The organism is Streptomyces sp. NPDC048278 (assembly GCF_040652195.1).
Lineage (GTDB): Bacteria > Actinomycetota > Actinomycetes > Streptomycetales > Streptomycetaceae > Streptomyces.
The window spans coordinates 680,548-795,890 of sequence record NZ_JBEZLP010000001.1; the positions used below are offsets into that span (position 1 = coordinate 680,548).

Consider the following 115,343-nt stretch of genomic DNA (forward strand, 5'->3'; position numbering starts at 1 on the left):
CGGTGCCGGCGATGGTGATGCCTTCCTGGCTGCCCAGGATGGCGGCGAGGCCGTCGCGGATGATTCGCTCGTCGTCCACGACGACCACGGTGATCGGCTCAGACACCGGCGGCATCCAGCGGGATCATGCTCAGTGGCAGGGTGGCCAGCACCTGGAAGCCGCCGTCGTCGGTCGGGCCGGTGCGCAGTTCGCCGCCGAGCGCGTCGACCCGTTCGCGCATGCTGACCAGTCCGAGGCCGGTGCCCCAACTGGCCGCTACGGGCTCGGCGGGGCGGGAGTTGACCACTTCGCAGCGTAACCGCCCTGCGTCCTCGGCGATGTCGACCCGGACCCGGGCCCCCGGCGAGTGGCGGCGGGCGTTGGTGAGCGACTCCTGGACGATGCGGTAGACGGTGAGTTGCGTCGGCCGTGGCAGTGCGCCCGTGTCGGCCTCGATCCCGATCCGCCCGTCGACCTGGGCGCCGGCGGCCCGGCTGCGGTCCAGCAGTTCGGGCAGATCGCGCAGGCCCGGCATCGGGGCCAGCGGCGCCGCGTCCTCGGGGCCGCGCAACACCCGCAGCAGGTCGCGGAGTTCGCCGCCGGCCTGGCGGCCCGCGATGGCGAGTCCGTCGATCTGGGTACGCGCCCATGCCGGGAGTTCGCCGCCGCGAGCGCGCAGGGTTTCGGCCTGTACCACGAGCAGGGTGAGGGAATGGGCGACGACATCGTGCATCTCGCGGGCGATCCGCACCCGCTCCTGCTGCGCGGCCTGCTGTTCGCGCAACTGCTGTTCGCGCAGTACGTCCGCCATGCGCCGCTCGGCCGCCGCGAGGTTCGCACGGTGGGTGCGGGCGGCGAACCCGGTGGCCCAGGCCAGCGGCATCGGGGCCAGGACGGCGATCACATCCGAACTGCCCCGGTACTGCGCCGAGACGGCGGTCAGCTGGTTGATCCACACTCCGGCGGCGACCACCGCACCGCCGCCGCCGAGCACGACCAGCCAGGTGCGGGCCCAGTTGGTGCCGTAACTGCCCACGTTGTAGAGGGCGACGGCCAGCGACAGGAAGATCAGCGGGGACAGCTTCATGCCTGAGGCCGCACCCCCGACGAGCGCCGCCACCAGGGTGGCGAGGAGCACCAGGAACACCGTCACCGGCAGCTTGCGGCGCAGCGGCAGGGCTACCGCGGCCACCACCTCGGTGGCCAGCAGCAACCACCAGGCGCGAGCGGAGGGATCGGCGCTCGACTGCATCAACAACGGTGCGCACAGGGTCAGTAGGACCAGTCCGGCATCGGCACCCCGCGGGCGCCATCCCGCACGCCACCGGTTCGAGTGCTCCGTCACTCGACCGACCCTAGCGGGATTCAACGCGGTCATCGTCATTCCTAGGAGCTACATCGACGTTCACCGGGACGGTGCCGGACGGTTCCACCGTCGCGTCCGGCTCGCGGCGCAGAGGCCGCGGCGTCCACCAGTTCCACCTGCCGAGCAGGATCATCGCCGCGGGCAGGACCACGGCCCGGATGATCGTGGCGTCCAGCAGGATCGCTGCCGCGAGCCCGACGCCGAGCTGTTTTAGGTCCAGAGTGGTCAGCGTGCCGAAAATCGAGAACACGGCGACCATGACCACGGCGGCGCTGGTCACGGTGGAGGCCGAACCGGTGATGCCGCGCGCGACCGCCTCCCTGGTCGGCACCCCGGCGCGGACCGCCTCCCGGATCCGGCTCACCACGAAGACGTGGTAGTCCATCGAGAGCCCGAAGAGCACCACGAACAGGAACAGCGGCAGCCAGGTCACGATCCCGCCGTTGGACCGGAAGCCCAACAGGCTTTCGGCCCAGTGGTGTTGGAAGACCAGCGTGAGCAACCCGTAAGCGGCCCCCGCCGAAAGCGAGTTGAGCACGATCGCGGTGAGCGCGATGACCGGTGCCCGGAAGGTCCCGAGCAGTACGACGAAGGTGAGCACGAGGACGAAGCCGATCGTCCACGGCATCGCGCCGGACACGTCGGCGGTGAAGTCGGCGTTCGTCGCGATCGGTCCGCCGACCGCGTACCGTGCGCCCGGCAGCCCGGAAAGCGCCGACGGCACAAGCCGTTGCCGTAGTTCGTCGAGTGCCTTGGCGGCTCTGTCACTGCCGACCGGGTACGGCACACCGACGTCGAGCACGGACACCGTCCGGTCCGCCGAGGTCTGCCGCTGCGGCGGCTGGTCGTGGGCGAACAGCGGCTCGGCCCGGGTGCGCCGGCCGAGGTCGGTCAGCGCCTCGCGCACCTGGGCCGCGTCTTTCGCCGGCGTGCGGACCGCGATCCGCAACGACGAGCCGGTGCTCGGGAAGGCCCCGGTCAGCCGGTCGTAGCTCTGCATGATCGGGATCGAGCGGGGCAGGTCGGCGTCGTCGGTCAGCCGCAGCGTCATGCCCAGCGCCGGGGCGGCGAGCGCCAGCAGGCCGACGACGGCGACCACGAGGGTCGGCTTCGGGGCCCGCAGCGCGGGTCGCAGGACCGTCGGCCAGAACCGGCCCCCGCCCTCGTTGCGGGCCGTCAGCCGCCACACCAGCGGGACCCGCGGCCGGTCGAGCCGGCGGCCGAGCTTGGCCAGCAGCGCGGGCAGCACGGTGACCGAGCCGAGCACCGCGACGGTCACCACCAGGATCGAGCCGGTCGCCAGCGAGTGGAACGTCGCATCGTCCGCCAGGTACATGCCGGACATGGCGACCGCCACGGCGAGGCCCGAGACCACGACCGCGTGCCCGGAGGTGGCCGCCGCGATCTCGACCGCGTCGATGGTGCCGCGTCCTTTGGCCCGCTCCTCGCGCTCCCGCTTCAGATAGAACAGCGAGTAGTCGACCCCGACCGCCATCCCGACCAGCAGGACGACGCTGTTCAGCACATCGGTCGTCGGCACCAGGTGCGAGGCCAGCGCCGACAGCCCGATCGCCGCCCCCACCGAGGACAGCGCCAGCAGCACCGGAACCCCGGCGGCGATCACCGCGCCGAAGGCCACCAACAGGATCAGCAGGGTGACCGGGATGCTGATCAGCTCCGCCTGATGGAAGTCGCCCTTGATCCGGCCGTCGAGCGCCTCGTCCATCGAGGCGTCCCCGACCTCCTCGACGCGCAGCCCCGGGTACGCCTTCGCGGTGGCCGTCGTCGCCTCCAGCAGCGGCCGGACCCGCGACCCGGCGTCGCTGCGCGCACCCGTCATCTCGGCCCGGACCAGCAGCGCCGACCGGTTCGGCGCCACCACAGCCGACTCCACCTTCGCCACCCCCGGCAGGGCCCTCAGCCGGGCGGCCACATCGGCGGCGGCCCGCCGGGCGGCCGACGCGTCCAGCGCACCCGACCGGGCGCTGATCAGCACGTTCTCCACCGCCGGGTCATGGAACCGGCCGCTGTCCACGATCTCGACCGCCCGGCCCGACTCGCCCGGCGACATGGCCGAGTCGCTCGACTTCGTACCGGCCACCGCGCCCACCCCGACGCAGACCACGACGAACAGCACCCATCCGCAGATCGCCCGCCACGGGTGCGTCGCGCTCCATCTCGCGATCCGCACCGTCATCCCGCGTTCCACCATCGCCACGTCGCCTCCCCGGCTCACTGAGCGACCCGACGTCACTTGGACGCGGCCGGAAGGGACTTGCCGAGCATCGTGCAGACCGCGGCGTCGACCACCTTCTGGTCCGCGGCGCCCGACTTCTCGTCATGCAGCCCGAACAGCGTCGTGGTCACCACGGTGACCGAGCGCTTGCCCGTCGCGTCCGTGTAGTTCTGGCTCGCGTAACCGGGCACCCCGCCGGTGTGCCCCCAGACCGGTCCACACGGGCTGTCGTACTCCTCGATCCCGAGCCCGTACCGCGAGCTCTGCGGGTCCCCGGGCGTCTCCACCACGGTCGTCCTCATCTGCTTCAGCTGCGCGGGCCGCAGCAGTCCGCCGGACGCCAGCGCTCGCAGGAACCGCTGCTCGTCGGCCGGCGTCGACACGATCGCGCCGGCCGCCCACGCCCACGCGGGGCTGATCGACGTCACCAGCACATGCTCGCCCCGCGCCGGCCCGGCGAACGAGGTGCCCTCGGGCACGCCCGGCGGCAGCAGCGGCGCCAGGTGCTCGGCGTCCGGCTCATACGCGGCGGCCAGCCTGGCCCCGTCCCGCGAGGTGCCGTTGGCCGCCAGATAGGTGTCGCGCAGCCCGAGCGGCCCGATGATCCGCCGCTGCAGCAGAGTCGCCAGGCTCTGGCCGCTCGCCTTCTCCAACACCCGGCCCAGGGCTATGTAGTTGGTGTTGCTGTAGGAGTATTCGGCGCCCGGCTTGAACAGCGGCGGGTACTTCGCCGAGACCGCCAGCAGCGCCTCCGGCCGCACGGGGGACTGATCCGCGCCGATCACGCGGGCCAGGGCGCTCGGGTCGTTGATGTAGTCGTACAGCCCGCTGGTGTGGTTCAGCAGCATCTTCAGCGTGATGTTCCGGCCGTTCGGCACCAGGCCCGGCAGCCACTTGTCCACCGGGTCCTGCAGCGACAGCTTGTGCTCGGCGACCAGCTGCAGGACCAGCACCCCCACCATCGTCTTGGTGTTCGACCCCATCCTGAACTGGTCGTCCGCCGACAGCTTGTGGTCCCGCTTCGTCCACGTCGCCTGCTGCGCCAGCGAGATCGTCCGACCACTCCCGTCGTTCACCCGCACCACGACCCCGGGCGCCCCCGCGTCCAGATCCTGCCGCATCAGCGCGGCCAGCCGCTTGGCCGCGGTGGCATGGCCGACTCGCCCGGCGTCGGCGGCGTTCGCCGTGTTCAGCGCGGCGGCATCCCCCGGTGTGGCGCAGACCGCGAGCCCTGCCGTCGCGGCCAGGACCGAGGCCACCGCCATGCCGGCGCGGCGGGTGAGCAGATGCTTCGAGACGAGTCGACTTGCCATTGTTCCTCCTGGGTCGGTTTCCCCTGCGGCGTGTCCGCCGCCTGAGAACCATTCAGCCAGGATCTCGACACAAGATCGTCACTCGTTGTCGCGCGGTTGTCGCCCCGCCTATCCCTCCTCCGGAGGGGGCCCTCCGCCCCGGGAGTCACTCCAAGGAGCGACCCCACATGGGAAGTACCTGACCGCGGTGCGCCGACCCGGCAGGAGCCCGGCATGCCCCGGCGGCGGGCACGCCCACAGGTCCGGTCCCCGGTTCGCCTGTCCGGCCGAATCGCCCCGGGCCGTGACGGCCTCAACCGCACGAGCCGCAGGGGGCCGTCCCGCTGCGGGCAGCGGGACGGCCACGGACATTGCCGACTACGGCAGCCTGTTCCCACAGCCGTTCGATCTCCTCGTACTGGGCCGTGAGCCGTGAGACGGCGAAGGTCTTGAACACTGAGCCCGGCCAGCGCCTCGTCCCGCTTCGCGAGCCGTTCTTCGAGTTCGGCGACCTGAGCCTTGAGCCGTTCGAACCGAGCTTGTGCTTTATGGCCCGAGGTCGAAATGGGCCTCGCGCCAGGCCACTCACCTGGGTGTTCGCCGGACGCCGAGGCGGCCTTCGTCTGGGAGCGGGTTGCCCCGTTGCTGCCACCCGCTCCCGAACGACGCCACCGGCATCCTGGGCGGTTACGTGTTCCTGACCGGACAGCACTCGCCGGCGTCCTGTTCGTGCTGCGGACCGGTGTCGCCTGGCGGGACGTCCCGGCGGAGACCGTGGGCTGCTCCGGCGTGACGGCCTGGCGCAGGCTGCGGGACTGGACCGAGGCCGGCGTCCGGCACGCCTGCACGCCGCCCTGCTGACCGAGCTTCGCCGCGCCGACCTGCTGGACCTGGACGACTGCTCCGTGGACGGATCGCACGTCCGGCCCTCAAAGGGGGGACCCTGTTGGACCCTCACCCGTCGACCGCGCCCGCCCCGGCTCCAAACACCACCTGATCGTCGACCGACACGGAACTCCACTCGCCGTCACGCTCACCGGCGGCAACCGACACGACATCACCCAGCTCCTGCCCCTGCTCGACGCGGTCCCGCAGATTCGGGGAGTTCGGGGACGCCCCCGCCGCAAACCCCGGTGTCTGTACACCGACCGGGGCTACGACTTCGACAAGCACCGCCGCCTGCTGTGAAAGCGCGGCATCAAACCCGTGATCGCCCGACGGGGCGTCGACCACGGCTCCGGACTGGGCAAGGTCCGCCGGGTGGTTGAGCGCGCGTTCGCCTGGCTGCACCAGTTCAAAAGGCTCCGCACCCGCTACGAACGCCGCGCTGATCTCCACCAGGGGTTGCTCGACCTGTCCTGCAGCCTGATATGCCATCGCCGCCTTCGGACCTCATTCTGAAACGATCAGTTAAGCAACTGACAAGGCCGGAAGCGGGACAGGGGCGGCGGCGCCCAGGACGTGCCGCCGCCCTCTCACGCCCATGCCCCAACCCACGCCGCTCATCAAACCGGACACGAACACCGGGAGCCGGGCACACAGCCCGCCGGAAGCGATCACGGCTTCCTTGCCCTAGCGGGGATCATGGTGGTCGGCGCCCGGTGGTCGGGACGGTGCGGTCCAGCAGGGGCGGGATACATGGTGGTGGAAGCGGTCGTACGCGACAGTCTGGGCCGGATGACGGCCTCGGGCCGCGGCTGAGACGCTGTCAGCGCCGGGACCTACACTCTGCCCGTGATCTTCATCGCGGACGGCCAGTCCGTCTATCAACTGAGCCAGAGATTCGGGCAGTCCGACCTCGTCGTCTGGATCATCCTGGTCGTGATCTGGGTCAGGACAGCGGACTGGAGACAGCCGTCCGTGGCGCAGGGCGACGACCCGGGGCGCCTGCAGCAGATCGGCCGCAAGCGGTCGCGCTGGATGGCGCTGTGCCTTATGGCCGTTGCGGTTCTGTGGCCCGTTCTCGGCTTCCTCTTCCTCCTCGACTTCGGTTGCGACTTGGCCTCCTGCTAGCTCGCGCGAGCGCGTGCCCGCCGCCACGCGCTCCGAGCAAGCGCAGGGGTCGTGGCGTGCACCGGTCGGAAAGAAGTTCAGGTGGGGCCAGAGGAGTCGTTCAGAGCCAGCGCAGACTTGCGCGGCTTGCCCCCCTGCTCCCGCATACTCCCGGCCCTGTCGGAATCCTCACCCCACGACACCAGGGCTGAGCCCGCCCACCCTCCACTGCGCATGCGAGAGGCGCATGCCCGAACCCACAGAACAAACCCGCCGTGTCCACGATCACCCTGCTCGTCGCCGTCCTGCTCGGCCTGGCCTTCATCCTTGCAGATCTCGCCGAACTCGCCCCCTGGTTCCCTCGGACGACAGCCGAAGGCCCCAGGACAGGCCACGAGGTCTGCGACCGGCTGCTGGGTCAGACAACCTGAGCTCCCCCGCCCTGGCGGACGCGGCCGAGGAGGGTGTCGTGACAGGCAGTGCGGTCACCGCCGGGAACAGGCCTGGCGGTGAGTGTGTGTGAGCAGCGAGGTGCAGCGAACGATCACGGCTTCAGCGCCACGGCTCCCAGCTGGGGTACGACCGTGGGCTCTTCGCCGGGCTCCGGCCGCCACAGCGCGCAGGACACGAGCCCGGGCTCCAGGAACGTGAGCCCGCCGAAGTACCGGGCGACCTCGTCACTGCTGCGGGCGGTGACCGGCGGTGTGGCGTTGGCGTTCCAGAACGCCATCGCCTCAAGCTGGAGATCGCCGCCGAGTTCGGGCTCCGTGGTGGGATGGGTCAATACGAGGAAGCTGCCGGGAGACAGAGCCTCCACGAGCCGGCGTGCGATGGACCGCGCCTCGTCACCGTCGAGGACGAAGTTGAGGATACCGAGCAGCATGAGCGCGGTGGGCTTGGCCAAATCGAGTGTCCGTCCGGCGATGCGCAAAATGGTGTCCGGGTCGTGCACATCGGCGTCGATGTAGTCGGTGGCGCCTTCCGGAGCACTGGTCAGCAGGGCGCGGGCGTGCGCGAGCACGATGGGGTCGTTGTCGACGTACACGATCCGCGACTCGGGGGCTATCCGCTGGGCGATCTCGTGGGTGTTCTCCAAGGCCGGCAGGCCGGTGCCGATATCGAGGAACTGACGGATGCCGTGCTCCTCTGCCAGACAGCCCACAGCGCGGCCGAGGAACTCCCGGTCGGCGCGCGCGATGTCGCGGATGACGGGAATCATTCCGGCAACGTGGTCGCCCACCTGCTGGTCCACCTGGTAGTTGTCCTTGCCGCCCTGCCAGTAGTTCCACACGCGAGCGTTGTGCGCCGTTCCCGTGTCAAGTCGCTGCACTGCGGCGTCGGCACTCTGGTTCTCGCTCACGTCTTCCTCTCCTCGCACGCCCAAAGACCGCATGACATAAGGCACTTGCGGTCACGGCTGTACCACGGCACATCGGTGGGCGTCATTCTGCCGCACACCGCCTGCCCCCCTCGCGTTCCGCGATGTACGGGTGCGCCGGCTCGGGCTGCGCGAGACCCCGCACGGGCCGGAGGCGGTCCTGGTCGCCCGCGAACTGGGCCTGGGCCGCGTCCTGCACTGGGGGATCACCTCGCGCAGCACGCTGCGTTCCGGACTGTACGAGTACGACGCCATCGGCCGCGCCCAGGCCTCCCTCGGCCGGAGGGCGGCACCGGTCCACGGATCGGCGACCTCGTGCGGCTCGGCCCGCTGGGCACCGCCCTGCTTCGTGGTCTGTGGCTTCCCCTACGTGCACCCGCACACCGGGCCCCCCTCGTCCTCGTTCCTGCACCACCACCATCCCGGCGGGCGCGTTACGCACCAAGGCGATTAGGGTTGCTCTCCGCTGCCATTCCGCCACCAGATAGGGCCATCCACAGCCCGCCTGTGAGTAATAGTCAAGACCTGTGGATCTGAGCCGCGTTCATGGCGATGCGGGCTTGCGGGCGAGGATCTGGATCCCGGTTGACTCGTGACCGTTCATGGTGGGCACGGTGATGGTCCGGGTGTCGATGGTCTGGAACCCGGTGAGCAGGGTGGAGAACCACTCGCGAGGGTGGTGGCGACAGACCGCACCGTCGCCGGTTTCGAACACGCCGTAGCTGCCGTAGTGATCAGCATGGCGGCCGTAACGGTTGCGGTTGCGTTCGTCGTCTTGCAGCAGAAGATCGCTGACGTAGAGGATTCCGTCGGGCTTGAGGATGCGGTTCGCCTCGGCGATCAACCGGTGCTGGGCTTCGTCGCTGGGGACGCAGGTCAGCACGGCGAAGAGCAGAACGGCGTCGAAACCTGCGTCTGGACAGGGTGCGGCGGGCGGCGCGTCCAGGGCGGCAAAGCGCATGGTGGGGTGCAGGTGGCGTGCCCGGCTGATCATTCCCGGTGAGGCATCGACGCCCGTGAGGTTGCCGAAGCCGCGCTGTTCGAGCTCCTTCATGATGCGGCCGTAGCCACATCCGTAGTCAAGGATCGCGGCGTGCCTGCTGATCCCGTCGAGCCAGGGGAGATGGAGCGGGTGGGTGAACGTCTTCGTGGCCGCAGCGGCATCCCAGTAGGGAACCTGGCTGTCGAGGTCGGACAAGGCGGATACCTCCCTGGACGCTTGCCTGAAGCCGGTCATGCTGCCACGGCGGTTGGGCGTTCGACGAGCTGGCCGCGTTCGAAGCGGGCTCCGGCACGGATGAGGGCAACGAGATGGGGTGAGTTCACGGCCCGCCACCGCTGCTGGGCGGACTCGACGAGCTTGAAGACCATGGCCAGGGCGGCGGTGCGGGAGCCGGCCCCGCGGGTGACCTTGGTCCGCAGCCGGACGGTGGAGAACGTGGACTCGATCGGATTCGTGGTCCGCAAGTGGATCCAGTGCTCGACCGGAAAGTCGAAGAACGCCAGCAGCTCCTTCTGATCGTCGGTGATCTTCTTGACCGCTTTGGGGAACTTCGCGCCGTAGAGCTGGGCGAACATCTCGACCGCCTTGATGGCGTGGTCGCGGTCCTCGGCGTTGTAGATGTCCTGGATCGCCTTCTTCGCGCCGGGCTGCGCGGACTTCGGCATGGCGTCGAGCACATTTGCGGTTTTGTGAACCCAGCACCTTTGCTCGCGGGTGTCGGGAAACACCTCGGCCAGCGCCTTCCAGAAGCCCAGCGCGCCGTCGCCGACCGCGAGGACGGGGGCGCGCATGCCCCGGCGGGCGCAGTCGCGCAACAGGTCGGCCCAGGACTCACCGGACTCGCGGTAGCCGTCCTTGAGCGCCACCAGCTCCTTGGAACCATCGGAGCGAACCCCGATGAGCACCAGGACGCACGCCTTGGCCTTCTCCAGACGGACGTTGAGGTGGATGCCGTCGGCCCACACGTACACGTAGTCGACCCCCGCGAGGTCGCGGTCCATGAACGCGGCGTGGTCGGCCTGCCACTGCGTCGTCAGCCGCGTGATCGTGGCCGGGACAGCCCGGCCGAACTGCCCAGGAACTGCTCCAGGGCGGGCGCGAAGTCGCCGGAGGACAGGCCGTGCAGGTAGAGCAGTGGCAGCACCTCGCTGATCTTCGGCGACTTGCGGCACCATGGCGGCAGGATCGCCGAGGAGAACCGCTTGCGCTCGCCCGTCGCCTCATCGACGCGCTTATCGTTCACCCGCGGAACCTTCACCTCGACCACGCCGGCCGCGGTGGTGACTTTCCTGGGCTGGTGGTAGCCGTTACGGACCACGAACCGCCGACCGTTCTCGTCGCGCTGGTCGGCCAACTCGGCTATGTAGGCGTTGACTTCGGCCTCCAGCGCAGCGGCCAGCATCCTTCTTGCGCCTTCCCGAACGATCTCGTCGATCAGCGACGACCCGTCGTGCGTGGCGCCGTCCTCGCTGACTACGGTGAGCACGGACGTACCTTCCCGGCCGGTGCTGCGAACACCGGTCTTGCTCGGTGACCTATCGATCAATCACCCGGGAAGGTACGTCCTCACCGGGCCGATCCACAGGTTCTGAGCATGGCTCCCCGCCTGTCCAGCGCCCCAGAAGAGTGTTCACGTCACTGAGTCGAACGAGAGGCCAAAAGCGCTGCCTGTCCGCATCAAGATTTTTTCGGTGAGACCCGCGGCATCAGCCGGACGCTGAGGCCACCGGCTCCCTTACCGGCAGGCGTTCCACTCCTTTAGAGCGGCCAGATCAGGAAGACTTCACCCGTGCGGGTCCCCGATGTGCGCAATGCCCAGGACCGGCTACACAGGTGAGGCCCGATCCGCAGGCTGATTACTTCCTCCGGCATCCAGGGACGGGGCGGACGAGGAAGTCGAGCACGCGGTCGGCCCGGGCTTCGAAAGCAGCAGGCATTGCGGGTCAGGCCGACGTACTGCACGCAGGTGCCATCCCCGCCCAGGTCGCGAGGGCCTCCTACTCTTACCAGTGGCGGTGACGCTGACGATGTCACGCAGTCGTGTCACTGCCTCCCCGACAGCCCAGCTGTTGAAGTCGGCAGGGTGGAGAGCCCGTTCGGCAAGCCTTCGGTGCTGGGCTCCTCCAGGTCCTGGCCCTCCTGCAGGGAGCCGTGCACGCCAGCGCGCGCGAGAGCACAGGCGTCGGCGTGGGCGTGAGCAACTGGCTCCGCTCCGACGCGCCGGCGCGGGGTTCCTCGGTGGTCGGCGTCGAACCTCCTGCCGCGGCAACGCCCTGCGCTCCCCGGTGACGCCAGCGGGATCGCTTCGAGGATGGCTACGAGCACGTCGCGCAACGGCTCTTGCGCGGGCTCGGAGCTGGTGTTCGCAGTAGCGTTCACGGCGGGTCCGACTCCTTGCGCAGAAGGGCTGGATCAAGGCTCGGAGCCGGTGTGAACGACCGGCTCCGAGCCGTCTGCCGTCTCACGGATCTCTCGCACACTCCGTGCGAAGAAGTGGACCGCGGGCCGCTGACCTGGACAGATTGGACTCAGCGGAATCCCGTGGACCCTGAAAGCCGGCCGGTAAACTTGGAGCATGGATCTGCCGGTGATGCCACCCGTGAAGCCGATGCTCGCCAAGTCGGTGGCGGCGATCCCGCCGGACATGCAGTACGAGGCGAAGTGGGACGGCTTCCGGGCCATCGTGTTCCGGGACGGCGCCGAGGTGGAGCTCGGCAGCCGTACGGGGAAGCCGTTGACCAGGTACTTCCCCGAGCTGGTGGCGGCGCTGCGGGAGCGGGTGCCCGAGCGGTGCGTGCTGGACGGGGAGATCGTGATCGCGCGGGAGGGCCGGCTGGACTTCGACGCGCTGACCGAGCGGATCCATCCGGCGGACTCCAGGGTGCGCACACTGGCGGAGCGGACCCCCGCCTCCTTCGTCGCCTTCGACCTGCTGGCGCTGCACGACGAGTCGCTCCTCGACGTCCCGCTGACCGACCGGCGTGCCCTGCTCACCCGGGCCCTGGCCGACGCGACCCCGCCGGTGCACCTGGCGCCGGCCACGACCGATGTCGAGGTGGCCCGGCGGTGGTTCGAGCAGTACGAGGGGGCCGGCCTCGACGGGGTCGTCGCCAAGCCGCTCACCCTGCTCTACCGCCAGGACGAGCGGGCCATGTTCAAGGTCAAGCACGAGCGGACGGCCGACGTCGTGGTGGCCGGCTACCGCTTCCACAAGAGCGGCCCCGTGGTGGGCTCACTGCTGCTGGGCCTCTACGACGACCGGGGCGCCCTCCAGCACGTGGGCGTGTCGGCCGCGTTCCCGATGAAGCGGCGGGCCGAGCTGGTCGAGGAGCTGGAGCCGCTGCGCATGGACGACGCATCCGGGCACCCGTGGGCGGCGTGGGCGGAGGAGGCGGCCCACGAGTCGGCCCGGCTGCCCGGCGCGCCGAGCCGCTGGTCGGGCAAGAAGGACCTGTCCTGGGTGCCGTTGCGGCCGGAGCGGGTGGCCGAGGTGGCGTACGACCACATGGAGAACGGGGCCCGCTTCCGGCACACGGCCCGGTTCCGCCGCTGGCGCCCGGACCGCGCGCCGGAGAGCTGTACCTACGCCCAGCTGGAGGAGCCGGTGCGCTACGACCTCACGGAGATCCTGGGGTCCTGACCGTCCCCGATCTGGTTCGACCGGGTATGGCCCCCGATGACTTGTTGAGCACACAATCAAGCAAGAGCGTGAACGGGGTGGGCCGAACCGGGGGGCCGCGGTGGACATGCGACACGAGGCGCCGACGCGCCGGACCGTACTGACGGCGGCACTGGCGGCGGTCGCGGCGACGGCTTCCCTCACGGGCTGCACCCGGCACGCCACGACGGACGACGGCCGCACGCCAGGGGCCACCCCGACGCCGAGCGAGGGCACCCCGGCCCCGAGCGGGGAGCAGGCCACCGGATCCGTGCTGGCCGTGAAGATCGACAACGTGGCCGGGGCCCGCCCCCAGACCGGGCTGGAGTCGGCGGACGTGGTGTACGCGGAGCAGGTGGAGGGCGGGCTCAGCCGGCTGATGGCGGTGTACGCCACCCGGCTCCCCGAGGTCGTCGGCCCGGTCCGCAGCGCCCGCGAGTCCGACCTGGAGCTGCTGCGCCAGTTCGACCGGCCGACCCTCGCCTTCTCCGGCGCCCAGCGGAGACTGCTCCCGCTGATCGGCCGGGCGCCCCTGCGGCCGGAGTCGCCCGCGGAGGCGTCCGGCGCCTACTACCGGGGCAGCGGCCGGCCGGCCCCGCACAACCTGTACCTCCGTCCGGCCGAGGTGATGCCGGACGGGGCCCCGGGCAGGGCGGCGCTCACCACCGGCTTCCGCTACGGCCCGGCCCCGGCCGGCGGCACGGCCACCGCCTCCCGCACGGTGCGGTACCCGGCGGCCCGCTTCACCTTCACCTGGTCCGCGAGCCGGAGCCGCTGGCTGGTGTCGATGGACGGCACCCCGGCGAGGACGACGGCCGGCGACCGGCTGGCACCGGCGACGGTCGTGGTGCAGCACGTGCGGGTCCGGGCGTCGGCGTACCACGACGTACTCGGCAACAACACGCCGTTCACCGAGACGGTGGGTTCGGGGAAGGCGGAGGTGCTGCGGGACGGGCGGTCGTTCGAGGCCACCTGGTCGCGCCCGGAGGCCGGTGCGGGGACGGCGTTCACGGGCGCGGACGGCGGCCCGGTGAACCTCGCCGACGGTCAGGTGTGGGTGGTGTTCGCGAAGGCCTGACCCTGCGGCGCGGCCGGCTCGGCCGGGTTGCGCAGGTCCTCCGCCGCGTCCGAGACCCGGCGGATCAGGTCGAAGAACAGGGTCTGCTCCGCGGCCGAGAGCGGGGCCAGGAAGACCTGGTTCATCCGGGCGGTGCGCACGCCGAGCTTGCGGTGGGTGCGCAGGCCGTCGTCGGTGAGGCGCAGCAGGAAGCGGCGGCCGTCCTGCGGGTCGCGCACCTTGTCGAGGAGCCCGCGCCTGCCCAGCCGGCTGATCACCTCGGCGATGGTCGACCGGTCCAGGCCCACCCGCTCCCCCACGGTCCGCTGGTCCAGGCCCGGCTCGGCGACGAGCGCGTTCAGTACGGCGAACTGCGGCGAGGTGATCTCCTCCGAGACCATCGTGTTCCACAGCAGGTAGTGGGCCTGCTGGAGCCGCCGGGCCAGGTGCCCGGGGTGGGTGGTGAGATCCACCGCGGCCATATGCACTCCCATGGTCCGAATTCGTTGGTGCACTGAACGATAGCGGCAGACACGGAAGCTGTCTCTACACCCGTCTGCCATCGCACCAGCTCTTGACGGGTGGCGGCGCCAGTGGCAGCGTGGCAGCTATCTCGCTGAAATACTCAGTGCCCTGATTAATTCGCTGAGAGATGAGGCTGCACGGATGGACAAGGTGGTCGCCACGGCCGCGGAGGCGGTGGCCGATGTGCCGGAGGGCGCGTCGCTGGCGGTGGGCGGGTTCGGGCTGAGCGGTGTCCCGAGCGTGCTGATCGAGGCGTTGTACCGGCGGGGGGTGGGTGGCCTGGCGGTGGTCTCGAACAACTGCGGGGCGATGGACACGGGTCTTGCCGTGCTGCTCACCGCCGGGCGGATCACCCGGGTGACCGGTTCCTACATCGGCGGCAACAAGGAGTTCGCGCGCCAGTACCTGGCGGGTGAGCTGGAGCTGGAGCTGATCCCGCAGGGCACCCTGGCCGAGCGGCTGCGGGCGGGCGGTGCCGGGATCCCGGCGTTCTACACCCCGGCGGGGGTGGGCACGCAGGTCGCGGACGGCGGACTGCCGTGGCGTTACGACGGCTCCGGCGGGGTCGCCCTGGCGTCGCCCCCGAAGGAGGTGCGGGAGTTCGACGGCACCGAGTACGTCCTGGAGCGGGGCATCCGCACCGACTTCGCGCTGGTGCGGGCGGCCAAGGGCGACCGGCACGGGAACCTGGTGTTCAACAAGTCCACGCGGAACTTCAACCCGCTGGCGGCGATGGCCGGGAAGGTCACGGTCGCCGAGGTGGAGGAGCTGGTGGAGCCCGGGGAGATCGACCCGGACGCGGTGCACCTGCCGGGGATCTTCGTGCAGCGGGTGGTGGCCCTCACCCCCGAGCAGGCGGCGGACAAGAAGATCGAGCAGCGGACGGTGAGCAGCTGATGGCCTGGACGCGCCAGGAGATGGCCGCGCGGGCGGCGCGCGAGCTGGAGGACGGGCAGTACGTGAACCTCGGGATCGGGCTGCCGACGCTCATCCCGAACCACCTGCCCGAGGGGGTGGAGGTGATCCTGGAGTCGGAGAACGGCATCCTGGGGACCGGCCCCTACCCCACCGAGGACCAGGTCGACCCCGACCTGATCAACGCCGGGAAGGAGACGGTGACGGTCCTGCCCGGGGCCTCCTTCTTCGACTCGGCGCTGTCGTTCTCGATGATCCGCGGCGGGCACATCGACGTCGCCGTGCTGGGCGCGATGCAGGTCTCCGCGGGCGGGGACCTGGCCAACTGGGCCGTCCCGGGGAAGCTGGTGACCGGTATCGGCGGGGCGATGGACCTCGTGCACGGCGCCCGCAGGGTGATCGTGGTGATGACGCACACCGCGAAGGACGGCTCGGCGAAGATCCTGACCGAGTGCGCGCTGCCGCTGACCGGCAAGGCGTGCGTGGACCGGATCATCACCGACCTGGGCGTGCTCGACGTGACCGAGGACGGCCTGGCGCTGGTCGAGACCGCACCCGGGGGGGACGTCGAGGAGATCATCGCCAAGACCGACGCGAAGCTCACTGTCCCGGAGGGCCTGCTGTGAACACGGTGTACATCGTCGACGCGGTCCGCACGCCGATCGGCCGCTACAACGGCGGGCTGGCGGGCGTGCGCCCGGACGACCTGGCCGCCCACGCGATCCGCGAGCTCCTCGCCCGCACCCCGGCTCTGGACCCGGCCCGGATCGAGGACGTCTACTTCGGCAACGCCAACGGTGCGGGCGAGGAGAACCGCAACGTCGGCCGGATGGCCGCCCTCCTCGCCGGCCTGCCGACGTCCGTGCCGGGCGTGACGGTCAACCGCCTGTGCGCCTCCGGGCTGGAAGCGGTGATCCAGGCCGCCCGCGCCATCGCGGCCGGGGACGCCTCCATCGCCGTGGCCGGTGGCGTCGAGTCGATGACCCGGGCGCCGTACGTGCTGCCCAAGAGCGACCGGCCGTTCCCCGCCGGACACGCCGAGCTGTACTCGACGACCCTCGGCTGGCGGATGGTCAACCCGAAGATGCCGCCGCAGTGGACCATCCCGCTGGGCGAGTCGGCGGAACGTATCGCCGACAAGCACAAGATCAGCCGCGAACAGCAGGACGAGTTCGCCCTCGCCTCCCACCGGAAGGCGGCAGCCGCGCAGGAACAGGGCCTGTTCGAGGCCGAGTCGGCGCCGGTGTCGATTCCGCAGCGCAAGGGTGAGCCGGTCGTGTTCGACGCGGACGAATGCGTACGGCCCGATGCCTCCCTGGCCGCCATGGCCAAGCTCAAGCCGTCCTTCCGTACGGAGGGGGGCACGGTGACCGCGGCGAACGCGTCGCCGCTGAACGACGGTGCGGCGGCGTTGCTGCTGACCGACGAGGAGGGGCTGCGGTCGCTCGGGCGGGAGCCGCTGGCCCGGGTCTCCGCGACCGGGGGCCACGCGCTGGACCCCGACTACTTCGGGCTGGCGCCCGTGGAAGCCGTCAACCGCGCGCTGGCCAAGGCGGGCAGGACCTTCGGCGACCTCGACGTCCTCGAACTCAACGAGGCGTTCGCGGCGCAGGTGCTGGGGTGTGTCGCCGAGTGGCCCGAGTTCGATCCGGCGATTCTCAATCCGCAGGGTGGGGCGATCGCGTTGGGGCATCCGCTGGGTGCGTCGGGGGCGCGGCTGGCCGGGACGGTCGCGCACCAGCTCGCCCGGCGCGGCTCCGGGGTCGGTGTGGCCACCCTTTGCATCGGCGTCGGGCAAGGGCTCGCGCTTGTTCTTGAGCGGTAGACAGGCCGTGCGCACCTGCCGGTGCGTTGTGGCTGGTCGCGCAGTTCCTCCCCCAGCCTTCGGCCGGGGGGACCCCCAGCGCCCCTTACGGGGCGCTCACACCGAGGACTTCTTATGACACTCACCCAGGCCGACATCGACCTCGAAATCGCCGCCGAACACGCCGACTACGAGAAACGTGTGGCGGAAGGTGCCCCCGTCGAGCACCACCCCCGGCGGGAATACGCCCCCTACCGGTCCTCCGTGCTGCGGCATCCGAAGCAGCCGCTGGTGGCCATCGACACGGCCCGGGATCCGGAGCTGGTGGAGCTGCACTCGCCCGCGTTCGGGGAGCGGGACATCACCGGGATAGACAATGACCTGACCCGGCAGCACAGCGGGGAGCCCGTCGGGGAGCGGATCACCGTGTCCGGGCGGCTGCTGGACCGGGACGGCCGGCCGGTCCGGGGCCAGTTGATCGAGATCTGGCAGGCCAACTCGGCGGGCCGCTACGCGCACCAGCGGGAGCAGCACGACGCCCCCCTGGACCCGAACTTCACGGGGGTCGGCCGTACGATCACCGACGCCGACGGCGGCTACCACTTCACCACGATCCAGCCCGGCCCCTACCCCTGGCGCAACCACCTCAACGCGTGGCGCCCGGCCCACATCCACTTCTCGATGTTCGGTACGGCGTTCACGCAGCGGCTGGTGACGCAGATGTACTTCCCGAGCGACCCGCTGTTCCCGTACGACCCGATCATCCAGTCGGTGACGGACGACTCGGCCCGCGGGCGCCTGGTCGCGACCTACGACCACAGCCTGTCCGTGCCGGAGTTCTCGATGGGCTACCACTGGGACATCGTGCTGGACGGCCCGACCGCCACCTGGATCGAAGAAGGACGCTGACCCGCCATGACGAAGATCGACACGAGCAGCCCGGAGCACGTGCTGCCCACCCCGTCGCACACGGTCGGCCCGTTCTACGGCTACGCGCTGCCCTTCCGCGGCGGCGAGGACATCGCGCCCCTCGGGCACCCGGACACGGTCACGGTCCACGGGTACGTCTTCGACGGCGCCGGCAACCCGCTGCCCGACGCGCTGGTGGAGCTGTGGGGAGCCGACCCGGACGGGAACCTGTCCACGACCGACGGTTCGATCCGCCGCGACCCGGCGACCGGTGACTACCTCGGCCGCAACGGCGTGGAGTTCACCGGCTGGGGCCGGATCCAGACGGACACCGACGGCCACTGGTACGCGCGGACGCTGCGGCCCGGCGCCCGCGGCGGCAGCGCGCCCTACCTCAGCGTGTGCGTGTTCGCGCGCGGACTGCTGGTGCACCTGTTCACCCGGATCTACCTGCCGGGCGACGACGCCGCGCTCGCCGCCGACCCGCTGCTCACCCGGGTGGGCGAGCGACGCGACACGCTGATCGCCACGGACGAGGGCCGGGGGACCTACCGTTTCGACATCCGCCTTCAGGGCGAGGGCGAGACGGTCTTCCTGGAGTTCCAGTGAGTTCAGCGGAGTACGGCGGCGGTGACGCCGGGCTGCTCGGTCCCGGGTGGTCCGGTTCCGCCGCCGCGGCCGTGACGAGCGACGGCGCCTTTCTGCGGGCGCTGCTCGACGCGGAGGCGGCCCTCACCCGTGCCCAGGCCGCCCTGGGGACGGCCCCGGCCGGGGCCGCGGCGGCCGTGACCGAGGCGGCCGACCCCGCCCGCTACGACGTCGGCGCCCTCGCGGAGCGCGCCCGCGGCGGCGGCAACCCGGTCATCCCGCTGGTCGCCGATCTGACGAAGGCGGTCGGCACGGAGTACGGGCCGTTCGTGCACCGGGGTGCGACCAGCCAGGACATCATGGACACGGCGACGATGCTGGTCGCCGCCCGCACCCTGGACCTCGTGCTCGCCGACCTCGGCCGCACCGCCCTGGCCCTGGCCCTGCTCGCCGCCGAGCACCGCGACACGCCGATGCCGGGCCGCACCCTCACCCAGCACGCCGTACCGACCACGTTCGGGCTGAAGGCGGCCGGCTGGCGCTCGCTGGTCCTCGACGCCCGGGACCGCGTGACCCCGGTCCGGGAGTCGCTGCCCGCCCAACTCGGCGGCGCGGCGGGCACGCTGGCCGCCCTCGGGGCGTACGGCGCGGAACACCCCGAAGACCTTCCGGCCGCGTACGCCCGTGAACTGGCCCTCGCCGCGCCGCTGTTGCCCTGGCACACGCTGCGCACGCCGATCGCCGACCTCGCCGGGTGCCTCGCCTTCACGGCCGGGGCGCTGGGGAAGATCGCCGCGGACGTGCTGGTCCTGTCCCGCACCGAGATCGGCGAGGTCTCCGAGGGCAGCGGGGGCGGCTCCTCGGCGATGCCGCACAAGGCCAACCCCGTGCGCGCCACGCTGATCGCGGCGACCGCCCGGCGGGCCCCGCAGCTCGCCGCCGTCCTGTACGGCTCGCTGGCCGCGGAGGACGAGCGGCCTGCCGGTGCCTGGCACGCCGAGTGGGAGCCGGTGCGGGATCTCCTGCGGACCGTCGGGGGCGCGGCGCGGGACGCGGCGGAGCTGGCACAGGGACTGCGGGTGCACCCGGAGGCGATGCGCCGGAACCTCGGCCGCACCAACGGGCTGATCGTCTCGGAGCGGCTCGCCGCCGAACTCGCCCCCGTGCTGGGCCGGGCCCGCGCCAAGGAGCTGCTCACCGAACTGGCCGGCCGCACCCACACCGAGCACCGGACGCTGCGTGAACTCCTCGCCGAGGAGCCCGACCTGAAGGACCTCGACCTCGACGACCTGACCGACCCCGCCCGCTACACCGGCTCCGCCGGTGTGCTCACCGACCGCGCTCTGGAGCGACGTTGACCGAGAACCTCCTCAACCACCGTGTCGAGGGCCCCGCTTCGGCTCCCCCGCTGCTCCTCGGGCCGTCGCTCGGCACCTCGTACGCCCTGTGGGACGCCGTGGCACCCGAGCTGTCGACCGCGCACCGGGTGGTGCGCTGGAACCTGCCGGGCCACGGCGGTTCGGCGCCCGGCCCGATCAAGGCGGGGGCGACCGTCGGTGACCTCGCCGGCCTGGTGCTCGCGCTGGCCGACTCGCTCGGCATCGAACGGTTCGCGTACGCGGGGGTGTCGCTGGGCGGTGCCGTCGGGCTGCACCTGGCCGTCCACCACCCGGACCGGCTGGAGAGCCTGGCGGTGATCTGTTCCTCGGCCCACTTCGGCGGGTCCGGGCCGTGGGAGGAGCGGGCCTGGCGGGTGCGCCGGGAGGGCGTGGAGTGGCTGGCGGAGAACGCCGACTCCCGCTGGTTCACGCCCGGGTTCACGGTGCCGCGGCTGGTCGAGGACCAGCGGACGGCCGACCCGGAGGCGTACGCCGCCTGCTGCGACGCGCTGGCCGCCTTCGACCTGCGGGACCGGCTCGGTGAGATCGCCGTCCGCACCCTGCTGATCGCCGGCCGTCAGGATGCGGCGACCCCGCCGCCGCATCTGCGGGAGATCGCCGACGCGGTCGCCGCGTCCACGCTGGTGGAGCTGCCGGGCGCCGCGCATCTGGCGCCCGCGCAGTGCCCGGAGGCCGTCGTGACCGCGCTCCGCTCCCACCTCGACGGGGGCGCCGGGCGCGGGATGGCGGTACGCCGCGAGGTGCTCGGCGACGCGCACGTCGACGGCGCCCAGGCCCGGCAGACCCCGTTCACGGCCCGCTTCCAGGACTTCATCTCGCGCTACGCGTGGGGCGAGGTCTGGACCGACCCCACGCTCTCCCGGCGCGAACGCAGCATGATCACCCTCACGGCGCTGGTCGCCCACGGCCACTACGCCGAGCTGGCCATGCATGTGCGGGCGGCCCGGCGCAACGGGCTGACACCGGAGGAGATCGGCGCGGTGCTCTTGCAGACGGCGGTGTACTGCGGGGTCCCGGCGGCCAACTCGGCGTTCGCGACGGCGCAACAGGTACTGGCGGAAGAAGAAGGGTGACCCTGCCGGGGACAGGCACAGGAGGGGGCGCTGTGCCTACGGTGGGGGCATGTCGACCATTCTGATCACGGGTGCCACCTCCGGGCTCGGCCGGTACGTCGCCTTCGAACTGGTCCGCTCGGGACATGTCGTCCTCGCGCACGGCCGCGACCCCGGTCGTACCGAGCGGCTGGTCGAGGAGCTGCGCACCGAGGGCGACGCCGAGGCGTTCGTCGCGGACCTGGCCTCGCTGGCGCAGGTCCGCGAACTGGGCGCACGGGTCGCCGACGCCCGTCCCGACCTGGACGTACTGATCAACAACGCGGGCGTCGGCGCCGGCGCGCCCGGCTCGGGCCGCGAACTGAGCACGGACGGCCACGAGTTGCGCCTGGCCGTCAACTACCTGGCCCCGGTGGCCCTGACCCGCGCCCTGCTGCCGGTGTTGCGCGCGGGCGCCCCGGCCCGGATCGTCAACGTGGGCTCGGCCGGCCAGGAACCCCTCGACTTCGGCGACCCCGAGTTCACCCGCGGCTACCAGGGCTTCGCGGCCTACTGCCGCGCCAAGTTCGCCCTGGCGGCCCACACGTTCGCTCTCGCGGAAGAGTTGGCCGACACGGACGTGTCGGTGAACGTCCTGCACCCCGCGACCTTCATGGACACCGCGATGGTGCGGGAGGGCGGGGTAGCCCCCTGGAGCACGGTGGCGGACGGCGCCCCGGGCGTACTGGCCTTGGCGACACAGGACTTGGGCACAGGGCGCTACTTCGACGGCACGAGGCCGGCAAGGGCACACGAAGCGACGTACGACCGAGAGGTGCAGAAACGCCTCTCAGCGGTCACTGACCAACTCCTTGCTCTCTGACGCCCTGCTTTCAGGGGCGCGGGGCTGTATCTATATGCGGCTCCGCCGCGTGGGCGCGCCAGCCCCCACGCCCCCGCACCCCGCAACGCACCTGTCACCGCAGCCCTCGCCCCGTGTCCAGCACCTCCCGAGCCTGGGCAACCAACCCGTCGGCCCCACAGGACCGGGCCAACGCGAGCCCCCTGTTGAGCTCGGCCACCGACCGCGCAGCGATCCCGTACTCCACCCGAGCCGCCGCATGCTCGTACTGGCAGGGCGACGCCTCCAGATACGCCACCGCCTGCGACGCAAGCCGCACCTGACGCTGCCCGGTCTCCAGCGCGGCAGCGCACCGCAGTGCCTCGCCGATCGCCGTGTCCGTGCCGAACCGCTCGGCCTGCCGGCGCGCGTCGGCGGCGAGCCGGGCCGCCCGCGCCGGGTCCTGGCCCGCGAGCGCGCGGGCGAGATCGAGCGTCCAGGGCACGACCACGGGGTTGAAGTGGCCGCGCGCGATGGCCGCCTTCTCCGCCGCCTCCAGTTCGTTCACCGCCTCCTCCGTGCGGCCGACGGCGAGCAGCAGCCGGCCGCGCACCGACCGCGGGTCCGGCATGACGATGGTGGAGGGGTACGGCGGTGCGAAGCCGTACTGTTCGGCGGTCTCCCAGGCCTGCTGGACATGGCCGCGGGCGAGCAGCGTGTCGACGAGGTTGCAGGTGGCGGTCCAGTACAGGGGCAGTCGGCGGCCGACCCGCTCGGCGATCCGCAGGGACTCGCGCAGCGAGGTCTCGGCGTCCCGGAGCCGGCCGCGCCTGCGGTGGCCGAGGCCGACGTAGGCATGGGCGAGGGCGAGGTGGCCGCCGCTCCAGCCGGACGACTCGTAGGCGCGCAGGGCCTCGTTGTACAGGCTCTCCGCGCGGTCGAGGCGGTCGGTGTAGACGTAGGAGTTGGCGAGCATCAGCAGGAGTTCGATGCCCCACTCGGTGTCGGTCCAGCCGAGGCCGGGGGCGAGCCGGCCGTTGACGAGGGCGCGGTCGCACAGCTCGACGACCTCCTCGGCGTTCTCGCCCTGGATGAGCAGGTCGAAGCCGCGCAGCATCAGCAGGGCGCGCTCGGAGTTGTCGCGGCCGGTGCAGGTGGCGGCGAGCTCGGCGAGCCGTTCGGAGCGGCGTGCGGAGACGGCCTCGCCGGCGATGCCCTCCCACATGAACTGGACGGCCTGGAGCCGGAGTTTCGCGGGTCCTTCCTCGTGCCGGGCGGCTTCCGCCTCGACCGCGCGGACGGCCTCCTCCAGCTGGTCGTTGTGGAGGAGGGCCTGGGAGAGCCGGAAGACGGCGTCGACGCGTTCGGGACCGGAGAGGCCGGGCATGCCGAGGGCGCTCTGCAGATGGCCGATGGTGACGGCGGGGTTGGTGAGCAGGGTCGCGCAGCCCAGTTCGTAGAGCACGCGCGCGTGGACCTCGGGGAGGGGCGGTTCGCGCAGGGCGCGTTCGAGGCAGCGGCGGGCCGCGTCCGGGGCGCCGACGGCGAGGTGTTCCTTGGCCGCGTCCCGCAGCTGTTCGACGAGTTCCTCGTCGTCGTCCGGGTGCACCTTCAGCAGGTGGCGGGAGGCCTCGGCGATGCCGCGGCCGTCGTCCAGGACGATCTGGGCGGCGATGCCGTGCATGGCGGTGCACATCGCGGCCGGGATGGAGTTGTAGACGGCGGTCGCGATCAGCGGGTGGACGAACTCCAGGTCACCGGTGTGGGTCCGGGAGCCGGCCGGGTCGGGCGCGGTGACGATACGGGCGGTGCGCAGCAGTTCGGCGCAGCGCTCGGCGTCGTCCACGGCCATGCTGGCGAGCTGGGCGACGAGGTCGACGGTGATGCCGGTGCCGAGGATGGCGGCGGCCCAGGCGAACCGGGTGGCGTCGACGCCGAGTCCCTCCAGGCGGGTGACGAGTCCGCCGCCCCTGGCCGACCGGTTCAGGGCCCGCAGTTCGCCAGCCCGGGCCTCGACGGGTTCGACCTCGCTGTCCTGGACCTTGGCGAGGAGTTCGACGGTCTCGTAGGGGTTGCCGCCGGTGACGGCCCAGACCTCGCGGCAGAACGGGGCGTCGGCGTGCTCGCCGAGGGTCGCGCGGGTGAGGCCGGCGGTGGCGTCCGGGGTGAGCGCGCTGACGGTGCGGATCGGGCGGCCGGCCGCGGCGGCCACGGCGTCGAGGTGGCGGGCGCTGTCGCCGCTGACCTCGCCGGGGCGGCGGGCGACCAGGACCAGGACGGACAGGTCGTCGAGGCGTTCCACGAAGGCGGCGAGCCAGGCCAGGGTCTCCTGGTCGGCCCAGTGCGCGTCGTCGACCAGCAGGACCAGCGGCCAGTCGCGTTTGGCGAGCCGGCGGACGGCGGCGACCAGGCCGTCGCAGACGCCCTGCGGGTCGGCCTGACGGTCCCCGGGGTCGGTGATGCCGAGGGCGGGGCCGGCGATCTCGTACCAGTCGCCGAGGTACTCCCTGGCCTCCTCGGGCAGCAGGGAGACCAGGGCGGGCTGGAGCAGCTGCCGCACCACGTGGAAGGGCACGCTGCGCAGGGTCTCCACGCCGCGGGTGGACCAGACGGTGCAGCCGCGGCGTTCGGCGATGCGGCGGGTCTCGGCGAGCAGCGCGGTCTTGCCGAGCCCGGCCTCGCCGCGGATCACCAGCAGGTGCCCGGCGGTGGAACGGTCGGCGCACAGGACGTCGAGCGCCTCGGTGACGGCGGCGATGTCCCCCTCGCGCTCCCAGAGGCGGCCCGAGGCGCCTCCCAGGGGCTGCTCCTCCGTCATCCTGCTACCTCCCCAAGTCGCCCGAACGACGTACAGACCACGAGCGTAGCCGTCCTGTTGGCTGTCCGGAGGCGGGTCGGGACAGCTGTTGCCGTGACGGGTGACGGCGGGTGCGGCCGGGCGACGCGGGACGGCCCCGACCTGCCGCTGTGCACCGAACGGACCGTCAACGGGCAGGGACATGAGGCTGACTTTCGAAGATCGGGAAGCACGGGAGCGGAACCGGCCCCTCCGGGCGCTGGCGGCGGGCTCGGTCGGCAATTTCATCGAGTGGTACGAGTTCGGTGTCTACGGCTATGTCGCGACCGTCGTCGCCGAGCGGTTCTTCACCCCGGCGGGCGGGAGCGCGGCCGAGGGGCTGGTGCGCACCTACGCCTCGTTCGGGCTGGCGTTCTTCTTCCGTCCGCTGGGTGCGGCTCTGTTCGGCCGGCTGGCGGACCGGTTCGGCCGGCGCCCGGTGCTGATCCTGGTGGTGGCGCTGATGACGGGCGCGACGGCGCTGATCGGGGTGCTGCCGACGTACGCGCAGGCCGGTGCGCTCGCGCCGTGGCTGCTGACGTTCCTGAGGGTGGTTCAGGGGCTGTCGGCGGGCGGGGAGTTCGGGGGCGCGGTGGCGATGCTGACCGAGTTCGCGCCGCCGGGGCGGCGGGGGCTGTACGGGGCCTGGCAGTCGTTCACCGTGGCATTGGGCCTGCTGGGCGGGGCCGGGGTGGCGGTGGGCCTGTCCGTGGTCCTGACGGATGATCAGTTCGCGTCCTGGGGTTGGCGGTTGCCGTTCCTTCTGGCCTTGCCGCTGGGGGCGCTCGCGCTGTGGCTGCGGATCGGTCTCGACGAGACGCCGGAGTTCCGGGGGCCGGCCGCGGGCGCCGCGCGCGCCGTGCGGGCGCCGGTCGGGGCGATCGCACTGGCCGCCGCCCGGGTGATGGGCTGGTCGGCGGCCGGGTACACCTTCCTGGTGGTGCTGCCGTCGTACCTCCAGGCCGCGCTGCACACCGGTTTCCGGCAGGCGCTGCTGGCGACCGTGGTGGCGAACCTCGGGTTCGCGGCGGCGATCCTGCCGGCGGGGCTGCTCAGCGACCGGGTGGGGCGGCGGCCGGTGATGCTGGCGGGCGCCGGGCTCGTGGTGCTGCTCGCGCTGCCCCTGCTCCACCTCCTCCAGGACCCGGGGACCCCGGCCGCCGTACGGGGCGCGGCCCTGTTCGGAGCGGGCGCGGTGGTGGGGCTGATGGCCGGGCCGGGGCCCGCGCTGCTGGCCGAGATGTTCCCGGCGCGGGCCCGCTGCACGGGCCTCGGACTCGCCTACGCCCTGTCCAATGCCGTGTTCTCGGGCTGTGCGGGCCTCATCATCACGGAGGCGGTGCGGCGCACCGGGAACCTCGACGTTCCCGGCTACTACGCGGCGGCGACCTGCGCGGTCAGCGTGCTCGCGCTGCTCGGGCCGCCGCGGACCAGGACGGGACGAGAGGCGGGTTGAGACGGTGCTGGTGATCGGCCTGATGTCCGGGACGTCGTACGACGCGGTGGACGCGGCGGCGGCCGAGCTGCGGCTGCTGGACGGCACGCTGCTGCTCAAGCCGCTGGGCATGGTGAGCACGCCGTACGACGAGGAGCTGCGGGAGGCGCTCGCGGGGGCGCTGCCGCCGGCCGCCGTGCCGCTGGCGCGGGTGTGTCTGCTGGACACCCGGATCGGGCAGGCGTTCGCGGCGGCGGCGGTCCGGGCCGACCGTGAACTGTGCGGCGGGCGGGCCGAGTTGGTGGTCTCGCACGGGCAGACGGTCTACCACTGGGTGGACGGCGGCCGGGTGCACGGCACGCTCCAGCTCGGGCAGCCCGCGTGGATCGCGGAGGCGACGGGGCTGCCGGTCGTCGCCGACCTGCGGTCGCGGGACGTGGCGGCCGGCGGGCAGGGGGCTCCGCTGGTCAGCCTGGTCGACCTGCTGTGGCTGCGCGGGCGGCCGGGGACGCCGGTGGCGCTGAACCTCGGCGGGATCGCCAACCTCACCGCGCCCGACGGCACGGCCTTCGACACCGGGCCCGGGTGCGCGCTGCTGGACGCGGCGGTCCGGGAGTTCACGGGCGGCCGGCTGACGTACGACGTGGACGGAGCGCTGGCGGCGCGCGGCCGTCCGCACGGGCCCTCGCTCGACGAGCTGCTGGCGGAGCCGTACTACGCGCTGCCCGCGCCGAAGACGACCGGCAAGGAGCTGTTCCACGCCGGATACTGGCGGGCGCCCGCCGGGATCTCCGCCGAGGACGCGCTGGCGACCCTCACCCACCTGACCGCCCGGACGGTGGCGGACGCGGTGCGGGGCGTGGCGGCGACGGAGGTGGTCGCCTCGGGCGGCGGCGCCCGCAACCCGGAGCTGATGCGGACGCTGCGCGGCCTGCTCCCGGGGATCCCGGTGCGGGTCTCGGACGAACTCGGGCTGCCCGCGGCGGCGAAGGAGGCGTACGCCTTCGCGGTCCTCGGCTTCCTCACCGCACACGGCCTCGCGGGAACGGCCCCGACCGCCACCGGCGCCCGCCACCCGAGCGTCCTGGGCTCGCTGACCCCGGGGCGCAACGGACTGCGCCTGCCACCGCCGGCGGCGGGACCTCCGGTGCGGCTGCGGATCGAGTGAGCCGCGCGGGCCCACTGACAGGGTGAGCCGCGCGGGCCCACCGACCGTCGCCGGATCCTCTCATCCGACTTTCACCGATGCCTCATACGGTAGGAGCATGACGCAGGTGACTCCTCCCGGGTGGTATCCCGATCCCGGGCAGACAAGTGACGGTCCGGCCACCGAACGCTGGTGGGACGGCAAGGCCTGGACGGAGCAGACCCGGCCCGCCGGGTCGGCCGCCGACTGGGGTCCCCCGCCGCAGCCGCCGGCCGACGGGCCCGAGCCGGCCGCCGGGGCCTACCCGGCGTACCCGGCCGACGGCGGCTACGCCGCCTACCCGGGTTATCCGGGATACCCGCCGGCGCCGCCGGCCCCGGCCAGGCGCGGGCTGCGTACCGGCATCGCCGTCGGCGTCGCCGTGGCGGTCCTCGCCGCGATCGGGGTGGGCGCGTGGGCGCTCACCGACAACGGCAGCGGCAGCGGCGACCAGCAGGCCTCCCAGAGCTCGGGCGGCCAGGGCGGTTTCGGCCAGGGCGGCCCCGAGGGGCAGAACGGCGGCCAGAGCGGCGGGCAGAACGGCGGCCAGGGCTTCCCGTTCGGCGGGTCGGGCGGCAGCTCGGGTTCCGGTGGCACCGACGGGGGCGCGTCGCCGTCGCCGGGCCAGTCCGAGGCGCCGAAGGTCAAGGGCGGCGGCACGGTGTCGGACTCGATCAACGCCATCAGCATCCCGGTGCCGGACGGCTGGACCGGGCAGGCGGCCAACTACGGCGCCACCGTCAGCTCCGACGACTCCTACAAGTGTCCCGGCGACACCTCCCAGACCTGCACCACCGGCGGTGTCACATCGATGCCCGCGGTACTGCTCGGCACCAAGGGGGACACGGCCGAGGAGGTCGCCAAGGCGGACATCTCGGCCAACGCCAAGGAGTCGTACGGCGGCAAGACCTACGGCTCGATCACCTCGCACGAGGTGCTGGCCTCCAAGGCGGTCACCGTGGCCGGGCAGAAGGGGTACCTGGTCCGCTGGAAGGCGATCACCAGCAAGGGCGCCGACGGCTACGTCGAGTCGCTGGCCTTCCCGTCGCCCGCGAACGCCCAGCAGATCGTGGTGCTCCGGTTCGGCGTCGACGTCGGCCAGAAGGAGTCGGTCATCGACACGATCACCAGCGGCATCAAGGTGTCCTCGGGCAGCGGCAGCGGTTCGAACGTCTGACCCGCAGCGGTCCCGGAACAGCAGTCGGCCGGGTGGAGCGCCCCTCCGCTCAAAGGGGCACCCCACCCGGCCGGGGGGTGCGCGCCGCCCCCGTCCCCACGGTGCGGCGCGTGCAGGTCGCCGTCCAGTCATCCCGTGGGCGGCGGCCTGGGTCCTAGGTCAGTCCGAGTGCGGGCAGCGCGACGGAGTCCACGAACCGGACGAGATAGTCCGCGTCGGCGTACTCGCCGGTGAGCACCGGCCGCACCCGCAGCACGCCGAACATCATGGCGGGCACGTAGTCCAGCGCGGGATGCCCCTCGGGCACCTCGCCGCGCTCGACACCGCGGCGCAGGATCTCCTGGAGCGCGGCGATCTCCGGTTCCACGAGCGCCTCGCGCAGCGCCTTGGCCAGTTCCTCGTCCGCGGTCACCGCGTGCCCCAGCGCCTGGAGCGTCTTGGTGTCCTTGCGTGACCAGTCGCCCGCGGCCCGCGCGACCTCGCGCAGGTCCCCGGCGAGCGATCCGGTGTCGATGCCGACGAAGCGCACCCGGCGGTTGGCCCGCAGCGCGGCGGCGACGAACTGCGGCTTCGTCTTCCACTGCCGGTAGAGGGTGGACTTGCTGCACCGGGTGGTGGCGGCGACCCCCTCCATGGTCACGGAGTCGTACCCGCACTCGCGGATCTGTTCGAGCACGGCGTCGAAGAACTCCCGCTCACGCTCCGGCGTGATCTTGGAGCGGCGCGTGGCGGCGACCGAGTCCGGTCCGTCCTCGGCCTGCGACGTCATGTGCCCTGCTCCTCACTCGTTCATCACGTGCGGATCACTTCCGCCCCGCCCGCCGTTCGGCCGGCGCGGAAACCTACAACCAGTGTGGCCTACGTCTATCGATACGCCACTGTACCGGTACTCGACCGTATCGGTACAGTGGCGTATCGGTACGCTTCCGTATCGAAGAGTTCGGGCCACCGTCCGGGACTCGCACAGCACCACCGTCAGTGAGGGGGCCTGGGATGAGATCCCAGTCCGAGCCGGCAGCAGCGGAGCCGGGCGCGATAGCCCGGCCGCCGCTCGTCCGTGAGCTCCTGCTCGTCGCAGGGCTCTTCCTCGTCTACAAGTTCGGGCGCCAGCTGGCCACCGGCCATACCGCCGAGGCCCTGCACAACGCCCACCGGATCTGGGACCTGGAACGGACACTGCACCTGCCCTCGGAGGTCGACGTGCAGTCCGCACTGCTGCACGGCGACACCCTCGTCCACGTGGCCAACACCTACTACGCCACGGTTCATTTCCCGGCCACGCTGGCCTTCCTGGTCTGGCTCTACCTGAAGCGGCCCGCGCACTACGTCTGGGCCCGCCGGGTGCTGGCCCTGGTGACCGCGGCGGCCCTGGTGCTGCCGTTCACGTTCCCGCTGGCCCCGCCCCGGATGCTGGCCGCGAGCGGCCTGATCGACACCGCCCGGGTCTACGGCCCCTCCGTGTACGGCCCGCCGTCCAGCGACCACCTCTCCAACCAGTTCGCGGCGATGCCCTCGCTGCACTTCGGCTGGGCCCTGATGGTCGCGATCGGCCTGATCGTCGCGACCCGCTCCCGCCGGCGCTGGCTGTGGCTGCTGCACCCCGCGGTCACCCTCCTCGTGATCGTCGGCACCGCGAACCACTACTGGCTGGACGCGATCATCGCCACCGCGATGCTCGGCGCCGCCCTCGCCGTGATCCACCCGCCGCACCGCACGGCCACGACAGCCGGACGCGGCACCCGCCACCTCGTCACCGAGGAGCCCGCACTGGTGGGGGCGGGCCGATGAGCGCCGCGGCCCTGATCGCCGTCGCCCTCTCCCTGGTCTCGGCCGTCGCCTACGCGGCCGCCGCCGTCGCCCAGGAACGCCTCGCCTCGAAGTCCGCGGACGCCGGCCTGCTGCGGCTGCTCGGCTCGGGTGCCTGGTGGGCGGCGGTGGGCCTGAACGCCGGCGCGGCCCTGCTCCACGTCGTCGCCCTGAAGTACGGCCCGCTCACCCTCGTCCAGCCGCTGGGCGCGCTGACCCTGGTCGCGGCCGTACCGATGGGCGCCCGGGTGGCCGGCCGACGGGTCACCACCGCCGAGTGGCGGGGCACCGCCCTGACCCTGCTCGGCCTCGGCGCCCTTCTGGTCACGGCCTCGGGCCCGGCGCCCCACCAGGTACTGAGCCTCACCGAGGCCCTCGCCGTCGCCGGTACGACGGCGGCCCTGATCGGCGTCCTCTCCCGCCCCGGCACCCGCCCCGGCCTGCGGCACGCCACCGCGTCCGGCTTCGCCTCGGGCGTCGCCTCGGCCCTCACCCAGACGGTGACGGTGGCGGCGACCGACCGCTCGGGCCCGGCCCTGAACGCCGAGGTGATCGTGGTCTCCCTGCTGGTTGCCGCGTTCGCGGTGGGCGGCCTGCTGCTCTCCCAGACGGCCTACCGCGGCGGCCTGGGCGCCCCGCTCGCCGTGGTCACCCTGTCCAACCCGGTCGCGGCGGCGGTCATCGGCCTGGCTCTGCTGGGCCAGGGCCTCCAGGACGGCGCCTGGGGCATCCTCCTCGCCCTGACCGGCGCGGGCCTCGCCTCCTGGGGCGTGGTCCTCCTGACCCGCGTGACACCCCCGGCTCCGGCCGTCGAACCGGACGACGAACACCCGGTGGCAGCAGTCCTGGCCCTGGACCCGACCCTGCTCCCCCGCCAGCCGACGGAACCGAAAAAACTGACGGCTCTGTAACGCGCCCCAAAGGGGCGCGGGGAACTGCGCGACCAGCCACGACCAACCCGCAGCCGCCGCACAACCGCTCCCCGCGCCCCCTCAGGCGAGCCTCACACCGTGATGATCGCCGGGTCGCTGACCCCGGCCTCCCCGTTCTCCACATGCCCGGCGAACCGCCGCACAAAGCTCGCGTCGGACTCGGACGTGACCGTCACGTCGTACCACCGCTTGCTGTGGTTGAGGTGCACGATGTGCGTCACGACGGCCCCGGCGCGCACCGTGAACGTGCGGCCCCGGCCGCCGTACCCGTCGGCCACCGCCAGCTTCACCGTGCCGCTCCCCCTGTTGGTGAGGGTCAGCTCGATGTCGTCGCCGTGCGGCCGGGCGGTAACCTCGGGTCCCGCCACCTTGCCGGGACCCTGGAAGGTGCGCAGGAAGCCGTTCGGGCCGTGCACGGTCAGGTCGTACGAGCCGCCCGAGTACACCGAGTTCCAGGTGTCGGAGACGGACTTGCCGGCCTCGGTGGTGTAGCTCCAGGGGCCGTCGGCGCGGTTGTTGGAGGTGACCAGGAAGGCGGCGCCCGCGTGCGCACCGGACGCGAAGGTGAGCGTGAACCTGCCCGCCGCCGCGTCCAGGGAGCCGTCCACCAGCGGGGCGTACTTCAGCGGCCGGGTGGGCCGGGAGCCGCGCTCCTGCTTGGGCAGCGCCGGGTTGGCCGGCGGGGTGGGCACGTAGTCGGGGTGGCGGTTGCCGTCCGGCGGCCGGTAGCCGTCGGTGGCGGGCAGCGCGACCGGCTTGGTGTCCTTGCGGGAGAAGTCGAACGCCGAGGTCAGGTCGCCGCTGACGGTGCGCCGCCAGGGCGAGATGTTGGGCTCGTGGACGCCGAAGCGGGCCTCCATGAACCGGATGATCGAGGTGTGGTCGAGCGTCTCGGAGCAGACGTAGCCGCCCTTGCTCCACGGGGAGACGACGAGCATCGGGACGCGCTGGCCGAGGCCGTAGGCGCCGGCCGGGTGGCTCGCGTTGCCCGCGAAGAGGTCCAGGGCCGGGTCGACCGTGGACTTGCCCTGGGCGGCGGAGGACGGCGGGAACGGCGGGATCAGGTGGTCGAAGAAGCCGTCGTTCTCGTCGTACGTGATGAACACGGCCGTCTTCGCCCACACCGCGGGGTCGGCGGTGAGCGCGTCGAGGACCTGGGAGACGTACCAGGCGCCGTAGTTGGCCGGCCAGTTGGGGTGCTCGGTGAAGGCCTCGGGGGCGACCACCCAGGAGATCTGCGGCAGCTTGCCGGCCTTGACGTCGGCCTTCAACCGGTCGAAGAAGCCCTCGCCCTTGGTGGCGTCGGTGCCGGTGCGGGCCTTGTCGTACAGCGCGTCGCCGGGCTGGGCGTTCTGGTACTGCTTGAAGTAGAGCAGCGAGTTGTCGCCGTAGTTGCCGCGGTAGGCGTCCTGGATCCAGCCCCAGCCGCCGGCCGCGTCCAGACCGTCGCCGACGTCCTGGTAGATCTTCCAGGAGACGCCGGCCTTCTCCAGGCGCTCCGGGTACGTCGTCCAGCTGTAGCCGGCCTCGTCGTTGCCGAGGACCGGGCCGCCGCCCTGGCCGTCGTTGCCGGTGTAACCCGTCCACATGTAGTAGCGGTTCGGGTCGGTGGAGCCCATGAACGAGCAGTGGTAGGCGTCGCAGATGGTGAACGCGTCGGCGAGCGCGTAGTGGAACGGGATGTCGTCGCGGTTCAGGTACGCCATGGTCGTACTGCCCTTGGCCGGCACCCACTTGTCGTACTTGCCGTTGTCGACCGCGGTGTGCGTGTCGTTCCAGCCGTGCGGGAGGTCCTGGAGGAAGGCGAGACCGAGGTCGTCGGCGTCCGGGTGGAAGGGCAGGATGTCCTTCGTGCCGTCGGACTGCTTCCACACGGACCTGTTGTTCTGGGTGACCGAGCGGGGGTCGCCGAAGCCGCGGACGCCGTTGAGGGTGCCGAAGTAGTGGTCGAACGACCGGTTCTCCTGCATCAGGACGACGATGTGCTCGACGTCCTCGATCGACCCGGTGCGGTGGTTCGCGGGCAGTGCGGCGGCGCGCTGGATGCTGCTGGACAGCGCGGTGAACGCCGTGGTGGCGCCCGCCAGTTGGAGGAATCGGCGCCGGTTTACTTCGGGCATGGGTGAGCGACCTCTCATCCTGACGCACGGGTTGGCCGGAACAGGGCGGATTGTGCGCGGGTGCGAGTGTTCCAAGGGCATCGAACGTCAGGGAAGGGTCCGGTGGCGCGGATGTGAAACTCGGCGGTACGTGAGGTAGGTAATCGGTAAGGAGACGGAACCGGCCGCGGCGGGGGGGATGACCGCGGCCGGCCGCCCGGCGTCAGCTGATGAAGGAGCCCGCGGCGCAGGCGCTCTCCGTCACCCACTGGTGGGACAGGATGTTGTCGTTCATGGGGTGGCCGTCGGTGAAGTGGTCGCGGGTGAGGTCGTCCACGTAGAGCTCGCCCGGCTTCAGGCAGCCGTAGCCGCCCCCGTAGTTGGCGTAGTAGTAGAAGGCGACGACGTCCTTGCCGCCGACGTAGCCGCTGTTCATCACGGAGGAGGCGACGTTGCCGACGCCCTGGAAACCGCCGGCGCCGTCGGCCCAGTTCGCGTCGTTGCCCGCGCTGACGCCGAGCAGGCCGCCCGCGCAGTCCCAGTCCTTCCAGGCCCGCACGTTGCCGTCGCGGCCCGGCCAGGCCGCGTTGCAGCCGGCGGAGGCGTGGGCGTTCACCGGCAGGGCGAAGCCGACGGCCGCGAGGGCCAGCGTGGTGAGGGCGAGGGTCATTTTGCGCATGATGAATCCCGTTCTGCCTCGTCGGAGGCGGTCGGTGTGGGAAACGGCCGCGGCGGGCGCCGCGGAGTCATGGGGTCGGGCAGGTGTCAGGTGCGGGCGGGCACGATCCGCTCGGCGCGCTCCAGCGCCTCCAGGCGCACCTGCCGGTAGGCGTCGAGACGGGCGCCGTACTCGCCGTCCAGCCGGGCCAGGTAGTGGGCCTCGCGTGCCTGGCCCACGGACCTGAGGGAGACCTGGCGGGCGCAGGTGGCGTCGGCGACCGCGATCCGGGTCTCGGCGGCGAAGCTCCGGGCCTCCTCCGTCCGGGTCTGGTCCGCGGGGTGCTCGCGGGTGGCCTGCCGGGCCGCGTCCGGGTCCGGGTAGGGGTGGCCGGCCCGCTTCATGCAGGCCGACCACGCGTGCACGGCGGCGGTGAACCGCCGGTCGTGCAGCAGCTTGCCGACGTAGAGCGGGCGCAGGTTGCTCGCCGTGGTGTCGAGCCGGAACCAGGTCTGCGGATCGCCGTACAGCCGCCGCTCCGCCTCGGCGTCGCAGCCGCCGGTCTGCTTGCTGACCTGGCCCCCGCCGGGGACGCCGGTGCGCAGCACCTCGGCCTGCCGGCCGCCGTCGAGAGCGGTGTCGTACGCGGCCTTCCGGGTGGCGGTGAGGCCCTTGCGGTAGGCGCTGTTGGGGTTGTGCAGCCGGGCGCGGTCCTCCTTCGCCGTGATCCGGCTGCCGTATCCGTAGGTGCGGGCCCAGTCGACGTCGTCCTGGACGTAGCCGAGCGGCCTGCTCTCGGCCAGGCTCAGCGGGCGGTCGGTCCAGTAGCGGAACCCGTGGCGGGCCATGCACCGGGCGACCAGGCGCTGTTCGGCGTCCGAGACCCGCAGGTCCTCCGCGTAGCCGAGGTCGCGGACCCGGTGCGCGGCGACGGGGGCCGAGCCGTCGCCGGATTCCCGGGAGCAGCCGGTGAGAGCGAGCGCGGCCACGGCGGCGACGGCGCTCAGCCGCACGGTCCTTCGGCGGAAGGCGGTGCGCTTCATCGGGCGGCTCCTCGGGCGTACGGCGTCAACGGCTCGGTGCTTACGGGCCGTTGACGCCGCGGGCAGGGCGTTCGTATGACATCCGGCCGCAAGGAATTTCCGGCGCCGCGGACAGTGCCGCTGACGGCGCCGCGGACGCTGCGGGGACGGCGTCGCGGATCACGCGGCGGATCCGGGCGTGCGGTCATACAAGAGCCGGCCGGCGGCCGTCTCCCGCACAGGGGCCGCTATGGCCACCCACAGAAACCAGCCAACTGCGGCAGGAGGGAGAACGGCTCCCGCAGCACCGCCGGGCCCTGTCCCCCGTCGGCATGCCGGGCGTCGCGGTGGTTCCGTCCGGCGGGTCGGACGGAACGGTTCCGGACACGACGGCCCGGTCGTCGGGCTGCCCGGACGGTGGCCGCCGATATCGTTGTCGGCATTCGCGGGGCGGCGATCGGGGACCGATGTTCGAAGTACGTCTGCTCGGCCCGGTGGAGGTCTGGGACGGGGGCAGGCGGGCCCCGCTCGGCGGCTCCCGGCCACTTGCCGTCCTCGCCGCGCTCGTCGTCCACCTGGGCGAGGTGATCTCCACCGAGCGCCTGGTGGACTTCGTCTGGGACGAAGAGGCGCCGGCCACCGCGGGCGCCCTGGTCGCCACCCATGTCTCCGCCGTACGCCGGGCCCTGGCCCGGGTCGGCACCGCCGAGCTGGTCCGCACCCGGCCCCCGGGCTACGTCGCCGACCTCGCCCCGGACCGGGTCGACGCCCGCCGCTTCGAGGAACTCCTCGCGGCCGGGCGGTCCCTGGGCCGCACCGAGGAGGCCGCCGACGTGCTCGCCGAGGCGCTCGGGCTGTGGCGGGGGCGGGATGCGCTGGAGGGGCTCGGGCAGTCGTTCGCCCGGATCGAGGCGGCCCGGCTCACCGAGCTGCGGCTGGTGGCCCAGGAGGAGTCCTTCGGGCTGGCCCTGGACCTCGACCGCGCGGACGCCACCATCGCGCCGCTGCTCGCCCATGTGGCCGCCCATCCGCTGCGCGAACGGCCGCGCGGCCAGCTGATGACCGCCCTGTACCGCACGGGCCGGGTCTCCGACGCGCTGCGCGTCTACCAGGAGGGCCGGTCGGTGCTCCGCGACGAACTGGGCATCGACCCGGGTCCCGAGCTGCGGGCGGTGCACCAGGCCGTCCTCACCCAGGACTCCGGCGCGCTGGGCGGAGGGCGGGCCGCCCGGCCGGTCCCGGCTCCCCGGAACGGGCGGAGCCGCCCCGCGCCCTCCCATCTGCCGCCCGACATCGCCGACTTCGTGGGCCGGGCGGAACAGGTCAGGTGGGCGACGGAGCTGGTGCGGGGCGTCGGCGACGCCGGCCGGACCGCCCCGCCGATCGGGGTGATCTCCGGGCGCTCCGGCATCGGCAAGACCGCTCTCGCCGTGCACGTCGGCCACCGCACCGCCGACCTCTTCCCGGACGGCCGGCTCTTCGTGGACCTGCGGGCCGCGGACACCACCCCGCTGGAACCCGCCGACGCGCTGGCCCGGCTGCTGCGCGCGATGGGTGTCGACCCGGACACGCTGCCCTCCGGCGTCGAGGAGCTGACCGGCCTGTACCGCACCCACATCGGGCACCGGCGGACCCTGATCGTCCTGGACAACGCGGCCGGTGAGGCGCACCTGCGGCCCCTGCTGCCACCGGGCCCGGAGGCGGCGGTGCTGATCACCAGCCGCCGCCGGCTGGTGGCGCTGGAGGGCGCCGCGCATCTGGACCTCGCCGTCCCGGACGAGGCCGAGGCCCTCGGCCTGCTCCGCCGGGTGGCCGGTGCCGGGCGGAGCTGGGCGGAGCCGGAGCAGGCCGCCGAGATCGTCGCCCTGTGCGGGCGGCTGCCGCTCGCGGTGCGGATCGCCGGGGCCCGCCTGGCCGCCCGTCCGCACTGGGCGCCGGGCCGGCTCGTCGGGCGGCTGCGCGACGAACGCCGCCGGCTCAACGAACTCAGCGCCGGGGACCTGGAGTTGCGCGCCAGTCTGGAGCTCGGCTACTCGGACCTCGACCCGCAGGAGCGGCGGGCCCTGCGCCGCCTCGCCCTGCTGGACCTGCCCGACTTCGCGGCCTGGATCGCCGCTCCCCTGCTCGACATAGGGACGGAGGAGGCCGAGGAGGCGGTCGAGCGGCTTGTGGACTGCCACTTCATCGACGTGGTCGGCGTGGACGGCACCGGTCTCGCCCGCTACCGCATCCACGACCTCGCCCGCGAACACGCCCGCGAGCGCTGCCTCGTCGAGGAGAGCGCCGAGGACCGCGCCACCGCGGTGCTGCGGCTGGCGGCGAGCTGGCTGGACCTCGCCCGCAAGGCCGCCGCCCGGGGACCCGGCGGCGCGACCCGCCACTTCCCCGAACCGGCCGCCGTCCGCCCGCTCGGCCCCGAGACGGAAGAGGCCGTCCTCGCCCGGCCCGCGGCCTGGTTCGCCGCCGAACAGGCCGGGCTGCTGGCCGCGGTGACGCACTGTGCCGACCACGGCATGGCCCGCACCGCCCGTGACCTCGCCGGGGCGCTGATCGCGAGTTCCGCCGCGCTGTACAACCAGTTCGACGCCTGGTCCCGCGCGCACACGGCGGCCATGGCGGCGGTGCGACGCGGCGGTGACGTGGAGGGCGAGGCCTGGCTCCTCGCCGGACTCGGTCAACTCCGTTACGAGCAGGACCGGTTCGAGGACTCCTACGCCTACTTCGCGGACGCGTTGCGGCTGTTCGGGGAGCGGCTGCCGGACGGGGCGGCCGTGGCCCTGGCCGGGATGGGCACCGCCCGCCGCGAACAGGCCCGCTACGGCGAGGCGCTGGAGCTGCTGGAGACCGCGCTGGAGCGGTACGGCGACACGGGCGACGCCGGTGCCCGGGCGGGCGTGCTGTACGGCATCGGCTACGTGCACCGCGAGCAGGGGCGCGGCCCGCAGGCCCGGGCGGCGCTGTCCGGGGCCCTCGCGCTGTACCGGGCGGCGGCCGACCTGCACGGCGAGGGGCTCACCCTGCGCTCGCTGGCCCTGTGCGACCGGGCCGAGGGCCGGTACGCGGATGCCGAACGGCTCTTCCTCGACGCGCTGCGGATCTTCACCGGCTTGCACGACACCTTCGGCGTGATGTACACCGAACAGGCGCTGGCCAAGGTGGAGTTGCGCACCGGGCGGCCGGCCGAGGCGGGGCGGCGGCTGATGCGGTGCCTGGCCGTGGCCCGGGAGCGCCAGGACCGGTTCGGCGAGGCACTGGTGCTGCGCACGCTCGGGGAGCTGCGGCTGGCGGCCGGTGACACCGAGGCGGCCCGGGAGCCGCTGGAGCGGGCGGCGGACCTCTGGGCGGAGTTGGGGCTGCCGCTGTGGCGGGCCCGCACGGTGTGGGACCTGGCCGGGGTGTGGTCGGCCGACGGTGAGACGGAACGGGCGCGCGCGGCACGGGCGGAGGCGCTGGAGGTCTTCCGGTCGGTCGGCGGGCGGGAGGCGTCGGAGCGAGCGGGGGACGGGACGCCGTAGCCGTACGGCGGCTGCGGCAGCCGCACCCACACCCGCACCCGCACCCGCAGCGCATGGCATGGCATGGCATCGCATCTCGCCGGATCGGGCCGGATCGTCGCTGTAGAAGGCCTGGTGACGCGCTTGCAGGGAAGCTGCAGAGCAATTGCAGCGGCCCCGGGCACGCTGTTCCTCGTGACGGACATCATCACGCTCTCCGACTCCCGGGTCGCCGAGGTCACCGAGCAGGAGTGCGGTGAACCGCTGGTCGATCTGCGGGACACTTCCGACCTGCGGATCGACCTCCGGCAGGCCGACGCCGACGGCAGCTACGCGCACCTGCGCCTCGGGGCACTGCGCAGGCTGCTCCAGGCGCAGTCGCTGCTGCCCGCCGGGCTCCGCTTCCTGGTGGTCGAGGGGTACCGCCCGCCCGACCTGCAACGCCGCTACTTCGAGCAGTACGCGGCGACGCTGCGCGCGGCCCACCCCGACGCCGGCCCGGACCGGATCCGCGAGCTGGCCAGCGCCTACATCTCGCCGCCGGAGGTGGCCCCGCACGTGAGCGGCGGGGCGGTGGACCTGACCCTGTGCACCGCCGACGGCACCGAACTGGCGCTGGGCACGGAGGTCAACGCCACCCCGGAGGAGAGCGCGGGTGCCTGCCGTACCGGGGCACCGAACGTGGGCGCCGAGGCGCGTGCCAACCGGGTGCTGATGGGCCGGGCGCTGACCACGGCCGGCTTCGTCAACTACCCCACGGAGTGGTGGCACTGGTCCTACGGCGACCGGTACTGGGCCCTGCTGAGCGGGGCGCCGGCCGCCCGCTACGGGCCCGCCGCCGCACCCGTCAGGACCGCGTGACCGGCGGGACCTGACCCCTCTCGCACCACCGACGACCAGACGACCAACGGGGGACGACCATGGAAAGCCACGGCGGTACGTGTACGCAGGACCCGCGCGACGAGGTGGACGGCGTCGGCGAGTCCGTGAGCCCGGGAGAGTTCGACGCCTCCTTCACCGCCGACATGCCGAGACTGCGCAGGCGGCTGCTGGCCCTGACCGGCAATCCGCACGACGCCGACGACCTCCTCCAGGAGACGTATCTGCGGCTCTCCCGGCGGGCCCGCGCCCGGAACCTGACGCCCCAGCAGTACCCGTACGCCTACGCCTGCACGGTCGCGCTGAACCTGCTGCGCGACTCCTGGCTGCACCCCTCCCGGCGGGAGCGCACCACGGACCGCCTGCCCGAGGCCGGCTGGGACGGCGGATTCGGCACCTACGAGGCCTCGGCCACCGCCCTCGCGCTGCTGAGCATGCTCTCGCCGAAGGAGGCCGCCGCGGTGATCCTCGTCGACCTGGAGGGACTCACCCACGACACGGCCGGGGAACGGCTCGGCACGCATCGCGGCACCGTCCAGCGCAACCGGATGCGGGCGCTGGCGAAGATGCGCGCCGCGCTGGCCGGCTGAACTCCGGGTGCCGCGCCCCGACGGGGGTGGGGCGCGGCATCCGGTGGATCCGCCCGACCCCCGCACCCGGCTCCACGTCGACGAAGGATGCACACCTTGAACCTCATCACGTCCGCCAGGACGCTCACGGTGGTCGCGGCTCTGGCCACGGCCCCGCTGCTGCCCGTCACCGCGCACGCCGCCGCCCAGGACACCTCGTGCGGGGTGCTGGCCTCCGGCGCCTCGGCCACCGCGCAGGCCGCCGTGCAGGCGGCCTGCTCCCAGATCGGCGTCTGGTACAGCTGGGGCGGCGGCCACGGCGCCACGCCCGGTGCCACGTACGGCTACTACGACGGCTCCGACCCGGACAGCCTGCACGACAACGAGCGCATGGGTTTCGACTGTTCGGGCCTGATGCGGTACGCGTACTACCGGGCGACCGGCCGGGACCTGCTCAACGGCACGGCCGACGACCAGTTCCACAGCCCGCAGGCCTCGGCCCGCTTCTCGGCGGGCCAGGGCACGGCTCCGCTGGTCCCCGGTGACCTGATGTTCTGGGGCAGCGGGTACGTCCACCACGTCGCGATGTACCTGGGCGCGGGGCAGATGGTCGAGGCGTACGAGTCGGGCACCCACATCCGGGTGACCCCGGTCCGCACCGGCGGCGACTACGCGGGCGCGATCCGCATCAACCCGACCGGCACACCGGTACCCCCGCCGGCGAACGGCGGTTCGACGTTCCAGACCTGGGGCACAGGGGTGCACACGCACTCCACGCCCAGCGTGCACGCCTCGGTGGTCGACACCTTCGCCGGTCCCACGCAGATCTCCGTCCAGTGCCAGGAGCACGCGGAGGAGGTGAGCGCCGAGGGCTACACCAACGACATCTGGGCCAAGCTCGCCGACGGCTCCTGGATGACGAACATCTACATCAAGGGCCCGGCCGAGCTGCCCGGCATCCCGGACTGCGGCGGCGACAACCCGCCGCCGCCGAGCGGGGGCAGCACCGCGTTCCAGACCTGGGGCACGGGCGTGCGCACGCACAGCGAGCCGAACGTGAACGCCGGTGTCGTCGACTACTTCCCGCAGCCGACGACGGTCAACGTGGTCTGCCAGGCGCACGCCCAGACGGTCACCGCCGAGGGGTACACCAACGACGCCTGGTCCAAGCTGACCAACGGCGCGTGGATGACGAACATCTACCTCAAGGGCCCGGCCTGGCTGCCGGGGGTCGCCACCTGCTGACCCGCCGCCGGCCACGGGGTGTCCGCCACGGCGGGCACCCCACCTCGGCGCCTACTCACTTTGTTCACTATGAACGGCCGCCCGCTGTTCGAGTCTGCGCAGGGCCAGGTCCCCCCACTGGAGGTTCTCCCGCTCGAAGGACATCCCGCGCAGCAGGGTGAGGTACGGCCCGATGCGGTCCGTCTCGGCGAAGTACGCCTCCTCGGACCGGCCGGCGAGGAGACGCTGCCGGATCCGCTCGTAGCGGGCGAGCTTGGCAGTGGCCCACTCCATGCGCTCGGCGACGGCCGTCCGGACCGCGTCGATGTCACCGACGTCCGCGCACTGCACCTTGACCAGCAGCTCGTCGCGGACCACCGCGGGCCGGCCGGGGGGCGCGGCCGTGTAGGCGCGCACCGCCTCGTGGCCGGCGTCCGTCAGTGAGAACAGCCGTTTGTTGGGCCTGCGTTCCTGCTCGACGACACGGGCGGCGACCAGTCCGTCCGCCTCCATGCGCTCCAGTTCGCGGTAGAGCTGCTGGGGCGTCGCCGTCCAGAAGTTGGCGACCGTCGCGTCGAATCCCTTCGCGAGGTCGTAGCCGGAGGCCTCTCCCTCCAGGAGGGCGGCCATCAGCGCATTCCGCAGAGCCATGGGAGCACGCTAGCATCCACCTACTCAATTTTTTGACTAGGTGAGGTGGACCCATGCCTTCCGTGCACCCCGTACACCCCTTCCGCAAGGCCGTCGAGAGCGGCGACATGGATGCCGTGGCCGCTCTGCTGGCCGACGACGTCGTCTTCACCAGCCCGGTCGCCTTCAAGCCGTATCCGGGCAAGCCGATCACGGCCGCGATCCTGCGTGCGGTGTGGCAGGTGTTCGAGGACTTCACCTACGTACGCGAGATCGCGAACCCGGACGGCCGCGACCACGCCTTCGTGTTCACGGCAACGGTCGCCGGCAAGCGGCTCCAGGGCTGCGACTTCCTGCACTTCGACGAGGACGGGAGGATCGACGAGTTCACGGTGATGGTGCGTCCGCTGTCGGCCGCGCAGGCGCTGTCCGAGGCGATGGGCGCCCGGTTCGAGCAGATCGCGCAGGAGGCCGCCGGCGGCCGGTGACCCCAGTCGGTGCCCCCGGCCGGGGCCGCCGTGCCGCCGCGGGCGGCCCGGCTCAGGCCGGTGGAGCGTGCCGCACCTCGGGCAGGTCGGGGTCGAGGTCCGGGCGGCGGGGCGGACCCGCGAGCGCGCAGTCCACGGCGACCACGCCGTCGACGCCCCGCACCCACCCCACGGCCACCGGGACCAGCGCGGTGTCCGGGACGCGCCCGGTGAGGGTGACGACGCCGTCGCGGACCCGCACGCGCACCGGTTCGGCCGCGTCGGGGAAGAGGTGCGGGACGATGTCGTGCCGGATCTCCTCGGCGATGTCCTCGTCGTCCCGCAGGAACACCTTCAGCAGGTCGGCACGGCTCACGACGCCCTGCAGCAGGCCGTCCGCGTCGACCACCGGAAGCCGTTTGACGCCGTGCCGGGCCATCGTGCGCGCGGCCTCCGGCAGCGCGGCCCCGGGGTGGACGGTGACCGCCGGGACGGTCATCAGCTCCTCCGCGGTGACCGCCGTCGCCTTGCCGCGGCCGGGCGGCGCGGGCCGGGGGCCGGGGTCGCCGCCGCGGGCCTGTTCCCTGCGCAGCAGGTCGGCCTCCGAGACGACGCCGACGACATGCCCGTCGTCGTCGAGGACGGGCGCCGCGCTGACGTGCCACTGCTGCATCGCCTGCACGATGTCCTTGAAGGCCGCGCCATGGCGCAGGGCGAGGACGGTGCGGGTCATCACGTCGCTCACAACGTGTGGTGAGCCGGTCATGGCCACCTCCGGAGTCCGGCTGCCGTGGTCCGACACTCCCAGAATCGGCCATCCTCGCCCCGAGGGCATAGTCCGAACGGTCCCGTCCCCCCTCCCGGCCTTCACGTGACCGGGCGGCGCGACGGCTCGGGCGGCCGGCGCTACGGCCGGGACACCGGCACCCGCCACACCAGGGTCGTACCGCCGCCCTCGGCACCCGCGGGGCACTCCCACTCCAGCCGGCCGCCGAGTTCCGCCGCCCGCTCGGCCATGTTGCGCAGCCCGCTGCGGCGGCCGTCGGGCGGGATGCCGACGCCGTCGTCCCTGACGGTGACGACCAGCTCCCGGCCGTCGGTCGCCAGGGCGACCTCCGCACGGCCGGCGTGCGCGTGCCGGGCCACGTTGGTCAGGGCCTCGGACAGGACGGCGACCGCGTGGTCGGCGATCTCCTTGGGCACGTCCGTGTCGATGAGCCCCTCCATCCGCACGCTCGGCGCGAACCCGAGCGCCGGGGCCGCCTCGCCGACCACCCGCACGGCGCGGGCCCGCAGCCCGGTGCCGGCACCGTCCTCCCGGGTCCGCAGCCCGAAGATGGTCGACCTGATGATCTTGATGGTCTCGTCCAGGTCGTCCACGGCCCGCAGCACCCGCTCGGAGGCCTCCGAGTGCTCGATGAAGCGCCCGGCGCTCTGCAGGGTCATCCCGGTGGCGAACAGCCGCTGGATCGCCAGGTCGTGCAGGTCCCGGGCGATCCGGTCGCGGTCCTTGAGCACCGCGATCTCCTCGGCGTCCCGCCGCCGCTCCGCCAGCTCCATCGCGATGGCGGCCTGGGCGGCGAAGACCTGGAGGGGCTCGGTCTCCGCCGCGGTGAACGGCGGCTGTCCCGTCTCGCGGGCCAGCAGCACCACGCCCCGCGCCCCCGCGCCGCCCGTGCCGATGGGGATCGCCATCGCCGGGCCGAGCCCGGCGAAGCGCGGCGGCTCGGGCGAGACCCGCTCGTCCCGGTTGACGTCCAGGCTGGTCACCGCCGCGCCCCGGGAGAACGCCAGGCCCATCAGGGTCCGGTCCACGCCCAGCACGAGCCCCCGGTGGTCGTCCGCGTCCATGCCGACGGCGATCTCCACGGTGAGCGAGTCGGTGTCCGTCATCGGCGTCGCGACCGCGGCCAGCGCAGAGCCGGTGATCTCCCTGGCCTGCTCGGCGATCAGCCCGAGGGCCTCGGCGCTCGCGCTGCCGGACATCAGGCTGTGGCTGATCTCCGCGCTCGCCCGCAGCCAGCGCTCGCGCAGCCGTGACTCCTCGTACAGCCGGGCGTTGTCGATCGCGACGCCGGCCGCCACGGCCAGCGTCGACGTCACCGACACGTCCTCCTCGTCGAACTGGCCGCCGCCCCGCTTCTCGGTGAGGTAGAGGTTGCCGAAGACCTGGTCGCGGACGCGGATCGGCACCCCGAGGAAGGTGTTCATCGGCGGGTGGTTCGGCGGGAAGCCGTACGAGGCCGGATGCTCGGAGAGCTTGGTCAGGCGCAGCGGCTCGGGGTGGCGGATCAGCTCGCCGAGGATTCCGTGGCCCTCCGGGAAGGGGCCGATCCGGGCGATCTCCGCCTCGGTGACGCCGACCGTGTGGAACGCCGACAGCCGCCTGCCGTCCGGCCCGATCACGCCGAGGGCCCCGTACTCGGCGTCGACCAGCACGGCCGCCGCCTCCACGATGCTGCGCAGGGCCTGCTCCAGGTCCAGCTCCCGGCCGACCGAGAGGACCGCCTCCAGCAGACTGTGCACACGGTCCCGGGTGCCGCGCGCCGCGTCCAGCCGGGCCTGCAGCTCCTCCAGCAGGTCGTCCAGCCTGAGCTGCGGCAACCGTACCCGGGCCGCCTCATGGCTCTCCACCGCACTCCTCCCGATCCTGTCGACCCGTACACCGGCAGGTCCGGTCAAAGCCCACGGTAGTGGGCGCCCGCGGCGTCGGGCATCTGGATCGGGGAAGTCGGTTCCGGTGCCGACGGGAGTACCGCGAGGTCAGGAGACGGGATCCAGGCCGTACAGGGTGCGACCGCCGGTCAGTTCGCGTCCGGTGACCAGTTCCGGCTCGATGCGGACGAAGACCTCGCGCGGGGAGGGCACCCAGGACCTGGGACCGTCGCGGACGAGCCGCTCGTGTTCGACGGGGTCGCCGACCACGGTCGCGCGGCCGGTCACGACGACGCTCCAGCCGGCCTGCGCGACGGCGTCGACCTCGTCGGCCTCGAACGCGACGACCGACCCGTCGACGGCCCGCACCAGCTCCGAGGCCTCCGACGTGCGCAGGACCACCGCTCCGTCGCGGTCCAGGCCGAAGTTGACGGGCAGCACGGCCGGCAGCGCCCCGCGCGTGTGGACGATACGGCCGACCGGCACCCCGGCGAGCCGCCGCAGGCACTCCGGCCGGTCGAGTTCACGGAATCCGTCGTTGGCATACATCGTCCGTCTCGCCCTTCAGCTCTCTCGGCACTCTCGGCACTCTCGGCTCTTCGGCACTTTCGGCTCTCTCACGACGGCGTCCACACGTACGACGCCGCCGGTGCCGCCCGCGGAACCAGCCTGTACCCGGCCCGGCCGGGTCCGCTTGGGCCGTTCGGGCCTGCCGCCGGGGGCCGAGGGGACCGAACGGCCCTTCCGCGCGACCCGCCCACTGGACTTCGCTCGTTCCATGGGCGACAACCACACGAGGTCCGCGACGTACCGCACGACCCGCACCGACGAGGGCGCCACCGTCGTCACCCTGCACGGCGACCTCGACCTGCTGGCGGTTGCGGCACTCTCCGCCGCCCTCGACGACCTGACGTCCGGTGCGGAGCCCGATCTGGTGATCGACCTGAGCCCCGTCCCCTTCATCGACTGCTCCGGCCTCGGCCTCCTGTGCCGGGCCCGCAACCGGGTCCGGTACCGCACCGGCAGACTGCGGCTGGTCGCACCGGCCGACGACGTCCCCCGGCTGCTGCGCCGCACGGGACTGGCCGACGCCTTCGACCTGTACCCGGACCTCCCCGAGGCCCTCGCCGCCCAAAGCACCTCCGGGGCGGTCGCCTAGCCGTTCCAGGTCCAGTCGGCGACCTCGGGCAGGTCGGTGCCGTGGGCGCGGATCCAGGCCTGGTGGCGGGTGCGGACGTCGGCCATCTGCTGGCGTACGGCGGCGGCGCGGACGGCGAGGCCGGGGACCCGGTCGATGACGTCCATGACCAGCCGGTAGCGGTCCAGGTCGTTGCGGACGACCATGTCGAACGGCGTGGTCGTGGTGCCGGACTCCTTGTAGCCGCGCACGTGCAGGTGCTCGTGGCCGGTGCGGCGGTAGGCGAGGCGGTGGATGAGCCAGGGATAGCCGTGGTAGGCGAAGATCACCGGCCGGTCGGCGGTGAACAGGCCGTCGTACTCGAAGTCGGTCATGCCGTGCGGGTGTTCGTCCTTCGGGAGCAGCCGGGTCATGTCGACGACGTTCACCACCCGCACGGCCAGTTCCGGCAGGTGCCGGCGGAGCAGCTGGGCGGCAGCGAGCACCTCCTGGGTGGGCACGTCACCGGCGCAGGCGAGGACGGCGTCGGGCTCCCGGGAGCCGTTCTCCGTGCCGGCCCACTCCCAGATCCCGGCGCCGCGCGCGCAGTGCTCGCGGGCCTGGTCCATGGAGAGCCAGTCGAAGCAGGGCTGCTTGCCGGCCACGATCACGTTGACGTAGTCGCGGCTGCGCAGTGCGTGGTCCGCCACCGAGAGCAGGGTGTTGGCGTCCGGCGGGAGGTAGACGCGGACGACCTCGGGGCTCTTGTTGAGGACGTGGTCGACGAAGCCGGGGTCCTGGTGCGAGAAGCCGTTGTGGTCCTGGCGCCAGACATGGGACGTGAGCAGGTAGTTGAGGGAGGCGATGGGCGCCCGCCAGGGCAACTCCCGCGACGTCTTGAGCCACTTGATGTGCTGGTTGACCATCGAGTCGACGATGTGCACGAACGCCTCGTAGCAGGAGAACAGTCCGTGCCGGCCGGTGAGGAGATAGCCCTCCAGCCAGCCCTGGCAGGTGTGTTCGGAGAGGATCTCCATCACGCGGCCGTGCCGGTCGAGGTGTTCGTCGACCGGCAGCCGCTCGGCCTGCCAGGCCTTGCCGCTGGCGGCGTAGACGGCCTGGAGCCGGTTGGAGGCGGTCTCGTCGGGGCCGACCAGGCGGAAGTTCCGGGCGGCGCCCGTGTCCCGCATGACCTGTTCCAGCAGGTCGCCGAGGACGCGGGTGGGTTCGTGCAGGGTGGTGCCGGGCTTGTCGACGGGGACGGCGAAGTCGTCGAGGTCGGCGATGGGCAGGTCGCGGACGAGGAGGCCGCCGTTGGCGTACGGGGTCGCGCCCAGCCGCTGCGCGCCGTCGGGGACGCAGGCGAGCACGTCGGCGGCGGGCCGGCCGTCGGCGCCGAACAGCTCCTCGGGCCGGTACGACCGCAGCCAGGCCTCCAGCTGCCGCAGGTGCTCGGGGTTCTCGCGGACGCCGGCCAGCGGCACCTGGTGGGCCCGCCAGGTGCCCTCGACGGGCTCGCCGTCCACCGTCGCCGGGCCGGTCCAGCCCTTTGGCGTACGCAGCACGATCACCGGCCAGTGCACGCGCTCGGTGACCCCCTCCTGGCGTGCCGTGCGCTGCATGACGGCGATCCGGTCCAGCGCGTCGTCCAGTGCGGCGGCCATGGCCCGGTGGACCTCGTGCGGGTCGTCGCCCGTGACATGGATCGGTTCGTGGCCGTAGCCGCGCAGCAGCGAGTCGAGTTCGGCCTCGGGCAGGCGGGCCAGGACGGTCGGGTTGGCGATCTTGTAGCCGTTGAGGTGCAGGATCGGCAGGACGGCCCCGTCGTGCACCGGGTCGAGGAACTTGTTCGAGTGCCAGGAGGCGGCCAGCGGCCCGGTCTCCGCCTCGCCGTCGCCGATCACGCAGGCCACCAGCAGGTCGGGGTGGTCGAGGGCGGCGCCGTAGGCGTGGGAGAGGGAGTAGCCGAGCTCGCCGCCCTCGTGGACGGAGCCGGGGGTCTCGGGGGCCACGTGGCTGGGCACCCCGCCGGGGAAGGAGAACTGCCGGAACAGCCGCTCCATGCCCTCCGCGTCACGGGACACGTCCGGGTAGGTCTCGCTGTAGCTGCCCTCCAGCCAGGAGTTGGCCAGGACGGACGGTCCGCCGTGCCCCGGCCCCCATACGCACAGCGCGTCCAGACCGCGCGCCCTGATCACCCGGTTGAGGTGGGTGTACACGAGGTTGAGGCCCGGCGAGGTGCCCCAGTGGCCGAGCAGCCGGGGCTTGATGTGCTCGGGCCGCAGGGGCTCGGTGAGCAGCGGGTTGGACATCAGGTAGATCTGGCCCGCCGCGAGGTAGTTGGCGGCACGCCAGTGCGCGTCCAGGGTGCGCAGCTCGTCGTCGGACAGTACGGTGGCGTCCTGGTGTTCGACCTTGGACATCGGATGGCTCCATGGATAGGTCATCGGGCGGTGGAGGCGGCATGGCCGGCGAGCAGGCGGCTGAGCTGCCGCGCAAGGTGTACGAGGCGGAACTGCTGCGGTTGCAGACCGAGTTGGTGAAGCTTCAGGAGTGGGTGCGGGCCACGGGTGCACGTCTAGTAGTGATCTTCGAGGGACGGGACGCGGCCGGCAAAGGCGGGACGATCAAACGGGTGACCGAACACCTCAATCCGCGGATCGCCCGGATCGCGGCGCTGCCGAAGCCCACCGAGCGCGAGCGCACCCAGTGGTACTTCCAGCGGTACGCGGAGCATCTCCCGGCGGCCGGGGAGATCGTGCTGTTCGACCGGTCCTGGTACAACCGGGCCGGCGTCGAACGGGTGATGGGCTTCTGCACGAAGGACGAGTACCAGCTCTTCCTGCGGCACTGCCCGATCTTCGAGCGGATGCTGGTGGAGTCCGGGATCCTGCTGCGCAAGTACTGGTTCTCGGTGAGCGACACCGAGCAGCAGGACCGGTTCCGCAAGCGCCTCGAAGATCCGCTCAGGCGCTGGAAGCTCTCGCCGATGGACCTGGAGTCGATCACCCACTGGGAGGCCTACTCCCGGGCGAAGGACGAGATGCTGGTCCACACGGACGTCGCCGACGCGCCCTGGTACGTGGTGGAGAGCGACGACAAGCGCCGGGCCCGGCTGAACATGATGGCCCACCTGCTGTCGACCGTGCCGTACCACGACGTGCCGCCGCCGGTGCTCAAGCTCCCGAAGCGACCGCCGTCGACCGGTTACGAACGCCCGCCCAGGGATCTGCAGACCTACGTCCCCGACCACACGGCGAGCCTCTGAGCGGCGGCAGGTCACCTCGACCACGACCGGGCGGCCCTCTCGACGGTCCCGGTGCGGGGGCGGGTGCGCGGGCACTGCCATGGCGGCGATCCCTTCGGGGAGCCGGGGACGGCGCGGACGGTTCCTGACGCCTCCACCCTGGCGGGGCGGGCGCGGGCACGCCGGATGCCGAAGGTCGGTACCCGTTGGGCCGAACGGCCCCGACCGTGTGCCCTGTTGAACATGTACACGGCGTGTGCGTCGCGGCGCGGCGCGGACCGGCGGATTCTGGGCTCACCTGACGGAAGGCGAGGCATGACCCACGGCAGCAGCGGCGGGCCCCCGGCGTGGCACCGGCTCGTGCCCGGACTCGTCTCGCTGCTCGGCTACCGGCGCGCCTGGCTGAAGGGCGACCTGCTGGCCGGGGTGACCGTCGCCGCGTACCTGGTGCCGCAGGTGATGGCGTACGCCGGGGTGGCCGGGCTGCCCCCGGTCGCCGGGCTGTGGGCGATCCTGCCCGCCCTGGCCCTGTACACGGTGTTCGGCTCCTCGCGGCTGCTGTCGGTCGGCCCCGAGTCGACGACCGCCCTGATGACGGCCACGGTGGTCGCCCCGCTGGCCACCGGCGACCCCGACCGGTACGCCGTACTGGCGGCCGGCCTCGCCGCCACGGTCGGCCTGCTCTGTCTGATCGCGCGCGCCGTCCGCCTCGGTTTCCTGGCGGACCTGCTCTCCCGCCCCGTCCTGATCGGCTACCTGGCCGGCGTCGCCCTGATCATGGTCGTGGACCAGCTGCCCAAACTCACCGGGGTGCCGGGGACCGGAACCGAGTTCTTCCCCCAGCTCTGGTCGTTCCTCACCCGTCTGGGCGAAGCCCATGCGCCGACCGTGGTCTTCTCGGCGGCTGCGCTGCTCTTCCTTCTCGTCGTCACGCGCTGCTTCCCGGTGCTCCCCGGCCCGCTGCTGACCGTGGTCCTGGGCACGGCGGCGGTGGTGGCGTTCGACCTCGACGACCGTTACGGCATCAGGGTCATCGGCACGGTCCCCGCGGGTCTGCCCGGCCTCGCCGTGCCCGACCCGACCGAGCTGCCACGCCTGGTGCTCCCCGCCATCGGGGTCCTCCTGGTGGCGTACACGGACTTCATCCTCACCGCCCGCGCGTTCGCCGACCGCGGTCCCGACGGGGGGCCAGGGCTCGACGCCGACCAGGAGTTCCTGGCCCTCGGCGCGGCCAACCTCGGCGCGAGCGCCCTGCACGGCTTCCCGGTCAGCAGCAGCGCCAGCCGCACCGCCCTGGCCACCTCGGCGGGGGCCCGCAGCCAGGCGTACTCCCTGGTCGCCGGTGCCCTGGTCCTCGCGGTCCTGCTCTTCCTGAGCCCCCTGCTCACCCGGACGCCCGCCGCGGTGCTCGGCGCCCTGGTCGTCTACGCGGCGACCCGGATGACGGACCTCGCCGGCTTCCGCCGCCTGGCCGCCTTCCGCCGCCGCGAACTGCTCCTCGCACTCGGCTGCCTGGCCGGGGTCCTCGCCCTGGACATCCTGTACGGCGTGCTGGTCGCCGTCGGCCTGTCGGTGGCCGAACTGCTGACCCGGGTGGCCCGCCCGCACGACGCGGTCGAGGGCCTGGTGCCCGGCGTGGCCGGCATGCACGACATCGACGACTACCCCACCGCCCGCACGATCCCCGGGCTCCTGGTCTACCGCTACGACTCGCCCCTGTTCTTCGCCAACGCCGAGAACTTCCACCGCCGGGCCCTGGCCGCCGTCGACCAGCAGACCGCGCCCGTCCGCTGGTTCGTCCTCAACATGGAGGCGAACGTCGAGGTCGACATCACCGCTCTCGACGCGGTCGACGCCCTGCGCCGCGAACTGATCGCGCGCGACGTCGAGTTCGCCCTGGCCCGGGTGAAACAGGATCTGCTGGACAGCCTGGAGGCGTACGGCCTCGCGGACGCGGTCGGCCACGACCGCATCTTCCCGACCCTCCCCACGGCCGTGACGGCGTACCGCGCGTGGCAGGCGGCACAGCCGGGGCGGTAGCGCGAGGGCCACTGATGGCTCCGCGGGCTCCGCGGGCTGCGCGGGCTCCGCGGGCTGCGCGGGCTCCGCGGGCTGCGCGGGCTCCGTGGGGTACGGCCGTCCGGGGCCACGGCCGTACCGAAGGTCCCGGGCCGAGGGGACCGCTCGGCCCATGGCGGGCCCGGCCCCGGCACCGCACGCTGGCAGTGGCAGCGCGTACCCACGCCCCGCCCCTTCTCGTCCCGTCCCACTCCGGGAGGCAGGCCATGAACACCCCGTCGACCCTCAGCATGCCGCGCGTGCTGTCCGCCGAGCGGCAGCGGCAGCTGATGTGCCACGCCCGTGAGGTCTCCTTCCCGCAGGGAACGCGGATCTTCGAGGAAGGCGGTCACGCCGACCGGTTCTGGATCGTCCGGACCGGCCGTGTCGACCTCGACATGCACGTCCCGGGCCGCCGTGCGGCCGTCATAGAGAGCCTCGGCCACAACGAGCTCATCGGCTGGTCCTGGCTGTTCGCACCCCCCGTCTGGCACCTGGGCGCCGAGGCCACCACCCCCGTACGCGCCTACGAGTTCGACGCCGCGACCGTACTGGCCCTGTGCCAGGAGGACCCGGCGCTGGGCAACGCGGTCAGCCAGTGGGTGGGCCAGGTCCTCGCACACCGCCTGCGCGCGGCCCGCAAACGGCTGCTGGACCTGTACGCCCCGTACGGCGCGGGCGCGAGCGTCTGACGCAAGTGGGGGCCGGTCGGCCCTAGTGCGAACGGCCCCCGCGGACGATGATCGTCGTGGGCGGCCCGCAGCCCGCGGTCTGCCCACGGTCCGGGACAGCCGGGGACAAGGGGACGTCATGATGTCGGAGTCACGCACCTTCTCGGAGCAGGACCCGATCCGCGTGTTCCTGCTGGACGACCACGAGGTCGTCCGGCGCGGCATCACCGACCTCCTCGAAGCGGAACCCGACATCGCGGTCGTCGGTGACGCCGGCACCGTCCAGCACGCCCTCGCCCGCGGCCCCGCCCTGCGCCCGCACGTCGCCGTCCTGGACGTCCGGCTGCCCGACGGCGACGGCATCACGGTCTGCCGGGAACTGCGCGACCAGATGCCCGGCCTGGCCTGCCTCATGCTCACCTCCTTCGACGACGAGGACGCCCTGCTGGACGCGATCATGGCCGGGGCGTCCGGCTACGTCCTCAAGCAGATCAAGGGCTCCGACCTGGTCTCGGCGGTCCGCACGGTCGCCTCGGGCCAGTCGATGCTGGACCCCGCGACCACGGCCCGCCTCATGCGCTCCCTGCGCGCCGACCCCGCCGAGACCCCGTCCGTGCCGCCCGAACTGGCGGGCCTCTCGCCCCGCGAGCGGGACATCCTCGCGTTGATCGGCGACGGCCTCACCAACCGTGAGATCGGCAGGAAGCTCTACCTCTCCGAGAAGACCGTCAAGAACCACATCTCCCGCCTCCTCGCCAAGCTCGGCGTCCAGCGCCGCGTCCAGGCCGCGGTCCTCGCCACCCACCTGGAGCAACCGGAGAGCGGCGGCCGACCGGCGAAGTAGCGGCGGCCGGCCGCCGAAGCAGATCGCAGAACGCAGAACGCAGCGGGGCTTCCGTATCAGGGCTTCCGTGGGGCGGAAGCCGTGTTGCGGCGCCGAGACGCGCTTCCCGACGATGGCGCCACGACCCAACGACGGGAGCCGAACGCCATGCCGCACACCACGGCATTCGCCAGGAACCAGTGGTACAGCTAGCGCAACTTTCTGACCTGCGCTCATGTGGGGGCGATGAGGCTGTGACCTGCTAGGACGGGTTGCAGAGGCGATCGGAGGCAGTCAGAGGAAACCGCTCTGATTCGACCCCGGTTCGACCCGGGTCGCTCAGAGGCAGTCAGAGGCATCAGCCTCCCCAACTGCCCTTTGAGCACTCGGTGTTGACCGGTACGGATCCAGGGTGGCAACTCTGACAGGCCTCTCGGTCGTCTCCGGTCGAGCCGCGATGGGGACGCCTGCCTCCGACAGGTGCCAGAGCGCACGAAAGCCCCCAGGACGGCAATCCTGGAGGCTTCGCCGGCACCGATTGGAGGTCGGTTCCGGACACCACCACTGGTTTTAGCGGGCCTTGGTGGCGTCCATGTCCTTGGGACGACCCCAGAATGCCACACCCCACAGCCCACCCGCACTACTCCTCGTCGGCTTCACGTCCGGTTTTCTCCCCACCAGAGGCAACCACAGGCAGCCACACCACGTTGCAGGAACTCGCCTCCCTCCCCAAGCCCGCCGCCGACCTGGTCCTGCTCGGCGACCTCACCGGCCGCTACGCCACCGGCAGTTACAGCAGACTGGCCGCCGACGGGCGGACCGTGTCCCTCCGCGCAGACCGCCAGGGCGCCGGCGGAGCACGGTCACCGGATCACCGCGGCAATCGCCTGCCATGTCGCCCGCGCCGGCGGCAGCCTCGGCCAGTTGATACGGCTGCTGCTGCACCCCGAGCACGAGGGCGGACGACACGCTCGCGGCATCGCGCTGCGCTCCGGACAGACCCGCGCCCTGGATTACATCCGCAGGGTCTGGACCAACGCCGTCCAGACCGTCAGCACCACTATGGCGCTCGGTTCCCGGGACCACGTGTACGAACTCCTGGCCGCCCTGCGGGACCGAATCGAGACCACACCGTGGCGCGGGGAGCGGGGCCGGACCGCGCTGCGGGTTCTGCGGGCGCACCTGAACTTCGCGGAGACCGCGGGCGGGCCTCTGCACCACGCCAGCGAGCGGCAGACCGCCGAGGAAGCCGGAATCTCCAGCACGACCCTGCGGGCCGTCTACGAGACCGTCCTCAAACCCCACGGCTGGCTACGCCGCCTGCGCGTGGGGCACGGCCGGGAGGGCTCCACCTGGTACCTCGCCATCGGCACCCCTCGCCGACCTGTGGCGCTCGCTGTGTTGTCTCGTTCCCGTACCACTCAGTTCCCCCCCGAATCGGCACTTGAGGAGTGGACCACCCCTGAGACCGGTACGGCGCCGGACATCGACTCCACCGTCCTCGGCCGTCTGATGGGCCACGACGCCTTCGCCCATCACGGCCTCGGCAGCGCCGCCCTCGTGATCATCAGCGCCCTCCACGCACGCCAGGACCAGACGGTCGGCGAACTCGTCGGCACCTCCTCGGTCTCCCGCGCCAGCACCTACCGCACCCTGCAACGCCTCGTCGACCACGGTCTCGTGCACCACACCGGGGAGACCTGGGCCCTGACGCCTCGTGCCCTGGAGGGCTACGGCATCAGCCTTTCGGACGGCGACACCGGCCACACCGTCGCTCCGGCACAGGGCTGGGACGAGGTCGCCGAGCAACACGGAACCAGGGGCGTCGCCGCCCGGCGGAAGGCTCGGCACACGATCGAGCGTGCTGCCTACCGCGAGGCCGTGGACCGGTTTGCCGAACATCGCAGCAGGGCTGTGGTGCTCCTCCGCGACGGCCGCCAGGTCCTGGTCCCAGTGCCGCGCCCCGACGAGATCCCGCCGGCGTGGCACGCCCCGGACGGGCGCGTCCTCGATCCGGTGACCGGCCGGGCGGCTGACGGCTGGCGGGTGGCGACGGACGGCCGGCTGATCCTCATCACCCCCGCCGACCAGCGCAGTTACGACGAGCTGGCCGCTGCCCACACCCAAGCCCTCAGCGAATGGGAGTCCACCGCATGAACCCACCCTCCCCACCGACCGAACCCGACAGCGAACCGCCCAGCCTCCAGGAGCTGCGTGAACAGTACGAGGCCGGTGCCACGGTCCAGGAACTCGTGGACGCCAGTGGCCTGCCCTACGGCACGCTGCTGAACCGGCTGCACGAGGCCGGGACAGTAATGCGGACATCGTGGCAGACCCGCAGGCTCCGCGAGGACCCCCAAGCCCGCGCTCGTCTGGCGGCCCGGCTGCGTGTCCTCTACGAAGAGCACGGCGCAACCCTCGACGAACTGGCCCGCAAAGCAGGCAAGTCGAAACCAGCCACGCGACGCCTTCTCGTCGAGGCCGGTGCAGAGGTACGCACCACACAACAAACACGCGCGATCCGCTCCGCGCCGTCGAAGGCCAAGCGGCAGAAGCTCGCGCTCTGGCTGCGGAAGCAGTACGAGGCCGACGCTTCGGTCCCGGACCTGGCGAAAGCGTGCAACTTCTCCGTCGCCACGGTCTACCGGCTCCTGCGCGAGGCCAGGACCCCGATGCGACCACAGCACCGTCACGGCCCCGCCCAACAGTCGAGGAAACAGCCGTGAAGGCCCGCTGCGAGGCCGCGTGCGCGCTCAGACAGGCCATCCACCCCGCGCACGGTTGCCATCCCAGATGGAGGTGCCTGGCCCGGGCACCACCGCGGTCAGCCTGACGCCCAGTCCGTCCCAGACGGTCGGCGCCCGCCGCACCACCACCGTCAGCGCACACCTCGTTTCTACTCTGGAGATCAAGCACACGTGAACGAGAACACCCGCCCCAAGACCCTGGCCGCGGCCACCATGAGCGCCTGGGACGCCTTCGTCATCGTCGTCGGCATGCTCAAGGGCGGCACCGGCAAGACCACCTCCGCCTGGTTCATCGCCCTCTACCACGCCGTCGTCCTCAACCTGCCCACCCTGCTCTTGGACGCCGACGCCACCAGCCAGTCCGCCTACGACTGGTTCAAGGGCGCCCAGGCCGCCGGCTTCGACATCCCCACCAACCTGGTGGTCGAGCGGTACCCGTTCGACGACATCGCCGAGTACATCCGTGCCAAGCGCGCCGAGTTCGGCGCGATCGTGGTCGACGCCGGCGGCGGCAGTGCCCGCATCTTCCACGAGGCTGTTACCGAGGCGAACCTGCTGCTCGTCCCGGTCGCCCCCACCAAGATCGAGCGCCGCAAGCTAGTGGCCACCTTCGACGAGGCCGAGCGCGCCGCCGCCCGCAACGAACACGGCGTCACCTCCCACGTCGTGATGGTCAAGGCCGACGACCGCACCAGCCTGCCCGGCCGCGCGAAGGACCAACTCCTCGACCCCGTTAAGGGCGAGGGCATCGGCCCGGACCGCGACGAGGCCTTCCCGCTCGCCGACACCACCATCCACTCCTGGGTCCACTACATGGAGGCCTTCAGCGAGATCCCCACCGAACTGAGCGAGTACGCCAACCTGATGAAGGAGCTGACTCAGGCATGAGCGAGAAGTCCGCCACGCCGACTGCTGAGGCACCGAGCGGCCCCGTCCCGGAGCCGGCCGCCAGTCAGCCAGTTCGCCCGGCCGTCGCCGCCACCGAGGCGGGGCGGAATCCCCCGGTCAGCCGATGGAGTGGCAGCTACCGCCTGTTCTCCCGGCTGCCGAGCCCGCAGCACCTGCCATCCAGCCCACGCAGCCAGCCGCACCCGTTGTGCAGCACGGGACGTCCGCGGCTCCTGGCGCAGCCCGGGGCGCCGAGGTGGCGCTTCGCCCTGCAGATTCTCCGGCGGCAGGTGGCAACGGGTTCCCGGTGAGGACCGATGTTCCATGGGCTCACCAGGAACAGGATGCGCAATCGCAGGCAGCGCCCAGCGAAGGAACACCGTGGGCTCAGGGATCCGGCCGTCCCAAGGACATTCCTGAGACCGCCGTCGTTCTCAACCAGCGCATCATCGCGCGCGAGAGTCTCGACCCGTCGGTCCCCGCGGCGCTGAAGCTGAAGAAGCGGATCAAGCGCTTCGCGCTGGACAACGAACTCGACCACCTGCCCAGCGGCGACATCGTCTCGGTTGCACTGGACCAGTGGCTCACCACCCGCGGGTTCTGACCCGACCGCAAGGCACAGGGCGGCCCCCCTCACGCAAGGGGGCGGCTGCCCTGTGCCGACTATTCCAATAGCCCAATAGGCGGATAGCTATCGGCCTATCCGGACCGACCGGAGCAGCTCGCGTGCCTGATCACTCCGTCTACGCCCGCCGACTACGTGAAATCGCCGACGCGCTCGACGCCGAGCCCCAGCAGACCGATGACGTTCTCACGCCGCACCCGGACACCCTGGACGTCATCAGAAACCGGCACACCAAACGCGGACAGTTCAACCACGCCGTCCCCGAAGTCCTCCAGCTCCAGCGTCGGATCCGCCGCTACAACGCCGACACCGGCGTACCGCACGGAGACATCGTCGCTCTCGCCCTCGACACCTGGCTCCGCGCAAAGGGCTACCCGCCCGACCTCAAGCCGCGAGGGACAGAGGTCCTCTCACCAGACATCTCACAGCAGAAGCCATCGGGCCCCGTGCTTCACGGTGAGGGTGGCTCTGCCGATCACCGTACAGACCCCACTCCAGATCCCGTTCTGCCCGCTGCGGTGCCATGGCGCATCTTCATGTCCGCCCCCAGCCGGGCAATGACGCTCGATTGGAAGAGGCTGAATAGTGATAGACCCGCTCGATTCGACATAGGCGTGTTGGCCTTGGTGGTAGTCGTCCCGTAGCTGCATTCCTTCGTACCGGTGCCACACGATCAACTCATGGTCTTCCTCGCCCGGGCGCGGCTCCTGACGTGAGCACTGCCTCCCAGACGGTGGCGGGGGTGGCGAAGGTGCCCGAGCGCAGCAAGTGGTCCGGCATCGGCTGTCCGTAGGTGTCCTCGATCCTGACCAGCAGTTCCATGATGGCCATCGAAGTGAGGCCCGCATTGAGCAGATCGAGGTCCGGGTCGAGCGGGCCCTCGGGGAGCCCGGCGGGCAGCACGGCTCGCAGCAGGTCGTCGAGGCGTTCGTCCCTCGGTGTCATGGGAGCTCCTTAAGAGTTGGCCAATGCCAATGCCGCGTGACTTCGTCAGAGGTCATCACCGGGCCAGCCTGTCCCCCGTCGGCGTGACCGGAGACCAGGTCCAGCAGGTTAGTGTGAAAGGAGGTCAGGAAGGCCCGCGTCCGCTCCACGAGCGGATCGCGCGGGTCTGCTTCTCCCGTCTCGTCGCCCGTCCCGGTCGAGTCCCGCAAGGTGCACCACAGTTCGTGGGAGCGGCCGACCCGGAAGTAGAAGGGGAAGCCGTTGTCTCGGCCCTCGGCGCCGGTCGTGATCGACCAGTCGTCCGGGGAGGCCTGGAGGGCATCCGCCTCACCCTTCTCTCCGCCTGTCCCCATGTCCTCCATGTAGTTGAAGAAGTAGCGGAAGCCGCGGCCCGTCGCGTCGTACCCGTACGCGCGGCGGATCCCGTCCAGGGCGTCCACGTCGAATGCCGCGTTGCGGTAGGCCCTGATCGACTCCCAGTGCAGGCGCTGGGCGCAGTCGGTGAAGGTCTCGTCCGGGTCGAGTTCGGCGAACAACGGGGTCAGTTGGTCCAGCGAGCTGACCAGGCGTCGACTGCGCCCGTCCACCCGGTTGCCCGCGATGAGACCGAGCAGGATCCGGCGTTCCCCGGTCGTCTCGGCGAGCGTCCGGAGGAAGACGGTGAGTACCGCGGTGTGTTCCGAGACACGGGCGGTAGCGGCGAGAGCGCGGACGGCATGGGCGGCGGGGTGGGAGCGAAGGGTGCCCCAGTGCAGGGGGGCCGGGGTCCGGGTATCCGGCAGTGCGGGGGGCGCGGCCTCGGCAGCGCGTCGCCAGTGGGCCACGGCCGAGGCGGTGCGGGCGGCCCACAGGTCCGAGCACTGTTCACGGGCCAGGCCAGCGCAGTCGGGGGCGGGTGAGCCCAGGTCCTTGCCCGCGAGCAGGGCGTCCAGTTCGGTGCGCAGCAGGTCGATGGCGGCGCCGTCGGCAGCGAGGTGGTGGATGCAGAGGAGGAGGCGGACCGGTCGGCTGCGCCGGGTGACGATCAGGGGGCGCCAGGGGGCGTCGCGGCCGATGTCGAAGCGGAGGCCGGATAGGTGTGCGCCGAGTTCGTCGAGCCGGACGCTCTCCGCGTCGGACCCGCTCGCTTCGGGGAGTTCCGCCTGCTCCGCCGGGACGCCGGTGGCCGGGCGGACCACCTGCTCGATTCCCCGGGGGCCCGAGCGTACGTAGCAGGTGCGCAACGAGGCGTGGCGTTCGGCCAGTCGGGAGAGGGCGCGGTTCACGTCCTCGGTGGTGTGCCCGTTGGGAAGTTCCCAGCTCCAGAGCAGGTTGGCGTTGTGCTGCCGGTCCTCGGTGAGATGTTCGATCGACCTCCACACCGACAGTTGGCCGTACGTCAGCGGAAGAAAAGGAGTCCGCGACATTTCGCATTCCCTTTCTGAACGGCCACTGGGTGCGGATCTCATCGGTCCGCACCCAGTGGGCTTTTTCTTGCTTTTCCTGCTCTTACTCGGTTCTCGAGTCAGCAGCGGGAAATTCAGGAGTTGATGGAGTTGATCGCGGAGTTGATGTCCATGCCGTCACACCTCCCCTGTGCACCGATTCCGGGTGGGCGATGACGAATCTAGCTTCGGCTCCGATGGGGAACCAGTGTGCAAGTTGCACACCGCGGAGAGGTGTTCATCCGTGTGTGGTGCGCGGTTGGACGGCAAGGTGTTCCGTGACCGGGCGGGACGGATCGGCAGTTACTCCGCGCACCATCGCGGTGTAGTCGCGTACGAGTTTTTCGACCCATTCCGTGGAGAACCGGCGCCGGTCGAACCAGACCACCCCGTCGACGTCCGCCGTCCCGGGCATGAGTGCGAACTCCAGATCGAACCGGCTGCCGATGCCGCCTGGCGGCGGCACCTGCGTCACCTCCAGCCCCTCCAGCGCCAGTTGGTACTCCGGCCCGGCGGCGACCTGGAACAGGATGTTCTCCAGACCCGCGGCCCGCTCCCCGGCGTTCTGCGGCACCAGGTGGTACGGCACCTCCTGGTGCATGAGCGCGTCGAAGACCATGTCCTGGGCGGCGTCGAGGATCTCGTCGAAGGCGGGCCGCTCGGACATCCGCAGCCGCAGCACCAGGAGGTTGGCCAGGAAGCCGACAGTGCCGGCCAGTTCGGGGCGGGCCCGGTTGGCGAACATGGAGGCGAAGCCGAAGTCGCGGTCGCCGGTCTGGGTGTGCAGGACGGCGGCGAAGACCGCGAGCGCGGCCGTGAAGAGGGTGACGCGACGGCTGCGGCACAGCGCGTCGAGCCCGGCCGCGGCGTCCTTGTCGAGCCGGAAGTGGGCGGTCCCCGGCAGCTGGCCGGCGGCCGTGCGGTGGGCGGGGGCGCCGGGCAGCGTGGGCGCCGGGGTGCCCGCCAGCCGCTCGCGCCAGAACGCCTGGTGCTGGGCGAGCCGTTCACCGGAGAGCCGTTTCTCCTGCCAGGCGCAGAAGTCCGAGTACTGCCAGGCGGTCGGCTCCGGCACGGGCGCCGATCCTCCCCCGGGCTGGTACAACTCGCCGAGTTCACGGGAGAGTACGCCGCCGGACCAGCCGTCGGTGGAGAGGTGGTGGATATTGAGGAGCAGCAGGGCGTCGTCGTCCGCGCGCTGCCACAGGGTCGCCGCCAGCGGAGAGACGGACAGGTCGAGCCGGGTGCGGGCATGTTCACGCAGCTCCGTGTCGAGGAGCCCGGGCTCCTCGGGGGCCAGGCGGCGCTGCAGCCGTACCGGCGCGGGCGGGGCGGGACGCCGGGTGAGCCGGCGGCGGGAGATCTGGTAGCGGGTTCGCAGGGCCTCGTGGCGTACGACGAGCCCGTCGAGCGCCGCCTGCAGGGCGCCGGAGTCCAGCGGGCCGCGCAGGCGGTAGAAGACCGGCACGTTCAGGGGGGTGTCGGCACCCCGGTAGTGCTCCCACAGGCCCAGCAGCCGTTGGCCGACCGAGGCGTCCAGTACGTCGTCGGTGTCCAGAACATCGCCGCTGATCATCCCGCATCCTCCGCCCCGGCCGTGGACAGCCTGCGCCGGACGGCGGCCGGCCGCAGGTCGGTCCAGATCCGCTCGATGCGCGCGAGGCACTCCTCCTCGGTGCCGGCCGGGCCCTCCTGCCGCCATCCGGCAGGCAGTTCCCTGTTCCGCGGCCATACGGAATACCGGCCTTCGTGGTTGACCACGGCCAGAAACGAGCCGCCTCGGAGCTGCGCGAGCACATACTCCTCGACATCGCTCACCCGCCGGATCGTCATCGCGCTCTCCTGGTCGATGGGCGGGAGGTCGAACTCGTCCTCCAGGGCGAACGCCATCTCCAGAAGAGCCAGGGAATGGTAAGCGAGTTGATCGATGAGTTCGGGATCCGGCAGATCACTGTCCGGTGATTCGGGTGCCATCTCGTACACGATTCCCCTGATCTTCTTCCTGATCGATTCCTCGTACGCGTCTTCCGTCGGTTCATCCGTCGATTCGTGCATCGATTCACCTCTGTGGTCCGCCGGGCTTGTCGTGCCGGTCGCCGAGATGATGCGGGAATGCGGGCGCGCCTGACCAGACTTCCCAGGAGCGGGGGCCGGGGCAATGATTTCGCTGTTCATGACGTCGGCGAGAAGGAGTTCCGGTGCTCAACCTGGCCGAGGAACTGTGGCGTTGGTGCGAACAGGGACGCGACTTCGCGGTCGCCACCGTGGTGTCCGTGACCGGCAGCGCACCGGCGCAGCCGGGTTCCGGTATGGCGGTCGGCGGGAGCGGCGAGGTCATCGGGACCGTCTCGACGGCGTGCGTCGAGGCGTCCGTCCACGAACTGTGCCGGCAGGCGCTCGCCGACGGGCGGCCGCTGCGGGCCCGGTTCGGCTCGGACATTCCGGATCCCTTCGCGGTGGTGCCGTTGTGCGGCGGCTCTCTCGACGTGCTCGTCACGCCGGTGCCGGCCGGTGCGGCGGACCGGCCTGTGTACGAGGAGGCGCTGCGCCGCGCGGCGGCCGGCGAGGCCGTCACGCTGATCCGGCCCGTGGACGGGATGCCCGACGGCACGCCGGCTCCCGGAAGTCTGCTGGTACGGAGCGACGGCAGCTGTGTCGGTGAACTCCCGAAGACCGCCCGGACGTTCGCGGACGCGGTGGCGGCCCGGCCCCGCCTGATCGTGTTCGGCAGCGGCTCCCCGGCGCCCGCCCTGGTGCGGATGGCGGCCCTGCTCGGGTACCGGACCACGGTGTGCGACGCCCGGCCGGTGTTCACGACGCCCGAGCGGTTCCCGGAGGCCGACGAGGTCGTGGTCGACTGGCCGCACCGGTACCTGGAGCGGACACCCACCGACCATCGCACGGTGCTGTGCGTGCTGACGCACGACGCCAAGTTCGAGGTGCCGCTGCTGGCGGCGGCCACCCGGCTGCCGGTCGCCTACGTCGGCGTGATGGGCTCGCGGTCCACCCACGCGTCCCGGCTGGCGCAACTACGCGAGGCCGGCGTGCCCGAGGAGCGGCTGGCGGCCCTGCGCGCACCGGTCGGGCTCGACCTCGGCGGCCGTACCCCCGAGGAGACCGCGCTATCGGTCCTGGCCGAGGTCGTCGCGGAGCGGTACGGCGGCACCGGGCTACCGTTGAGTGGACTGCGCGGGCCGGTGCACGCGGCGACGGCGGGCCAGGTGACGGCCGCCATGCGCCGCTTGGCGGGGGCGACGTCATGACGTACGAGGACATGCAGGGGAAGACGTACGCGAATACGACCTACGACGTGATCGTGGTCGGCGCCCGTTGCACCGGGGCGCCCCTGGCCATGCTGCTGGCTCGTGCCGGGCATCGGGTGCTGGTGCTCGACCGGGCGGTGTTCCCCAGCGACACCCTGTCCACGCACTGGGTGCTGGCGCCCGGCGTCCGGCTGCTGAGGGAGTGGGGGCTGCTGGACGCGGTCGTGGCGAGCGGCTGTCCGCCAGTCGACCGGGTGTGGCTGGACGCGGAGGGGCTGGTGCTGTCCGGTGCGCCGGAGACGGTGACCTACGCGCCACGCCGCCAAGTCCTCGACGCGCTGCTGGTGGACGCGGCCCGCGCCGCGGGGGCCGAGGTACGGGAGGGGGTCGCCGTACGGGATCTGCTGTGGTCCGAGGGCCGGGTGGCGGGGGTGGCCGGACGGGACGCGCGGGGACGGCAGGTCCGGTTCGAGGCCCGGATGGTGGTCGGGGCAGACGGCCGTAACTCCACGGTCGCCCGGTGCGCCGACGCGGAGCCGACCGTCGACCTGGGCGCGCTGGCGGCGACGGCCTACGGCTACTGGGCGGACGTACCGGTGTGCGGGGCGGAGATCCGGATCCGGGAGGGACTCGGACTGTCCATGTGGCCCACGCACGACGGGCTGACCACGGTCGCCGTGACCCTGCCGAGAAGCGTGTACGGCCGTGGCGGCGCCCGGGAGACGTTCGCGGCCGCGCTGGCGCGGGTGCCCGAGGTGCGTGACCGGCTGACGGCCGGACGGGCGGTCGGCGCGGTGCATGGGGCGCAGAACCTGCGCAACTACTTCCGCCGGGCCTGGGGTCCGGGCTGGGCGCTGGCCGGGGACGCCGGGCACCACAAGGATCCGATCGGCGCCCGCGGGATCTCGGACGCGTTCACGGACGCGGCCGGACTGTTCCGGGCCCTGGACGACGTGCTCACCAGCCGGCTTCCGGAGGAGCGCGCGCTGGAGCGGTTCCGGGCGCGGCGGGACACCGGACGCGCGGCGGCGTTCGCGTTCGTTTGCCGGCAGGCCGAACTCGGCCCGCTGGACGACCCGTTCCTCGCCCGGCTGAGGGAGGCGGCCGGCGATTCGCTCGCCACGCGCGAGCTGCTCGGCGTCTTCACCGGCGAACGGCCGCTGGAGGAGTACCTGTCCGCCGCCCGCGACTCGGGCACGGTGAGCGCCGGATGAGCGGGCGGGGCCTCCTCGACTGGCTCGCCGACCCCGACCCTCGCCACGGCCTCCGGTTCCTGGGTGCCTCGGGCAGCTGGGAGCGGCTCTCCTATCCGACACTGGCCGCGCTCGCTCTCGGCACGGCCGAACGTCTGCGGGCGGACGGTGTGTCGCCGGGGGATGTGGTCGGGCTCACGGCCGACGCCGGGCCCGGATTCCTCACCGGGCTTTACGGGATCCTCGCGGCCGGAGCCACCCCGGCGCCCCTCGCGCCGCCCGCCCTGTTCGAGCGGGGCGAGCTCGCCCGGGACCGGTTGCGCGGGCAACTGCTCACGTCCGGGGCCGTGCGGGTGGTGGCCGACCCCTGCTGGGCCGACGTACTGCGACCGCTGGTACCGGTCGTTGGGACGTTGCTGGAAACCGGTTCCTCTTCCTCGACGCCGCCGCGGTGTCCGCCCTCGCGGGTTCTGGTCCAGTTCACCTCGGGATCAGGCGGCCGGCCCAAGGCGGTGAACGTGCCGCTGGACGCCCTGGAGGCGAACGTCGCGGCCATCCGGGACTGGCTGCGGATGGGCCCCGACGACGCCACCGCGAGCTGGCTGCCGCCGTATCACGACATGGGGCTCGTCGGCTGTCTGCTCACACCGGTGACGTACGGCGGCGACCTGTGGGTGATGTCCCCGCGCCAGTTCGTGCGGGACCCGGTCGCCTGGCTGGCCTGCTTCGGCGAGCACAGGGCACGGCTCACGGCGGCGCCGGCCTTCGGTCTCGCGCATGTCGTACGACGGGTGAAGCCCGGCCAACTGGACGGGCTTGGCTGGGACTTGCGGGCCTGGCGGGCCCTGATCACCGGGGCCGAGCGGGTGGACCCGGTGGTGGTGGAGCGTTTCGTTGCCCTGCTGGCACCGCACGGCTTCCTGGCCCACGCCGTGCTGCCCGCCTACGGGCTGGCGGAGGCGACGCTCGCAGTGACCGGTGTACCGCCGGGGCGCGGGCTGCGCGTGCGCCGGGTCGACCGGCACACCCTGGTCGCCGGGCGACGCGTGAGGCCGGTACCGGTACGGACAGCGGTGCCAACACCGGCCTCAACCCCGACTCCGGCCCTGGACGCGGCGGTCGACCGGGCACTCGACTTGGTGGGGTGCGGTGCGCCGCTCGTCGCGTCGAGCGCGGTCGGGGTGGTGGACGCGGCGGGCCGGCCGCTGCCCGACGAGTACGTCGGCGAGATCACCGTCACCGGGCCCGCCCTGGCGTCCGGTTACCTGCGGGCCGAGGAGGAGGAGGAGAAGGACGGCGATCGCACCAGTGCCTTCAACGGGGGCGTACTGCGTACCGGTGACCTGGGCTTTCGCTCGGACGGTGAGCTGTTCGTGCTCGGCCGGCTCGGCGACGCCGTCAAATGCCGGGGGCGGGTCGTCCTCGCCGAGGACGTGGAGGGCGCCCTCGCCGGCGTGCCCGAACTCGCAGGCGCCCGTCCCGTCGTACTGCTCGGGGTCCGCCACGGCGTCCCCACCGCACTCGTGGTCGCCGAGCGGCGGTCCGGCCCGTGGTGCGCGGCGGCCGTCGAAGCGGTACGACGCCGGGGTGAGGGGCTGGACGTCCGGGTGATCGCCGGAGGGCCCGGCACCATCCTGCGCACGACCAGCGGGAAGCCGCGCCGGCGGGCGATGTGGGACGCGACCGCGGAGAGGGCCTGTGCCGATGACCGGTGACCGTTCGCCGCACCCGCCAGGGCACGCGCCCCCACACGCGCTCGCCCTCGACACCGAGGTGCGCACCGTCCTGAGCTGGTGTTACGACCAGCCCGCCGACCGCATCGGCGCGCTCTACGAGGCGGCGAAATCGGCCCAGTGGAACGCGGCCGAGGACATCGACTGGTCCCTGGAGGTGCCCTACGGAGCCCCGCTGCCGCCCCCGTCGGCGCACTCGCTCGCGACCTTCCGTGCCTCGCCGCTGCGGGAGCGCGGGGTCGCCGCGTGGGACACGTTCCGCTGGGAGTTGCAGGCGTGGATGATCGGCCAGTTCCTGCACGGCGAGCAGGCGGCCATGGTCTCCGCCGCGCGGCTGGTGGAGGTGCTGCCCGATGTGCGGGCCAAGCTGTACGCGGCGAGCCAGGCCGTGGACGAGGCACGGCACACCGAGGCGTTCGCCCGGTACACGGCGGAGCACCTGCCCGACCCCTACCCCATCTCCCCCGCGCTCCAGGAGTTGTTCGAGGACGGGCTGCGGGCACGGGAGTGGGACGTGACCGCGCTGGCCGTGCAGTGCCTGGTCGAGCCGGTCGCGCTGGCCGGGTTCCGGATGGCGGGGAGCACCTTCCACGACGACCTGGTCAAGCAGATCGTGACCAAGGTGGCCCGCGACGAGGCCCGGCACGTCTCCTACGGCGTCCTGCTGCTCAAGGACGTGCTCCCGGAGCTGACGGACGCGGAGCGGGCGCACCGGGAGGAGTTCGTGCTGGAGTCGCTCGCGCTGCTGCGGCGCCGGTTCCTGCTGGTGGAGGTCTGGGAGCGGATGGGCGTGGACGCGCGGACCGGGGCCGCCTTCACGGCCCGGGACCCCGGTCTGACCGCCTACCGCCAGGCACTGTTCTCCCGTGTGGTGCCCCTGCTCGGGCACATCGGGCTGCTGACCCCGCGGGTGGTGCGCGGCATGGAGGATCTCGGACTGCTCGACCGGGCGGCCTTGCGCACCGTACGTCGGGCCGGGCTCCGTGGCCCGGCCCGGCCGTCAGAGGGACCCTGACGCGGCCCGGTCGCGGGGCGTGGCCGTGCGGATCGCCTCGGCCAGCGCGGCCGGCTCCTCCCGCAGCAGGTTGTGGCCGCCGGGCACTGTCACGAGCCGGAAGCCGGCCGAGGTGAAGTGCTCCCAGGCGGCGATGTCCTCGGTGCGGACGGTCTGTTCGTCCACTCCAATGAGGGCGTGCACCGGCACGGGCAGGACTTGCCCCGAGGGCGGGTGCTCCTCGATGAGCCGGTAGTCGGCCCGCAGCGCCGGTTCCACCAACGCGGTCAGCTCGCGGTCGGCGAGGAGGTCGGCGGAGAGGTAGCCGTCGGCGGCGACCTGGGCCAGGAACGCGTCCCGGGGCAGTCTCCAGGCTCCGCCGAGCGGGATGCGGTCGGGGGCCTCGTTGGCGGACACGATCAGGACGTCCAGCGCCCCGGCGGGGAGCCGGCAGGCCGTCTCGTAGGCGACGACGGCGCCTGAGCAGTGCCCGTGGAGCAGGATCCGCCGCCCCCGCGCGTGCAGGAGGAGCTGCCGGGCGAGTTCGTCGGCGAGCCGGCCGAGGTGGGTCCACGGCTCCTGCGCCGTGAGCCGTTCCCGCCCCGGCAGCCGCACCGCCACCGTGTCGCAGTGGTCGGCCAGCAGCCGGCAGGTCTGCTTCACGGCCGCGGCACCGGCCCCCGCGTGCGGAACGGCGTACAGCACCCGTTCATGGCCGCCACCGGAGGTGACGTCGACGAGCCAGGGATGGTCGGCCACGGTTTCCTCACCCAATTCCTTCGTCGCGGACGGAACTTCAAAAGGCAGTATCGGCCGTCGAGTTCGTGTGTCCAACCGTGTCGAGCGCATGGTTGAACGGGTGATCGGGCGCCCGGGGGATTCGTATGTACGCTGCGCAGAACCCGTAGGACCCTCCTGGGACGGGACCGTTAAATTCCGTCACATTCTCTGAGGAGGGCTTGTGCCGCCCATTCAGAAACTGACCGTCCAGCTGGTCCAGCAGGGAGTCTGGGACATGCCACTGGAGTCCATGCCACTGGCCTCCGGATACCTGAAGGCAATGATTCTCGACGATTCCTCCCTTGCCGACCGCGTCTCGGTCTCCATAGCGAACTTCCGGGGCAAGGTGACACACGGCGAGATGGCGCGCGAACTGCTCGCGAAAGAACTGCCGGACGTCCTCGCCTTCTCCGTGCTCGGCTGGAACGTCCGGGCCTTCGGCGCGCTGGCGGCCACCTACAAACAGCTCAGGCCCGACGGCTGGGTCGTCTTCGGGGGCACGCATGTCAGCAACCAGGCCGACCGGGTCTTCCGGGAGTACCCGGACGTGGACGTCGTCGTCAACGGCGAGGGTGAGATCACCTTCCGGGAGCTGGTACGGGCCCGCGCGGACGGCCGCTCCCGCACCGGACTGGCCGACATCGAGGGGATCTCGTACCGCTCGGAGGAGGGCACCACGACAACCACCGCGGACCGGCCACGCATCGACGACCTGGACCTCATCCCGTCCCCGTTCCTCACCGGCGCCATCGAACTCCTCGACGAGGAGGGAAAGTTCCGCTACGACGTCGCCCTCATCGAGACCAACCGCGGCTGCCCCTACAAGTGTGCCTTCTGCTACTGGGGCGGCGCGGTCGGCCAGCGCGTACGGGCGTTCTCTCGGGAGCGGCTGCGGGCCGAGATGGAACTCTTCGCCGGCCTGGGGGTGCACACGCTGGTCGCCTGCGACGCCAACTTCGGGATGCTGCCGATCGACCAGGAGTTCGTGGACGACCTCATCGACATCCGGGAGAGGTTCGGTTATCCGCGGGCTTTCGAGACGTCCTGGGCGAAGAACAAGTCGAAGGTGTTCTTCGAGATCGTGCGCCGTATGAAGGAGGCGGGACTGCGCAGTTCGTTCACGCTGGCCCTGCAGACGCTCAGCACCGACGCCCTCGACACCATGAACCGGCGCAATATGAAGGTGAATGCGTGGCGGGATCTGGTGGAATGGCTCGGCAAAGAAGGACTCGACTGTTACGCCGAACTGATCTGGGGCGCCCCGGGCGAGACCGTGCAGTCCTTCCTCGACGGATACGACGAACTCGCCGAGCACGTGTCGAGAATTGCCGTCTACCCGATCATGCTGCTGCCGAACACGGACTACTCCGAGAACAAGGAACTGCACGGAATCGTCTCCCTCAGGGGCGACCACGACGACTTCGAATACGTCCTCGCCCACCGGACCATGTCCTTCCACGACAACGCCCGGATGCAGCGCTTCCTCTTCTGGGCCCGGGTGATGGCGGAGAACGCCGTACTGCGGCACTGCTGGCTGCCGCTGCGGGTGCTGGCCGGCTGGCGGCAGTCACGGGTGCTCGACTCGCTCGCCGACTGGGCCGACACCACCTCGTGCCCGCAGGCGGCCCCGCTGCGGGAGGCGGCGGCCCGGGCGCACGGCGGGGGTGCCCCCGCCTACGCGAATGCGATCGGCTACCTGTTCACCGACCCGGCCGGCCGCGAGGCGCTGCGGACCTGGTGGGCCGAGGCGGTCAGCCCCGCGCTTCCCGAGGCCCACCGCCCCTTCCTGGACGAGGTCTTCCGCTACGACCTGCTCACCCAGCCCGTCTGCCCCGCGAACGGCACGGGCCGCCCGCCCGGCGGCGACACGGACTTCCCGGACCCGCAGGAGCTGCCCGGCGGCGACCTGTACGTACGCCGCAACGTGCCCCTCGACTACGACGTGCCGACACTGCTGGCCGCGATGCGGGCCGGCGGGCACGTCCACCCAAAGCCCGGCCCGGTCGAGTTGGACGTCTTCTACCGCACCGGCGCGCTGAACGCCGTGCTGTCCACCAACCACGAGGAGATCATGCACTTCATGGGCGAGGAACAGCCCGCGGCCCGGCGCACGGTGGCCGCCGTGGCCACCGGGTAGCCGGGTAGCCGGGGGGCGCGGATCGCGCAGCTCATGCGGAAGGCCCCGTACGCCGACACGTACGGGGCCCTGCGCATGGTCCGCGAAGGCCACGCGGTCACAGCAGGCGAGCGAGCGCCTCGCGGTCCACCTTCCCCGTCGGCGCCAGCGGCAGGGCCGGCACGGACAGCAGCCGGGCCGGGACCATGTACGCGGGGAGGACCCCGGTCAGCTGGTCGCGGACCGTGGCGCCATCGGGGCCGCCGGGCACCGGGACGTAGAAGCCGGCCAGGGTACGGCCCTCGCCGGTGCCGCCCGCCGTCAGCACCTCGGCGGCGCGCACGCCGGGGCACTGGGCCAACGCCGCCCGTACCTCGCCGAGTTCGATGCGGTAGCCGCGCACCTTCACCTGGTCGTCCAGCCGGCCGAGGAACTCGACGTTCCCGTCCGCGAGCCAGCGGGCCCGGTCGCCGGTCCGGTACATGGTCTCGCCCGGGCGCGGCGCCCACGGGTCGGGCCGGAACCGGGCGGCGGTCAGGCGGGGGTCGCCCGCGTAGCCGACGGCCACGCAGTCCCCGGCGATGTACAGGTCGCCGGGTTCGCCGAGGGCGCAGGGGCGCAGCTCCTCGTCCAGGACGTAGTAGCGCGCGTTCTGCATGGGCCGCCCGTACGGGATGCTCGGCCAGTCGGGGTCGACCTCGCCCACCCTGAACCCGTTCGACCACACGGTGCACTCCGTCGCGCCGCCGAGGGCCACCACGGACGCCCGCGGGAAGGCATCGCGGACCTCGTCCGGGAGGGCCAGCGGCACCCAGTCGCCGCTGAGCAGGACGAGCCGCAGGTCCTCGCGCCCCGATCCGGTGCCCAGCCGCAGGAACGGCATGACCATGGACAGCGCGGCCGGCGCCGAGTCCCAGATGGTGATCGGCTCGGTCTCCAGGATCTCCACGAGCCGGCCCGGTTCCGCCACCTCGTCGTGGCCGGCCACCCGCACGGTGCCGCCGGCCGCCAGCACGCCGAACATGTCGTAGACGGACAGGTCGAAGCAGAAGGAGGTGACGAACAGCAGCCGGTCCGCCGGGCTCACGGCGTGCTCACGGTTCATCCAGTCGACGAGGTTGACGACCGCGCCGTGCCGGACCAGCACCGCCTTGGGCAGGCCGGTGGAGCCCGAGGTGAAGATGGCGTACGCGATGTCGTCGGCGGTGGCCGCCTCGGGCAGCGGCGTCGCCGGGCGGTCCGCGACGTCCGCGCCGGTCCACACCCGCAGCCCGGTCCCCGTGCGGTCGTCGACGGGCGCTGCGGCGCCGGCCGGTTCCCCGGACACGTGCAGTACGGCGTCGTACCGGTGCTCCAGCTCACCGGCGAACGCCCCCGCCGGCCGCCGCCGTACCTCCACCGACACGAACCGGGGCAGCAGTTCGGGCAGCCGCTCCAGCAGTCTGGGCGGCACCCGCAGCCCGGCGTGTTCCTCCACGTCGGGGTCGATGAGGTCGGCGAGGACCAGGGCCCCGCCAGGACGCACCAGCCCGGCGAGCGAGTTCAGGGTGCGCAGCAGGTAGCCCATGTCCGGCAGGAACTGGACCGTGCTCGCGAGCACGGCGACGTCGAACAGCCCCTGGACCTTGTCGGCCACCTCGTGCGCGTAGGCGGCCGCGCCCTCCACCGGGCTGCCGGCCTCCGCACCGATCCGCACGTTCTTGTCGACGGCGACCGGCGAGGGGTCTGTGGCGACATAACGGCGGGCCGTGGGCGCCACCGCCTCGGTGATCAGCCCGGACCCGCAGCCGACCTCCAGGATGGCCGCGTCGTGCCCGCTCGTTTCGTGCACCAGGCTGGCGACGTGGTCGCGGTAGTCCGCGACGTCCTGCGGGCGGTACGGGCGGTGCGAGCGCCGCAGGTTGAACCCCGCGGCTTCCAGAGGATCGGGCTCCGCGGAGAGGAAGTCGAAGAACGTCTCGACCATCTCCCGGTCCAGGAGCGCCTCCCAGCTCTCCCGTGCCTCGATCGCCGGGCAGAGGACATGCCGCAGCGACGGCACCTCCCAGCGCAGCTCCTGCGCCGCCCGCAGTGTCGGTCGGCCTGCGACCAGACAGGCCACGTCCATCCTGCGCAACAGGGAGACCACGCGCTGCCGCGGCCAGGCCGGGTCCAGGGGCACATAGGCGGCACCCGCCTTGAGCACCGCGATCAGCGCGGCCACCGCGAGCGGGGTGCGGTCGCTGTAGAGGGCGACGTGACTGCCCGGACCGACACCGAGGTCGGCCAGCAGCCGGGCCATGCGGTCGGTGAGCGCGTCGAGTTCGCCGTGCGTGAGGCCGGCGGTGCCGGTCGCTGTGAGCGCCGGATGATCCGGCTCGCGGCGCGCGGCCTCCCGCAGCAGGTCGGGGAGGGTGGCGTCGGTGCGGTAGGGGCGCTGCGTGTCGTTGAAGGAGGCGGGGGGCGTGGCCCGGGTGGGTGCGGCGGACGTCATGAGCGGTTCTCCCCGTGTGTGGTGTCGGCCAGGGCGGCGGCCAGTCCGTTGACCGTGGGGTTGTCGAAGAACAGGCGCAGGGACAGCCGCTGGCCGGTGGCCGCGCACACGTCGGCCATGATGTGCGCCGCGAGCAGCGAGTGGGCCCCGGTGACCAGGAAGAAGTCATCGTCGTTGGTGAAGTCCCCGTGCTTCAGCACCCGGGCCCAGGCGTCGCGGACCAGTACGGTGCCGGTGTCGATGCCGGAGCTGGTATCGGGGTCGGTGTCGGTGTCGGATGCCATGCTCGGTCTCCTGAGCGTTGCAGCGGATGTCGGGCGGGTCGGTTCAGCGGACGGCACCCGGCCCCGACGTCAGCCGGTGCAGGACTGCCAGGATGTGCTCGGCGAGTTTGTGTACGGGGCCGTCGTCCGTGCCCCGGTCGTGGCCGATGCGCAGTTCCAGGGCGTCGTCGGCGAACAGGGCGCTGATCTCCAGGGGATACGGGCGGGCGTCGGCGGGCCCGCGTTCGATGCCCGGCGGGAGCGGGACGGGGCGGAACGGGTTCGGGGGTTTCCTACGGCCTTGCTCGCCGACCGGACCCAGCAACCCCCCTGTGGTTCCGAGGTAGTTGAAGCCGACGTCGGCGGGCGGCAGGGCCGCGAGGGTCTCCCGGGCGCGCGGGTCCGGGCCGTGGCGCAGCAGGCCGTGAGCGAGACCGCCGTCCTCGTGCTCCCGCAGAAAGGCGAGGACGGTACGCAGCGTCTCCCCGGGGTCCGTGGCGGCCGGCACGGGCCCGTGCAGGACCGGCAGGACGGAGGTGAACCAGCCGACAGAACGGGACAGTTCCACGCCCGGCACCCGGTGTCCGCGCCCGTGCCCCTCGACGTCGACCCGGATCCGCCGGCCGCCCTCCCGCTCCGACAGCGCGTGGCAGACCGCGGCCAGCAGCACCTCGTGCGGCCGGGGAGTCCCGGGCGGAGCCGACCGGAGAGCGGCCGACGCTTCGGGTGGTAGACGTGCGGTCACGGTGCCGGGGCGCGGCGGGGCGCTGCGGACGGGCGCTGGTGTGCCGGCGCTCTGCGCCGACGCCGCCCAACCGTCCAGTTCGCGGGTGACGCCAGGCGAGGTGGCGTGCGTGGCGAGGGCCGTGGCCCAGGCGGGGAAATCCGTCGTCGGGATCGGCAGGCGCGGGTCCCTGCCGTCGTGCAACGCCTCGCAGGTCCGGGTGAGTTCATCCAGGACGACCTGCCAGGACACCAGGTCCACGACGAGGTGATGGGCCGCAACGCACAGCAGGCTGCCGCCGGACTCCGGCTCCGGCGCCAACGCGGCGACGAGGAGCGGACCGCGCGTCACATCGATCTCGCGCTGTGCGCGCACCGCGAGCGCGGCGGCCCGGTCGCCGGGCGTCCCGCCGGGGGCGGCGGCGTCCTCGGTGAGCAGCAGCAGGGGCTCGGCCCCGGGTGTCAGGCGCTGCGTCCAGGTCCCGTCCGACGCCCGCCCGAATCTGAGACGGAAGGCGGCGTGCCGGTCCGCGACCGTGCGGAGCGCGGTGGTCAGGGTGGTCGGGTCGAGGGTCGGGCCGGTGTGGAATGCGAGGACCTGGTTCCAGTGGTTCACGTCGGTCAGGCCGAGTTCGAAGAACCAGTGCTGTACGGGGGTGAGGGGCACGGATGTGTCGCCCGCGGCGGCACTGCCGACGGACGCCGGTTCGTCCGCGGGCGGTCCCTCAGTGCGGGCCGTCGCGGCGAGGTCGCGCAGGGTGGCCGCGGTGAAGAGTTGCCGGGCTGTCAACTGGATGCCCTGTTCGGCGGCGAGCGCCACGACCTGGAGGGCGGTGATCGAGTCGCCGTCGAGGTCGAAGTAGTTGTCGTCGGCGGACACGTGCGCGACGCCGAGCACCTCCTGCCAGATGGCGGCGAGGGCGGCTTCCACCGCGTTCCCTCCCGCCTTCGACTCGCTGGCCGCCGGGTGCGGGGCACGGCTCGGTTCGAGGTCCCCTTCCGCCGTCGCCAGACGGTCGACGACGGTCACCGTGTCGGGGACCTCCGTGAGCGGCAGCACCTCCCGCAACGCGGCCCGCAACGAGGCGCCGTCGGGCAACTCACCACCCTCCGGACGAACAACCTGTACCTCCGCCGTCAGTGACGTTCCGTCGAATTTGACGACCGCGGCCGTCACCGCGGGCAACCGCGTGATCGCTCGTTCGACGTCCCCCAGCCAAAGCCGCCGCCCCCGCACCCTGGCGACATCGCCGACGCGCCCGGTGACCACCACGCCGACCCCCGCCCCGGTCACCGCGTACCGGCCTGCGTCACCAGTGCGCCACAACCGTCGCCCCTGTAGGCCGAGTTGGGAAACGAAGTCCGCTTCGGACGGTTCAGCACCGTCGTCCGCCCTGGGTTCCACAAGCGCCTCGGCAACGCAGATCTCGCCCGTCACGCCGGGCGGACAGAGCCGGCCCACGTCGTCGAGCACATACCGCTGGACGCCGGGGAGCACCGTGCCAGTGGAGGCCATCTCGTGGTCGTCCAGGCCGTCCGGGATCTCGCCCCAGGCGAGCGCGAGGCCCGTCTCAACGGACCCCTGGACGTGGGTGATCCGGGCCGCGGGGTCCGCGGCCCGCTCGCGCCAGCGTCGTGCGAGATCTCCGGTCGGCGCCTCCCCGGTCACGGAAAGGACGGCGACCTGTGGGCGGAGGTCAGCGGCCGTCAACTCCGCAAGCAGCTGGCGCAGTTGGGCGGCGGTCAGATCGAGTGCGCCGCAGGCCCTGCCGGACCCGAGCGCCACCGCCAGGTCCCGGGGATTGCGGATCCTGGGCTCCAGTACCGCCGTACCGCCCGCCGCGATCGTGGTCAGTACGGTGACCAGCGCCCGGTCGGCCGCCGCCATGCCATGCACCAGCGTGCCGCCCCGGACTCCCCCCGCCGCTTCGGCCGCCCGGAGAGCCGCGCAGCGGGCCAGCGCCCGGTGACCGACCACATGGGCGCGCGGCGGCGCGGTGGCCCCCGAGGTGTGGACGACCAGAGCCGGTGCCTGGAGCGCGGCCCCGGTGAACCGGCCGCCACCGCCGACCTCGTCCGGCACCAGCACCCGTACCCCCGACAGCCGGTCCCCCAGCGAGTCCCTCCGCGCCTGTGTCGTCACCAGAGCGTCCAGCCGTTCGGCGGCCTCTCGTACCCGCTCCGCCGACGCGTCCGCCGCGACGGTTTCGCAGACCGCGCCCACCTGCCACGCGCCGGCCGCGGCAGTCGCCGCGTCCCCGGTCCCGTCGAGCCACAGCCCCACCCGGGCTTCCAGCCCCACACCCGACGCCGCCAGCGCTCCGGCCACCCGGCCGACCCGTTCGGCGAACTCGCCCAGTGTGACCGAGCCGGCCGAGGTGACGATCGCGAGGTCGTCGGGCCGGTCCGCGCAGCGCCGGGCGATGAGTTCCGGAACGGTCGGCAGTTCCTCCGCGGGGCCCGTCGAGGCGGCGAGGAGTCGCTCCCGCCACGCCCGGTCGAGCGGCTCCGCCTCCCGTACCGGCCGCCCGGGGGCGCTCAGCACCGCCTCCAGCAGTTCCTCGAACTGCCCGGCGATCCGTATGACGGTGTTCTCGTCGAACAGTGCCCTGCTGTACTCCCAGGCGACGGAGACCGTGTCGTCGGACTCGTAGACGGCGCCCGAGAAGTCGTAGACCGTGCCGCGCTGCCCGACCGCGACGGACTCCAGGTCCAACGGCCCTACCCGCAAAGGCTGTCCGGTGCCGCCGGCCAGAAACGCGCTGACGTCGGGCATGCCAGGGTCGTGGGCCTTGCTCTGGCCGAAGGCGAGGTCGACGAGCGGGGCGCGGCTGGGGTCTCGTCGCACACCCAGGTCGTCCAACACGACGGCGAACGGCAGCAGTTGGTGCTCCATGGCGGTGAGCAGTCCACCGCGGACCGTCTCCAGCAGCGCGTCGAAGCTCTCGCTGTCCGCCGAACGGACCCGGCATACCACTTGGTTGGCGAAGTAGCCGAGAACGTCGTGGAACTCCTGCCTGCCGCGGTTGGTGGTGAGCGCGACCACGGCGATGTCGCGTTCACCGGTGAGGGAGCGCAGCAGCAGCTGGAAGGTGGCCAGCAGGACGGTGTAGACGGTGGTGCCGCGGGTGCGGGCGAAGGCCCTCAGCCGCTCGACGCGGTCCTTGTCGAGGGTGTGGAAGTGCGTGGCGCCCTCCCTCGGCTGCACGCGCGGCCGGGGGCGGTCGAGGGGGAGTTCGAGGACCGGGGGAAGGTCGGCCAGGGCGGACCGCCAGTACGCGCGGTCCGCCGCGCCGGTGGCGCCCGTCACCTGTGCGTCCAGCCAGCGCGTGTAGTCGGTGTACGTGTGGGAGGGGGCGGGCCGGTAGTACTCCTCGCCGGTGAGCTCGGCCGCGTACAGGCCGCCGAGGTCCTTCAGCAGCGTCACCATGGACCAGAAGTCGGTGGCGATGTGATGCTGGGTCACCAGCAGCACCGGGTCGCGGCCGGGACCGGTGAACAGCCGGATCCGCAGAGGGACTTGGGTCGTCAGGTCGAAGGGTTCGGCGGCTGCCGACTCCAGGGCGGCGGCCAGGGCGGGTTGGCCGTCCGGGCCGTCGTCAGCGGGAAGGGGAAGTTCGGCGAAGTCCACCCGGGTGTGCGCGGCGACGCGCTGGCGGGGGGCGCCGTCGTGCGGGGCGTACGTGGTGCGGAGCACGGGGTGGCGGTCGGTCAGGGCCTGGAAGGCGCGGTGCAGGGCGGCCGGGTCGCAGCCGGAGACGACGCGTGCCGCGAAGCTCAGGTGGTAGGAGGCGCTGTCGGGGGCGAGCCGGTCGGCGTGCCAGATGGCCGCCTGGTTGTGGGAGAGCGGGAACTCGCCGGTCGGCGGACCCTGCCGGACCGCGGCGACGTCCTCGGCCGGGCGGTCGGCCAGCAGCGCGGCGAGTTCGGCGGGGGTGGCGGGGCCGAGCAGTTCGGGCAGGCCGAGCGTGCGGTGCAGATGCTCCTGTACGGCCATCTTCAGCCGCAGCGCGCTCAGCGAGTCCAGGCCCAGCGCGCGCAGCGGCAGCGTCCGGTCCCGGTCGATCTCGTCGGCCGTCCTGCCCAGCACCTGGGCCGCCAGCGCGACGAGCCGGTCACCGACCAAGTGTGCGCGTCGGCGCGGGTCGGGTTCGGCCCAGGGATCGTCCACGGGATCGGCGCCTTCGGGCCTGGTGGTGGCCGGGGCCGTCGTACCGGTCTCCTCCGCGGTCAGCAGGGCGGTCAGCCGGGTGCGCCGGATCTTGCCCACCGGGGAGCGCGGCAGGGCGGTCACCGGGACGAGGTGGCGGGGGACCTTGTAGTCCGCGAGCCGCGCCCGGCACGCCTCCCGCAGCCGTACGAGGTCGAGTCGGGTGTCCGGCGCGGCCACCACCGCCGCGGCCAGCACCCCGCCCGGCAGCCCGACGACGCCGGCCTCCCGCACCCCGGGCAGGCTCTCCAGGACCTCCTCGACCTCCACCGGGTTGACCTTGTGCCCGCCAGTGTCGATCAGCGTCCGCTTGCGGCCGGTGACGTACAGCCGCCCCTCGGCGTCGAGCAGTCCGAGGTCGCCCGTGAAGTAGGGCGCGCCCGGATCGAGGCGTACCGTCTCCTCGCCGTCGCGCCAGGAGCGGGCCACGGCGGCGCTGGTCACCGTGATCTCGCCCTCGGCCCCCGGGGGCAGCGCCTCTCCCCCGGGGCCGACGATCCGCACGCTCACCCCGGACAGCGGTCGCCCCACCGAGTCGGGCGTGATCGGCCCCGGCCCGCAGTCCCAACTGACACTGCCCGCCTCGGAGCTGCCGTACGTCTGCCGGATCGGCACCCCGTGCCGGCGCTCGAAGCGGTCCCGGACGGCGGGCGTGAGGAAGTTGCTGCCGGACAGGCACAGCCGCAGCGAGCCGAGGTCGCCACCGTGCCCGGCCGGCAGGTCGGCCAGTGCCTCGAAGACGTACGGCACGGCGGGCAGGATCGTCACCCGGTGCCGATCCACCAGCTCGGTCACCCTGCCGATGGTCCAATCCGTGGCACCGCCCCCGCCGGTGGGGTCGATGAGCACCAGGGTCGCCGCAGCGCGCACGGCCACGATGAGACAGCAGAACTGGCCCAGGGCGTGGAAGAGCGGCACCGGGCACAGGACGACGTCCCGCTCGGTCACCTCGGCGGTCCGCACGATGTTGCTCGCCTCGGCGAACTGGTTGGCCTGGGTACGGGAGATGCGGCGGGCTTCGCCGGTCGACCCGGAGGAGTAGGTGAAAACCCAGTCGGCGTCCCAGTCGCCCTGGTCTCTGTCCCACGACTCTGCTGCGGCTGCGTCCTCCTGTCGACCCGTCAGCACGGAGAGGTCCGTGTGCGGTACGTCGTCGGAAGCGCCGTCCCCGGTGAGCAGCAGGGCGGGGCGGCTGGGCAGGGTACGCCCGACGCGGTCCAGGAGCCCGGCACGGGCCGGGTCGGTGACGACGACCGTGGGCGCGCACTCGGCGGCGGCGCTGCGCAGTTCCGGCTCGGTGAGCTCGGGATCGAGGGCCAGTACGGTGGCGCGGAGTCCGGCGGTGGCGAAGTAGGTGTAGATCCAGGCCGGGCAGTTGGGGAGGACGACCAGGACGCAGTCACCGCGGCCGACGCCCAGTTCACCGAGGCCCGCTCGCAAGGCTGCCGTCCGGTACCCCAGTTCGCGGTAACTGACGGTGTGCTCGCCGAAGACGATTGCCGTTCCTTCGGGATTTCCGGCGATCGAGGTGCGCAGCATCGCGTCGATCACGGCAACTCTCCTAGGTCCGCATCGGTTGTTCGGGGTCGATTCACCTTAGGGAGTGTTCTGTCGGCCGACCAGAATTGACCGGCCCGCCCAACTTGAACTGCCCGCGAATGGTCGCCTGTCCCATTTCCGCATTCGGAGTTACGTTGCTGATCTCCCCTTTCCTTTCTCCGAGAGGAGCACCGGTGATCACGCATGTGCGCAGTGTCGGGCTGGGAGTTCCCGACCTCCGTCAAGCCCGCGAGTTCTACGAGAAACGCTGGCAGTTGGAAGCCGTCCGCACGGAGGACGGTCTGCTCTATCTCGGGGCGGGCTGCGCCGAGAGCCATGTGCTGCGGCTGCGGGTCACGCCCGACCCGCGGATGGACTTGCTCTGCCTCGGCGCGGAGTCGGCCGGGGCCGTGGACCGGATCGCCGCGCGGGTGGCCCGGAATCCGGAGGGGAAGCTGCTCGGCGATCCCGCGCCGAGGCAGGATCTCGGCGGCGGGTACGCGGTGCGGTTCCTGGACTGCGACGGCCGGGTGGTCGAGGTGTCGGCCGAGGTCGAGGACCGGGTGTTCCGGCCGGTCGAGGAGCTGGAGAGCCGTCCGCTGGCCATCAGCCACGTTGTGCTGAACACCCGGGACCTGCAACGGGCCCGCGCCTTCTACGAGTCGGTGCTGGGCTTCCGGGTCTCCGACTGGGTGGAGGACATCATGTGCTTCCTGCGGGTCGGCCCGGCGCACCACATCATCGCCTTCACCCGCGCGCCGCACGTCTCGCTCAATCACGTGGCCTTCGAGGTGAACGGCCTCGACGCGTTCATGCGGGCCACCGGGAGGCTGATGCGGGACGGTGTGGCCCCGCTGTGGGGTCCGGGCCGGCACGGGGTCGGCAACAACACCTTCTCCTACTTCCAGGACCCTTCCTCGCGGTTCGTCCTGGAGTACACGACCGCGGCCCAGATGATCCACGACGACCGGGCCTGGACGCCCCAGGTGCATCCGGCGAACGCCCAGACCACCGACCAGTGGGGCACCGCCAACCCCCGCGACGAGCTGGTCTCGGCGGCGCTGTGCGGCCTTCCCGACCCGGGGCTGTGGACGCCCCCGCCGGTATGAGCTGGGGGGCGGGGCCCGGACCGGGGCGGGGTACGGGTGCGGGCGCCGTGCTGGTGACGGGGGGCTCGTCCGGTATCGGGCGGGCCGTGGCGGAGGAGTTCGCCGCGCACGGCGACCCCGTCGTCGTACTGGACCGCGAGGAGCCCGCGGACAGGTTCCCGGACGGAGTGACCTTCGTCGGCGGAGACGTGCGCCGCGCCGCGGACAACGAACGGGCGGTGGCCACAGTCGTCCAACTCCACGGGGGACTGGGCGTGTTCGTGGGCAACGCCGGCATCCACGACGCCGGGACGACTCTGCTCGATCTGCCGGGCGCCGAGCTCGGCGTCCTCATGCAGCGTCTCTGGGAGGTCAACGTCCTCGGCTATCTGCTCGGCGCCCGCGCCGCTGCCGACGAGCTCAGGTCGTCCGGCGGCTCCATGGTGTTCACCCTCTCCGACGCCTCCTTCCTGGTCCGTGGCAACGGCGCCGGCGTGGCCTACGCGGTCACCAAACACGCCGCGCTCGGCCTGGTCCGCCACCTCGCCGCCGACCTGGCCCCGCGGGTCCGGGTCAACGCGGTGGCCCCCGGCGGCGTCCTCACGGGCCTGCGGGCCGCCGTCGGCGAGACGGACGACCGCGCGGTGTACGACAGGCCCGAGGAGATCGCCCGCGCGATACGGGACCTCAACCCCCTCGGCGTGGTCCTGGACCCCGTCCGGCTCGCTGGCCTCTACCGCTTCCTGGCCTCGGAGGCGGCCTCGGGCATGACCGGCGAGGTGCTGCGGCCGGACGGGGGCCTGGCCGTGCGCTGAACCGCACCCTCACCCGGCCGCACAGCCGCCGGAAGGCCGGTCACCCCTGGTGACCGGCCTTCCGCTGCACTGGCTCACTGCCGCACTGGCTCACTGCCGTACGACGACCGAGACGACGTACGGAAGCGGTGACTCGAAGGCCCTGCGCAGCGCCTGGCCGAGTGCCTCCGGCCTGGTCACCTGTTCGCCCGAGCAGCCCTGGGCCGCCGCCAGTCCCGGGAAGTCGAGGCCGCCCAGTTCCGTGCCCGACGGTTTGTCGATGCCGAAGCGGCGGGCGAAGGAGTCGACGGTGGCGTATCCGCCGTTGTCCACGACGACGACGACGAGCCGCACCCCCAACCGGGCCGCCGACCACAGCGCCTGTATCGCGTACATGGCGGAACCGTCCCCGAGGACCGCGATCACCTGACGGTCGGGCCGGGCCAGCGCCATCCCGACGGCGGCGGGCAGGCCGTAGCCGAGCGCGCCGCCGGCCGTCGTGAAGAAGCTGTCCGGGCCGTCGTTGGGCAGGTGCTCGCACATCACGGGCCGGGTGCTCGGGGCTTCCTCGACGATGACGCTGCCCTTGGGCCGCAGGTCGGCCAGCGTCTGGACGAGGTACGACGGAGTGACATACGGCCCTGTCACGGTGACCCGTTCGGCGGGGCGGCGCGGCGCGGGGCGGGATCGCGGCCGGTCGGGGCCGTGGGCGGCGAGGATCTGCCGGACGGCCGGGCGAACGCTGGTGAGGACGGAGACGCCCTCGGGCGTCCAGGCGGCCCGCTGGGCGTCGTCAGTGAACTGGTACAGGCGGGTGCCCGGCGACAAGAACGGTCCCTCACCCGGCACGTGGTAGGTGAAGGCCGGCGCGCCGAGGACCAGCACCAGGTCGTGCCCTGCGAGTTCGGCAACGACGCCTTCGCGCACCGGCGGCAGAAATCCCGCGAAGAGAGGATGCCTTTCCGGGAACGAGCAGCGGTGGGACATCGGTGCGGCCCAGACCCGGGCACCGTGCGCCTCGGCCAGCTCGACGACATCGTCCAGCGCCTGCTCGCGGTCGACCTCGGCGCCCACCACGAACGCCGGCGAGCGGGCCCCGGCCAGGGCGCGGCCCGTCTCGGCGAGCAGCTCAGGGTCGGCGTTCAGCACCGTGCCGACCTTGCGTGGGGCGACCGGCGACGCGGGCCGGTCCCAGTCGTCGGCGGGCACCGAGACCATGACCGGACCCATCGGCGGGGTCAGCGCCAGGTGGCAGGCACGGGCGATCGCGGCCGGGACGTCCTCGGGACGGGCCGGTTCCCGGCTCCACTTCACGTGCGGACTGGCCAGGAGACCGGGGTCCTCGTTGAGCAGATACGGCTCCCCGTGCAGCAGCGACCTGCTCTGCTGGCCCGCGATCACGACCAGCGGGGCCCGTGTCTTCGCGGCCGTGTACAGGCTGCCCATGGCGTGTCCGACGCCGGCGGCCGAGTGCAGGTTGACCACGGCGAGCCTGCGGGTCGCCTGGGCGTGGCCGTCGGCCATGGCCACGACCACGGACTCCTGGAGGCCGAGCACGTAACGGAAGTCGGCCGGGAAGTCGCGGAACATGGGCAGTTCGGTCGAGCCGGGGTTGCCGAAGACGGTGTCCACGCCGTGGCCGCGGAGCAGGTCGAAGACCGCCTGGCGGACGGTGACCGGGGCCGCGGAGGCAGCGGGGACCTCGGGGGTTGCAGGGGTCGCAGGGGTCGCGGAATTCACGACGTTCACGGCGCCTCCTTCGCGTCGTCAAGTGCCGCCCACAGCACGGCCGGTGACAGGGGCGTGCGGTTCAGGGACCCGGCGATCGCCGGCACCGCGTTGGCGACGGCGGCTGCGATGGTCGCGGGCGGCGGGATGGCGCCCCCCTCCCCGAGCCCCTTGAAGCCGCCGGGGACCACTTCGCTCGGGGTGCACAGGTGCTCGACCGACACCGGGGGGACGTCACCGAAGGTGGGCAGGACGTAGTCCTGGTACCCGGCGGCGAGGGGCCGTCCGTCCACGGGGTCGTGGTGGACCTCCTCCAGCAGGGCGAGGCCGATCCCCTGGGCGACACCGCCGGTGATCTGGCCGTCCGCGAACGCCGGGTTGACCAGCACTCCACTGTCGTGGACCGTCCAGTAGTCCTCGACGGTCACCTTCCCGGTCTCCCTGTCCACGGCGACCGCCGCTGCGTGCACGCCGTAGGCGAAGGTCAGGGCGGGCGGGTCGAAGTCGGCGCTCTCCTCCAACTGGATGCGTTCCTCGTCCGGACCCCGGTCCCACCCCTTCCAGGCCCGGTGTGCCACCTCCCGCCAGCTGACGGCCGAGCTCCCTCCCACTACACGGAACATGGCCTTGTCCGGGCTCGACGCGGCACCGGGCCCGAGGTCCAGTGTCACGTCGGCCGGATCCGCGTCGAGCCGCCGGGCGGCCAGCGCCCGTATCCGCTCGCGCATCCGCTCGCAGGCCCGCACCAGCGCGCCACCGGCCAACGTCACCGAGCGGCTGGCCTGCGAGGTCAGGTCCGAGTATGGAGTGACGTCAGTGTCGCCGAGCCGCACGCTGATCCAGGTCAGAGGCACGCCCAGCCGGTCGGCGACGATCTGGGCGAGGGCTGTCTCGATGCCCTGCCCGATGGAGATCACCCCGGAGAAGGCGGTGACCGTGCCGTCCTGGTTTACCCGGACGCGGGCGCCCTCCCAGCCGGCCCAGTCGATGCCGAACATGCCGAGCAGCGCGGACGGCGCGAACCCGGTGATCTCCACGCTGGCGGTCACCCCGGTGCCCCGGCTCACGGTGCCCTCGGAGGGCCGGGAGCGGCTTCTGGCCAACTCGGCGGCCCGGCGCAGCGCGGCGGGGTAGTCGCCGTTGTCGTAGGTGAGCCCCGTGCGGGTGACGTACGGCAGCTCGTGCGGGCCGAGGAGGTTTCGCAGCCTCAACTCGACGGCATCCAGACGAAGTTCGCGGGCCGCCTCGTCGATGAGCCGTTCCCTGATCCAGGCCGCCTCTTGCATGCCGTAGCCCCGATAGGCGCCCGTCGGCACGGTGTTGGTGTACACGGCGTCCACCACCGCGCCGGCCCGCTCGAACCGGTAGGGGCCCTCCAGGGTCATGCCCGTCACCTGGAACGGCCCGGAGCCTGCCTGCACGGAGAAAGCGCCCAGGTCGCCGGTGATGTGGGCGTCCAGGGCGAGGAAGCGGCCGTCCTCGTCCAGCGCCAGCCGGGCCACCGCCGACTGGCCGCGGCCCTGGTAGGAGGAGGTCAGGTTCTCCGCTCGGTCCTCGGTCCAGCGCACGGGCCGGCCGAGGACGACCGAGGCGAGACAGACCATGGCCTCGTCGGGGTAGAGCATCACCTTCCCGCCGAAGGACCCGCCGACGTCGGGGGCGACCACACGGATCTGGTCGACGCGCAGCCGCAGCGCGGCCGCCAGCTCCTGGCGGACCGCGTGCGGGGACTGGGTGCTGCTCCACACCGTCAGGCTCTCCTGGCCCGGCAGCCATTCGGCGAGCACCCCGCGCGACTCCAGAGGGCTGTGGCTGACCCGCTGCACGGCCAGGTTGCGGCTGACCACGTACGCGGCGCGGGCGACGACCGCGTCGATCTCCGCTACAGGGTCGCCGAAGGCGACCGTGCCGGCGAGGTTGGACCGGCTGCAGGCGTGCAGCAGGGGCGCGTCCGGGGCGAGCGCCGCCTCCACGGTGACGGCGACGGGCAGCGGGTCGATCCGCAGCCGTACCCGCTCGGCCGCGTCCTCCGCCTGCGCCCTGCTGCCGGCCACCACCACGCCGACCGCCTGCCCGACGTAGCGCACGGTGTCGTCGGCGAGGAGCACCCGGTCGGGGTTCTGACCGGGCAGCGTCCACACGGTGGGCAGCGGGTCCGTGAGCCGCTCGATCTCCTGTGGCCCCAGGGCCAGCCGGGTCCCCGGCAGCGCTAGCGCGTCGGCGGCGTCCCACTCCAGGATCCTGCCGTGCGCGACGGGGCTGCGGACGACGGCCGCGTACAGTACCCCGGACGCCTCGATGTCGTCGACGAAGCGGCCGCGGCCGCGCAGCAACCGCGCGCTGCGGCTGCTCGGCACCCGGCGGCCGACCCAGGCGTCACTCATGGCCCGCCTCCTGGTCACCCGAGGCAGCACGGCGTTTCCAGTGGCACGCGACGGCGGCGCGGATACCGCCGTAGCCGGTGCACCGACACAGATGACCGGGCAGCACGGTGGTGGTGACCTGCTGCTCGGTGAGTCCCGCCTCCTCGGCGTGGGCGAGGCTCATCAGCAGACCGGGGGTGCAGAAGCCGCACTGGAGGCCGTGATGGTCGAGGAACTCCCGTTGCAGCGGCGACAGTTCTCCGTTCGACTCGTCCTCCAGACCCTCGACCGTGCGCACCGAACGCCCCTCGGCCTGCACGGCCAGCATGAGGCAGGACCGCACGGGCACGTCGTCCACGAGAACCGTGCACGCCCCGCAGACGCCCTGTTCGCAGCCCGCGTGCGTGCCGGTGAGGCCGAGGCCGCGGCGCAGGTGGTCGCTGAGCAGGGTACGGTCCTCGGCGGCTGCGGTGCGTCGGGCGCCGTTGACGGTCATGGTGAGGTCGCGCGTCCGTACCGCAGGTCCGGTCGGAGCGGTGAATTCGGTCAGCTCAGTCATCATCGGCCTTCCCGTGAACCAGGAGCGCGGCGCAGCGGCGTACCAGCGCGCGCAGCAGAGCGGTCCGGTAGCGGGCGTCACCGTGCTGGTCGGCGCGCGGTCGTACGGCGGTGCCGACCGCGTCGAGCGCGGGGCCCAGGTCGCCGTCCAGACGCAATCCGCACAGGGCGTCCTCGACGGCGGCCGGCCGCACCGGTGTCTCGGCGACGCCGGCCGCCGCGAGCCGGGCCGCGGTGACCACGCCGCGTTCCGTGGTGACGCCCAGGCAGAGGGCCACCAGGGGGAAACCGGCGGCACCCCGGCGGGTGACCTCGTCGAACGCGAAGCGGAAACCGGGGGTGGGCGGGAACTCGACGGCGACGAGGAGTTCACCGGCGCGCAGGGCCGTGCGGTGGCGGCCGGTGAAGAACTCGGCTGCCCGTACGGTACGTTCGCCGCCGACCCGGGAGACCAGGACGAGGTGTGCGTCCAACGCGAGTGCGGCGGCGGGTAGTTCGGCGGCCGGGTCGGCGTGGCAGAGGCTGCCGCCCAGTGTGGCCCGCTGCCGGACGGTGTGGTGGGCGACGCTCTCGGCGGCCCGGGAGAGCACCGGCAGCCGACGGCGGACGAGGGGGTCGTGCACCACGGCGGCCAGCCGGGTCCGCGCCCCGATCCGCACGCCCGCAGGGCTTGCGGCGACCGTGTCAAGACCGGGCACCCCGCCCAGGTCGATCACCGCCGAGGGGCGCCGGTGGCGGGCATTGAGCTGCGGCACCAGGCTCTGCCCGCCGGCCAGTGGGACGGCGCCGGGCCCGGTGTCGGCGAGCAGGTCCAGGGCGTGCTCCAGGGTGGTTGGCGCGTGGTAGAGGAACTCGGCGGGCTTCATACCGGCACCTCCGTGACGCGCTCGGTGCTGGCACGGACCAGTTCCGCGGCCCGGTCCGGGGTGAGCGCGCACAGGGCGTCCAACACGGTGGCGTCCAGCAGGACCCGCAGCCCGGAGCGCTCCGAAGTGAGTTGCAGGCGGGCACCGTTCCCGGTGCGGCGTACGGCCACGGTGACAGCGGCCGATTCGCAGACGATGCGGCACAGCACGGACTCCCGTGGCTGCGCGGTGTCCCAGGCGAGGCCATCCATGGCCGCCTCCGATCATGAAGACGAGGGACTCAGAAGACGAGGGACTCGGAAAACGGGGGAACTCAGAAGATGAGGGACAGCTGGGCGTGAGTCGACACCTCGGCGTCCAGCAGCACCCGGCGCCGCAGCAGCCGCAGACCGTCGGAACCGCGGACCACGACGTCGTGGCGGGCGGCCACGGCCAGTGCGGTCTCGTGCCCGCGGGCGAGGGTGGCGAGGACGTTGCAGTCGACGCGCAGCAGCCGGGGCCGGTCGAGCGCGAAAACCCGGACCGCGCCAACGAAGTGCCGGGTGGCCGCGGCGGGGCGGTCCGACCAGGCGTGCTGGAGGCCGGCGCGGCCCAGCTTCATGGCGAAGATCTTCTTGGTGGCCTCGAAGAGCATGGCGCGCTCGCTGTGCCGGGGCAGGGCCGGGTCCTCTCGCAGCAGTGGGACCGGGACCTGGTAGACGAAGGGCTCGGCGAGCAGCGCCAGCCAGTCGTCGGCGCGGCCCTCGTCCAGGGCGGCGGACTCCTCGGTGTAGAACGCCGTCAGCTCCGCGTCGAGGTCGGCGCGCCGGGCACCGCGGCCGGGAAACGGCTCCAACTCGGGTGCCTGGCAAAGCGGTTCGGCCACCGTGGCCGCCGCCTCCGGGTGCGTGACGATATCGGTCATCGCTCCTCGTCTCCCATCAGGTCGGACCAACGGCGATAGAAGGCACGCTGGTTGTGCTCGGAGAGCGTGATGTACTGCGCGCTGCCCGGCCCGGGGAAGTCGGCCGCGGTCGCGCCGAGCCCCAGGCCGAGGGTGAAGTCGGTGAGGGCCGAGTCGACGTGGTCCCCGCCCATCGCGGCGTCGATGCGGGAGAAGTTCTCGAAGTCGTCCATCTCGAAGAGGATTCCGCCGGCCGACTGGGATCGGGCCTGGTAGGCGTACGAGCGCTGCTTCCACTCCTCGCTCATCGCCTTGGGCACGAGCGTCCAGTACGTGCACTCGGTGTGCCGCGCGTCGATCGGGTTGTGTACCCGCCACACCACGTACCGGGTCAGCGGGTCGGAGGGGCGGCCGATGGCGTTGTCGTGGGAGACGCTGAGGAAGGCGGCGTTGGGGAAGACCACGCCGTGGGCCACCTCGCAGTGCGAGTTGAAGCGGATCTGCTCCGGGGTCTGGGCGGCCGAGAAGGCGTCCCACACCTCGCGCGGATACCCGATGTAGACGGGGTGCGACAGATCGCGGCCGGCCAGGGACTCCTCGCCCTTGGTGACCACGTACCCGGCGCGCAGCGTGTGTCCCTCGTCGGTCCCCATGTTGACGGCGAGCAGGTCCAGGGCGCCGCGGCCCAGGGTGCCGCCGGCCAGGGTGTCGCCGTAGATGCCCATGTCGAAGGCGGACTGGTGGGTGGTCTGCATGTGGTAGCCGTCGCCGGCGAAGTTGTCGGTGACGACCTTCCAGTTGCCGGTCATGACCGACCGCTGCGGGGGACCGTACACCTCCCACTCGCCGCCTGCGAGGTCGAGCATGGCGTCCAGGTACCATCGGAAGTCGCCCAGGTAGTCGGCGAGTTCGGGAATGCCGGTGTCCCAGGTAGCGAAGACGAAGCCTCGGTAGCACTCGACGCGGGCGGACGGCAGGTCGTAGCACTCCTTGCGGAAGTCGCGCGGATAGCTTGCCCGGATGCCGGGGACGCCCACCAGCCGGCCGTCGTTGGCGAAGGTCCAGCCGTGGTAACTGCATCGGTAGTGGGCGGCGTTGCCGAAGGTGGCCCGGCACAGTTGGGTGCCGCGGTGGCTGCAGGAGTTGAGCAGGACGTGGAACTCGCCGTGTTCGTCACGGGTGACGATCACGCCGTCGTTCCCCATCCGGCGCACCACGTAGTCGCCCGGGTCCGGCAGCTCCGAGGCGAACCCGAGCAGTTGCCAGCTGCGGCGGAAGACGCGTCGGTACTCGCGGTCGAGCACGTCGTCGTCGACGTAGGCGCGGCGGTCGATCCGGTACCGCCGCTGCACCGATTCCCATTCGGGCGCCTCGGTCATACAACACCTCCTAAGTCGAGTAACTTGCCGAATGTAAGTCGGCGCCAGCGAGGCGACCAGACTGTATTTCTGAACACGCTGTTCACGGGCCGGTGTTCATCTCTTGTGTGCCGTCCGGAGTTTCTGTTCCACTCCACCCGGACAACCGGACGGAACCGGAATTCCCTGGAGGCCAGCGTGACTGTCGTTCCCGAGCTCCCCCTCTCCGCCGCCGAATTCACGCACAACGAGTTCGAATACATACCGGATCCTTTTTCCTTCTACGAGAAGATGCGGGCGCAGAGCCCCGCCTATCTCTCGGAACGAATCTTCGGCGGTGCGTGGCTCTTCTTCGGCTACGCGGACTGCCTGAACCTGATGAAGGACGAGCGGCTCTCCAACGCCCGCGCCGACGTTCCGCTGCGATTTCTGCCGCCGGAACAGCGGTGCCGGTTCTCCGACATGATTTCGGTCTACGAACGCTGGCTCGCCTTCCACGACGGGCAGGAGCACACCCGCAACCGCCGTCAGGCCAACCGGAGTTACAAGCCGTTCACCGACGCTGCGCTGGAGCCCCGTATCCAGGGACTCGTCGACGGGCTGCTGGACTCCGTGGACCCGGGCGGCTTCGACCTGATGTCAGAGTTCTCCTTCCCGCTGCCCGCCATGGTCATCGCCGACGTCCTCGGCGTCCCGGTGGAGGCGCACGCCGAGCTGAACCGGTGGACGGACGACATCGCGCACCTCTTCGGCTCGACGCAGGTCTCGGTGGAGCACCTGGAGCGCACCCAGCGCAGCACCGGGGAGCTGACCGAGTTCCTCGCCTCCGACGAGTGCCGCAGGCACTCCGAGCGGCAGTCCGGTCTGCTGCACCAGCTGCGGGTGATGGAGGTCCACGGGCACCGCTTCTCCGAGGAGGACGTGGTGGCCCAAGCGGCGCTGCTGCTGTTCGCCGGCGTGGCCTCCATCCGCTACCTGATCGGCAACAGCGTGCACGCGATGGAGAGCCGCCCGCTCGCGGAACGGCAGCTGCTGCTGCGCCCCGACACCGTCGGACCGGCCATCGAGGAGCTGCTGCGCTTCTGCACGCCGGTGCAGTTCGTGGGGCGGGTCGCGGCCGACGACATCGTCGTGCCGACTCAGTCCGGGCAGGAGGTGCTGATCCGGGCCGGCCAGCCGATGCTGCTGTACGTGGCCTCCGCCAACCGGGACGCGACCTTCTTCGAGCGGCCCGACGAGCTGTGGCTGACCCGGCCGGAGCCCAACCGCCACCTCACCTTCGGCGCCGGCCGGCACCTGTGTTTCGGCGACCCGCTGGTCCGCCAGTCCACCCGGATCGCCCTCGCCTCGCTCTACCGGCGCTTCCCGCGTCTCCGCGTCACCTCGCCGGACCTCAACTGGAACAACAACCTCGGCTTCCACGGCCTCACCTCGCTGCTCGTCGACCCTCAGGGCCCAGCCGCCAGCCGCTGACGCCCGGACGTTTCCGCAGGCGGCCGTCCGGTCACCGGGACGGCCGCCGCCCCCCTCGCTCCCCTCTCTGGGGGCCTGTCCGAAGGAGAACCATGCCCCACGCGATCGAGACGCGCGACAACTTCATTGACGGCAAGCCCGCCCCGGCCGCCACAGACGCCGTGGTCGACGTCGTCGACCCGTGCACGGGCGAGGTGCGGGCCCGTACCTGCGCCTCCGGCCCGGCCGAGGTCGAGGAGGCGATGCGGGCAGCCGAGCGGGCCTTCGTCTCCTGGCGACGCACCCTGCCCGCCGAGCGCCAGGAGGCCCTGCTGGCGCTGGCCGACGCGCTCAGGGCGCGGACCGCCGAGTTCGCCGAGGCCGAGCTGCGGGACACCGGCAGCGCCGCCGCGGCCGGCGAGGTGCCGCTGATGGTGGACCAGCTGCGGTTTTTCGCCGGTGCCGCCCGGCTGCTGAACGGCACGGCGGCCGGCGAGTACGCGGCCGACCACACCTCGTACGTCCGCCGCGAGCCGGTCGGTGTGTGCGCGCAGCTCGCCCCCTGGAACTTCCCGCTGCTGATGGCCGTACTGAAGTCGGCCCCGGCGATCGCGGCCGGCAACACGGTGGTCCTCAAGCCCGCCCCCTCCACCCCCACCAGCGCACTGCTGCTGGCGGAGCTGGCCGCACAGTTCCTGCCGCCGGGCGTGCTGAACGTGATCTGCGGCGGCGACGACACGGGCCGCCTGATGGTGGAGCACCCCGTCCCGGCGATGGTGTCGCTGACCGGTTCGGTCGGCGCGGGCCGCGAGGTGGCCCGGTCGGCGGCGGACGGACTCAAGCGGCTGCACCTCGAACTCGGTGGCAAGACACCGGTGATCGTGTGCGCGGACGCCGACCTGGACGCCGCCGTCGAGACGATCATCACCGGCGGCTTCGCCAACTCCGGACAGGACTGCACCGCCGCCTCCCGGGTGCTGGCCGCCGACGAGGTCTACGACGAGTTCACCGAGCGCCTGGCCGAGGCGGCCAGCGCGGTGCGCACCGGCCCGCCCTCCGACGAGGGCGCGCTGTACGGGCCGCTGAACAACGCCGACCAACTGGAGCGCGTCTCCGGGTTCCTGCACCGGCTGCCCGAGCACGCGCGCGTGCTCACCGGTGGCCACCGCGTGGGCGACAGCGGCTACTTCTTCGCCCCCACGGTCGTCGCCGACGTGCGCCAGGACGACGAGATCACCCACGAGGAGGTCTTCGGCCCGGTGATCACCGTGCAGCGGTTCACCGACGAGGAGGAGGCGATACGGCTCGCCAACGGTGTCTCCAAGGGGCTCGCCTCCGCCGTGTGGACCAGGGACGGCGCCCGCGCCCTGCGCCTGAGCCAGGCCCTCGACCACGGCTGCGTCTGGATCAACACCCACCTCGGCTTCCCCTCCGAGATGCCGCACGGCGGGTTCAAGGACTCGGGCTACGGCAAGGACCTGTCGGCGTACGGCTTCGAGGCGTACACCCGCATCAAGCACGTCATGCAGCGCTTCTGAGGCCCCGAGGACTCGGACAGGCACAAGACGGAGGCGCCGCTCCCGGCCTGCGGGAGGGCGCCTTCGTCGTCGGGCCCGGGGCTCAACCGCCCGCGGTGACCGGCTCCTCCCCGACGGGCTGTGCCTCGCCCACCCGGGGCGCCCGGCGTACGGCGCGGTTGCCGGCGGTCACCAGGGCGAGCAACAGCAGGTAGGCCGAGAACAGCAGGACCGTGTGGTCACCGCCCAGCGCGGCGACCAGGGCGCCGCCGGCCATGGTGCCGATGGACATCGCGCCGAAGACGAGCGTGGAGACGGCGCTGGTGACCCGGCCCTGGATGGCGTCCGGTGTGATGGACAGCTGGTAGCTGGTCAGCGCCACCATGTAGACGGGCCGGACCAGCGACTCCAGGGCCGCCACCAGGCCCAGCAGCAGTGGGTTGGGGGCCAGGGCGTACAGCGGGAAGGCCAGCGCCACGACGGTCATGGTGACCACCGCGATCCGGCCGAGCGGGAAGTGCTTGATGATCCGGTTCGAGAGCGCGGCGCCCACCAGAGCGCCCACGGCTGCACCGCTGAAGATGAGGCCGATCTCGGTGGAGTCGGCGCCCACGCCCTTCGCCAGCATGATGATGACGAGGTATCCGGCGCCATAGCGCAGGTTGTCGGCGGCCTGCACGAAGGTCAGGAAGCGGATCACGGGCTGGCGCCAGACCCAGCCGACCCCGTCGCGGATCTCCTGTGTCAGCGCGCGCGCCGTCAGCGGCCGGCGCTCCTCGCCGTCCTCACGCTCCTGCTGGAACTCGGTGCGGATGAACCGCAAGGAGGCCGCGGAGACGAGGAAGGAGATCCCGTCCACGAGGAAGGGGACGACTCGGCCCAGCCCGTAGAGCGCGCCCGCGATCGAGGCGCCCACGATGCGCAGCGTGTTGGACATCGACTGGAAGAAGCCGAGCACGGTGGGGAGTTGGGACGCGTCGACGACGTTGGGCAGCGCGGCGGTGTTGGCGACCTGGAAGAAGGTGGCGAGGATGCCGCTGGCCAGGGCCACGAGGTAGAGCTGGGTCATGGTCAGGTGGTCGTTCCACAGGGCGACTACGACGCTGAGAACCAGCAGGCCCCGGCCGATCTCGCACCAGATCATGGTGACCTTGCGGTTCCACCGGTCCACCAGCGCGCCGGAGACCAGGCCGAACACGATGAACGAGACGGTGTTCAGGCCCATCACCAGACCGGCCTGCGTGGGCGTGCCAGAGATGGCCAGCACCACCAGCGGCAGCGCGAACAGCTGCATCTGGTTGCCCAGGCTGGAGATGAGCTGTCCGCTCAGGAGCAGCGAGAAGTCGCGGTTTCGCAGGATGGAGACCCGCACCCCGCCGGATGCACTCATGTAGTTCCTCTCTCGTCGTGGTGCTCGTGTTTCCGGCCGGAGCGCCGCAGCGCGTCCGTGACCAGGGTCAGTACCCGTCGCTGGTGCGTCATCACGAACAGGTGGCCGCCGGGGACCTCGTGAACCGAGTGGCCGCCGGTGGTGCAGCGCCCCCAGGCCTCCAGGTCCGACCGAAGGGCGAGGGGGTCGTCGGTGCCGTACAGCGCGGTGACCGGGCAGGCGAGGTCGGCCCGCGCGGGACGGTGGTGGGTCTCGGCGGCGGTGAAGTCCGCTAGGAGCGCGGGCAGCAGCAGGGACGCCAGCTCGGGGTGGTCCAGGACCGCGTTGCCGGACGGCTGGAGCTGGCGCAGCGCCCGCAAGAAGGACGCGTCGTCCGGCAGCCGGTGCAACTCCCCGCCGCGCACCGGCAGATGAGGGGCGCGGGAGCCGGAGACCACAAGCAGTTCGGGTCCGGCGCCGGCCTCGGTGAGACGCAGCGCCGTCTCGTGCGCCACCAGCGCGCCAAGGCTGTGCCCGAACAGGGCCTGGGGCAACTCGCCGGCATCCGCGAGCAGCACGGGCGCGAGCCGGTCGGCGACCCCGCGGACACAGTCCAGCGCGGGCTCGGCCAGCCGCCGCTCCCGCCCCGGCAGCGCCACGGCAACGACCTCCACCCACTCCGGAAGTCCCCGAGCCCAGTCGCGAAAACTCACCGCCCCGGCTCCGGCCCAGGGCAGACAGTACAACCGGACCCGGGCCAGGGGCCGCCTCAATGGCACGACCGTCCAATCACTGCGCTGCCGGCCGCCCGGCGAACGAGTGGCCGGGCTGCTCCAGGCGTCCTGCGCGGTCATCGTCCAGTCTCCGGGGTCGGGGGGGGAGGAGAGGCTGCGGGTCGGGCGCGAGGACTCCGGGGGGCTCGGGGGCCTCCGGGTCTCCTGGGTCGGCGATGGCCAAAGGGGGGACAACGGGGATGGCCGAGGAAGGTGTTGCGGGATGCCCGCGGCGCGTGGCGCCCATCGTCTGCCATCCCGGTGGCGTCCTGTCCAACCGCGGATGCCGTGCGGTTGGACGGCCAGCGCTCACAGAGCGCGGCTCAACGGTACAGCGTCCCTGGACAGTTCGTCCGCGTACGACTGCCAAAGGCGGGCGTAGGAGGTGAGGAGTTCGGCCATCGGCCGCTTGCAGTGGGGCGGCACCTGGGCGGTAACCGCGTGCTGCTGCCGGACGAACACCGCGCAGGCGTCGAAGAGCCGGAGCGCGAGCCGCCCCACCTCGTTGAACCGCAGCGAGGGGTCCTTGCGCAGCGTCTCGGACAGGGCGAGGAGCTTCTCGAAGGACACCGTCTCCGGCTCACGCCCCGGCACACCACGCGCACCGGCGTCGTCACCGGCTCCGGACACCGCCCCCCGCTGCCGGTCGGGCACCGGATCGACCCCGCGCTGCATACGTTCGCGCACGTCGGCGACGGTGGCCGGGGAAATCCCGGCCTGCCTGGCGATCTGGCGCAGCGAGGCCTGCGGCTCCCGCGTGATGATCTCGCAGGCCAGCCGACGGCCCTCCGCCGCATTGAGGGGCCGTACCCGCCCGTCCTGGCCGATCCGGCTGATGCCCTGCGCCGCCGGGCCATCGCTGCTGCGGCGGACCTCGGCCACCTTGTGCGCGGACAACCCGACGACCGAGGCCACACACCGGTCCGACCAGCGCGGATGATCGTCGAGCAGCCGCGCGGCCGCGGCGACACGGTCGGCGAGCGACAAGGGCTTTCCATGTACGATATTGCAGGCCACGGAGAGCAGAAACGCTTCTTCCTCAGAACCGGAGAAGAAGCGGACGGCGATGTCCTTCCGCCCGGCGAGCCGCGCGGCGAGCAGCCGGTGCGTTCCGTCGATGACCCGCATGTCGGGCCGGTGCACCAGGATCGCGGGCAGCGCGGCCTCGGTATCGGCGAGGGCACGGACGTGCACACTGTCCTGCCCGTCGAGGCGGGGCGAGGCGCTCACGGTCAAGTCGTCGAGCGGCACCCATGCCATCGGCAGGCTACCGAAGTCTCCGTCACGCAGCGCCAGCAGCCGTTCCGCGGCGCCGCTCTCGATGTCCTGCGCTGTGGGGTACGCGGTCGTCGTCATGCGACTTCTCCTCGAAGACGGGGCCGGTTCCGTAGCTCATTGCTGGCCGGAGCGCCGGCGGCGGTCGCCGTGCCCCGCCCCTCTGCCACCGATTCGGAGGTAACCGGACGCAATGGCCCGGTCGGCCGCGATCCCGGCGGCCGAGGCGTCGGCGGAACCGACGAGCAGGGCGACAGCAAGCGAGATATTTCAAACAAGATGGCGAGAAATAGGTGCCCCCGGGAACATGGGTGGCGGGATGACCACGGTGAGTCTTGCTCGCGCTTCGCAGCCTCCGAAAGCGCTGTCCCGAACGGGATCGCGGCGCCCCGATATCGCGAGGCTCGCCCCAGAGCAGTGACTCGTCCAGATGGCTGAGCGGGTGGGCCACAACCAGTGGTTTCGGCCCACCCGCTCAGCCGTTGCCGTTGTTGTCCGTCCCGGAGACGGTCAGGTCCGGCACAGAGGCGATGGCGACGGTGCGCTGCTGGGCCGTCCCCGGCGCGGCGGCGTCGGAGGAGGCCGTGAATCCCACCAGGAGCGCCCCAAGAGCGATGACGGAGGCGGCGGCGAGAGGGGCGAAGCGCATGGGAGAACTCCTTTGGAGAGAAAGGCCGTTTCGACTCCACCGATGTTCTCGAGCTGCCTTCCCGGCCCGTTCCCCTCCGGACACCCGCCCGATCCCCCTGCTCGTAGGCCGCCAGACCTGCGGGCTCAGCGTGCGTTCTTCGGCACTTTCATGAGGGAGAAGAGGTTGTCCGCCGCCGAGCGGTGCTGCTGGGCCAGCTGCGAGTCTCCCTGGGCCTCGGCGGTACGGCCGAGGCCCCACAGCGCGCAGGCCTCGTCGTAGCGCAACTCCATTCGGCAGGCGATCTCGTGGGCCAGCAGCTGTTGAGCCCGCGCCGTGTCCAGGTCCCCCTGCGCGTACCGCACGCGCCCCACCGAGAGGTGCACGGCGGCACGGTGGATGTCGTCGGTGCTGCTGGTGGCCTTGGCGAGTGCGTGGTCGGCGCTTTCCACGGCCTCGTCCAGCTCTCCCATGCGCTCCAACACATCGGCTCTGCGGGCGAGTACGAGCGGCAACACCGAGGGCATGCTCATGCGCTGGCACCGCTCCAGCGCCGCGTCGGCCCAGGCGAGCGCCTCCTCGAAGCGGCCGAGGCGCTCGATCGCCTGGGAGAGATTGCTCAGCGCGTCCACGGAGAGCTGTATCTCCTTGATCGAGTCGAAGATGGCCACCGCCCTCTCCGCCGATGCCGCCGCCTCGTGGAACAGCCCCAACCGCACCTGGACCAGACTGAGCGTGCTCAGCGATGAGCCGTCGAGTCGGGTGAAGCCGAGTTCCTGCGCTCGCGCGTTGGCCTCCTGGCACAACTGCAGCGCGCGTTCCAGCTCTCCCATGCTGTTGCACGCCTGTCCCAGCCGGGCCCGGCACTCCGCCTCGCTCTGCACATCGTCGATCTGCCGGGACAGGTCCACGGCTTCCTCCAGCCGGGCGACGGCCTCGCCCAACTGCCCAAGCCGCCACTTGCCCATGGCCAGATTCATCAGGTTCAGCCGGGTCAACGACCGGTCCCCGAGCTGTCGCGACGCGCTGACCCCCTTCTCCAACGCCGCGTTCGCACTGTCGTCGTAGGCGCGGATGCTGGAATGAAAGCCCAACTCACGCGGCAGCCGCGCAGCGTGCCACAGCAGTCCCTCGTGGTAGGCGGCGTCCACCGCCGCCAGCAGACTCTCGCGGTGCTGGTCGAGCCACTGGAGCGCCTTGTCCTTGTGGTCGAACTGGTGGCGTTCCCAACGTCTTTCGTCGACGTCTCCGAAGTGGCGCCGTCCCGGGAACAGCGTGTCGCAGGCACGTTCCGCCGTGACCAGGTAGTGGTCCAGCAGTCGCCGCACCGCCTGCCCGTCCTGCGGCGCCTTCTGGCTCTGCGCGACCCGCTGCACGAAGCTGCGCACCAGGTCGTGCAGCGCGTACACCCCCGGCTCCCTGGCCTCCAACAGCCTTACGTCCACCAGTTCTTCCAGCAAGTCCTCAGCCGCCAGCACATCGGTGTCCAGCAGTGCGGCGGCCTCCTCGGCATCCAGATAGCGTCCGGGGTGGTGCCCCAGCAGCCGGAAGGCCGTTCGTTGTTCCGGGGGCATGGACTGGTACGACAGCAGCAGTGCGCCCGCCACTCCCCGTCCCTCGCTGGTGAGTTCGTCCAGGCGCCGGTCGTGGTCCCGCAGCCGATCGACGAGTCGCTGGACGGTCCACTGCGGGCGGTTCGCGAGCCGGGCGGCGGCGATCCGGACCGCCAGCGGCAGTCCTCCGCACAGCCGCAGCAGCTCACGAGCCGCGACCGGCTCCCTCTCCACGCGTTCGGCACCGAGGGTGTTCCGCAGGATCTGGTAGCTCTCCGGCTCCCGAAGGGCGCCCAGGGAGAGCCACTCGGCTCCGTCCAATCCGGTCAGCCGCGGGCGGCTGGTGATCAGGACCAGGCTGTCGGACGAGGCTGGAATCAGCTCCCGCACCTGCTCCGAGGCGGCGACATTGTCCAGGACCAGGAGCATGCGACGGCCTCGCATGTACGACTGCCACCGCGCGGCGCGTCCCGCCGGCACCGTAGGCAGCTCCTCGCTGGTGATACCGACGGCGGCGAGCAGGTCCCCCTGCGCCTGGAACGCGCTGAGCGGCGTCTGGCCCGGTGTGAAGCCGTGCAGGTCGATGAAGAGACTGCCGTCCGGATACCGCTCGGTCAGTTGATGGGCGGCGCGGATGGCCAGTGCCGTCTTGCCGCCGCCGCCCATGCCGTCGAGGGCGAGGACCGTCGGTGCCCCCTCCAGGGCACGCCCGGCCGCGTCGCAGACCCACTCCAACTCGGAGCTGCGGCCGGAGAAGTCGGGCACGTCGAACGGCAGCACGTGCGGAGCCTCCGCCACCTGGTGCGCAGCACGGGGCACTGCGCGTTCCGGGCGGGTGAGCGACGGGTCCTGGCGCAGGATGCGTTCGTGCAGTCCGGTCAGCTCCGCGCCGGGGTCGATGCCCAGTTCGTCCGTAAGATGCTCTCGGGTACGGGCGAACTCGTCGAGCGCGGAGGCCTGTTGGCCGGAGTGGTAGAGAGCGAGCATCAGGCGGCTGCGCAGCGTCTCCCGCAGCGGATGCTCGTCGACGAGGACACGCAGCTCAGCCGTGATCTCGGTGGCCTCGCCCGCCTCGATGCACAGATCGTAGAGCTGCTCGGCGGCGGCCAGCCGCTGCTCCTCCAGAGCCGTCGAGGCGGCGTCGACCACACGGCCGCCGGAACCGGACAGCACGGGCCCTCGCCACAGCGCCAGCGCCTCCCGCAACTGTGCCGTGGCCCGCTCGGTCTCCCCCGCCTCCAGTGCCGCCCTGGCCTGCCTGAGCAGCTTCTGGTAGCGCAGCAGATCGAGTTGCTCGGTGTCGACGACCGCGCGGTATCCGGGTCCGTCGGTGACGATGATGTCGGGCCCGTGCGGAATGCGGCTGCGCAGTTTGGCAACCGTCTTGCGCACCTGGTGCTCGGCGCTGTCCGGCGGTTTGTCGCTCCAAGCGGCCGCCACCAGACGGGATACAGGCACGACGCGCCCCGCCTCCAGGAGCAGCATCACGAGAACGCGCCGTTGCAGAGCCCCGTTGACCAATATGTGTTCGCTGCCGCTGCGGACTTCCAACGATCCCAGAACGGAGAATTCCGGTCTGGGAACTGTGTCGTCTTCAATATGGCTCGATGTTGCGGCCCGCACCTTATCCTCCCCCGTCAGCGATGAGATGGGACACACGCCACAGAGGGTAGATCGTTTCGCGGGGCACATGCACCAGGCATGTTGGATCCCACGTCTCGCCCCCTCGCGCCTTCGCCTCGCGCAGAAGGAAAACACAATTACCCGGCGCGCGTCACCGGGCAGCTGGCCAAATATCGGCGACAAGGTCCTGTCGCGCCTTGGCGACTCGTTCGCGGGTGACCTCCGGTGTGCTCCCCTCGACGACGACATAGGCACGCCGGGCGAGCGGATCACCGACTGCCGCGACTCGGTCGCCGACCGTGTACGGGAAGCGGGCTCCACGGACCCATGGGGTCACGGCGATGTCTTCCATGCCGGTGTATGTCTCCAGCCGCCCTTCGGGCAGCAGGAAGAAACCGACCTCCGCGTACTGGGAAGCCTTCGGCACGACCGGGCGGCCGCCCAGGAGACACGTGAAGACCGCCGCCTCCAGGTCGAACCCACGCGCGATCTCGACGAGGAGGGGGATACGGTCGGCGCCCAGGTGCGCGCGGCAGGACACGATCCGCGGCCCGTGGGGCAGCAGCGCCACCTCTGTGTGAGCCGGGCCGAACCGGTATCCGCTCGCCGTCAGTCGCTCATCGACCGCCGCCGAGATGATCCCTTGTTCGTCGTCGGTCAACGGCGCCGGATGGAGGTAGCCCGTCACGATGAAGTGCGGTGGGCCCGTGGTGCGTTGAGCTGTCATCCCCACGACGTGATGGGTCCCGTTCACGGTCAGCGTCTCGACGGTCACCCTGGGAGCCTCGGTGGGGGCCCAGCCTTCCCCTTCGCAGCACTGGAGCCGTTCGTATACTGCCGGGGGGTTCGGAGACAGACCCAGATGCCATGCCTCCCGGGCCACCGGCAGGACAGAACTGCCGTATCCACAGTGCAGCACAGCGTCGATGCCATTGCGCCGCGCTGTCCGCGCGATGGTCTCACGCAGTCCGGTCTCGTCGCTGAAATCGGTGAGCAGCAGCTCCTCGGATACCTCTTTGACGCGCCGCGCGAAGTCGGCCTCCAGCTGCGACGGATCCCATACCGACCATACACGGAGCCCCCGCTCGGCTCCTTTTCGCACGAGTTGGTGACTCGGCATCACCAGGAGCAGTCTGAACTGCGAGCTTCCAGGGGAGTATGCACACATACACGCCACTGTGCGGTGCGGTCTTCCCTCCCTGGTCCCCTTCCCTTCCCCCCACCGGGCAACCACGGCCGCTGGCGGCGCAGCGCCCTTCTCGAGTCACGCTCTGCCTGGTTATCGATGCGTCTTCCGTGATCGGGAGTTACACCGAACTCTTTCGTATTCCTCGGCCCTGTGCTGGCGTACTCGCTTGAGTACACCGACGGCGGCCATGACAAGCTCCCCATTGATGGGCAGGCCTCGGCAGTCACATAGGGAGATCCCGACCACCACACCACCGCCGCACCAAGTCCGTACGGCAAACAAGCGCCGACGCCCATTCACGACAGACGTCACCGCCGCACGTCCGGGGGTTCAGCCCGCCGCGTCCATCGACACCCGAGGGGCCGCTATTGATGGCTGTCTCGACATGCCGCGCGAGCAATGTCACCCATCCTGGCCCGGGTACGGCTCACCGGAGAAGGCGCCATCGGTGCTCAAGTTCAGCCAGAACAAGTCGGCAAGAGGACACCTTGTACCTATGGCCCGAATTCGCCCCGGATTCGACCGGGCAGTTTGTTTAGCGGATAAACATTACCTCTGACCTGCGGAAACGTAGAGCGGCAGACGAGTCGTGCTGTACGCCGGGTATTCCTGAGCACCCTTCTGACCTGCGCTTTTGCGAGCCGGATCGGTTGTGACCTGCTAGGACGGGTTGCAGAGGCGATCGGAGGCAGTCAGAGGAAACCGCTCTGATTCGACCCGGGTTCGACCCGAGCTGCTCGGAGCCAGTCAGAAGCAGTCGCCCTCTGTTTGGCCCCGAATCAGCCGAGGTCAGGACCGTGTCGAATCGGTGAGGACTCCTCTGACGGCACTCCGAGTCGTTCTCGGCCGAGCCGCGATGGGGACGCCTGCCTCCACTGCGGAGCCAGGCATACGAAGGCCTCCAGGACGGCAATCCTGGAGGCTTCGCCTGGCACCGATTGGAGGTCGGTTCCGGACACCACCCGTGGTTTTAGCGGGCCTGGGTGGCGTCCACGTCCTTGCGAGACGACCCCACAGTGCCACACCACACCCACCAGGCAGACCCATCCCGACGACCCATTCACCCGAGCGAGCGACTGGGGCTTCACCGGCTGTCTCCGGCTGCAGCCGACCTGGTTCTGCTCGGAGACCTCACCGGCCGCTACGCGGCCGGAAGCTACAGCAGGCTCGGCTCCGACCGCCGGAGCGTGGTCCTGCGCGCGGACCGCCAGGGCGCGGCCGAGCACGGTCACCGGATCACCGCGGCCATCGCCTGCCACGTGGCCCGTGCCGGCGGCACCGTCGACCAGCTCACGCAGCTCCTGCTGCACCCCGAGCACGAAGGCGGACGGCACACCCGGCACATCGCGCTGCGATCCGGGCAGGCGCGCGCCCTGGGCTACATCCGCCGGGTGTGGGCCAACGCCTCGGACGCAATCAGCACCACCATCGCGCTGAGTTCCCGGCACGACGCGTACGAAGTCCTCGCCTCACTACGCGACCGGATCGAAACGACACCGTGGCGCGGGGAGCGGGGACGGACCGCGCTGCGGGTGCTGCGGGCGCACCTGAACTTCGCCGAGATCGCGGGCGGCCCCCTGCACCACGCCAGTGAGCGGCAGACCGCGGAGGAAGCCGGGGTCTCCCGCACGACACTCCGGGTCGTCTACGAGACGGTCCTCCGGCCACGCGGCTGGCTGCGGCGTCTGCGGGTGGGCCATGGCCGGGAGGGCTCGACCTGGTACCTCGGCGAGGGCACCATCCCCGGACACGGCGACCACGCTCTGCTGTCTCGTTTCCGGTCCACTCAGTTCCCCCCCGACCCGGCACTTGGGGAGTGGACCACCCCTGAGACGGCCACAACGGCCGACATCGACTCCACCGTCATCGGCCATCTGATGGGCCACGACGCCTTCGCCCACCACAGCCTCGGCAGCTCCGCTCTCGTGATCATCGGCGCGCTGCGCGTCCGCCCGGCGCAGACGGTCGGTGAGCTCGTCGGTTCGGCATCGGTGTCACGAGCCACGGCCTACCGGACCTTGCACCGCTTGGCCGACCACGGCCTCGTAGACCACAGCGGGGAAACCTGGGCCCTCGCACCCCGCGCACTGGAAGGCTTCGGTGCGAGCGCGTCGGAGGCCGTTCCCTACCCAACCGCGCGCCCAGCACACGACTGGGACGCCATCGCCCGGCAGTACGGCACCGCAGGGGTCGCAGCCCGGCGCAAGGCACTGCACGCGGCCGAGCGCGCGGCGTATCGGGAGGCACTGGAACAGCTGTCGAAGCACCGCAGCAAGGCCGTGGTGCTCGTGCGTGATGGCCGCCAGGTCCTCGTCCCGGCACCCCGGCCCGACGAGATCCCCTCTGAGTGGCACGTCCACGGTGGGTGCGTCCTCGACCCGGTCACCGGTCGCGCCGCTCCTGACTGGCGGATCGCCACCGATGGACGGCTGCTCCTCATCACTGCGGCTGATCAGCGCAGTTACGACGAGCTGGCAGCCGCCCATGCCGAAGCCCTCAGCGAATGGGAGTCCGTCGCATGAACTCAAAGCCCCCGGTCACCTCCGATACGAGCGAAGCGGTCACGCTGGAGTCTCTCCGCAGCCAGTATGAGTCCGGGGCCACGGTCATCGAACTCGTCGCCGCCACTGGGATGTCGTACGGCACGGTCCTCAACCGGCTGCACGACGCCGGAACCGTGATGCGCACGTCGTGGCAGACCCGTCGGATGCGCCAGGATCCACAGGCGCGCCAGCGTCTCGCGGCCCACCTGCGCACCCTGTACGAGCAGCAGGGCGCAACCCTCACAGAGCTCGCTGCGGCCGCGGGAGAGACGAGGCGTGCTGCCCGACGCCTGCTGATCGAGGCCAGCGGCACCGTGCGCACCACGCAGCAGACGCTGCGGATGCGCACGGCAGCGCAGGCCGCCGAGCGGCGCAAGCTCGCGCTGTTCCTGCGGGCACGGTACGAGGCCGGAGCCACGGTCCCGGACCTCGCCACGGAGCACAGCTACTCCATCGCCACCGTCTACCGGCTCCTGCACCAAGTCGGTGCCCGCATGCGGCCCCAGCACAACCACGGCCCGGCCCGCGACGTCAGGAAGCGCCCATGAGCGCCCCCGTCCTCGCAGGTGTCCCCCGCGGTGCCTGGCAGATCAAGAAGGCGGCCGTGTGCCATTCCGGCCGCGACAGGACAGCACGGGCACCCCCATGGTCAGCCCGCACGCCGAACCGCGCACAAGAAACACACCTTCCCCTTTCAGGAGATCAAGCACACGTGAACGAGAACACCCGTCACAAGGCCTTGGCCGCAGTCACAGAACACGTCTGGGACGCGTTCGTGATCGTCGTCGGCATGCTCAAAGGCGGCACCGGCAAGACCACCTCCGCCTGGTTCATCGCCCTCTACTACGCCATCGTCATCGGCGTCCCGACGCTGCTGCTGGACGCCGACGCCACCAGCCAGTCCGCTTACGACTGGTTCAAGGTCGCCCAGGCCGCCGGCTTCGAGATCCCCGCCAACCTGGTCGTCGAGCGCTACCCCTTCGACGACATCGCCGAGTACATCTCAGCCAAGCGCGCCGAGTTCGGCGCGATCATCGTCGACGCCGGCGGCGGCAGCGCCCGCATCTTCCACGAGGCGGTCACCGAGGCGAACCTGCTGCTCGTGCCGGTCGCCCCCACCAAGATCGAGCGCCGCAAGCTCGTGGCAACCTTCGACGAGGCCGAGCGCGCCGCCGCCCGCAACGAGCACGGCGTCACCGCCCACGTCGTGATGGTCAAGGCCGACGACCGCACCAGCCTGCCCCGCAACGCGAAGAACAAGCTCCTCGACCCCGCCCAGGGCGAGGGGATCGGCCCCGACCGCGACGAGGCATTCCCGCTCGCCGAGACCACCATCCACTCCTGGGTCCACTACATGGAGGCCTTCGGCGAGATCCCGACCGAACTGAGCGAGTACGCCGAACTCATGAAGGAGCTCACGGCATGACCGAGCGCATGAAGCCCCCAGCCCGCCGAACCGGCGGTCGCACCCTGGGCGGGGCCAAGAAGACGGCCCCGCCGCCCCCTCCCCCGGCCGCCGAGCTCACCCCCGAGCAGTACGCGGCCGAACAAGCCACGCCCCAGGGCCCAGGCCGCCCTACCGCCGAACCGCCGAAAGGTGAGCCCGCTCCTTCCACCGTCCCTGACGAGGCCTCGGAGCAGGGCCGGATCACAGCAGCGGCCGAAGAGACGCAGACATCCACCCAGCCGACCCTCGACGTGGTACTGAGCGGCCCGGTGCCGGAGCCGGTCACCAGTCAGCCGGTGCGCCCCGCCTACGTCGCCCCCGAGGTGGGAATGGAGACCGCTGAGGAACAGGCAGAGCGACAAGTGCAGCATGAGCCCCCGGCTGCCCAACCTGCAGCTCCTGCGGTGCGACCCGCGCAGCCGAGTGAGCCCGCCGCGCGACACGACCTGTCCCCCATCCCGTCCGCAGCTCCTGATGTGGCCCCGACTGCCGAGGTGGCGGTTCGTCCAGCAGCTTCTCCGGCCGCAGGCGGTACCGCGTTCCCGGTGAGGACCGATAGTCCGGGATCCCACCAGGAGCCGTACGGGCGACCCGAGGCAGCAGCCAGCGAGGGAACGCCGTGGGCTCACGGTCCCGGCCGCCCCAAGGACATCCCCGAAACGGCTGTGATCCTCAACCAGCGCATCATCACGCGCGAGAGCCTCGACTCGTCGGTCCCCGCGGCGCTGAAGCTCAAGAAGCGGATCAAGCGCTTCGCGCTGGACAACGAACTCGATCATCTGCCCATCGGCGACATCGTCTCGGTCGCCCTGGAAGAATGGCTCACCGCACGCGGCTTCTGACGCTGCGTTCGTCTCCCAGGGTGTCCGCGAACGCTTCATTCGTTCGCGGACACCCGTCCCACCGACTATTCCACTAGTCGACCAGGCGGCTTGCTAGTCGACTAGTGGGCCGGACTGGAGCAGCCCATGGTCGATCTCTCGCGCCACGCCCGTCAGCTGCGTGAGCTGGCTGACGCTCTCGACGCGCAATCCGACCTGACCGACGACCCGTTGGCGCCTCATCCGGACACATTGGCGGTCATCAGTGGCCGCCACACCAGTCGCGGGCAGATCAACTACGCCGTCCCCGACGCTCTCCAACTCCAACGCCGCATCCGCCGGTACCACGCGGACCACGGTGTCCAGCACGGCGACATCGTCGCCATAGCGCTCGACGCATTCCTTCGCGCCAAGGGCTACCCTCCCGACCTCACCGCGCCCAAGGCCGAAGAACAGTGATCACTCGGCCGGCCCGCGGATGTGCCCCACGCCCTCTCACCGGATGGCGCCTTGTCCGGTGGGCCGCAGGCGTTACCTCAATGCTCACAAACCCTCTCTGCCGCGGCGCCCGCGGGCGCGGTCGGCACACGCCGCTGCTCCCGCCCGGATCGGCGGGAGCAGCGGCGGGCCTGCGGCGGTGACGTCACCAACCGGGCGGGATGATCCCGGCGACCGTCACGGTGTTCCCCGAGCCACGCTCCGGGGCGGAACCCGCGGTCGCCGTCGTCACCACGGTCGCGCCGACTGCCAGAGCGGCCGTCAGAAGGCTGGCGATCAACGCGGCCAGCGCACCGTACCTGCGGCGTCGTTCCATCTCGTCGGTCCTCCTCGCTCCCCGTTCGGGGACGTGCCGGAATGGGATGTTCATCGGCAGTCTGGCGTTCGGCGCCCCGGACAGGCTTCCGTCATGTGACCCATCGGGTGACCGCATCAAGGAGCCGGGGCGGCGCCATGGACCGGCATGGGGACGGACGATGCGTGGCTGAAGTGCGCCATCGGCTGGAAAGTCAGGCGGTGCCCGTGGCCGACGTCACGGCGGCGGCCAGCTCCGAGCGGGAGGCGATGCCGAGCTTGGGGAAGATCCGGTAGAGATGGCTACCGACCGTGCGGTGGGAGAGGTACAGCCGCCGGCCGATCTCCCGGTTGGTGAAGCCCTGGGCGGCAAGCCGTGCGATCTGCCACTCCTGGGGTGTGAGCCGGTCCAGCGGTCCGGGCTTGCGGTCGCCGCTCGCCTCGCCGGACGCCTGCAGTTCCTGGCGGGCGTCCTCGCCTTCGACCACGGCGCCGAGGGCGTCGAAGGCGTCTCGGGCGGAACGCAGGTGGACGCGGGCCTCCGACACCTGGTGGCGCCGTCGCAGCCAGGTGCCGTAGGCGAACTGGAGGCGGGCCCGATGCATCGGCCAGGCCGCCAGATCGGCGCCGTGCGCCTCGGCGAACAGCTTCTCCGCGCCGTCGTCGGCCAGCATGGGTGCGGCGATCGTGAGGCCGGCCCGCAGCAGCGGGTTGCCTGTGGTCCGCGCGAGCGGGGCCAGTTCGGCGCAGCGGGCCCGCGCGGCTTCCCGGTGGCCGCTGCCGCCGGCGGCGACGACGTAGTCGGCCAGGGCCCACGCCCGCAGGTGCGGGTGGTAGGCGATGTCCGCCGGATCGAAGACGCGTGCCAGCTGCTCGTACGCCTCGTCGTAGCGGCCCGCGCCGAGGGCGGCGACACCTCGGGCGATCGCCACCTGGGCGAGCATCGGTGGGATGCGGGCGGGCAGCAGGACCCGCTCGGCCCGAGCGGCGAGGTCCATGGCGGTGGCGGTGTCCCCGCGCCGGCCGGCCACCACGGCCGCGACGAGCTGGGTTCCGGTGGCCCAGAACGGCCTCCCGGACTCGACCAGCAGCCGGCCCCCCTCGTCGGCGGCGGACGCCGCGATGTCTAGCCGGCCGACCAGCACGGCCGCCCAGGCCTGGACGAGCAGACACCTGCCGAGTGCGCCGAACTGCCCCTGCTCCGACAGTCCGTCGGCGGCTGCCGCGAGGAAGTCGACCGCCTGGTCGCACGCTCCGACAGCTTGTGCGGTGTTGCCCAGAAGGTAGTCGTGGTAAGGGTCCGGGCCCCCGGGACGCCGACGACCGAGCCGTCGCAGGACCGCGGCGCCCCGCTCGGTCGGATCGGCCAGCGCCAGGATCGACAGTACCTGCGGGTCGTCGGGTGCCGCTGCGGCGTCCGCCAGTCCGGCCATCCGTCGGCACACCCGCGGATCCGGGTTGGACCACCACATCCGCATCACCACGTTCTCCATCGTCTCCAGCGCCTCGACGGTGTGCCCCGCCCGCAGCATGCGCTCGGCCAGCTCGGCGAAGGCCTCGGCCGGGTTGAAGCCGGACCGGGTGGTCCCGTGTACCTCCCGCTCCCACTGCAACCGGAGACGGTCCCCGGCTTCGAGTTCGAGCCTCTCCGCCTCGTCGAGCAGCCGCAGGATCTGCGCCGGCCGGCCGCCCTCGCTCCTCGCGACCGCGGCGCGGAGCAGGAGCCTGCCGCGCCGCGTCGGCCGGGCGGTGAGCCGGGCCGCCCGCGCGATTGCCGTGGCCGCCTCCGAGATCGCGCCACGGAGTCTGGCGCGATCCGCGACCGCCTCCAGCTCATCCGACAGGTCCTCGTCAGGGCCGACCGCTGCCGCCGCCCGGTGCCACACCCGGCGGTCCGGCTCGTCCCCCAGCAGCTCGGCCACTGCCGCGTGCGTCTGCCGCCGCTCCGCTTCGCCTGCCGCCTGCCGGACCGCCGAGCACACCAGCGGATGGCGGAACCGCACCCCGGCCGGGTCGGCCACGACGAGCCCGGCGGCCACCGCGGGCGCCAGGTCCGCGCTGGTCACCTCGTTGCCGACCATCCGGCCGGCCGCGGCGAGGGCCGTGGCGCTGTCCCCTTCGAGCGCGAGCGCCAGGAGCGCGGTCCGGCATGCAGACGGCAGGCCGGTCAGGCGGGCGACGTACGCCTGTTCGATCCTGTCGCTCAACGGCAACCGCGCGGGCACCTCCGCCCGGCCGGGCGGCTCGCGCATCGTCACCGCCAGCTCCACCAGGGCCAGTGGGTTGCCGGACGCCTCGTCCAGCACCCGTCGGCGTACCCGGGGATCGAGCCGGGCACGCGAGTCCAGGAGCGCCGCCGACGCCGCGGTCTTCAGTGGTCCCAGCTGCAGCTCCGGCAGGCCGGCCATGCGCAGCGGGTTGTCGTCACTCTCGCCGTCGCGGCATGCTGCCAGAAGTACGACCGGATCCGCCTCCAGCCGGGTGCCGAGGAACGCCAGCACCTCACTCGTCGACCGGTCCAGCCAGTGCACGTCGTCGGCGACCACCAGGACGGGACCCTGCTCGGCCAGCAACTCCAGGGCGGCCAGAGCGATGACGCAGACACCCGGGGCAGGTTTGTCGACGAGCCCGAAGGCACTCAGCAGGGCCTCCCGCTGCTGGGCGGGAAGCCGGCCCGTATCGGCGCGCAGATGCCACCAGAGCTGGTGCAGCCCGGCAAACGCCAGAGACGCCTCGCTCGGCACCCCCTCGCAGGTCACCACCAGCATTCCACGCTCGCGCGCCCGGCCGGCCGCCCAGTCCAGCAACGCGGACTTGCCGATGCCCGGCTCGCCCCGGACCAGCAGCGTCCCGCCCAGGGGTGCCTCCGACACGGCAGCGCTCAACAGCGCGTCCACCGCTGCCATCTCGTCGTCCCGTCCGATCAACGGCGCCATCACCGACCCCCCGCCTTCGGTACTGACGTAGTGTCATCGTCAGCGCACCGCTACGGCAAGTACCGTCGGCCGCCTGCGCAGTTGATGGAGAACAGGAGCGCCAGAGGGCCGGCGGGCAGCAGGAAGCGGCCCTGCACAGCGGCCTCGACGGCCTCGCATCCGTGCACCCATGACCGGGCTCGTCAAGCGGCCCGCACAGAGGTGACGGCGCTCACTGCGCGCAGGCGTCCACCCGGACAACCCCCGAGCGGCGGCGAACAGACCGTTCAGACCGTTGCTCGATCGACATGCACACGAAAGGACCCGACCCGCGTTTCCACCGGTCGGGACCCTTGATCCGGAGTGCCCCGGCTGGGCTAGGGCCGGACCCTGCTCAGGGTGGCGTACGCCGACTCTGCCCACGGAGGACGGGCCGGCGTCGACCAGCGCCCTGGCGGCTGCCGCCGCAGCCGCTTCGGGCCGCACGCACGTCAGTTACTCCGCCGCCTCGGTGGCGTCGTCCGCTTCCGCCCTTGCCAGAACCGCGTCCAGGGTGGCGTACTCGGCCTCCTCGACGGCCGCGATCGCGAAGGAGATGGCATCGGAGGCATAGTCCTCGGCGTCGTCTGCGGCTTTCCGCAGCCGCTTCACGTCGCGTTCCTCCTTGCGTTCCTCGATCTTGTCGCGGACCGCGGTCACATGCTCCTGCCAGGAGGTCTGTACCTGGTTCCAGGCACCGGTGACATGCCCCTTCGTCTGTTCCCCGCTCGCCTTCAGCCGCTGGGCGCCCTGCTCGGCCTTGTCCTTCGCGTCGGCCACCGCGGCGGACAGCTTCTGCCGGTCCTGCGAGAGACCGGCCTCCACCGTCCGCTGCGCGTCGCGGGCCTTCTCCGAGAGCTCGGCGAGCTTGCTCACCGGGGCGGGCTGGGCGGCCGGGTCGGTCGGAGGCGTCGGGTTCGACATGAGTGCATCCCTTCGTTTCGTTGACGGACATGCTGTTCGTTGACGGACGTGCTGCATACGGAGCGGGGAAGGAGTCAGTGGGACCCGACGAGCCGGCCCCTGGTCTGAGCGGTCCGACGGGTCCGCGCGGACAGCGCGAGCACGAAGGCGCCGTGCAGGATGCTGAAGGCGCCGAACACGGTGGCGAGTGTCACCGCCCCGCTGTCGGGCCGCGCCGCGAGCATGAACCCGAGGACGATCGAGACGAGGCCGCTGAGCAGCCACATCGCCCGCTCGCCCGCGCTCCCGCCGTGCCGGAACGACAGGGCCACCTCCATGACGCCGATGGCCGGTGCCCACGCCGCCACCCATACCGTCAGCACCGGCGCCGTGACGCCCGGCCACGTCAGTGCGCCGAACGCCGCGGCGAAGGACAGCACGGCCGGCAGCAGATACCCGAGGGCCGGGCCGGCGCGGTCACTGCTGAAGGCGCGTATGAGATCGATACCGGCGGCGAGGAGGGCGTAGACGGAGAAGGCGACGACGAACACGGCCAGGGTGATGCCGGGCCACGCCGGCGAGACGACTCCCACGACCATGGCCAGGAGCCCTCGCCAGAACAGAGCGGTGGCGGTCGATCTGGCCATGATCACGCCCTTCTCGTTCGGAGACCGCCCGCCCGCGCGGAGCGGAACCGCGGCGGTGCGGCCCTCACCCTGCCGCGGTGTGACTCGGCCCGCTTGCGTCAAACGACTCAACGGGCGGCTTACCCGTACGCGTTCGGCGTCGTCCGCAGTCGATTGACGGAAGGTCGGCGAACCGCCCGGCGCATACCCTGCGAGCGGCATCCCGTGGGAAGCGAACCAAGGAGTGGTCATGGGCTCTGCGACAAACGGGTCACACATCCGGCTCCGGAACGAGCAGGCCGTCCTGGCACGGATGCGTGGGACCCAGGACCGGATCGCTGACGCGATCACCACCTTCTCCGGCACCATGCAGTTCGTCTACATCCACGCGGTGTGGTTCACGGTCTGGATCACCTTCAACGAGGGGCTGTTCGGCCGTTCCGCGGTCTGGGACCCGTACCCCTTCGGGCTGCTCACGATGATCGTCAGCCTTGAGGCGATCTTTCTGTCCACGTTCGTGATGGTGAGCCAGAACCGCCAGGCGGTCCGTGAAAAGGTCCGCGCCGACCTGGACTTCGAGACCGACATCCGCTCGGAGGTGTGGTCGGCTCACATCGGATCTGCCCTCGGCGTCGACCCGGACATGGTCGAACAGGAGGTGCAGGAGCTCCTCGCGAAGAACCAGGCGAAGATGAACGGCGCCGCGCAGCCGAGCGAGTAGGCGGGCTCGTCGGCGTACCGTTCGCTCGTCAGTCAGACGACCGAAGCGGCGGCGCCGGCCAGGCGGTGACGATGCCCTTCACCGGGCCGAACTGTCTCCGGGAGGTCCCGTCATGATCCAACGCCACCGTCCTCTCCTCTCCTACTGGGACTGGCAGCAGCGGGCGCGCTGCCGGGGCATGGACAGCTCCGTCTTCTTCTCCCCGCCCGGTGAACACGGTCCCGAGAAGCGCGCGCGGGAGGCGAAGGCCCGGGCCGTCTGCAGGCGCTGCCCGGTGATCGAGCCCTGTGCCTGGACCGCCATGAGCGGTCCTGAAGCGTACGGCGTCTGGGGAGGCATGTCCGAGGTGGAGCGCAGACAGCTTCGGCGACCGGGGCGGCGCAGGGGCGTTGCCGCGGAGTCCGGGACGGCCGACTCTGAGTGAAGCAGTTGTCAAGGGAGGGCGTGCGATGGTGGCGAACACGGGCGGTGCTGACGCGGAGCGGGCCCGGCTCGCGGAGGCCGACGCGGGGCGGGCGGCGTGGCGGCGCTGGGGTCCCTATCTGAGCGAGCGGCAGTGGGGCACGGTGCGGGAGGACTACAGCCGGGGAGGTGACGCCTGGTCGTACTTCACCCATGACCAGGCCCGCTCCCGGGCCTACCGCTGGGGCGAGGACGGCATCGCGGGCGTCAGCGACGACAAACAGCGGCTGTGCTTCGCGCTGGCGCTCTGGAACGGCCGGGATTCGATCCTCAAGGAGCGGATGTTCGGCCTCACCAACGCGGAGGGCAACCACGGCGAGGACGTCAAGGAGTACTACTTCCACCTCGACAACACGCCCACCCACTCGTACATGAAATACCTCTACAAGTATCCGCAGGATGCCTTCCCGTACGACGACCTGGTCGCCACCAACAGGGCGAGGGGCCGCGGGGACTTCGAGTACGAGCTGCTGGACACGGGTGTCTTCGACAAGGATCGTTACTTCGACGTGTTCGTGGAGTACGCCAAGGCCGGCCCCGAGGATCTGCTGGTCGAGATCACCGCGCACAACCGCGGCCCCGACGAGGCCACCCTCCACCTGCTGCCGACCCTCTGGTTCCGGCACACCTGGTCGTGGGCGGGCGGCACGGCCGTACCGAACCTGTGGCTCACGCCGGGCGCGATCCGGGCCGACCACGAGGAACTCGGCGCGCGGTGGCTGTATTTCACAGGTGACCCGGAAACCCTCTTCACCGAGAACGACACCGACAACGAGCGCGTTTTCGGCTCCCCGAACGCCACCCCGTACGTCAAGGACGGCATCGACCGATGCGTCGTCCACGGCGAGACCGACGCCGTCAACCCCGGGCACACCGGCACCAAGGCCGCCGTCCACCACGTGCTCACCGTTCCCGCGGGCGGGAGCGCCACCGTCCGGCTGCGCCTGACCGACATCGAACTCGCCGACCCCTTCGACGGGTTCAACCAGGTGATCGAGGCGCGACGGGCCGAGGCCGACGTGTTCTTCGAGGGCGTGGTCCCGGACGGGCTGGGTGAGGACGAGCGCCGGCTGGTGCGTCAGGCGCTGGCCGGGATGCTGTGGAGCAAGCAGTACTACTACCTGGACGTCGAGCGCTGGCTGGCCGAGCACGGTGTGGATCCGCTGGCCGCCGATCCCCGGATCCGCAACAGCGCCTGGTACCACATGGTCAACGACGAGGTCATGTCGATGCCGGACACCTGGGAGTACCCCTGGTTCGCGGCCTGGGACCTCGCCTTCCACACCATCGCCCTGTCCGTGGTCGACATCGGCTTCGCCAAGTCCCAGCTGGAGTTGCTGCTGCGCCGCCTGTACCTGCACCCCAACGGCCAGATCCCGGCGTACGAGTGGAACTTCGGCGACGTCAACCCGCCCGTGCACGCCTGGGCCGTCCTCTTCGTCTACGAGCTGGAGAAGCACCGCACGGGCGGCGGCGACCGCGTCTTCCTGGAGAACGCCTTCCAGAAGCTGATGAAGAACTTCACCTGGTGGCTCAACCGCAAGGACGTCGAGGGCAACAACGTCTTCCAGGGGGGCTTCCTCGGTCTGGACAACATCGGCGTCTTCGACCGCAGCTCCCCGCTGCCCACCGGGGGGCACCTGGACCAGTCGGACGGCACCGCCTGGATGGCGCTGTACTGCCAGAACCTGCTGGAGATCGCCATCGAACTGGCCGCCGAGAACCCCGTCTACCTGGAACACGCGCAGACCCTGTTCGAGCACTTCGCCTGGATCGCGGTCGCCATGAACCGCGTCGGCAAGGACAACGCGTCCCTGTGGGACGAGGAGGACGGCTTCTTCTACGACGTGCTGCGGCTGCCGGACGGCGGTGCGACCCGGCTGAAGGTCCGCTCCCTGGTCGGTCTCATTCCGCTCGCCGCGACCAGCGTGGTCGGCGCCTGGACCGACCGCCGCTTCCCCGAACTGGTCGAGGGTGCACGGGACTTCGTGCGACGGCACCCGGCCGTCGAGGCCCTCGTCTCCTCCGGTGACACCCTGGGGTCCGGTACGGCGGGACGGCACCTGTTCGCGCTGTTCGGCGAGGACCGGTTGCGCCGGATCCTGGCCCGGATGCTCGACGAGGAGGAGTTCCTCGGTCCGCACGGCATCCGCTCGCTGTCGCGGTACCACGCCGAGCACCCGTACACCTTCGAGGTGCACGGTGAGACCTACGGCGTCGGCTATCTGCCCGCCGAGTCCGACTCCGGCATGTTCGGCGGCAACTCCAACTGGCGTGGGCCGGTGTGGTTCCCGATCAACGTCCTGCTCATCCGTGCCCTGCTGAACCTGCACACGTACCACGGCGACACGTTCACCGTGGAGTTCCCGACCGGTTCGGGCCGGCAGCTGAATCTCTACGAGGTCGCGCGGGAGATCTCCGGGCGGCTCACCTCCACGTTCCTGCGCGACGCCGAGGGCCACCGCCCGGTGCACGGCGCCCAGCCGAAATTCGCCAAGGACCCGCACTGGAAGGACCTGATCCTGTTCTACGAGTACTTCCACGGCGACAACGGCGCCGGTCTCGGCGCCTCGCACCAGACCGGCTGGACCGGCCTGGCAGCCGTCACCGCCACCCTGTTCCGTCTCGTCGGCGCCGGGGACTGGGGCGCCCTGAGGGAGGAGCCCCTGTCATGACAGCGATCTACGAGATCAACACCCTGGTATGGCTGAATGAGTTGAGCACCCGGTACGGACGCCCCGTCACCCTGGGCGAGGTGCCCGAGGAGGTGTGGGACGAGGTCGCTCGGCCGGGTATCGACGCCGTGTGGCTGATGGGCGTGTGGGAGCGCAGCCCGGCGGGACTGGAGATCGCCCTGCGCAACGAGGAGCTGCTCTCCTCCTTCCGCCACGCCCTGCCGGACCTGGCCACCGGTGACATCGCCGGATCGCCGTACTGCGTACGGAACTACGTGGTCGACCCGGGTATCGGCGGTCCGGCGGGACTCGCCGAGGCACGCGCCCGGCTGGCCGCGCGGGGCGTGCGCCTGATCCTCGACCACGTCCCCAACCACGTGGCCCCCGACCACCCCTGGCTCACCGAACGCCCGGACTGCCTGGTCCACGGCACCCCCGACGACCTGGCCCGCGACCCCGAGGCGTTCCTGAAAGCGGGCGATAAGGTATATGCGCGTGGCCGGGACCCGTACTTCCCGCCCTGGCCGGACGTGGTCCAGCTGAACGCCTTCGCCGACGACCTGCGTGCGGCGGCCGTGGAGACCCTGGTGTCGATCGGCGACCAGGCGGACGGGGTGCGCTGCGACATGGCGATGCTGCTGATGAACGACGTGTTCGCCAAGACGTGGGGACATCGGGCGGGAGCGGCCCCGGCGGAGGACTTCTGGTCGTACGTCATCCCGAAGGTCCGGGAGCACCACCCCGACCTCCTCTTCGTCGCGGAGGCGTACTGGGACCTCGAATGGGCCCTCCAGCAGCAGGGTTTCGACCACTGCTACGACAAGCGGCTCTACGACCGCCTCGTCCACGAGGACGCCGAATCCGTCCGTGCCCACCTCCGGGCCGACCTCGGCTACCAGCGCCGGCTGGTGCGCTTCCTGGAGAACCACGACGAACCCCGGGCCGCCACCGTCCTGCCCGGCGACCGGGAGCGTGCGGCGGCCGTCGCCGTCGCCACCCTGCCCGGCGCGACACTCTGGCACGAGGGCCAGTTCGAGGGCCGCCGGGTGCGCCTGCCCGTGTTCCTCTCGCGCCGGCCGCAGGAACCGGCCGACGAGGCCCTGCACGACTTCTACGACCGCCTGGTGACCGCCACGGCCCCGGTACGCGAGGGCGACTGGCAGCTGCTGGACTGCGCGGGCTGGCCGGACAACGACACCCACCGCAATCTGCTGGCCTGGTCCTGGTCCGCCGGCCAGGACCGGTACGTCGTCGTGATCAACTACTCGGACCGGCCCGCTCAGGGGAGGCTTCCGCTGCCCTGGACCGATCTCCGCGGACGGTCGTGCACTCTGGCCGAACTGCTCGACGAGAACACCTACGACCGGGAAGGCGACGAACTCGCCGGCCCCGGCCTGTTCGTCGCGCTCGACCCCTGGCACTGGCACCTGCTCTCGGTCCGGCGGTAGCCGAGGGGGGCTCCTGCCCGTCACCCCAGGTGCCACCACACTCCCCTCACGCGGACGCCTG

The 115,343-nt window shown here is 71.8% G+C and carries 93 protein-coding genes and 3 pseudogenes (1 of these 96 running past the window's edge); 53 read left to right on the forward strand and 43 right to left on the reverse strand.

The genetic code is table 11. The features are described from left to right. The 4 genes in view from AB0D74_RS03110 to AB0D74_RS03125 are tightly spaced (at most 38 nt apart) and all read right to left on the reverse strand, a layout consistent with a single transcriptional unit that may run on beyond the window. A protein-coding gene (locus AB0D74_RS03110; RefSeq protein ID WP_362579878.1) for a response regulator transcription factor crosses the window boundary here: on the reverse strand, nt 1–115 show its 5' portion. It extends 563 nt beyond the left edge of the window; the window shows 115 of its 678 coding nt (coding positions 1–115); it begins with the start codon at nt 113–115; the stop codon falls past the left edge of the window. Next, nucleotides 99–1,325 carry a histidine kinase gene (locus AB0D74_RS03115; RefSeq protein WP_362579881.1) on the reverse strand — a complete coding sequence of 409 codons (1,227 nt, stop codon included), beginning with the start codon at nt 1,323–1,325 and terminating at the stop codon, nt 99–101. Before AB0D74_RS03115 ends, AB0D74_RS03110 begins: the two co-directional genes overlap by 17 nt. A 10-nt stretch (nt 1,326–1,335) precedes the next feature. Continuing rightward, nucleotides 1,336–3,558 (reverse strand): MMPL family transporter, encoded by a 2,223-nt coding sequence (locus AB0D74_RS03120; protein WP_362580168.1) that lies wholly within the window; start codon nt 3,556–3,558, stop codon nt 1,336–1,338. 38 nt (nt 3,559–3,596) lie between these two features. After that, nucleotides 3,597–4,895 carry a serine hydrolase domain-containing protein gene (locus AB0D74_RS03125; protein WP_362579884.1) on the reverse strand — a complete coding sequence of 433 codons (1,299 nt, stop codon included), beginning with the start codon at nt 4,893–4,895 and terminating at the stop codon, nt 3,597–3,599. A 543-nt stretch (nt 4,896–5,438) separates the two neighbouring features. On the opposite strand from AB0D74_RS03125, the pseudogene AB0D74_RS03130 reads away from it, so the two are divergent. The 3 genes and pseudogenes from AB0D74_RS03130 (at nt 5,439) to AB0D74_RS03140 (ending at nt 7,297) form a co-directional block, all read left to right on the forward strand. Then, a pseudogene (locus tag AB0D74_RS03130) lies at nt 5,439–6,275 on the forward strand (IS5 family transposase). 333 nt (nt 6,276–6,608) lie between these two features. Beyond that, the gene (locus AB0D74_RS03135) at nt 6,609–6,887 is read left to right on the forward strand and encodes a hypothetical protein (RefSeq protein ID WP_362579887.1); all 279 of its coding nucleotides are present in this window, start codon (nt 6,609–6,611) and stop codon (nt 6,885–6,887) included. Nucleotides 6,888–7,141: 254 nt separating this feature from the next. Next, nucleotides 7,142–7,297 carry a hypothetical protein gene (locus AB0D74_RS03140; RefSeq protein ID WP_362579890.1) on the forward strand — a complete coding sequence of 52 codons (156 nt, stop codon included), beginning with the start codon at nt 7,142–7,144 and terminating at the stop codon, nt 7,295–7,297. A gap of 113 nt (nt 7,298–7,410) precedes the next feature. Here AB0D74_RS03140 and AB0D74_RS03145 read toward each other — a convergent pair whose 3' ends face one another. Beyond that, nucleotides 7,411–8,226 (reverse strand): SAM-dependent methyltransferase, encoded by an 816-nt coding sequence (locus tag AB0D74_RS03145; protein ID WP_362579893.1) that lies wholly within the window; start codon nt 8,224–8,226, stop codon nt 7,411–7,413. A gap of 178 nt (nt 8,227–8,404) precedes the next feature. On the opposite strand from AB0D74_RS03145, the pseudogene AB0D74_RS03150 reads away from it, so the two are divergent. Then, a pseudogene (locus AB0D74_RS03150) lies at nt 8,405–8,592 on the forward strand (MoxR family ATPase); the annotation flags it as partial. Nucleotides 8,593–8,788: 196 nt separating this feature from the next. Here the strand turns inward: AB0D74_RS03150 and AB0D74_RS03155 are convergent. After that, on the reverse strand, nt 8,789–9,442 hold the full coding sequence (locus tag AB0D74_RS03155; protein ID WP_362579896.1) for a class I SAM-dependent methyltransferase: 654 nt from the start codon (nt 9,440–9,442) through the stop codon (nt 8,789–8,791). 35 nt (nt 9,443–9,477) lie between these two features. Next, nucleotides 9,478–10,733: pseudogene (locus tag AB0D74_RS03160) on the reverse strand (IS256 family transposase). 1,089 nt (nt 10,734–11,822) lie between these two features. On the opposite strand from AB0D74_RS03160, the gene AB0D74_RS03165 reads away from it, so the two are divergent. After that, nucleotides 11,823–12,887, forward strand: coding sequence for an ATP-dependent DNA ligase (locus tag AB0D74_RS03165; RefSeq protein WP_362579899.1), 1,065 nt, complete (start codon nt 11,823–11,825; stop codon nt 12,885–12,887). Nucleotides 12,888–12,993: 106 nt separating this feature from the next. Next, the gene (locus AB0D74_RS03170) at nt 12,994–13,983 is read left to right on the forward strand and encodes a DUF3048 domain-containing protein (RefSeq protein ID WP_362580170.1); all 990 of its coding nucleotides are present in this window, start codon (nt 12,994–12,996) and stop codon (nt 13,981–13,983) included. Here the strand turns inward: AB0D74_RS03170 and AB0D74_RS03175 are convergent. After that, nucleotides 13,953–14,444, reverse strand: coding sequence for a MarR family transcriptional regulator (locus AB0D74_RS03175; protein ID WP_362579902.1), 492 nt, complete (start codon nt 14,442–14,444; stop codon nt 13,953–13,955). The genes AB0D74_RS03170 and AB0D74_RS03175 overlap by 31 nt on opposite strands. 184 nt (nt 14,445–14,628) lie before the next feature. Here AB0D74_RS03175 and AB0D74_RS03180 point away from each other — a divergent pair, with 184 nt between their 5' ends. The 8 genes from AB0D74_RS03180 (at nt 14,629) to AB0D74_RS03215 (ending at nt 22,017) form a co-directional block, all read left to right on the forward strand. Beyond that, nucleotides 14,629–15,384, forward strand: a complete 756-nt coding sequence (locus tag AB0D74_RS03180; RefSeq protein WP_362579905.1) for a CoA transferase subunit A — start codon at nt 14,629–14,631, stop codon at nt 15,382–15,384. Beyond that, complete coding sequence (locus AB0D74_RS03185; protein ID WP_362579908.1) at nt 15,384–16,028, forward strand: CoA transferase subunit B; 645 nt, start codon at nt 15,384–15,386, stop codon at nt 16,026–16,028. The genes AB0D74_RS03180 and AB0D74_RS03185 overlap by 1 nt, the downstream gene beginning before the upstream one ends. Then, the gene (locus AB0D74_RS03190) at nt 16,025–17,227 is read left to right on the forward strand and encodes a thiolase family protein (RefSeq protein WP_362579911.1); all 1,203 of its coding nucleotides are present in this window, start codon (nt 16,025–16,027) and stop codon (nt 17,225–17,227) included. The genes AB0D74_RS03185 and AB0D74_RS03190 overlap by 4 nt, the downstream gene beginning before the upstream one ends. 114 nt (nt 17,228–17,341) lie before the next feature. After that, complete coding sequence (gene pcaH / locus AB0D74_RS03195; RefSeq protein WP_362579914.1) at nt 17,342–18,115, forward strand: protocatechuate 3,4-dioxygenase subunit beta; 774 nt, start codon at nt 17,342–17,344, stop codon at nt 18,113–18,115. A gap of 6 nt (nt 18,116–18,121) precedes the next feature. After that, on the forward strand, nt 18,122–18,724 hold the full coding sequence (gene pcaG, locus AB0D74_RS03200; protein WP_362579916.1) for a protocatechuate 3,4-dioxygenase subunit alpha: 603 nt from the start codon (nt 18,122–18,124) through the stop codon (nt 18,722–18,724). Further along, nucleotides 18,721–20,061, forward strand: a complete 1,341-nt coding sequence (gene pcaB, locus AB0D74_RS03205; RefSeq protein ID WP_362579919.1) for a 3-carboxy-cis,cis-muconate cycloisomerase — start codon at nt 18,721–18,723, stop codon at nt 20,059–20,061. Before pcaG ends, pcaB begins: the two co-directional genes overlap by 4 nt. Continuing rightward, nucleotides 20,058–21,176 (forward strand): 3-oxoadipate enol-lactonase, encoded by a 1,119-nt coding sequence (gene pcaD, locus AB0D74_RS03210; protein WP_362579922.1) that lies wholly within the window; start codon nt 20,058–20,060, stop codon nt 21,174–21,176. The genes pcaB and pcaD overlap by 4 nt, the downstream gene beginning before the upstream one ends. A gap of 49 nt (nt 21,177–21,225) precedes the next feature. Continuing rightward, entirely contained in the window at nt 21,226–22,017 is a 792-nt protein-coding gene (locus tag AB0D74_RS03215) for an SDR family NAD(P)-dependent oxidoreductase (protein WP_362579925.1), read from the forward strand. 94 nt (nt 22,018–22,111) lie between these two features. On the opposite strand, the gene AB0D74_RS03220 is transcribed toward AB0D74_RS03215, so the two are convergent. Beyond that, nucleotides 22,112–24,793 carry an AAA family ATPase gene (locus AB0D74_RS03220; protein ID WP_362579928.1) on the reverse strand — a complete coding sequence of 894 codons (2,682 nt, stop codon included), beginning with the start codon at nt 24,791–24,793 and terminating at the stop codon, nt 22,112–22,114. A gap of 181 nt (nt 24,794–24,974) precedes the next feature. On the opposite strand from AB0D74_RS03220, the gene AB0D74_RS03225 reads away from it, so the two are divergent. From AB0D74_RS03225 to AB0D74_RS03235, 3 genes are all read left to right on the forward strand, one after another. After that, nucleotides 24,975–26,267: an MFS transporter gene (locus AB0D74_RS03225; protein ID WP_362579931.1), complete on the forward strand. Its 1,293-nt coding sequence runs from the start codon at nt 24,975–24,977 to the stop codon at nt 26,265–26,267. Nucleotides 26,268–26,271: 4 nt separating this feature from the next. Then, a complete protein-coding gene (locus AB0D74_RS03230) occupies nt 26,272–27,414 on the forward strand; it encodes an anhydro-N-acetylmuramic acid kinase (RefSeq protein ID WP_362579934.1) in 1,143 nt (380 codons plus the stop codon). 97 nt (nt 27,415–27,511) lie between these two features. Then, the gene (locus AB0D74_RS03235) at nt 27,512–28,609 is read left to right on the forward strand and encodes a DUF2510 domain-containing protein (RefSeq protein ID WP_362579937.1); all 1,098 of its coding nucleotides are present in this window, start codon (nt 27,512–27,514) and stop codon (nt 28,607–28,609) included. 154 nt (nt 28,610–28,763) lie between these two features. Here AB0D74_RS03235 and AB0D74_RS03240 read toward each other — a convergent pair whose 3' ends face one another. Continuing rightward, nucleotides 28,764–29,378, reverse strand: a complete 615-nt coding sequence (locus AB0D74_RS03240) for a TetR/AcrR family transcriptional regulator C-terminal ligand-binding domain-containing protein (protein WP_362579940.1) — start codon at nt 29,376–29,378, stop codon at nt 28,764–28,766. Between the two features lie 224 nt (nt 29,379–29,602). Between AB0D74_RS03240 and AB0D74_RS03245 the strand changes: the two genes are divergently transcribed. Continuing rightward, complete coding sequence (locus AB0D74_RS03245) at nt 29,603–30,397, forward strand: phosphatase PAP2 family protein (RefSeq protein WP_362579942.1); 795 nt, start codon at nt 29,603–29,605, stop codon at nt 30,395–30,397. Then, nucleotides 30,394–31,326 carry a hypothetical protein gene (locus AB0D74_RS03250; protein WP_362579945.1) on the forward strand — a complete coding sequence of 311 codons (933 nt, stop codon included), beginning with the start codon at nt 30,394–30,396 and terminating at the stop codon, nt 31,324–31,326. Before AB0D74_RS03245 ends, AB0D74_RS03250 begins: the two co-directional genes overlap by 4 nt. Nucleotides 31,327–31,418: 92 nt before the next feature. Here the strand turns inward: AB0D74_RS03250 and AB0D74_RS03255 are convergent, their stop codons facing one another. The 3 genes from AB0D74_RS03255 to AB0D74_RS03265 all read right to left on the reverse strand — a co-directional run bounded on the left by AB0D74_RS03255 (nt 31,419) and on the right by AB0D74_RS03265 (nt 35,147). After that, nucleotides 31,419–33,467: a phosphocholine-specific phospholipase C gene (locus AB0D74_RS03255; protein WP_362579947.1), complete on the reverse strand. Its 2,049-nt coding sequence runs from the start codon at nt 33,465–33,467 to the stop codon at nt 31,419–31,421. Between the two features lie 202 nt (nt 33,468–33,669). Continuing rightward, nucleotides 33,670–34,125: a hypothetical protein gene (locus AB0D74_RS03260; protein WP_362579950.1), complete on the reverse strand. Its 456-nt coding sequence runs from the start codon at nt 34,123–34,125 to the stop codon at nt 33,670–33,672. 86 nt (nt 34,126–34,211) lie between these two features. Continuing rightward, nucleotides 34,212–35,147 (reverse strand): hypothetical protein, encoded by a 936-nt coding sequence (locus AB0D74_RS03265; RefSeq protein WP_362579953.1) that lies wholly within the window; start codon nt 35,145–35,147, stop codon nt 34,212–34,214. Between the two features lie 446 nt (nt 35,148–35,593). On the opposite strand from AB0D74_RS03265, the gene AB0D74_RS03270 reads away from it, so the two are divergent. From AB0D74_RS03270 to AB0D74_RS03285, 4 genes are all read left to right on the forward strand, one after another. Continuing rightward, nucleotides 35,594–38,641 (forward strand): BTAD domain-containing putative transcriptional regulator, encoded by a 3,048-nt coding sequence (locus AB0D74_RS03270; RefSeq protein ID WP_362579956.1) that lies wholly within the window; start codon nt 35,594–35,596, stop codon nt 38,639–38,641. A 174-nt stretch (nt 38,642–38,815) separates the two neighbouring features. Beyond that, nucleotides 38,816–39,481 (forward strand): M15 family metallopeptidase, encoded by a 666-nt coding sequence (locus AB0D74_RS03275; protein ID WP_362579958.1) that lies wholly within the window; start codon nt 38,816–38,818, stop codon nt 39,479–39,481. 59 nt (nt 39,482–39,540) lie between these two features. Continuing rightward, nucleotides 39,541–40,089: a sigma-70 family RNA polymerase sigma factor gene (locus tag AB0D74_RS03280; RefSeq protein WP_362579960.1), complete on the forward strand. Its 549-nt coding sequence runs from the start codon at nt 39,541–39,543 to the stop codon at nt 40,087–40,089. A gap of 141 nt (nt 40,090–40,230) precedes the next feature. Further along, nucleotides 40,231–41,313, forward strand: coding sequence for an NlpC/P60 family protein (locus tag AB0D74_RS03285; protein ID WP_362580172.1), 1,083 nt, complete (start codon nt 40,231–40,233; stop codon nt 41,311–41,313). Nucleotides 41,314–41,364: 51 nt separating this feature from the next. Here the strand turns inward: AB0D74_RS03285 and AB0D74_RS03290 are convergent, their stop codons facing one another. Next, nucleotides 41,365–41,943: a PadR family transcriptional regulator gene (locus AB0D74_RS03290; protein WP_362579962.1), complete on the reverse strand. Its 579-nt coding sequence runs from the start codon at nt 41,941–41,943 to the stop codon at nt 41,365–41,367. Nucleotides 41,944–41,996: 53 nt separating this feature from the next. On the opposite strand from AB0D74_RS03290, the gene AB0D74_RS03295 reads away from it, so the two are divergent. Next, nucleotides 41,997–42,410, forward strand: a complete 414-nt coding sequence (locus tag AB0D74_RS03295; RefSeq protein WP_362579964.1) for a nuclear transport factor 2 family protein — start codon at nt 41,997–41,999, stop codon at nt 42,408–42,410. Nucleotides 42,411–42,462: 52 nt separating this feature from the next. On the opposite strand, the gene AB0D74_RS03300 is transcribed toward AB0D74_RS03295, so the two are convergent. The 3 genes from AB0D74_RS03300 to AB0D74_RS03310 all read right to left on the reverse strand — a co-directional run bounded on the left by AB0D74_RS03300 (nt 42,463) and on the right by AB0D74_RS03310 (nt 45,593). Next, complete coding sequence (locus AB0D74_RS03300; protein WP_362579966.1) at nt 42,463–43,155, reverse strand: CBS domain-containing protein; 693 nt, start codon at nt 43,153–43,155, stop codon at nt 42,463–42,465. A 140-nt stretch (nt 43,156–43,295) separates the two neighbouring features. Continuing rightward, entirely contained in the window at nt 43,296–45,023 is a 1,728-nt protein-coding gene (locus tag AB0D74_RS03305) for a GAF domain-containing sensor histidine kinase (RefSeq protein WP_362579968.1), read from the reverse strand. 129 nt (nt 45,024–45,152) lie between these two features. Further along, nucleotides 45,153–45,593, reverse strand: a complete 441-nt coding sequence (locus tag AB0D74_RS03310) for a pyridoxamine 5'-phosphate oxidase family protein (protein ID WP_362579970.1) — start codon at nt 45,591–45,593, stop codon at nt 45,153–45,155. 229 nt (nt 45,594–45,822) lie between these two features. On the opposite strand from AB0D74_RS03310, the gene AB0D74_RS03315 reads away from it, so the two are divergent. Further along, nucleotides 45,823–46,203, forward strand: coding sequence for an STAS domain-containing protein (locus tag AB0D74_RS03315; RefSeq protein ID WP_362579972.1), 381 nt, complete (start codon nt 45,823–45,825; stop codon nt 46,201–46,203). Here AB0D74_RS03315 and AB0D74_RS03320 read toward each other — a convergent pair. Continuing rightward, nucleotides 46,200–48,584, reverse strand: coding sequence for a phosphoketolase family protein (locus AB0D74_RS03320; RefSeq protein WP_362579974.1), 2,385 nt, complete (start codon nt 48,582–48,584; stop codon nt 46,200–46,202). The genes AB0D74_RS03315 and AB0D74_RS03320 overlap by 4 nt on opposite strands. A 41-nt stretch (nt 48,585–48,625) precedes the next feature. Here AB0D74_RS03320 and ppk2 point away from each other — a divergent pair, with 41 nt between their 5' ends. The 10 genes from ppk2 to AB0D74_RS03370 all read left to right on the forward strand — a co-directional run bounded on the left by ppk2 (nt 48,626) and on the right by AB0D74_RS03370 (nt 57,864). Then, nucleotides 48,626–49,429, forward strand: coding sequence for a polyphosphate kinase 2 (ppk2, locus tag AB0D74_RS03325; protein ID WP_362579977.1), 804 nt, complete (start codon nt 48,626–48,628; stop codon nt 49,427–49,429). A 294-nt stretch (nt 49,430–49,723) separates the two neighbouring features. Further along, on the forward strand, nt 49,724–51,448 hold the full coding sequence (sulP, locus tag AB0D74_RS03330) for a sulfate permease (RefSeq protein WP_362579980.1): 1,725 nt from the start codon (nt 49,724–49,726) through the stop codon (nt 51,446–51,448). Between the two features lie 245 nt (nt 51,449–51,693). Further along, nucleotides 51,694–52,158 carry a cyclic nucleotide-binding domain-containing protein gene (locus tag AB0D74_RS03335; protein ID WP_362579982.1) on the forward strand — a complete coding sequence of 155 codons (465 nt, stop codon included), beginning with the start codon at nt 51,694–51,696 and terminating at the stop codon, nt 52,156–52,158. A 121-nt stretch (nt 52,159–52,279) separates the two neighbouring features. Further along, nucleotides 52,280–52,981: a response regulator transcription factor gene (locus AB0D74_RS03340; RefSeq protein WP_362580173.1), complete on the forward strand. Its 702-nt coding sequence runs from the start codon at nt 52,280–52,282 to the stop codon at nt 52,979–52,981. Nucleotides 52,982–53,884: 903 nt separating this feature from the next. Beyond that, entirely contained in the window at nt 53,885–55,117 is a 1,233-nt protein-coding gene (locus AB0D74_RS03345; RefSeq protein ID WP_362579986.1) for a MarR family winged helix-turn-helix transcriptional regulator, read from the forward strand. Continuing rightward, nucleotides 55,114–55,686, forward strand: a complete 573-nt coding sequence (locus tag AB0D74_RS03350; RefSeq protein ID WP_362579989.1) for a helix-turn-helix domain containing protein — start codon at nt 55,114–55,116, stop codon at nt 55,684–55,686. The genes AB0D74_RS03345 and AB0D74_RS03350 overlap by 4 nt, the downstream gene beginning before the upstream one ends. A gap of 67 nt (nt 55,687–55,753) precedes the next feature. Beyond that, nucleotides 55,754–55,882: a hypothetical protein gene (locus AB0D74_RS03355; RefSeq protein ID WP_362579992.1), complete on the forward strand. Its 129-nt coding sequence runs from the start codon at nt 55,754–55,756 to the stop codon at nt 55,880–55,882. Continuing rightward, nucleotides 55,879–56,595: a ParA family protein gene (locus AB0D74_RS03360; protein ID WP_362579995.1), complete on the forward strand. Its 717-nt coding sequence runs from the start codon at nt 55,879–55,881 to the stop codon at nt 56,593–56,595. Before AB0D74_RS03355 ends, AB0D74_RS03360 begins: the two co-directional genes overlap by 4 nt. A 307-nt stretch (nt 56,596–56,902) precedes the next feature. Continuing rightward, complete coding sequence (locus AB0D74_RS03365) at nt 56,903–57,199, forward strand: hypothetical protein (protein ID WP_362579998.1); 297 nt, start codon at nt 56,903–56,905, stop codon at nt 57,197–57,199. A gap of 122 nt (nt 57,200–57,321) precedes the next feature. Beyond that, complete coding sequence (locus AB0D74_RS03370) at nt 57,322–57,864, forward strand: hypothetical protein (RefSeq protein WP_362580000.1); 543 nt, start codon at nt 57,322–57,324, stop codon at nt 57,862–57,864. A gap of 34 nt (nt 57,865–57,898) precedes the next feature. On the opposite strand, the gene AB0D74_RS03375 is transcribed toward AB0D74_RS03370, so the two are convergent. From AB0D74_RS03375 to AB0D74_RS03390, 4 genes are all read right to left on the reverse strand, one after another. After that, nucleotides 57,899–58,165, reverse strand: a complete 267-nt coding sequence (locus AB0D74_RS03375; protein WP_362580003.1) for an acyl carrier protein — start codon at nt 58,163–58,165, stop codon at nt 57,899–57,901. After that, nucleotides 58,162–59,571 (reverse strand): condensation domain-containing protein, encoded by a 1,410-nt coding sequence (locus AB0D74_RS03380; protein WP_362580006.1) that lies wholly within the window; start codon nt 59,569–59,571, stop codon nt 58,162–58,164. The genes AB0D74_RS03375 and AB0D74_RS03380 overlap by 4 nt, the downstream gene beginning before the upstream one ends. A gap of 256 nt (nt 59,572–59,827) precedes the next feature. Beyond that, entirely contained in the window at nt 59,828–61,162 is a 1,335-nt protein-coding gene (locus AB0D74_RS03385) for a condensation domain-containing protein (protein WP_362580009.1), read from the reverse strand. Next, nucleotides 61,159–61,419 (reverse strand): MbtH family NRPS accessory protein, encoded by a 261-nt coding sequence (locus AB0D74_RS03390; protein WP_362580174.1) that lies wholly within the window; start codon nt 61,417–61,419, stop codon nt 61,159–61,161. The genes AB0D74_RS03385 and AB0D74_RS03390 overlap by 4 nt, the downstream gene beginning before the upstream one ends. 365 nt (nt 61,420–61,784) lie before the next feature. Between AB0D74_RS03390 and AB0D74_RS03395 the strand changes: the two genes are divergently transcribed. Genes AB0D74_RS03395 through AB0D74_RS03410 form a run of 4 tightly spaced genes read left to right on the forward strand, consistent with a single transcriptional unit; the run spans nt 61,785 to nt 66,790 of the window. Next, nucleotides 61,785–62,849 carry an XdhC/CoxI family protein gene (locus AB0D74_RS03395; protein WP_362580012.1) on the forward strand — a complete coding sequence of 355 codons (1,065 nt, stop codon included), beginning with the start codon at nt 61,785–61,787 and terminating at the stop codon, nt 62,847–62,849. Next, on the forward strand, nt 62,846–64,063 hold the full coding sequence (locus AB0D74_RS03400; protein WP_362580015.1) for an NAD(P)/FAD-dependent oxidoreductase: 1,218 nt from the start codon (nt 62,846–62,848) through the stop codon (nt 64,061–64,063). Before AB0D74_RS03395 ends, AB0D74_RS03400 begins: the two co-directional genes overlap by 4 nt. Continuing rightward, nucleotides 64,060–65,757 carry an AMP-binding protein gene (locus AB0D74_RS03405; RefSeq protein WP_362580018.1) on the forward strand — a complete coding sequence of 566 codons (1,698 nt, stop codon included), beginning with the start codon at nt 64,060–64,062 and terminating at the stop codon, nt 65,755–65,757. The genes AB0D74_RS03400 and AB0D74_RS03405 overlap by 4 nt, the downstream gene beginning before the upstream one ends. Beyond that, nucleotides 65,747–66,790 (forward strand): ferritin-like domain-containing protein, encoded by a 1,044-nt coding sequence (locus AB0D74_RS03410; protein WP_362580020.1) that lies wholly within the window; start codon nt 65,747–65,749, stop codon nt 66,788–66,790. The genes AB0D74_RS03405 and AB0D74_RS03410 overlap by 11 nt, the downstream gene beginning before the upstream one ends. Here the strand turns inward: AB0D74_RS03410 and AB0D74_RS03415 are convergent. Beyond that, nucleotides 66,776–67,528: an alpha/beta fold hydrolase gene (locus AB0D74_RS03415; RefSeq protein ID WP_362580023.1), complete on the reverse strand. Its 753-nt coding sequence runs from the start codon at nt 67,526–67,528 to the stop codon at nt 66,776–66,778. The two genes, AB0D74_RS03410 and AB0D74_RS03415, sit on opposite strands and share 15 nt — an antisense overlap. A gap of 202 nt (nt 67,529–67,730) precedes the next feature. Between AB0D74_RS03415 and AB0D74_RS03420 the strand changes: the two genes are divergently transcribed. Beyond that, nucleotides 67,731–69,686: a KedN5 family methylcobalamin-dependent radical SAM C-methyltransferase gene (locus tag AB0D74_RS03420; RefSeq protein ID WP_362580026.1), complete on the forward strand. Its 1,956-nt coding sequence runs from the start codon at nt 67,731–67,733 to the stop codon at nt 69,684–69,686. A 97-nt stretch (nt 69,687–69,783) separates the two neighbouring features. Here AB0D74_RS03420 and AB0D74_RS03425 read toward each other — a convergent pair whose 3' ends face one another. From AB0D74_RS03425 to AB0D74_RS03435, 3 genes are read right to left on the reverse strand one after another with little or no spacing between them, the layout of a single operon-like run. Beyond that, nucleotides 69,784–72,138 carry an amino acid adenylation domain-containing protein gene (locus AB0D74_RS03425; protein WP_362580029.1) on the reverse strand — a complete coding sequence of 785 codons (2,355 nt, stop codon included), beginning with the start codon at nt 72,136–72,138 and terminating at the stop codon, nt 69,784–69,786. Beyond that, nucleotides 72,135–72,422, reverse strand: a complete 288-nt coding sequence (locus tag AB0D74_RS03430; protein WP_362580032.1) for a phosphopantetheine-binding protein — start codon at nt 72,420–72,422, stop codon at nt 72,135–72,137. Before AB0D74_RS03430 ends, AB0D74_RS03425 begins: the two co-directional genes overlap by 4 nt. Before the next feature lie 43 nt (nt 72,423–72,465). Next, nucleotides 72,466–78,885, reverse strand: coding sequence for a condensation domain-containing protein (locus tag AB0D74_RS03435; RefSeq protein WP_362580035.1), 6,420 nt, complete (start codon nt 78,883–78,885; stop codon nt 72,466–72,468). A 182-nt stretch (nt 78,886–79,067) separates the two neighbouring features. Here AB0D74_RS03435 and AB0D74_RS03440 point away from each other — a divergent pair, with 182 nt between their 5' ends. Both AB0D74_RS03440 and AB0D74_RS03445 read left to right on the forward strand, forming a co-directional pair. Next, entirely contained in the window at nt 79,068–79,982 is a 915-nt protein-coding gene (locus tag AB0D74_RS03440; RefSeq protein WP_362580038.1) for a VOC family protein, read from the forward strand. Between the two features lie 47 nt (nt 79,983–80,029). Next, on the forward strand, nt 80,030–80,776 hold the full coding sequence (locus AB0D74_RS03445; RefSeq protein WP_362580040.1) for an SDR family oxidoreductase: 747 nt from the start codon (nt 80,030–80,032) through the stop codon (nt 80,774–80,776). Nucleotides 80,777–80,866: 90 nt separating this feature from the next. Here the strand turns inward: AB0D74_RS03445 and mdlC are convergent, their stop codons facing one another. The 7 genes from mdlC to AB0D74_RS03480 form a co-directional block, all read right to left on the reverse strand. Then, on the reverse strand, nt 80,867–82,504 hold the full coding sequence (gene mdlC, locus AB0D74_RS03450) for a benzoylformate decarboxylase (RefSeq protein ID WP_362580043.1): 1,638 nt from the start codon (nt 82,502–82,504) through the stop codon (nt 80,867–80,869). Continuing rightward, complete coding sequence (locus AB0D74_RS03455) at nt 82,501–84,867, reverse strand: xanthine dehydrogenase family protein molybdopterin-binding subunit (RefSeq protein WP_362580045.1); 2,367 nt, start codon at nt 84,865–84,867, stop codon at nt 82,501–82,503. Before AB0D74_RS03455 ends, mdlC begins: the two co-directional genes overlap by 4 nt. Beyond that, entirely contained in the window at nt 84,860–85,408 is a 549-nt protein-coding gene (locus tag AB0D74_RS03460) for a (2Fe-2S)-binding protein (protein WP_362580048.1), read from the reverse strand. The genes AB0D74_RS03455 and AB0D74_RS03460 overlap by 8 nt, the downstream gene beginning before the upstream one ends. Beyond that, entirely contained in the window at nt 85,398–86,270 is an 873-nt protein-coding gene (locus AB0D74_RS03465) for an FAD binding domain-containing protein (protein ID WP_362580051.1), read from the reverse strand. Before AB0D74_RS03465 ends, AB0D74_RS03460 begins: the two co-directional genes overlap by 11 nt. Then, nucleotides 86,267–86,521, reverse strand: coding sequence for a hypothetical protein (locus AB0D74_RS03470; RefSeq protein ID WP_362580053.1), 255 nt, complete (start codon nt 86,519–86,521; stop codon nt 86,267–86,269). Before AB0D74_RS03470 ends, AB0D74_RS03465 begins: the two co-directional genes overlap by 4 nt. A 62-nt stretch (nt 86,522–86,583) precedes the next feature. After that, the gene (locus tag AB0D74_RS03475) at nt 86,584–87,174 is read right to left on the reverse strand and encodes an aromatic-ring-hydroxylating dioxygenase subunit beta (protein WP_362580056.1); all 591 of its coding nucleotides are present in this window, start codon (nt 87,172–87,174) and stop codon (nt 86,584–86,586) included. After that, nucleotides 87,171–88,532 carry a Rieske 2Fe-2S domain-containing protein gene (locus AB0D74_RS03480; RefSeq protein WP_362580059.1) on the reverse strand — a complete coding sequence of 454 codons (1,362 nt, stop codon included), beginning with the start codon at nt 88,530–88,532 and terminating at the stop codon, nt 87,171–87,173. The genes AB0D74_RS03475 and AB0D74_RS03480 overlap by 4 nt, the downstream gene beginning before the upstream one ends. Nucleotides 88,533–88,709: 177 nt before the next feature. On the opposite strand from AB0D74_RS03480, the gene AB0D74_RS03485 reads away from it, so the two are divergent. Beyond that, nucleotides 88,710–89,984 (forward strand): cytochrome P450, encoded by a 1,275-nt coding sequence (locus AB0D74_RS03485; RefSeq protein ID WP_362580061.1) that lies wholly within the window; start codon nt 88,710–88,712, stop codon nt 89,982–89,984. A gap of 92 nt (nt 89,985–90,076) precedes the next feature. Further along, complete coding sequence (locus tag AB0D74_RS03490; RefSeq protein WP_362580064.1) at nt 90,077–91,501, forward strand: aminobutyraldehyde dehydrogenase; 1,425 nt, start codon at nt 90,077–90,079, stop codon at nt 91,499–91,501. 82 nt (nt 91,502–91,583) lie between these two features. Here the strand turns inward: AB0D74_RS03490 and AB0D74_RS03495 are convergent, their stop codons facing one another. From AB0D74_RS03495 to AB0D74_RS03520, 6 genes are all read right to left on the reverse strand, one after another. Continuing rightward, nucleotides 91,584–92,870, reverse strand: a complete 1,287-nt coding sequence (locus AB0D74_RS03495) for an MFS transporter (RefSeq protein WP_362580066.1) — start codon at nt 92,868–92,870, stop codon at nt 91,584–91,586. After that, nucleotides 92,867–93,703 (reverse strand): thioesterase domain-containing protein, encoded by an 837-nt coding sequence (locus AB0D74_RS03500; protein WP_362580069.1) that lies wholly within the window; start codon nt 93,701–93,703, stop codon nt 92,867–92,869. Before AB0D74_RS03500 ends, AB0D74_RS03495 begins: the two co-directional genes overlap by 4 nt. A 228-nt stretch (nt 93,704–93,931) precedes the next feature. Then, the gene (locus tag AB0D74_RS03505; protein ID WP_362580072.1) at nt 93,932–94,978 is read right to left on the reverse strand and encodes a transcriptional regulator; all 1,047 of its coding nucleotides are present in this window, start codon (nt 94,976–94,978) and stop codon (nt 93,932–93,934) included. Nucleotides 94,979–95,372: 394 nt separating this feature from the next. Then, nucleotides 95,373–95,546, reverse strand: a complete 174-nt coding sequence (locus AB0D74_RS03510; RefSeq protein WP_362580075.1) for a hypothetical protein — start codon at nt 95,544–95,546, stop codon at nt 95,373–95,375. 125 nt (nt 95,547–95,671) lie between these two features. Next, entirely contained in the window at nt 95,672–98,701 is a 3,030-nt protein-coding gene (locus AB0D74_RS03515; RefSeq protein ID WP_362580078.1) for a BTAD domain-containing putative transcriptional regulator, read from the reverse strand. Nucleotides 98,702–98,852: 151 nt separating this feature from the next. Then, nucleotides 98,853–99,821: a phosphoribosylglycinamide synthetase gene (locus tag AB0D74_RS03520; protein WP_362580176.1), complete on the reverse strand. Its 969-nt coding sequence runs from the start codon at nt 99,819–99,821 to the stop codon at nt 98,853–98,855. Nucleotides 99,822–101,077: 1,256 nt separating this feature from the next. On the opposite strand from AB0D74_RS03520, the gene AB0D74_RS03525 reads away from it, so the two are divergent. From AB0D74_RS03525 to AB0D74_RS03545, 5 genes are all read left to right on the forward strand, one after another. Then, complete coding sequence (locus AB0D74_RS03525) at nt 101,078–102,412, forward strand: transcriptional regulator (protein WP_362580081.1); 1,335 nt, start codon at nt 101,078–101,080, stop codon at nt 102,410–102,412. Next, nucleotides 102,409–102,981, forward strand: coding sequence for a helix-turn-helix domain containing protein (locus AB0D74_RS03530; protein ID WP_362580084.1), 573 nt, complete (start codon nt 102,409–102,411; stop codon nt 102,979–102,981). Before AB0D74_RS03525 ends, AB0D74_RS03530 begins: the two co-directional genes overlap by 4 nt. Nucleotides 102,982–103,145: 164 nt before the next feature. Further along, nucleotides 103,146–103,859: a ParA family protein gene (locus AB0D74_RS03535; protein WP_362580086.1), complete on the forward strand. Its 714-nt coding sequence runs from the start codon at nt 103,146–103,148 to the stop codon at nt 103,857–103,859. After that, nucleotides 103,856–104,722: a hypothetical protein gene (locus AB0D74_RS03540; protein WP_362580089.1), complete on the forward strand. Its 867-nt coding sequence runs from the start codon at nt 103,856–103,858 to the stop codon at nt 104,720–104,722. The genes AB0D74_RS03535 and AB0D74_RS03540 overlap by 4 nt, the downstream gene beginning before the upstream one ends. A gap of 126 nt (nt 104,723–104,848) precedes the next feature. After that, nucleotides 104,849–105,160: a hypothetical protein gene (locus AB0D74_RS03545; RefSeq protein WP_362580092.1), complete on the forward strand. Its 312-nt coding sequence runs from the start codon at nt 104,849–104,851 to the stop codon at nt 105,158–105,160. Between the two features lie 184 nt (nt 105,161–105,344). Here AB0D74_RS03545 and AB0D74_RS03550 read toward each other — a convergent pair whose 3' ends face one another. The 4 genes from AB0D74_RS03550 to AB0D74_RS03565 all read right to left on the reverse strand — a co-directional run bounded on the left by AB0D74_RS03550 (nt 105,345) and on the right by AB0D74_RS03565 (nt 109,997). Next, nucleotides 105,345–105,515: a hypothetical protein gene (locus tag AB0D74_RS03550; protein ID WP_362580095.1), complete on the reverse strand. Its 171-nt coding sequence runs from the start codon at nt 105,513–105,515 to the stop codon at nt 105,345–105,347. Between the two features lie 193 nt (nt 105,516–105,708). Further along, nucleotides 105,709–108,429, reverse strand: coding sequence for an AAA family ATPase (locus AB0D74_RS03555; protein WP_362580098.1), 2,721 nt, complete (start codon nt 108,427–108,429; stop codon nt 105,709–105,711). A 474-nt stretch (nt 108,430–108,903) separates the two neighbouring features. Continuing rightward, complete coding sequence (locus AB0D74_RS03560; protein WP_362580100.1) at nt 108,904–109,371, reverse strand: hypothetical protein; 468 nt, start codon at nt 109,369–109,371, stop codon at nt 108,904–108,906. A 74-nt stretch (nt 109,372–109,445) separates the two neighbouring features. Next, nucleotides 109,446–109,997 (reverse strand): DUF308 domain-containing protein, encoded by a 552-nt coding sequence (locus AB0D74_RS03565; RefSeq protein WP_362580102.1) that lies wholly within the window; start codon nt 109,995–109,997, stop codon nt 109,446–109,448. A 229-nt stretch (nt 109,998–110,226) separates the two neighbouring features. On the opposite strand from AB0D74_RS03565, the gene AB0D74_RS03570 reads away from it, so the two are divergent. The 4 genes from AB0D74_RS03570 (at nt 110,227) to AB0D74_RS03585 (ending at nt 115,282) form a co-directional block, all read left to right on the forward strand. Next, nucleotides 110,227–110,697, forward strand: a complete 471-nt coding sequence (locus tag AB0D74_RS03570) for a DUF1003 domain-containing protein (protein ID WP_362580103.1) — start codon at nt 110,227–110,229, stop codon at nt 110,695–110,697. 178 nt (nt 110,698–110,875) lie between these two features. Then, on the forward strand, nt 110,876–111,121 hold the full coding sequence (locus tag AB0D74_RS03575; RefSeq protein ID WP_362580178.1) for a WhiB family transcriptional regulator: 246 nt from the start codon (nt 110,876–110,878) through the stop codon (nt 111,119–111,121). 25 nt (nt 111,122–111,146) lie between these two features. Beyond that, on the forward strand, nt 111,147–113,834 hold the full coding sequence (locus tag AB0D74_RS03580; protein ID WP_362580105.1) for a glucosidase: 2,688 nt from the start codon (nt 111,147–111,149) through the stop codon (nt 113,832–113,834). After that, entirely contained in the window at nt 113,831–115,282 is a 1,452-nt protein-coding gene (locus AB0D74_RS03585; RefSeq protein WP_362580107.1) for an alpha-amylase, read from the forward strand. The genes AB0D74_RS03580 and AB0D74_RS03585 overlap by 4 nt, the downstream gene beginning before the upstream one ends. The last annotated feature ends 61 nt before the right edge of the window (nt 115,283–115,343 follow it).

Bases quoted from the DNA above. Each gene is read 5' to 3' on its own strand.
- AB0D74_RS03245 (WP_362579942.1), top strand. From the start codon at position 29,603: ATGAGATCCCAGTCCGAGCCGGCAGCAGCGGAGCCGGGCGCGATAGCC.
- AB0D74_RS03430 (WP_362580032.1), bottom strand. From the start codon at position 72,422: ATGGCATCCGACACCGACACCGACCCCGATACCAGCTCCGGCATCGAC.
- AB0D74_RS03425 (WP_362580029.1), bottom strand. From the start codon at position 72,138: ATGACGTCCGCCGCACCCACCCGGGCCACGCCCCCCGCCTCCTTCAAC.
- AB0D74_RS03480 (WP_362580059.1), bottom strand. From the start codon at position 88,532: ATGACCGAGGCGCCCGAATGGGAATCGGTGCAGCGGCGGTACCGGATC.
- AB0D74_RS03320 (WP_362579974.1), bottom strand. From the start codon at position 48,584: ATGTCCAAGGTCGAACACCAGGACGCCACCGTACTGTCCGACGACGAG.
- ppk2 (WP_362579977.1), top strand. From the start codon at position 48,626: ATGGCCGGCGAGCAGGCGGCTGAGCTGCCGCGCAAGGTGTACGAGGCG.
- AB0D74_RS03220 (WP_362579928.1), bottom strand. From the start codon at position 24,793: ATGACGGAGGAGCAGCCCCTGGGAGGCGCCTCGGGCCGCCTCTGGGAG.
- AB0D74_RS03540 (WP_362580089.1), top strand. From the start codon at position 103,856: ATGACCGAGCGCATGAAGCCCCCAGCCCGCCGAACCGGCGGTCGCACC.
- AB0D74_RS03490 (WP_362580064.1), top strand. From the start codon at position 90,077: ATGCCCCACGCGATCGAGACGCGCGACAACTTCATTGACGGCAAGCCC.
- AB0D74_RS03125 (WP_362579884.1), bottom strand. From the start codon at position 4,895: ATGGCAAGTCGACTCGTCTCGAAGCATCTGCTCACCCGCCGCGCCGGC.
- AB0D74_RS03120 (WP_362580168.1), bottom strand. From the start codon at position 3,558: ATGGTGGAACGCGGGATGACGGTGCGGATCGCGAGATGGAGCGCGACG.
- AB0D74_RS03545 (WP_362580092.1), top strand. From the start codon at position 104,849: ATGGTCGATCTCTCGCGCCACGCCCGTCAGCTGCGTGAGCTGGCTGAC.
- AB0D74_RS03215 (WP_362579925.1), top strand. From the start codon at position 21,226: ATGTCGACCATTCTGATCACGGGTGCCACCTCCGGGCTCGGCCGGTAC.
- AB0D74_RS03470 (WP_362580053.1), bottom strand. From the start codon at position 86,521: ATGGATGGCCTCGCCTGGGACACCGCGCAGCCACGGGAGTCCGTGCTG.
- AB0D74_RS03180 (WP_362579905.1), top strand. From the start codon at position 14,629: ATGGACAAGGTGGTCGCCACGGCCGCGGAGGCGGTGGCCGATGTGCCG.
- AB0D74_RS03295 (WP_362579964.1), top strand. From the start codon at position 41,997: ATGCCTTCCGTGCACCCCGTACACCCCTTCCGCAAGGCCGTCGAGAGC.
- AB0D74_RS03390 (WP_362580174.1), bottom strand. From the start codon at position 61,419: ATGACGATCCGGCGGGTGAGCGATGTCGAGGAGTATGTGCTCGCGCAG.
- AB0D74_RS03580 (WP_362580105.1), top strand. From the start codon at position 111,147: ATGGTGGCGAACACGGGCGGTGCTGACGCGGAGCGGGCCCGGCTCGCG.
- AB0D74_RS03240 (WP_362579940.1), bottom strand. From the start codon at position 29,378: ATGACGTCGCAGGCCGAGGACGGACCGGACTCGGTCGCCGCCACGCGC.
- AB0D74_RS03175 (WP_362579902.1), bottom strand. From the start codon at position 14,444: ATGGCCGCGGTGGATCTCACCACCCACCCCGGGCACCTGGCCCGGCGG.
- AB0D74_RS03530 (WP_362580084.1), top strand. From the start codon at position 102,409: ATGAACTCAAAGCCCCCGGTCACCTCCGATACGAGCGAAGCGGTCACG.
- AB0D74_RS03255 (WP_362579947.1), bottom strand. From the start codon at position 33,467: ATGCCCGAAGTAAACCGGCGCCGATTCCTCCAACTGGCGGGCGCCACC.
- AB0D74_RS03455 (WP_362580045.1), bottom strand. From the start codon at position 84,867: ATGAGTGACGCCTGGGTCGGCCGCCGGGTGCCGAGCAGCCGCAGCGCG.
- AB0D74_RS03260 (WP_362579950.1), bottom strand. From the start codon at position 34,125: ATGCGCAAAATGACCCTCGCCCTCACCACGCTGGCCCTCGCGGCCGTC.
- AB0D74_RS03495 (WP_362580066.1), bottom strand. From the start codon at position 92,870: ATGAGTGCATCCGGCGGGGTGCGGGTCTCCATCCTGCGAAACCGCGAC.
- AB0D74_RS03385 (WP_362580009.1), bottom strand. From the start codon at position 61,162: ATGATCAGCGGCGATGTTCTGGACACCGACGACGTACTGGACGCCTCG.
- pcaG (WP_362579916.1), top strand. From the start codon at position 18,122: ATGACGAAGATCGACACGAGCAGCCCGGAGCACGTGCTGCCCACCCCG.
- AB0D74_RS03560 (WP_362580100.1), bottom strand. From the start codon at position 109,371: ATGTCGAACCCGACGCCTCCGACCGACCCGGCCGCCCAGCCCGCCCCG.
- pcaH (WP_362579914.1), top strand. From the start codon at position 17,342: ATGACACTCACCCAGGCCGACATCGACCTCGAAATCGCCGCCGAACAC.
- AB0D74_RS03250 (WP_362579945.1), top strand. From the start codon at position 30,394: ATGAGCGCCGCGGCCCTGATCGCCGTCGCCCTCTCCCTGGTCTCGGCC.
- AB0D74_RS03280 (WP_362579960.1), top strand. From the start codon at position 39,541: ATGGAAAGCCACGGCGGTACGTGTACGCAGGACCCGCGCGACGAGGTG.
- AB0D74_RS03265 (WP_362579953.1), bottom strand. From the start codon at position 35,147: ATGAAGCGCACCGCCTTCCGCCGAAGGACCGTGCGGCTGAGCGCCGTC.
- AB0D74_RS03575 (WP_362580178.1), top strand. From the start codon at position 110,876: ATGGACAGCTCCGTCTTCTTCTCCCCGCCCGGTGAACACGGTCCCGAG.
- AB0D74_RS03570 (WP_362580103.1), top strand. From the start codon at position 110,227: ATGGGCTCTGCGACAAACGGGTCACACATCCGGCTCCGGAACGAGCAG.
- AB0D74_RS03350 (WP_362579989.1), top strand. From the start codon at position 55,114: ATGAACCCACCCTCCCCACCGACCGAACCCGACAGCGAACCGCCCAGC.
- AB0D74_RS03375 (WP_362580003.1), bottom strand. From the start codon at position 58,165: ATGACACCGAGGGACGAACGCCTCGACGACCTGCTGCGAGCCGTGCTG.
- AB0D74_RS03520 (WP_362580176.1), bottom strand. From the start codon at position 99,821: ATGCCGAGTCACCAACTCGTGCGAAAAGGAGCCGAGCGGGGGCTCCGT.
- AB0D74_RS03290 (WP_362579962.1), bottom strand. From the start codon at position 41,943: ATGGCTCTGCGGAATGCGCTGATGGCCGCCCTCCTGGAGGGAGAGGCC.
- AB0D74_RS03235 (WP_362579937.1), top strand. From the start codon at position 27,512: ATGACGCAGGTGACTCCTCCCGGGTGGTATCCCGATCCCGGGCAGACA.
- AB0D74_RS03475 (WP_362580056.1), bottom strand. From the start codon at position 87,174: ATGACCGATATCGTCACGCACCCGGAGGCGGCGGCCACGGTGGCCGAA.
- AB0D74_RS03465 (WP_362580051.1), bottom strand. From the start codon at position 86,270: ATGAAGCCCGCCGAGTTCCTCTACCACGCGCCAACCACCCTGGAGCAC.
- AB0D74_RS03410 (WP_362580020.1), top strand. From the start codon at position 65,747: ATGACCGGTGACCGTTCGCCGCACCCGCCAGGGCACGCGCCCCCACAC.
- AB0D74_RS03170 (WP_362580170.1), top strand. From the start codon at position 12,994: ATGCGACACGAGGCGCCGACGCGCCGGACCGTACTGACGGCGGCACTG.
- sulP (WP_362579980.1), top strand. From the start codon at position 49,724: ATGACCCACGGCAGCAGCGGCGGGCCCCCGGCGTGGCACCGGCTCGTG.
- AB0D74_RS03585 (WP_362580107.1), top strand. From the start codon at position 113,831: ATGACAGCGATCTACGAGATCAACACCCTGGTATGGCTGAATGAGTTG.
- AB0D74_RS03185 (WP_362579908.1), top strand. From the start codon at position 15,384: ATGGCCTGGACGCGCCAGGAGATGGCCGCGCGGGCGGCGCGCGAGCTG.
- AB0D74_RS03500 (WP_362580069.1), bottom strand. From the start codon at position 93,703: ATGACCGCGCAGGACGCCTGGAGCAGCCCGGCCACTCGTTCGCCGGGC.
- AB0D74_RS03310 (WP_362579970.1), bottom strand. From the start codon at position 45,593: ATGTATGCCAACGACGGATTCCGTGAACTCGACCGGCCGGAGTGCCTG.
- AB0D74_RS03400 (WP_362580015.1), top strand. From the start codon at position 62,846: ATGACGTACGAGGACATGCAGGGGAAGACGTACGCGAATACGACCTAC.
- AB0D74_RS03505 (WP_362580072.1), bottom strand. From the start codon at position 94,978: ATGACGACGACCGCGTACCCCACAGCGCAGGACATCGAGAGCGGCGCC.
- AB0D74_RS03340 (WP_362580173.1), top strand. From the start codon at position 52,280: ATGTCGGAGTCACGCACCTTCTCGGAGCAGGACCCGATCCGCGTGTTC.
- AB0D74_RS03165 (WP_362579899.1), top strand. From the start codon at position 11,823: ATGGATCTGCCGGTGATGCCACCCGTGAAGCCGATGCTCGCCAAGTCG.
- AB0D74_RS03510 (WP_362580075.1), bottom strand. From the start codon at position 95,546: ATGCGCTTCGCCCCTCTCGCCGCCGCCTCCGTCATCGCTCTTGGGGCG.
- AB0D74_RS03460 (WP_362580048.1), bottom strand. From the start codon at position 85,408: ATGATGACTGAGCTGACCGAATTCACCGCTCCGACCGGACCTGCGGTA.
- AB0D74_RS03335 (WP_362579982.1), top strand. From the start codon at position 51,694: ATGAACACCCCGTCGACCCTCAGCATGCCGCGCGTGCTGTCCGCCGAG.
- AB0D74_RS03315 (WP_362579972.1), top strand. From the start codon at position 45,823: ATGGGCGACAACCACACGAGGTCCGCGACGTACCGCACGACCCGCACC.
- AB0D74_RS03380 (WP_362580006.1), bottom strand. From the start codon at position 59,571: ATGTCGCGGACTCCTTTTCTTCCGCTGACGTACGGCCAACTGTCGGTG.
- AB0D74_RS03270 (WP_362579956.1), top strand. From the start codon at position 35,594: ATGTTCGAAGTACGTCTGCTCGGCCCGGTGGAGGTCTGGGACGGGGGC.
- AB0D74_RS03405 (WP_362580018.1), top strand. From the start codon at position 64,060: ATGAGCGGGCGGGGCCTCCTCGACTGGCTCGCCGACCCCGACCCTCGC.
- AB0D74_RS03565 (WP_362580102.1), bottom strand. From the start codon at position 109,997: ATGGCCAGATCGACCGCCACCGCTCTGTTCTGGCGAGGGCTCCTGGCC.
- AB0D74_RS03225 (WP_362579931.1), top strand. From the start codon at position 24,975: ATGAGGCTGACTTTCGAAGATCGGGAAGCACGGGAGCGGAACCGGCCC.
- AB0D74_RS03355 (WP_362579992.1), top strand. From the start codon at position 55,754: ATGGAGGTGCCTGGCCCGGGCACCACCGCGGTCAGCCTGACGCCCAGT.
- AB0D74_RS03300 (WP_362579966.1), bottom strand. From the start codon at position 43,155: ATGACCGGCTCACCACACGTTGTGAGCGACGTGATGACCCGCACCGTC.
- AB0D74_RS03555 (WP_362580098.1), bottom strand. From the start codon at position 108,429: ATGGCGCCGTTGATCGGACGGGACGACGAGATGGCAGCGGTGGACGCG.
- AB0D74_RS03550 (WP_362580095.1), bottom strand. From the start codon at position 105,515: ATGGAACGACGCCGCAGGTACGGTGCGCTGGCCGCGTTGATCGCCAGC.